Raw genomic sequence first — 103,412 nt, 5'->3', positions numbered from 1 at the left:
GCAGGGCGTATCCAGGTGGCGCGGGCGCTCGTCCGACTCGTTCGGCCGACGCTCATGCCCCCCACTATCCGATACATCAGATATGGGGACAGAGCGTCGCAAACCAAGCCGGCGACCCCGTTCCCGAGCAACGCCGGGACGGGCAGACCGGCCGGGGTCGAGTCAGACCGGCGGCGCATTGCAGGCGCCCGGCAACCCACGAACCATGGCGCTGCGTTCGGGTTTTGCCTCGCGCGTACGGCCGGTGTCGGCGCGCGCAGACGACAAAACCCGGCGCGCTGTCCACATGGCGGCGTCACCGGTACTCTGCTGGGAAAAAAAATGATGGGGGATTTTACCGCCAAAGCGTTGGCAAAGCGAGTTATCCACAGGAATGCCCACAGCACCGGCGTCTCCGGGCGGGCGGGCCGCGTTAACCCGCCTGACGTCGCGCAGTCCCTGCACAAATGCCCAGCAAATACGACGATTTGCCGCGACCGCCGGGATATCTTCTTCGTCAGGTGTTTCCTTGTCGGCAGAAATCAGCGACTCAAGCAATTTCTGCCATCATCGACCGCCGGAAGGCCGCTGGCTGGCGGATCTCCGCCGACGACGGTGCCGGTCGCGTACCGGCGTATCGCGTGTCATGGCTAACCTATTGACACACAACGGAAAAGCCGATTAAATAGCGGGTTCGTTATAAAGATAACCGGATTCTATCCAACTCCCGACGGCTGGGCCGCGCGTGAAAGTCCTTGAATTTGCAGGTTTTCACGGTGTCCATGTGGCGTTTCACGATGCTGCTGCGCGGGAATTTTTTCACACAGTGAGTGCATCATGAAACGTACATTTCAGCCTTCCGTGACGCGCCGCAAGCGCACCCATGGCTTCCTGGTTCGCATGAAGACCCGTGGCGGCCGCAAGGTCATCGCCGCTCGTCGCGCCAAGGGCCGTAAGCGCCTGGCCGTCTAATCGCGGTTCTCGGCCGTACCGCGGTTTGCGCGTCAAATCCGCAAGGCGCGAAGTCCCGGCAATGGGGTTTCCCAAAGCCGCGCGACTTCTCAAAACGGATGAGTTTTCATCCGTTTTTAGTTTGCGTCCTTTGCGTCGCAGCGCGCACTTCGTGTTGTATATGCGTTGGCGCGAGTCTGCGCCGGACGCCCTTGTCGATATCGATGCCACGCCTCATGAGGGCCGCATCGGTATTGTCGTCGGTAAGAAGCACGCGCCCCGCGCGGTCACTCGCAACCTGATCAAGCGTCAGGCGCGCGAGATGTTTCGCCAGCGCCGCACCGCGCTGGCCGGCTGGGACTTCGTGCTGCGACTGACCCGGCGCTTCGACAAGGGAACGTACACGGCGGCGGCCGCGCCAGTGCTGAATACACTGTGCCAGGCTGAATTCGCGCAGCTCTTCGACGCGGCAGAAAAAGCCGCCCGCAAGCGCCGCACGACCGACGCCAAGACAGAAGGTAGTGAGTCCTACACGGTAGCGCCCGACCCCGGGCATGCGCCGCCCAACCGGCCACTTCGGCCGGACTGACAGGCGGAATCGAGATGCGAAGCGTGCTGTTGTTGCTCCTGCGCGGTTACAAGCTGGTGATCAGTCCCTGGCTGGGGAACCGTTGCCGCTTCCATCCGAGCTGCTCCGACTACGCGCGCGAGGCCATCGTCGAACACGGTGCCGGTTACGGCACTTATCTCGCGGCCCGGCGTCTATGTCGCTGTCATCCGTTTCACCCCGGCGGTTTCGATCCTGTACCGCCGGCTCGACACGTCTGTCACGCTCCCGATAACACCGACCAAGGCGCCGCAGATACGGCCGCCGGAAGCGGCATGTCGCGAGCCAGGCAGACGGTCTCGTCCGGGCCTGCGGCCGCATCGGCAGTAACGCGCCGCGCGCCGGGCCATTCCTGAGTTTCGTCCACCACGAGTTACCGCATGGACATCAAACGCACCGTTCTCTGGGTCATTTTCGCGCTGTCTGTCGTGATGCTTTTCGACAACTGGCAACGCGCCAATGGCCATTCGTCGCTGTTCTTCCCGACGCCCGAGGTCTCCGCCCCGGCCGCCAAGGGCGGAAGTCCGACGCCGGCCAACGACCTGCCACAAGGTGCCAACGCGGCGCCCGCGGCGGGGAGTGCCCCGGGCAACGCGCCGGCCGCTGCCGCTGCGCAGAATGTCCGCATCACGACCGACGTCTATGAGGCCGACATCAGCGCGCAAGGCGGCACCGTGTCGTTCCTGGCGCTCAAGCAATGGCCCGACGCCACCGAGGCCGACAAGCACGTGGTGTTGTTCGACAACACGCCGAGCCAGCAGTATTACGCTCGCACGGGTCTGATCGGCGGCGACTTCCCGAACCACAACGACATCTTCACGCAGGTGCCGGGCCCGACCACGATGACGGGCGACACACTGACCGTGAAGTTCGAATCGCCGGTCAAGGGCGGCCTGCAGTTGGTGCGTGCTTACACGTTCCATCGCGGCAGCTACGTGATCGACGTGTCCAACACGATCGTCAACAAGTCCGACGCCGCCATTCAGCCCACGCTGTACATGGAACTGGTGCGCGACGGCCGTGAGATCAGCGGCGCGAAGTTCTCGCACACGTTCACGGGCCCGACGGTCTACAGCAGCGACGAGAAGTTCCAGAAGATCACGTTCAGCGACATCGACAAGGACAAGGCGAAGTACGTCAAGCAGTCGAGCGATGGCTGGATCGGCATGGTGCAGCATTACTTCGCCACGGCCTGGATTCCGAAGGAAGGCGCCAAGCGCGACAACTACATCGGCAAGCTGGATAACGGCCTGTATCGCGTGGGCGTGAAAGAACCGCTCGCGAGCATTCCGGCCGGTGGCAGCGAGACGGTCGATGCGCGTTTGTTCGCCGGTCCGCAGGAAGAGCACATGCTCGAGCAGATTGCGCCGGGCCTGGAGCTGACGAAGGACTACGGTTACTTCACGATCCTCGCCAAGCCGCTGTTCTGGCTGCTCTCGAAGCTGCATGGGCTGATCGGCAACTGGGGTTGGGCGATCATTGCCGTGACCGTGATCATCAAGCTGGTGTTCTTCCCGCTGTCGGCCGCGAGCTACAAGTCGATGGCGCGCATGAAGGAAATCACGCCGCGGATGCAGGCACTGCGCGAACGCTACAAGAGCGATCCGCAGAAGATGAACGCGGCCCTGATGGAGCTGTACAAGACCGAGAAGGTCAATCCGTTCGGCGGCTGTATTCCGATCGTGATCCAGATTCCGGTGTTCATTGCCTTGTACTGGGTGCTGCTCTCGTCGGTGGAAATGCGCGGTGCGCCCTGGTTGGGCTGGATTCATGACCTCTCGACGCAGGATCCGTATTACATCCTGCCGGTGCTGATGGCCGTGTCGATGTTCATCCAGACGCGTTTGAACCCGACGCCGCCGGATCCGATGCAAGCCAAGATGATGATGTTCATGCCGCTCATCTTCTCGTTCATGTTCCTCTTCCTGCCCTCGGGCCTGGTGCTGTACTACGTGGTCAACAACTCGTTGTCGATTGCGCAGCAATGGTCGATCAACCGAATGCTGGGCGCCAAGAAGGAAAAGAAGGCGGCCTGACGTTTCCCGGCCCGACCGACTGAATGACACCACCGCCCGCGAGTCTCTCGCGGGCGGTTTTATTTGGTGCATGTCAAAATAAGCCTCTGTTTTTCAAAGAACCGTGCCATGAGCGCCACTGTCTCCGCCGTCCCGATTGCTGCCATTGCCACCGCCCCGGACGCGGCGGGATCGGCGTGGTGCGGGTGTCCTTCGGCAAGCATCGCGGCGACGCCGTGCAGCGCGTCATCGCGCGTCTGGTCGGGCAGCCGCTCAAGCCCCGTCATGCGTCGTATCTGCCGTTTCTCGATGCCACCGGCGAGGCGCTCGATCGCGGCATCGCGCTGTACTTCCCCGGCCCGAATTCATACACGGGCGAGGACGTGCTGGAGTTGCAGGGCCACGGCGGACCGATCGTGCTGCAACTGCTGCTGCAGCGGTGTCTGGATGAAGGGGCAGAACTGGGCGTGCGCCTGGCGACGCCCGGTGAATTTACGCATCGCGCGTTTCTGAACGACAAGCTCGATCTCGCGCAAGCGGAGGCCGTAGCCGATCTGATCGAAGCGAGCACCGAGGCTGCGGCGCGCTCGGCGAGCCGATCACTCGACGGCGCGTTCTCGCGCGAAATTCATTCGCTGGTGGATCTGGTGATTCATCTACGCATGCTGGTCGAGGCGACGCTCGACTTCCCGGAAGAGGAAATCGACTTTCTGGAGGCAGCCGACGCCTTTGGGCAGCTCGAGCGCATTCGCACGCAACTGGCGCGGGTGCTGTCGCAAGCGCGGCAGGGCGCGTTGCTGCGAGAGGGAATCAACGTGGTACTGGCGGGGCAGCCGAATGTGGGCAAGTCGTCGTTGCTCAACGCGCTGGCCGGTGCGGAGCTGGCCATCGTCACGCCGATCGCCGGGACCACGCGCGACAAGGTGCAGCAAACCATTCAGATCGACGGCATTCCACTGCATATCATCGACACGGCGGGCTTGCGTGAAACGGAGGATGAAGTTGAGCGTATCGGCATTGCGCGTAGCTGGAGCGAGATCGCGAAGGCGGACGCCGTGCTGCATTTACTCGACACGCGCACCGGCATGACGCCGGAAGACCAGGTCATCGCGAAGCAGTTGCCGAAGCATGTGCCCATCGTGCGTGTGTACAACAAGACGGATCTGGCGGGCGAGCCGGCGACGGTGTTGCCGAAAGAGGGTGCGGCGCCGCTCGGCGTGCGGCTATCGGCAAAGGGCGGGCAGGGGATCGACCTGCTACGCGCGGAGTTGCTCAAGATTGCCGGTTGGCAGGCGGGCAACGAGGGAGTGTTTCTCGCGCGCGAACGACATCTGTCGGCACTGCGCGCGGCCCGCGAACATATCGAAATGGCAGACGCCCATGCACGCCGGAACGCAAGCGCGCTCGATCTTTTTGCCGAAGAATTGCGCCTCGCGCAGGAGCAGCTCAGCACGATCACCGGTGAATTCACATCGGACGATCTGCTCGGGGTGATTTTCAGCCGGTTTTGTATTGGGAAGTGATGGGGGAGTGCCATGGACGTCTCTCATCGCGTCCACGGGCGGCCGCCATCTCAGGGCTTGCGTCGACGCGGGGAAACAGGGTAACTCAGCGACAATAATGGGGTATTTCCCAATAAAATACCCCATTTAGAGGATATGATTACCTCTAATTCAACGACTGAACCTTCATTTCCATGTACTCGCTTACCCCGGAGTATCTCGCTGCGCTGCGCTTCGACGGCAATCAAGCGGCGACACTGCGCTCGCTAGGCGAGTATCACGGCAAGCAACAACTCTACGCATCGCAATCGCCCGAAGCCCTGAAAGGCCTGCGTCAAATCGCGACGGTCGAATCTACTGAATCCTCCAACCGGTTGGAGGGTGTGGTCGTCGCGCCATCACGGCTGAAGTCTCTGGTCATGCGCAACGCCGTGCCGAAAAGCCGTTCCGAACAGGAGATTGCCGGCTACCGCGACGCCTTGGCGTTCATTCATGAGTCGGCCACACACATGCCATTCACCGATGGTGTGGTGCTGCAATTGCATACGATGCTGTATCGCTACATGCCACAGACCGGTGGTCGCTGGAAAGCAACCAACAACGACATCGTCGAACGTCATCCAGATGGAACATCGCGGTTGCGCTTCCAGCCGGTTGCTGCCCACCTCACGCCGATGGCCATGGCCGATCTGACGCGATGCTACGCCATCGCAGTGGACCAGCACTTGGCCGACCCGTTGGTACTCGTACCGTTGGCGATGCTCGACTTCTTGTGCATTCACCCGTTCCCGGACGGCAACGGCCGTATGTCCCGCTTGTTGACCCTTTTGCTCCTCTACCACTTCGACTACGCAGTGGGCCGTTACATCAGTCTGGAACGCATCTTCGAGGACACCAAGGACGGCTATTACGAAACGCTTGAAGCCAGCTCGCAGGGCTGGCATCTGGCGCAGCACAACGTCAAACCTTGGCTCGACTATTTCTGGGGTGCCTTGCTGCGGGCCTATCGCGAGTTCGAGGAGCGTGTCGGCACCATCGAGCGCGGCCGTGGCAGCAAGGGTGATCGGGTACGCGCAGAGGTGTTGGGACGCAGTCTGCCATTTTCGATTTCAGAGATCGAGGAAGCCTGCCCAGGCGTGAGCCGGGACATGGTTCGCCTAGTGCTGCGCGCGATGAAATCTGAGGGATTGATTGAATCCACGGGCAAAGGGCGCGGAGCAAAATGGGTTCGCCTTGTTGGCAGACCGATCACCGAATGAAACGTCGAATTAGCATCGGAACAACATGCCAACAATCACGGATGCTGAAGCGACCGGCCCCGAAAAAGAAGCGTTGAGACGTAACGCTTTTTCACCGTTGCTGCATGCGGTGCGACGCTCCAATCGTCATGCCATCCCATAGAAAACGTAATGCTTTGAAACACTTATCACACGCATCGTAATTGCTCCGATTGGTGGACGGGCCTAGACTCGAAATTATCAACTCCTGGGCGGCGTTGCGTCTCATCGGGTCAGATTTCCCTCGTTGACGACGCGCATACGCGAGGCGGAATCCACCGCGCCCGGCGTTCGTGTTTCGAGGTCAGTGTCGTGAAACGTCTTCCTGTTGTCCTCGGCTTCGGCGTCGTCGCCGTGGCCGCTGCCATGGCCAGCAGCAGCGCGCTCGCCTGGCACGGCGGTGGTGTGCGTGTCTGGGTCGGCCCCGGCTACTACCCCTACGGCTATCCCTACTATCCACCTGCACCGTACTACGCGCCCCCCGTTGTCGTCGTTCCCAGCCAGCCGCAGCAGTACATCGAACAACCGCAACCCGGCGCCCAAGGCGACCCGTCCGGCGCGAACAGCGACACCTGGTACTACTGCGACAAAGCCGGCGCCTACTACCCCTACGTGAAAACATGTCCGGCCGGATGGCGCGAAGTGCCCGCGCAACCGGCGTCGAACTGATCGGGAGACGCACCATGTCATTCGAATCGTCAGTCTCCCGAGCGCGTCATCGGTCGGTTGCCTCGCCTCAATCGCCTCAATCGCCTCAAGCGGCGCCCGCCACCGGACGCAAGCGGCGCGCGCAACGTCTCACCGCACCGTTGGCCATCGTTATCGCCGCCGCGACGCTCGCAGGATGCGCCGTGGTCCCGACCGGCCCGAGTCTCATGGCGTTACCCGGCACCGGTAAATCGTTCGACCAGTTCCGTCGCGACGATTTCAACTGCCGCCAATACGCCTCCGGCCAGAACGGCGGACTCGATACCGCCACCGCCGCCAACAACAGCGCGATCGGCAGCGCCGTCCTCGGCACCGCCATCGGCGCGGCCGCCGGCGCAGCCTTCGGCGGTAGCTCTGGCGCGGCCATCGGTGCCGGGGCGGGCCTGCTCACCGGGAGTGCCGTCGGCATGGGCAACGCGCAATCGTCTGCATACGTCACCCAAAGCCGCTATGATCAGGCCTACGTTCAGTGCATGTATGCGGCCGGCAATCGTGTCCCGGTTCGCGGCGACATGATGATGCCGCCCCAACCGGTGCAGCGCTATGCGCCACCGCCGCCACCGCCCCCGGGCTGGAAGCCCCCGCCCGGCAGCTACTGATTCCATAAAAATGACGTGATCCCGACGTCGCCCCAGCCTGCGCTGTCGGCGACGTTGCGTCGCTCTGCCCGAGACACTTGATGACCCACGATTCCACCGGCCAACGTACGCTCAACACGCCCGTGCCGCAAACCTCCCGCCGGGTGATTCTGCCCGCCATCATGGCGTCCCTCTGCGCCACGTTCATGCTGACGACGCACGCTCACGCACAGAACACCCCTTCAGCAGCCAACCCAGGCAATGCAACGACGTCGGCCGGTGCCAATGGCGCCACGGGATCGGGCGTCTTCAATCCGAGCGCCGACATCTCGCGCGCCATCTCCCACGACACCGCCGATACCGCCATCCAGAACAACTGGAACAGCATCATGCATCCGCCCGTGCAGGCCAAACCCCAAGAGAAACCGGCGGAGTCGCCCCGCCGCGGCCGTCGCGGCATCACCCCCGCCATCTCGACCAATTGACGGAACGGGCGCCGCGCCCCGCCTCACGCTTTTGCTGCCAGCGAGCGCTCGTCGTCAAAGCGTCGGGTACCGCTCGCCCGCCCCGGTCCAACTGGCGTTCGACCGGTAGCCCGCCTACTATGAGAATCATCAGCAGGATCCAACCTGTGGTGTTCTCATGCGACTCTTCCTTGCCCTGTGGCCTGGGTCGGGTGTACGTGCGCAGCTTCACGAGTGGGCCGCTTCAGCTCACGCGGAATGCGGCGGACGTGTGCTGCGTGCCCAAACGCTGCACCTGACGCTGGCCTTTCTCGACGAAGTCGACCCCACCCGTCTGCCGGTACTGCTCGCGCTCATGCAACGCACGCCGCTCGCGCCGTTCACGCTCACCTTCGACCATCTGGGCTATTGGGCCGATCGCAAGGTTGTCTGGGCTGGGGCGACCGGTGTGCCCGAGAGCCTCACCGCCACGCGCGACGCACTCCTCTCGCAATGGCGCGCAACCGGCGCGCTCGTCGTCACGCAATCGTTTCGCCCGCATGTGACACTGCTGCGCCATGCGCGGCGCGCGCCGTCCGATCTGAATCCCCGTCCGATCGTGTGGCATTGCGAGGGATATGCGCTCGTCCACTCGGTGCGCACGCCACGTGGCCCGCACTACCGTGTGCTCGCGCAACACCACGGCGGAGCGTCCGACGGCTTTACCACGACCGCTCCCGAGAAATCGGCGATGCCAATAACGCAATACGGTATAGTCGGATGACGATGCATTGGCCGGCCGGTTGGTGCATCGGTTTTTCGTCATTCGCAGGAGGCTCAAGTGCAAGTCGGATCGATCGTCAAATCCAATCACATCGCAGTGCCGCAGGGTGCCATGGGCATCGTTACCCGCGTGCTGGGCGACATGGCAATGGTGTGCTGGTATTCCGGCCAGCCCGGTGCATCGAAACAACTCAACACCGAACCGTTCTTCATTGCCGACCTGATCGAAACAGGCGATGTCATGCCTGTCGGAGGCAGCCCCATCCTGCACTGAACCGTGCGCGGCGCCGAAGGGCGCTCGGCCATCAATACGCCGGCCCGTCTTTTCGACGGGCCGGCGTTTCGCATTTCAGACGCATGCCACCGCGAGGTCAGACAGGTCCCGCATGCTGACGCATGAGGGCGTCGAGGCGCGCCGCCATGCGCTCGCGCCGACGACGCGACGTGCGATACAGCAGCACCGCCATCGCGAGCAGGACCACGCAAGCGATCAGGAACACGCCATACGGCAGCATGTCGCCATGGAGCCGCATGCTGATCTGCGCACGCGTGGACGACGTGCAGATGATCGTGCCGGCGCGCATGCCAGTGTAGTGCATCCCGCAAACGGCCACCGCCATCACCAGCGACGCCAGCGCTCGTTGCAGGCTCGTCTCGAGATGGAACGCCAGCCAGAGCGCCACACTCGCCGCCACGATCGCGATGACCACCGACAGGGCGACGATGGTCGTATTCCATTCGAAATACGCCTGCGTGCGCACAGCGTTCATCCCCAGGTAGTGCATGCCCGCGACGCCCAAGCCGCCCGCCACGCCACCGATCACGCAGCGCACGGCATTGCGATAGGGCGCGCGCGCAACATACCAGAGCGCCGCCCCCGAGACCACCACGGCCAGCAGCAGACTGCCGAGCGTCGGCCATAGCGAATACGACACGGGGAATGGCATGCGCTGCGCGGCCATGCCGATGAAATGCATGCCCCAGATGCCAATGCCCCCCAAGGCCAGGGCCGACACCACGAGATAGCCGACACTGATGCGGCCGTCGTCGTCGCGAATACGGGACGCGGCCACCAACGCCACATAGGCCCCCAGCGCCGAGATCACGAAGGAGAGCAGAACGAGGAATTCACTGTATTGAAGCGGAACGACGCTACCTGGCTGCATGGGCTGATCCTGTGATTTCGCAGTCGCCGGGGTGCCAAAAGCGCTGACGAGCGAACGGTAGTTGAGCCTGCACGACGACGCCCAGGGGGCCGCGACGTGGCTTCGCACACGTCGGACGTCAGCGGCGATTCAATCTCGACGGCCCGGCGACGTCAAGGGGTAAAAGCGTCTTGCGTTCGCCAAACGAAGATCAATTGCCGCACGTCGATTACACCCAACGAAACGGTCTCGTCCCAAACCCTTACCGGGCGCGTGATCCGCGCAAACGCCCCTCGGTTGATCGGCCAATCGGCGCGCATCCTGACGATTTAGAGCGCGAATTCCAAACCCTCGTCGCACATCAACGCCGTTCTGCGGCACCATCCGGGAATCACATTGGCCCGAGTCGCTGCGACCCGGCCAGCATTCCACGGAGACACTTCACATGGCCGACGCAGCCACTGCAAACGCCACCGCAGCGCCGCAGGGCGCGCCGTTGACCGGTACGCGACTGGCGATTCTCACGGTAGGCCTCGCGCTGGGTACCTTCATGGAGGTGCTCGACACGTCCATCGCCAACGTTGCGGTGCCCACCATTGCAGGCAGCGTCGGGGTATCGAACAGTCAAGGCACATGGGTCATCAGCTCTTACGCGGTGGCCGCGGCCATCGCCGTACCCCTTACCGGATGGCTGGCACGTCGCGTTGGCGAAGCGAAGCTGTTTGTTTCGTCGGTGGCGGCCTTCACGGTGGCGTCGATGTTGTGCGGCCTGGCACCCAATATGGAGACGCTCGTTTTCTTCCGGCTGCTGCAAGGGCTCGTATCCGGCCCGATGGTGCCGCTTTCGCAAACCATTCTGCTGCGCAGCTTCCCCGAGAGGAAACGCGGCCTCGCACTCGGCCTGTGGGCCATGACCGTGATCGTCGCGCCGATCTTCGGTCCCGTGGTGGGCGGATGGATCACCGACAACTACACCTGGCCGTGGATCTTCTACATCAACGTGCCCGTCGGGATCTTCTCCGCCGTGTCCTGCTTCCTCCTGTTGCGTGGGCATGAGACGAAGACCCAGAAGCTGCCCATCGACCTGATCGGTCTGGCGCTACTCGCCATCGGCGTGGGTTCGTTGCAGATGATGCTCGACCTCGGCAAGGACCGCGACTGGTTCAACAGCGGCCTGATCGTCACGCTCGCGCTTGCCGCCGCGATCTGCCTGTCGTTCCTGATTATCTGGGAGCTGACGTCCGACAAGCCCATCGTCGACCTCACGCTGTTCAAGGATCGCAACTTCGCGTTGGGCGTCGTGGTGATCTCGTTCGGCTTCATGACATTCTTCGCCTCGGTGGTCATCTTCCCGCTGTGGTTGCAAACGGTGATGGACTACACGGCAGGCAAGGCCGGGTTGGCAACGGCCCCCGTGGGCCTGCTGGCGCTGCTGCTCTCGCCAATTATTGGCCAGAACATGAACCGGCTGAACCTGCGCGCGGTGGCCTCGTTCGCGTTCATCGTGTTCGCTGGCGTGTCGTTCTGGAATTCGCACTTCGCATTGAATCTGTCGTTCGCGAAGGTGATCGAGCCCCGGCTCGTCCAGGGCATCGGCATTGCGTGCTTCTTCGTGCCGATGACGACCATCACGCTCTCGAGCATGTCCGACGAGCGTCTGGCGGCGGCGGCCGGCCTGTCGAACTTCTTCCGCACGCTCTCGGGCGCTATCGGCACCGCCGTGAGCACCACAATGTGGGAGGACCGGGCGATCTACCATCACGCACGGCTCGTCGAGAACCTCACGCCGTATTCCACCGCGACGACGAACTATCTCGACCAACTGCGCCAAGGGCTGGGGCTCGCGAACGGCACCGACTTCGGCATGCTCAACGATCTCGTGACACGCCAATCGTTCATGCTGGCGACGAACGACATCTTTCATCTGTCCGGATATGTCTTTCTCGCCATGGCGGTGCTCGTCTGGCTGACTCGACCGAAGCGCGGGGCCCAGGCGGCGGTCGGGCACTGACGCGGGCCCCCGTGACGCCCCGACCCCCACCTGTCGCAACGCGACACGGCAGTCGTTCCAGAAAAGCAACACTACGTCTCCGCTTCGCGGCTTCTGACTGTGACCGCCGGACGCTACCATGCGGTATTGCGACTATTTGCCGACAGGGATCCTGCATGCTGTTCGATCTGATCGCCCGCTACGGGCTTTGGCTGGTCTTTCTGAATATCTTCGGACAGGCATTGGGGCTGCCCTTGCCGGCCTACCCCACACTCATTGTCACGGCGTCGACATCGCTGTTCCCGGCGCCGCTGATTGTCGCGCTGGCGATCGGCGCCGCGCTGCTGGGCGACGCGCTCTGGTTTCTCGCCGGACGCCACTATGGTCACCATATTTTGCGGCTGATGTGCCGCCTGTCGATCTCGCCCGACACCTGCGTGAGCCGTACGGAGGGTGCGATGGGCCGCCACGGCGTGCGCGTATTGATGTTTGCCCGCTTCGTGCCGGGACTCTCGGCGCTGTCGGTGCCGATGGCCGGTGCGCTGGGGGTGTCGTGGCGCACGTTCTTGACGTACGACGCAATCGGCGCTTTGGTCTGGTCCGGTGTCGCCGTGGCGCTCGGCGTGGGCTTTGCCTCGCACATCGTCGCCCTGCTCGACACCTTCGACACGCTCGGCCGTGGCGTGCTGTGGCTGATCGTGCTCGTTTTCGCGCTGTATCTGCTCAACCGCTGGCTCAACCGATACCGTCTGCTGCGCTCGCTACGCATGGCGCGCATTGGCGTTCAGACGTTGGAAAGCTGGATGAAGGACGACATCACGCCCGTTGTGATCGACGTGCGCTCCGCCGCGGTGCGGGCCGTCGATCCATTCACGATTCCCGGCGCGCTGGCCATTGCCCCGAGCGAAATCGAGGAAAAGTTGCGAGATGTGCCGCGCGATCGCCGCATCGTCGTGTTCTGCGCGTGCCCGAACGAAGTGTCGGCCGCGCGCCTGGCGCAGCAACTGCGTCAGCAGGGCTTCGCGGAAGTCCGTCCGTTGCTGGGTGGACTCGACGCCTGGCGCAATGCCGGCTACACCGTCGACAAGATCGATGGCATTGAAACGCTCGCCCCAGCTAACTGATTTTTCCCCGTTCGCGCGAACCATTGCGCACAATTGAATGACGCGCGCTTACCCGCAGGGAAGCGCGCGTTTTGCTTGAGATCAAGCGTCGTTGAGGGTGTCTTTGAGCTGAAGAAGCAGCGTGCGCAAGGTCTTTTGCGCGGCATCGGACTGGCCCGTAGCCGCCTGTATTTGTGCGGGCACCTGACGCGCGTCACGACGCAGACTCATCCCTCGTGGCGTAAGATCGATGAACACCTGACGCTCATCCACTTCACCTCGTCGACGCGTCAAAAGCCCCATGGATTCGAGTCGTTTCAGCAGCGGCGTAAGCGTGCCGGAGTCGAGTCCGAGGCGTGCACCAAGCTGATTGACGGCAATGTCGTCCTGCTCCCAGAGCACGAGCATCGCCAGGTATTGCGAGTACGTCAAACCCAATCGATCGAGCACCGGCTTGTAGGCTTTCGTCATGGCAAGCGATGCCGAGTACAGCGCGAAACCCAACTGATCTTCCAGACGCACGGGTGTTTTTTGTGCGGCTTTTTTGTTCACTGCCATTCGTAGACGACTTTTAAAATCTAATTCAATTGCGCGCCATTCTATTTCACCGCGTGGGATGTGACCAGGAGCAATGACAGGTCGCCTTACGGGCCGCATCAGGCGTTTCGGTGGAACGGCACCGGCCCCGCCGCTGCGAGTGAAGGTGCGACGACAGGCTAGGTATGTCGAGCTGCGGGCGGCCGCGCTGACCGTTCGTCGCGCGGCGCCGCCTTCGGACGATGTCGTTGTCGGTGGCAACTGTCACGGGAAACTGTCACGCGCATCCGTTCAAATGTGTTTGCGGCCTCGAAATTTACCTTTATCTGAATAACGCTCAGGTAATCTCCGCGTCGGTCGCGGCCTCTACTCGCGATCGCTTTGAAAAAGTCGAAATCGGCAAATCGATGCGCGCGACAGTGACATTCGATTCGGATGATCAGTTCTCCGTCATCAACGCCCAAAACCCCATTTCCTGAGCATTACTCAGTTTTGTTGCATTAACCCGCCGTCCAGCGGAGCGCTTTCAAAAATGAGCGTCGCTCGATACCATGGGACCCAATTCCGATCACGACAGTCTTTTATCCGTGTCAGCAGTGTCTGCCTGGGCGAAATCGCCCGTCGTTGTGTGGGTGCGGCGCCAGTTCGCCCCGAATACCCTGCAAATCACGTTGCTGCTTGCCGGCATCGTCGGTCTGCTGGGGGCGTTGGCCACCGTGGCGTTTCGCGAAGCGCTCTCGGGATTGCAATTTCTCCTCGCCGGCCACCGCAGCGGCATGGTCGAGCTGGCGCAGGGCCTGAACTGGTGGCAACGCCTGCTGCTGCCGACTACCGGCGGCCTGATCGCCGGCCTGATCCTGCAGTTCGCCACGTTGTGGGTGCCGAAGAAGGGCTCCGACGACTACATGGAAGCCATTGCCATCGGCACCGGTGTGCTGAGCCTGCGCCAGACCCTGGTCAAAAGCCTGTCGTCGCTGTGCTCGGTGGCCTCTGGCGCCTCGATCGGCCGGGAAGGGCCGATGGTGCAACTCGCCGCGATGTTCGCGTCGCTCGTCGGCCGCATGCTCGCCTTCCCGCCCGAGCGCTTGCGCCTGCTCGTCGCTTGCGGAGCGACGGCCGGTATCACGTCGGCGTATAACGCGCCGATCGCGGGCGCGCTGTTCATCTCCGAAATCGTCTACGGCTCGATTTCCACCGCAACGCTCGGCCCGCTGGTCGTCGCCTCGGTCATCGCGAACATCGTCATCCGTCAGTTTCTCGGCTACGAAGCGGTCTACCGAATGCCGCGCTTCGATTTCGTTTCCGGCTGGGAAGTTTTTTTCTACGTTGGCCTCGGCATTCTCGCCGGCGTACTCGCGCCCCTGTTCCTGCGCCTGCTCGACACCGCCAAGCATCGTTTCAGCGCGCTACCCGTGCCGCTGTTCCTGCGCCTCACGCTTGGCGGGTTCATCGTGGGGATACTGTCGCTGAAGGTGCCGCACGTCTGGGGTAACGGCTACAGCGTGGTCAACTCGATCCTGCACATGCATTGGGCATGGCAAGCGCTCGCAATGGTGCTGGTGTTCAAGGTGTTGGCGACCGCATCGTCGGCGGGCTCCGGCGCCGTGGGTGGCGTGTTCACGCCGACGCTCTTCGTCGGTGCCGCGCTCGGCAGCCTCTATGGCATCGCGATGAATGCGCTCGCGCCCGCCGCCGCCTCCGTGGCGAGCAGCTACGCCGTGGTCGGCATGGGAGCGTTCCTTGCGGCAACGACCTATGCGCCGCTGATGTCGATTCTGATGATCTTCGAGATGACGCTGAGTTACCAGGTCGTGCTGCCGCTGATGCTGGCATGCGTGACGGCGTACATCACGGCGCACACGTTACGCGCGGATTCCGTCTACGCGAAATCGCTGCGTCGAAATCAAGTGGCGGGCCGGTGGCTCTCGATGACCGGCGAGGGCAGCGAGATGCGCCTGTCGTCGCTGGCGACGGACAACGACGCCGTCGTCGGCGATGACACGACCTCGGAAGCCCTCGCCGAGCGCTTCATCGCCACCGGCTATCGCAACCTCGTCGTGCGCGACCAAGACGGCCGTCTAATCGGAACGCTTGACGCCGCACGCTGGTGGCGGCGGCAAGCCACCGGCGAACCCGCGTTGTGGACGGAGGCGATCGCGCCGTGCAAAGCCCTCGACGGCGAGATGACGCTGGTCGGCGCGCTGCGCACCGTCGGCAAGTTGCACGTCGACTGGGTGCCCGTGGCGAACGAGGCAGGCGAATGGTTGGGCGTGGTGTCGCTACCGGGACTCATCGAGATCGTGACAGAAGAGCGGGGCGGCGAATGAAGCGTCGCGCAGGCGCCAGTCCCATCGTGCCGGCAGAACCGGCGACCGGCGCCGACGGCACCCCTTGTTCGGCAGTCTTCGACGAGGCCTATCACAGCACCGACGACGCGCTCGGTCAGGTGCGACATGTCTTTCTGGGCGGCAACCGTCTGCCCGAACGCTGGCGAGGTCGCGAGGGTTTCGTGATCGTCGAGACCGGCTTCGGTCTGGGCCTGAATTTCCTGGCCACGTGGGCCGCCTGGCGGGACGATCCGCAACGGCCTGCGCGGCTGCACTTCGTGTCGGTGGAGAAATTTCCGTTCCGGGTGCAGGATCTACGGCATTGTCTCGAGGCGATGCTCGTGCTGCCCGGCATGACGCAACTCGCCCCTCTGGTACAGAAGCTGTGCGACGTCTGGCCAGCCCCCGTGGCAGGCTGGCACCGGTTGGAGCCGGCGCCCGGCGTGGTCCTGAGCGTCGGTTTCGGCGACTTCTTCGATCTGATGCCGTCGCTGCGAGCCGGCGCGGACGCGTTTTATCTCGACGGTTTCACGCCTGAAAAAAACGCCGATCTGTGGACGCCTAACGTCTTCAAGACGCTTGGCCGTCTGGCGCGTGACGGGGCCACGCTGGCGACGCATACCGCCGTCGAAACGGTACGACGTGAGCTCATCGGCGCGGGGTTCCAAGTCGCCCCGCGTGCCGGACACGGCGGCAAGCGAGACATGCTTGCGGGCGAATACGCGCCGCCTTATCGCATGCGGCGTTACGATCCGCCTACCGTGCCCCCGCAGCGCGCCCGTGAGGCGATTGTGGTCGGCGCGGGGATGGCGGGGGCGGCGATGGTGCGGCGTCTTGTCGCCCGCGGCTGGCGGGTGCGCCTGTTCGAACGGGCACAAGCGCCTGGCACGGCAGCGTCGGGCAACCCGGCGGGGGTCTTTCATCCGCAACTCTCGGTTGACGATAACGTGCTGTCTCGCTTGACGCGGGCGGGCTTTCTGTACGCGCTCTCGCAGTGGAGAACGCTGCCGGGTGGGCTGCCCGGGCATGCCGACGGCTTGCTCCAGGTTGCCACGGACGACGATCAGGCGCAGGCGTTGCAGCAACTCATAGCGGCGCACCGGTATCCGCAGACGTACGCGAAGTGGGTTGATGCGGCACAAGCATCGGCGCTTGCCGGCGAAACGATCGCGCGCGGCGGCGTCTGGTTTCCGGAAGGCGGCTGGCTGGCGCCGGCGATGCTCTGCCGGGCCGAATTGGTCGCTGCCGGGCCGTTGCTCGATGCCCGCTACGGCGTGAACGTGGAACGGCTCGAACGCTGCAATGGCCGCTGGACCGCGATCGACGAAGCGGGTGAAGTGTTGGCCGAGGCCGATGCCATCGTTGTGACGGCCGCAGACATCTCCCAGAAACTGCTCGCGCCGTACCTCGCGCCCGAGTTTGTCCCCGTCAAACGGGTGCGCGGGCAATTGACGTTCCTGCCCCCGACATGTTGACCGACCTGCGCGTGCCGGTGTGCGGAGACGGTTACGTAACGCCGTCGTCGCTGGGGGGCACCGGGCCGATCACAGGCGCGACCTACGGCTTCGACGACCCGGCCGAGGCCATACGCGTCACCGATCACCAGGCCAATCTGCGTCGGCTTGCCGCGCTGTTGCCAGCCCATGCGAACACGCTCGGCGATGGGGGGCTGGCGAGCGAGCACGCCGCCGCCGAATTGGGCGGGCGCACGGCGTTTCGCTCCATGGTGCCCGACCGCCTGCCGATGGCGGGGCAACTGCCTGACATGGCTATTCTCGACACGCAACGTCAACAGTTGGGTGGCGGGCATCTCCGAGATCTGCCGCGCCTTGACGGCCTGTATGCCAGCTTCGCGTTCGGCTCTCGGGGCCTGATGTTCGCGTCGTTGTGCGCGGAGCTGGTCGCCAGTCAGATCGAGGGCGAACCGTGGCCACTCGGCAGCGATCTGGCCGACGCCATCGACCCGGCGCGATACCTGATGCACTGGCTGCGCAAAGGCTGACAACGCGCGTGCCCCAACAGGCACGCCGACTTCGCGCGCCGTCGGGCTTGGCCGGATCCTTCGCTCGCCGCCCCCGCTGCCCGCGACCTCGCTATCGCCCATCGACGTTACCCACGTTCCTTCATGACGCGCGGCCCGCGCCCGCCTGCCGTCGTTCTCCGAAAGTGCACGGGGATTTAATAATTCGAATCTGACCCTATAGCGATCGTAACCCCGCCCCATGCGGGGGCGGCACCCCTTCGGGGCTTGCCCCCGTAATTCCTGGCTGAAGGGCCGTATCCCGCCTCCAAGGTGCGCCGTCCCCACTGTTCGGCATCGGGATGAAATGGGTTTGTGCCAGGTCAAACCTCCTGCCATCGAGACACCCGTTTGGAAGCGTCGGAAACCGAGTGTGGCAAAATGGGCCCAACCCTTCGGGTTCGTCGTGCATTTGTTCTTAATCTGCAACCCCGCGCGCGACATTCTTTCCTTTCCACCACTTGATGCGCCGTCAAGCGGCGCAAAGCGAGCATTAATGACGTCGGAACTGTCCCTCTTTCCGGGCTGGCCGCCGACGCCCGATCCCGTTTTCTTCGCCGGGCTGGCATTGGTTTTTGCCGGACTCGCGGGGGAAATTTGTTTCCGGAGATTGCGCCTGCCGCGCATCACCGGTTACGCCGTGGTCGGGCTGGTCGGCGGCACCTTGGGTCTTTCATCGATGCTGGACGCGCAGACGAGTGCAGCCATTCGGCTGCTGATCGATCTTGCGCTGGGCTTGTTGCTGTTCGAACTGGGCAGCCGCCTCAACCTGAAATGGATGCGGGCCAACCCCTGGATCATTGTTACGAGCACGCTGGAGGCTCTGCTTACCTTCTTGGCGGTCTATGTCGTCTTGTGGGTGTTCGGGGTGGCGCCGCTGAGCGCAGTGCTCATCGCCGCCATCAGCATGGCGACTTCGCCGGCCGTGGTGATCCAGCTCAAGAACGAGCTGCGTGCCGAGGGGCAGGTGACGGAGCGTTTGCTGGCCCTGGCGGCGCTTAACAGCGTGTACGCGGTCGTCGCGGTGAAGCTTGTCTACGGATGGATGCACCAGGCGTACCACTCGAGCGTGTGGGTCGTCCTGTTTCATCCTTTGTACCTGCTCATTGGCTCGATCGTGCTGGCGTTCGTACTCGCCAAGGCGTGCAATCTGATCTTTCGCAAGTTCGGTAGCCAGGACCAGCATGCTTTCGTGATTCTCATCGGCTTGATCATGCTGATGGTCGCGCTGGTGCATATGCTCAAGTTACCGAACTCGCTCACATTGCTGCTTGCCGGGATCATTTTCCGAAATCTGGATGAGCGTCCGCAGCTTTGGCCCGCGTACTTCGGCACGGCCGGCTGGTTGCTTGCCGTGGTGCTCTTCGTGCTGACGTCGCTGGCGTTCCGGTGGGAATACGTCGTGATCGGCGGTCTGGCCGCGGCAGCCATCATCGTGGTGCGCGGCATCGCCAAGGTGGTGGGCACGGTGGCCGTGGCCCATCAGGCGGGGATCAGTTACAAGCAGGCCGTCGCGCTCGGGTTGTCGTTGTGCCCGATGGCCAGTCTCGCGTTCGTACTCGTTGCCGACACGTACGACATTTACCCGCAGTTCGACCCGATGCTCAAGGCCGTGGTGATGTGCACGGTCGCATTACTCCAGTTGGTCGCGCCGCTGGTGGTTTATTGGGCGTTGGCCCTGGTCGGTGAACGGAAGGATTAAACCATGTCATTAGAAGCATTCATTCCCTCGAAGCCGTGCACTTTCGGTGTGGAGCTGGAGATGCAGATCGTCAATCGCCACGATTACGATCTGACCAAAGCCGCTGCCGATCTGATGCGGCTCGTGGCCAAGGAGACACACCCGGGCGAGATCAAGCCGGAAATGACGGAAAGCATGATCGAGCTGTCGACGGACATCTGCCATCGACATAGCGATGCGGTCGCGCAGCTGGGCCGGGTTCGGGACGTGTTGGTGGCGGCGAGCGAGCAGCTCAACGTCGGACTGTGCGGCGGCGGCACCCATGCCTTTCAGCGCTGGAGCGAACGTACGATCTACGATTCGCCACGTTTTCACTTCCTGTCCGAGTTATACGGCTACCTGGCCAAGCAGTTCACGGTCTTCGGCCAGCACGTGCACATCGGCTGCCCGGATCCGGACAGTGCCTTGTACCTGCTGCACGCCATGTCGCGCTATATCCCGCACTTCATCGCGCTATCGGCCTCGTCGCCCTATGTGCAAGGTGTCGACACGGGCTTCCACTCGGCGCGTCTGAACTCGGTGTTCGCGTTCCCGCTCTCGGGGCGTGCGCCATTCGTGCTGAAGTGGGAAGACTTCGAGACGTACTTCGACAAGATGGTGAAAACCGGCGTCGTCGAGAGCATGAAGGACTTCTACTGGGATATTCGGCCCAAACCGGGTTTTGGGACGATCGAAGTGCGAGTCATGGATACCCCCTTATCGGTCGGCCGCGCGGCCGCTATCGCCTGTTACATCCAGTCCCTGGCCCGTTATCTGCTCGAGGAGCGTCCGTTTGTGCTGAGCGAGGACGATTACCTCGTCTACACGTTCAATCGCTTCGAAGCTTGCCGCTTTGGGCTGGAAGGGGCTTACGTCGATCCTCAGACCGGCGAGCGCACCACATTGGGGCAGCACATCATGCGCACGCTGGACATCATCAAGCCGCACGCCGCGGTGCTGGAGGCCGAAGCGGCCTGCGAAGAAGTCCGTCAGCTTGTCGCATCCGGCAAGAACGACGCTGTTTGGTTGCGCGACGTCCACAGGGAAGCCAAGTCACTCAACGAAATGGTTCGCCAACAATGCTTGCGATGGGCCGCATGAACTGAGGCCTTGGCCGACGGGCCGGACTGGGTACCGTCGGTATCAGGACCCGATCGTTGTTATGCGATCGGTGTGAGGAACCCCGCCTTGGCGGGGTTTTTTCTTGCCCGTACGTTTTGCAACCTCCGGCACGCGCTACCGGGGAGCAAGCGTTTCCGTTTAGTCCCACCTACGACGCCCCGTGCCGTGTCCCTGAGCCGTTGGCCGAATCGTGCCTCGCGAGCGATGCGTTTTCCACGATTCAGGCTGAGCGCGTTTTGCCGCTTTTGCGTCGCCCATAGCAAGGTTTTAAGGTTTTAATAGGTTTACTGTATGTATACATAGTAGTAGTTAACAAAGGCGGCCCACTCCTGTGGATAACCACAGTTAACGTTGAGTAAACAGAAAGTTGCCCGAATGAGAACTGGATGGAAAAACAGCGGGTATCCCAAGAACAACTCGGAACAGTTTTTGGCCTTGTGGAAAGATTCGCGAGTTATCCCGAACCCATGCACAACCAGTCCGACAGGTTATCCAGAAAGTTATCCACAGGCGCCTAAATATTGTGCAAGACACCCTCGAAAACGGGGTTTTGTGGATAATTTTGACGTTCCTGCGTTAGCCGAACGGTTCGCGGATACAATCTCGCCACTTTGAAATGTGACTTGGCATGCGTGGTGCAAGAAGTGAAAGATGCTGGTTTTGCTGAATGTAACGAGCGAGATCGCTGGTACTGTCAAATTCTTCAATTGGCGTGTCCGGAAGGGGCCTCCCGCGGACACGTTGCCCCGCACTTCCCTCCAGTTTCCTGCGCAAAACCTCCCTCGGCGATTGGCGATTTACGGTCGCGTTTCAAATGATTCGCGTGTCGTTGGACGGTTGCTACGAAACGCGGGGCATCGGGTACGCTCGCGTTCCACGTCGGATGGCGCCGAAATGTCTCGAAAATCGAGTGGATTTTCACAAGATCGTTGTTCGCGATGGTGGCCCGTGGGTGGGATCGATAAGGTCTGCGAGCCATGTCTGGCGAGGCTTTGCCGATGTGCGGGGAGATCGTGCGGGATGCGAGGCGGTTCTCAACGCCCGTTGCGGGCGACGCCTGTTCGATCTGCCGCGTAATTGGCATGGGATGCGAAATGTTTTTCCCGATTTGATCCTTCGCAAAGCGAGTGCGCAGGACACCAATATTTTGTAAACATCTTGAGTAGGATTTGGGAGATCAGTACAAGAACTGATACGCCAAAATCAAACTCAGAACACACAATGGAATCGTGGTGGGGCGGTGGGTTCAACAGCGACTTGCCGTCGCGTATCGACACGGAAGTGGCTTAGGGTTTCCCCCGGGCGGGGCGCCGACATGGATGAAAGGCAATGACGAGACGTGTGATGCACCGCCCGTAAGTTCATTTGACAAGCTGTTTTACTGACGTATAGTTTTTAGAAATCCTAACGAAAATCATGGCTACTCCGACCCCACTAGATGAAGCGCTGTCCAAGCGCGTGACAGCAGGTTTGTTGCGCATGGGAACCGCGTTACGGAGCCACGCCTGGGAGGGCGCGGCAATGGCTGGATTGACGCCGACGCAGGGCGAGATTCTGACGCTCTTGCTCTCGCGTGGCGTGCCGATGCGATTGGGCGAAATTGCCGAGGATGCCGCACTCACATCGGCCACGGTCAGCGAGGCCGTAAGCACGTTGGAAAACAAGGGCCTGGTCGAGAAGCGTCGCGATGCGAACGACGGCCGTGCCCTGGCGCTACGTCTGACCGCGCGCGGAAAGACGGCAGCCAAAAAGGCGTCGCAATGGCCGAACTTCCTGACCACGGCGTCGGAATCGCTGGGCGAGAAGGAATGTGCCCAACTCTACCGAACGCTTGTCAAACTGATCTTCACGATGCAGGAGCGGGGCGACGTACCACCGCAACGCATGTGCCTGACGTGCAGCCACTTCGAAGTCTCGGCGCGCGGCAAAGGCCAATACCACTGCGATCACTTCAATGTGACGTTTGACGATTCGCGCCTGCCGCTGGACTGCAACGCGCACGAGGACGCCGACATCGCCATGCAGCGCAAAGTCTGGAAGCTGTATAGCAAAACCTGAGCGGCTGACCGGCATTCGTCACGCGCAGGCGGCGCGAGCCAGGGGGAGAACGTCATTCGGTACCGGGTGACGTTTTTTTTCGTCGACGCTTGTCACGCACATGAGTGTCGCCTGCCTGTACACTGCGCTTTTTTGCATCCACGAAACCTCATCGCACAGAGATGGCAGCCAAGCGCAGAATCGAAGTCAGGAAGTCCGGCGTCCACGGTAAGGGGGTGTACGCGCTCAAGCGTCTCAAGAAAGGGGATCGCGTGATCGAGTACAAGGGCGAGATCATTTCGTGGCGTGAGGCCTTGCGCCGCCATCCTCACGATCCGGCCCACCCGACGCACACCTTCTACTTCAGTCTGGAAGACGGACGGTGCATCGACGGCAAGGTCGACGGCAACAACGCCCGCTGGATCAACCACGCCTGCTCGCCCAACTGCGAAGCGCGTGAAGAGGGCGAACATGTCTATATCTATGCCGTTCGCGACATCGAGCCTGGCGAAGAGTTGTTTTACGACTACGGTCTGGTGATCGACGCGCGCTACACGGCAAAACTCAAACGCGAATACGCTTGCCACTGCGGTACCAAGGCGTGCCGTGGCACGCTGCTCGCGCCGAAGCGCTGAGCGCGTCGGGCGTTACCCGCGGCAGCAAGCGCGCAGCGGCGGGTCAGTTGGAGGCGCGATCGCCTGCGAACTGGTCGATGGCCACTGCCAGATCGACATCGCGTTGGGTCAAGCCGTCGGCGTCGTGCGTCGAGAGGGTGATGTCTACCCGGTTGTAGACGTTGAACCACTCTGGATGGTGGTTCATCTTCTCGGCCTTGAGCGCGACCTGCGCCATGAAGCCGAAGGCCTCATTGAAGTCGTGGAATGTGAAGCTGCGCTGGATGGCGTCGCGTCCGACCACCTGGTGCCACTCTGGCAGCACTTCGGTCAGGCTGGCGCGTGCCTCGGAGGAGAGTCGTGTTGTCATGGCATTCCTTTCAAAGCGTTCAGTGCAAATCGGGCCAACGGGCATGCACCGACGCCGGCATGGCGTCAGTGATGGCTGCGTACGGTGTCAGGAGGGTTGTCGGCTGGGCCGCGCGCAGCGCCCACGAAGCGGCAGGGTTGCCGGTTCATGCGACCTATTGTTTCACAGGCGAGCTGGGCGTGTGCGTGAGCCCTGTCCTATAACGCGAAGGGTCGCGACATAAAACCGGGCGCCAGGAGGCGTCGATCGGCAGGCCGCGGCGAGACCCGGGGCGAGCCAGGCCGTGCCATCATGCCGGCAACAGGATAGGCGTGTCGTCGGGGTTGCGGGCGTTGGCCTCGAATGCCGGCTGCTCGGCAAACGTCTTGAACAGCGTCGGCAGGTCGGCACGCATGGCGTCGAACAGTTGGGCGAAGTCGTCGATTACGAAGTACGTCTGCTGGAATGTGTCGATGCGGTATTGCGTGCGCAGTACCCGCTCGAGCGAAAATCCGAGCCGATTCGGCGCGCGCGAGGTCAGCGAGAAGTCGGTTTCGCCGCGGCTCGAGACAATTCCGGCGCCATAGATGCGCAGGCCGTCGCCGTCGCGCATCAGGCCGAATTCGACGGTGTACCAGTACAGACGGGCGAGCAACGGGAGCGCCCCCAGCGATTGCGCGAGCTTGCCGGCTTTGCCGTAGGCTTGCATGAAATCGGCGAACACCGGATTGGCGAGCAGCGGCACGTGACCGAAGACGTCGTGAAAGCAGTCGGGCTCTTGCAGGTAGTCGAGCTGGTCGGGACGGCGCATCCACCACGTCGCCGGGAAGCGGCGGTTTGCGAGATGCTCGAAAAAGACGTCGTCCGGCACGAGTCCGGGTACGGCAACGACCTGCCAGCCGGTCGCAGCCATCAGTTTTTCGTTCAGGTGTTCGAACGCCGGCACGCGACGCGCGTCCATGTCCAGGGCGCGAATGCCGTCCATGAACGCATCGCAGACCCGGCCAGGCAGCATCGCCGTTTGACGTTCGTAGAGTTGCTGCCACACCGCGTGATCGACCGCGCCGTATTGATCGACGGGTTGTTCAATGGTGAAGTCGGGCCGGGTCGTGAGACCGGCATCGAATTGCTCTCGGAGCATGGCAGTAAGGGACATGATGCGAACGACTCAATCAGGCAGTGGCAGTGATTGAAAGTGTAGTGCGCATGGCATGCGAAATGGGCGCATAATGCGCCTGTGGTGAAAGTCGTTTGCATAAATTTCGCATAAAAATGTGATTTATTGCGGAGAATCGTCATGCTTGTTCTGGATCACTTCGATTTGGCTCTTCTGGACGCGTTGCAGAAGGAGGGGCGCGCCACGCACCATCAGTTGGCGGAGCACGTGGCGCTTTCCGCGTCGCAGATAGGCCGCCGCCTGCAGCGGCTCGAGGCTGAAGGCGTTATCGAGGGATATCGTGTGGTGCTGCGACCCGAGGCGTTGGGCCTGGCCGTGACGGCATTCACGACGTTGCGCCTGCAACATCATGGCGATCAGGTCATCGAACGTTTTCAGGCGGAAATCGATCTGTTGCCCGAAGTGCTCGAGTGTCACGCGGTGGTTGGCGAGGCGGATTACCTGCTGCGCATCGTGGTGCCGGATCTGAATGCTCTGTCGGCCTTCGTCATGAAGCGGCTGATGCAGGTGCCGGGCGTGGAGAACGTGCGCTCGAACATCGTGCTCAGCGCTTTCAAGCGCAGCAATGCGCTGCCGCTGCACTATCTGGCGAACCGACAATCGTCTCGCTGAGCGGGTGCGGCGCCACGCCGCCTCGCATCGCTATTTTCCTTTCCTTTGCCGGATGTCCCGGCATGTCCCTGCGCGCTTGGGGCAGGCGTTCGCTTGTCCGATCGATGGATCGGACAGCCAGCCGTTTGCGCGGCCTTATGTTCGACGGCTCAGTCAGTGGGCATCAACCAGGGCTTCACGTAGCGTCCGTAGACTAGCGACTGAATGAGCGCGACAGTGGAGCCGATCAGCACTTCGATCACGCGCAACATGGCGAGGCTGAGCTCTTGATGCAGCCCTTGCCCCTGTCCGCTCAACGCTGCCGACATCAGGATGACCACCGTGGCCGGGCCCAGACGCCAATTGGCCGGATAGTTCTGCACCAGCATTGCAGCCAGCGTGGCCAGCGTGATGCCCACAAGCATGGCCGCCAGCCCGGGCCCGAAGACGAGCAAGACGATGCACGCGATGACGGCCCCGGTAATCGTGTTGATCGAGCGCGCCTTGAAGTTGCTGCGCGCCTGCATCGGGTCCGGTTCGGTCACGATGATGAGCGAGATCATTGCCCAATAGGGCTCTGGAAAGCCTGCCGCCCGCAGGCCGAACCAGACGATCAGCGAGCCGCTAAGAATCTTCACCAGATAGACCAGTGCGTTCTTCTTGGGGTGGAGAATGGCTAGAGACATGACGCGCCCACGTTGCGAACATGGAAAGGTGCCAGTGTGACATAGGCGAATCCTGGAACCCAACCCAGAAGATTCCGCCTCGGTCGAGCGGCCGATCCGAAATGCGGTTTCCTGATGGGCATGGCAAGGGAAACGGTTCGAAATGCCAACGACTGCGGGGTAGAATCGCCTGACCAGAACTCGGGAGGAGACCGGCATGCAAAGCCGAACGCAACGCGTCTGGCCGGCCGCGCCGTGGGTGTGGGCGGTGCTGTGTCTTGGTGGGTTCGCCGCGTCGCCTGTGCAGGCGGCTCGCGTCACGAGCGTCAGTCCGCAAGGAGAGGTCGCGAGTGTGGACCAGGTCGTCGTCAAGTTCGACGAAGCCATGGTGCCGGCGGGCGATCCGCGCGCGCAGGCGCCAGCCGCAGTGAAGTGCACCGACACGTCGCTCGCAGGCGAGGGCCACTGGCTCGAACCGAAGATCTGGGTCTACGATTTCAAGTCGTCGCTGCCGCCGGGTGCGAAATGCTCGGTGGAGCTGCGCGGCGGGTTGTCCGCCGTCTCGGGCGCCGCGCTGTCGGGCACCACGCGTTACGCGTTCAACACGGGCGGCCCGGCCGTCACGTCCATCCGTCCGTCGTACGGTCCCATCGACGAAAACCAGATCTTCATTCTTACGCTCAATGGCGCGGCGCAGCCCGCCAGTGTGATTCAACACACCTGGTGCGAGACGGAAGGAGTTGGCGAGCGCATCGGCGTGAAGGGAATCGAGGGCGACACGCGTTCGGCGTTGCTCAAGCGTTTCAGTCTGGAGAAGCAGGCAGCGCGTGTCGTCATGCTGCAATGCAACCGAACGCTTGCGGCGGGCGCCAAGATGCACCTGGTGTGGGGCGCGGGTATCACCACGCCATCGGGCGTGCCAACGACGCAGGCGCGACGTTTTGAATACGATGTGCGTGACCCGTTCACGGCCAGTTTCAGTTGCGAGCGCGAGAATGCGAACGCGCCCTGCACGCCGTTGCGGCCACTGCGTCTGACGTTCAGCTCGCCCGTTGCGCGCGACATGGCGGCCAAGATTCGTCTGCATGGCGCGGGTGCCGAACGCTCGCCGATGTTCAGCGATTCGGATCGCACGTCCAGTGTGAGCGATGTCACGTTCAACGCGCCGTTCCCCGAGAAGGCCGATTTGACGATCTCGCTGCCGAAAGGATTTACGGACGACAGTGGCCGAGCGCTCGACAACGCCGGCGAATTCCCGTTGAAGACGAAGACGGCGACGATGCCGCCGCTGGCCAAGTTCGCGGCCGCGCCGTTCGGTATTGTGGAGCGCTTTGCCGAGCCCGGCATGCCGCCGATGCTGCCGGTCACGCTGCGCAAGGTCGAGCCGGCGCTGCAGATCAACGGGCTGGGGGTGGCTGGCGAGGCCGCCAAGACCGGCGGGAGCGGGCGCACCCTGCAACTGCGGGTCGACGACGACGCCGAGGTCATGAACTGGATGTCGCGCGTGCGCCGATTCGACGAAACGACGATGACCCGCAAGCAGATTGCGCAGGAGATGCCGTCGATACTTACGGCCCCGGCGGCCAATGTGGCGTTCGGGCCGAATGCCGCGGTGATCGTCGAGGACAAGATCACGCGTTATGACACGCGCAGCCTGTCGTTGCTCTCCGGATGGCCTGGCGTGCAGGCGCTGACCCTGCCCGTGCCCAAGGAGAAAGATCCTCGCCCGTTCGAAGTGGTCGGCATTCCATTCCAGAAGCCCGGCTTTTATGTCGTGGAGTTGGCCTCGCCATCGCTCGGGGCGGCCCTGTTGGGCAAGTCGTTGCCGATGTACGTACGCACGACGGTGCTCGTCACCAATCTTGGGGTGCATTTCAAGATGGGCCGCGAGAATGCCATTGCGTGGGTGACGACGCTGGACAAAGGCCAGCCGGTGGCCAATGCGAAGGTGCGAGTGCTCGATTGCGATGGCAGCGAAGTGGCGAGCGCCGTGACCGACAAGACGGGCGTGGCGAAGATCGACAAGTCGCTCGAGCGATACCGGTACTGCGAGAAGACGATGCGCTCGGGGTACTTCGTGGTCGCCCGCACGCAGGGGAGCGATCCCGACATGGCGTTTGTGTCTTCCGACTGGGATCGCGGCATCGAGCCCTGGCGGTTTCATGTGCCGACCGACGGTGGCAGCAGTCCCACCGTGCGCGCGCAGACGGTGTTCGACCGCGTGCTGTTCCGCGTTGGCGAAACGGTGTCGATGAAGCACTTCATCCGTCAGGAAACGATGCAGGGGCTGGCCCTGCCCGCGAGCTTGCCGTCGCAGTTGACGATCACCCATCAAGGGTCTGGACAAACCTACACGCAGCCCATCAAGTGGCGCAACGGACGGCTCGCCGAAAACACTTTCCAGATTCCGCAGGGCGCGAAGCTTGGCGAGTACGCGGTGACGCTCGACTACACGGAGGCGGATTCGCGTCCGAAGTCGTATCCATCATCGCTCGACGCGGGGCACTTCCGCGTGGAGGCTTTCCGTCTGCCGGTGCTGGCCGGATCGATTGGTGTGCGCGATGCCGCGACGTCACCGCTCATCAACAAGACCGAAGCCCCGGTGAATGTGCAGGTGAATTACGTGGCGGGTGGCCCGGCGGGCAACTTGCCGGTGCGCGTCTCGGCGTTGCTGCGCGTGCGAGACATGACCTTCGACGGGTACGACGATTTCAGCTTCACGCCGTACCGTCCGCCGTCGGCGCAGTCGGGGCCGATGACGAGGATCAGGGCAATGACGAGAGTGCGGGAGCGAGCGATCAGAAGCTGGTCGCCGACAAGCAACGGCTTGTGCTCGACAGAAACGGTGCAGGTAATCTGACGCTCAAGGATTTGCCCAAGGTTGACCGTCCAAGCGATCTGGTGCTCGAGGCGAGCTTCGCCGATCCGAACGGCGAGATTCAGACGCTTCGCGGCAATGCCACCTTGTGGCCGGCGAATCTGATCACCGGCGTGCGCAGCGAAAGCTGGGTGTCGGTGACCCACAAGCTTCCGGTGAAAGCGCTCGCGCTCGACCTGCAGGGCAAGCCCAAGGCCGGGGTGGCGATGGACGTGCGCGCCGAGGCGCGGATGACCACCAGCAGCCGCAAGCGCATGGTGGGGGGGTTCTATGCGTACGACAACCACACCGAGGTCAAGGATCTCGGCACGGTGTGCAACGGCAAGACGGACGAGCGCGGTTTGCTGGCGTGCGACGTCTCGCTCTCGCAGCCGGGCGAAATTACGCTCGTGGCACAGGCCAAGGACGACAAGGGCAATCTGAGTACGTCGACAACGAGCGTGTGGGTGACGGGACGCGGCGAGGTCTGGTTCGGCGGTGACAATACCGACCGGATGGATGTGCTGCCGGAGCGCCGGGCCTACGAGCCGGGCGAGACGGCCAAGCTTCAGGTGCGCATGCCGTTCCGCTCGGCAACGGCGCTCGTCGCGATCGAGCGCGAAGGCGTGATCCAGACGCGCACGATGGAGATCTCCGGCAAGGACCCCAGCATTTCGCTCAAGGTCGAACCCACCTGGGGCCCCAACGTTTACGTGTCGGTGCTCGCGGTGCGCGGTCGAATCCATGAAGTGCCCTGGTACTCGTTCTTCCAATGGGGCTGGAAGCAGCCGCTGGAATGGTTCCGGGCGTTTTGGTACGAGGGCCGGGAGTATCAGGCCCCGACGGGGCTGGTGGATCTGGGCAAACCGGCCTATCGCTTCGGCTTGACCGAGTTGCGTGTGGGCACGGCGGGGCAGCGTCTTGGCGTGGAAGTGAAGCCGGACGCGGCGACCTACCCGGTGCGCGGTCATGCCAAGGTGCGCATCAAAGTCACGCAGCCGGACGGCAAGCCGGTCGTGGCCGGCACCGAGGTTGCCGTTGCGGCCGTCGACGAGGCGCTGCTGGAGCTGGCGCCGAACACCAGCTGGAATCTGCTCGATGCCATGTGGCAGCGTCGCAGCTACGGCGTGACGACGGCCACCGCACAGATGGAGATCATCGGACGCCGCCACTACGGTCGCAAGGCCGTACCAGCGGGCGGCGGCGGCGGCAAGAGTCCGACGCGCGAGCTGTTCGACACGCTGCTGCTGTGGCAACCGCGCGTCGTGCTCGACGACAAGGGCGAGGCGAGCGTGGACGTGCCGCTGGGCGACGCGCTGTCCAGCTTCCGCATCGTGGCGGTGGCCGATGATGGCAGGCCCGGCGCGCAGGCGCTTGGCTGGTTCGGCACCGGGACCGCGACCATTCGCACCACGCAGGATCTGCAATTGATCTCGGGCTTGCCGCCGCTGGTGCGCGAGGGCGACATGTATCGTGCCCAGTTCACCGTGCGCAACACCACACAACATGCGATGCAGGTGCAGTTGACCGCACGCGCCACGCAACTGACCCTGGCACCGCAACGGATTGACGTGCCGGCCGGCGAATCGCGTGAAGTGACGTGGGACGTGACGGCGCCTGCCGGACTGGCGGACACGCGTGCCCAACGCGTTTTGTGGGAAGTCAGTGCACAGGCACCGGCGACGGGCACGGCGCCCGCCGCGAGCGATGCCATCAAGGTCGGGCAGGACATCCAGCCTTCGTTGCCTGCGAGCGTCCAGCAGTCGGTGCTCACGCAGGTCGAAGGCAGTCTGACGCTGCCCATGGCACCGCCGGCGGGCGCGGTGGCAGACAGCACCGGAACGTTGCGCGGCGGGGTTCGCATCAGCCTGCAACCGCGTCTGTCGCAGGGATTGCCGGGAGTGAAGCGCTGGTTCGAGGTCTATCCGTACGGTTGCCTGGAGCAACGGGCGTCGAAGGCGATCGGCATGCGCGACACTGCGCAGTGGAAACGGGTGATGGGCACGCTGCCGTCGTATCTCGACGACGACGGGCTGGCGAGTTACTTCCCGCCGCAAGAGGGCTTCGCGAATCAGGGCAGCGATACGCTCACTGCCTATCTGCTGGCCGTAAGCAGCGAAGCGAAGGCGCTCGACCCAGGCTATGCCTTGCCGGACGACGCGCTGGCACGCATGGAGGACGGACTGACGGCGTTCGTCGAAGGGCGCCCCACGCGCCGCTTCTGGGCCCCGCGTGACGACCTGACGTTGCGCAAGCTGAGCGCCATCGAAGCGTTGTCCCGGTACGGCCGGGCGAATGCACGCATGCTGAGTTCGCTCACCCTCGCGCCGAACGACTGGCCGACGTCTGCGGTCATCGACTGGTACGCGATCCTGCAACGGTTACCCGACGCGCCCCAGCGTGCCGAGCGCATGGCGCAGGCCGAGCAGATCCTGCGGGCGCGTCTGTCGTATCAGGGAACACGTGTGGGGTTCTCCACGCAGGCAAGCGACGGGCTCTGGTGGCTGATGGTCGGCCCCGAGACCAACGCGGCGCGGCTGGCGTTGCTGATGAACGCGAACCCGGCATGGAAGGACGAGATGCCGCGTCTCGTGATCGGCCTGCTGGGACTGCAGTCGCGCGGGGCCTGGTCGACGACCACGGCGAACGTCTGGGGGGCCTGGCCGTGGATCGATTCTCGGCGCGATTCGAGCGCGACACGCCATCGGGGCAAACGGCGATTCAGTGGCAGCGAGACAACCAGACGAGCGGCAGCGTGCAAACCGTCGTCTGGGACAAGCTCAAGGCGGGCACCGTGCCGCCGGCCGTGTCGTTGCCATGGCTGAGCAACGCGGCTGCCGCAAAGGACAGCGCGCGCGATGTATTGCGCCTGGATCAGACGGGCGCCGGCAAGCCTTGGGCAACGATCCAGAGCCTGGCCGCCGTTCCGCTCAAGGCGCCGTTCTCCGCCGGCTATCGCGTGACGCGCAGTGTTCAAGTGCAGGACGCCGCCGATCGTTCGGGCGATCGCTTCGTGCGCGGCGCGGTATTGCGCGTGCGTCTGGATATCGACGCACAGGCCGACATGCGTTGGGTCGTGGTGAGCGATCCGCTGCCTGGCGGGGCGACAGTGTTGGGCGGCGGGCTTGGACGCGATTCGGTCATCGCCACGCAAGGCGAGAAGAGCGAAGGCGCCACGCCGGCTTTCGAGGAGCGCGCGCAGGACACCTACCGTGCCTACTACGATTACCTGCCGAAGGGGCAGCATCGGATCGAGTACACGGTACGTCTGAACAACGTCGGCACGTTCGCGACACCGCCAACGCGGGTCGAGGCGATGTACGAACCGGCGATGTACGGCGAGACGCCTAACGCGCCGGTGCAAGTGGTGCCGGCGAAGTAATGACGAATGGGGGGCGCACTGTCATGACGTCGAACTTCTTTGACCCGGCGGCGGCGCTGCCACGAGAGGCGCGCCGCTTCTGGTGGCTGGCTGCGATTGCGGGCGCCGCCTATGCGTTGGCGTTGCGCGGCGCACCTTATGCCGACCAGGGCATTGCCAAGGTGCTGTTGTGTGCCTTGTTGTTGTTCGCGGCGCTTTACCACCGGGTGCCGCGCGAGCGGGTGTGGCTTTGCGCGGCGCTGATCTTGTCGGGCGCGGGTGACGTGCTGCTCGCCTCGCCGACCTTGGCACAAGGTTTCATTCTGGGCCTGGGCGCATTCCTGCTGGCCCATCTCGCGTATTTCTTGTTGTTCTGGCGCTTGCGGCGCCCCTGGGCGAAGGTGCCCGGCTGGCATCGCGTCGCCATCGTGCTGGTGTGGGCGGCGGCGGCGCTGGCTTACGCGATGTACTGGCCGGGAATGGGGGAACTCAAGGCACCGGTGGCGTGCTACGTGATCGTGCTGGCGATGATGGCCTCGGCGGCGCTGCTGGCCGACCTGCCGGGCGAATGGGCCGCCGTCGGCGCGCTGCTCTTCACCGTCTCGGACGCGCTCATCGGCACCACGCGCTTCGTGGGCCCCATCCTGGCACAGGAGTACGCCATCTGGATTCTTTACGCACTCGCGCAACTGATGCTAGCGGCCGGCATCCTGGCAGTACGTCCTGCGGATTTGTCGCAACCGGGTGAGATGCATGTGCGCCGCGACTGAACATCGGGGCTGGGGCGTTGGCCGTCAGGTCGTGTTGAGCGTTGCGCTGACGCTCGGCGCATTTCTGTCCCCGGCACCGGCGCACGCCGTCCCGTCGTTTGACGAGGTGCATGGCGACTGGCGCGCGTCGGACTGGATTCTGCTGGATCGTCGCGGCATTCCCTTGCAGCGCCTGCGGGCCGACATGCAGGCGCAACGCGGCGACTGGGTAACGCTCGCCGATGTCTCGCCCGCGTTTCGCGAGGCGTTGATCGTTTCCGAGGACAAGCGTTTCTATGAGCACAGCGGCGTAGACTGGCGCGGCGTGGCCGCCGCCGCGTGGGGCAACCTCTGGCATACGCGCACGCGCGGCGCCTCCACGCTGACGATGCAGTTGGCGGGGCTGCTCGACGACGATTTGCGACCGAGTACCCGCAATCGATCCGTTTCTCAGAAGATCGGTCAGGCGGCAACGGCGTTGTGGCTGGAGCAGCGCTGGCGCAAGGATCAGATTCTCGAGGCATATCTGAACCTCGTGCCGTTTCGGGGCGAGCTCGTCGGCATCTCGGCCGTCTCGCAAACGCTGTTCGGCAAGTTCCCCAGCGGACTCGACGCCCGCGAATCGGCGTTGGCCGTTGCGCTGCTGCGCGCGCCGAACGCGCCCGCCGCGCGCGTGGCGCAGCGCGCCTGCGGCATTCTGCGTGACATGAGGCAGGCGTCTGACTGCAACGGCCTCGATGGCTACGCGCAACTCGTGTTTTCGCGACCGGCAATCGTAATGACGACGCGCGATGCCGTTGGCCTTGCGCCGCATTTCGCGCGTCGAGTGTTCAGCGCGAGTCGTCCGCCCGCGGGCACGCGAATTCTCAGCACGCTGGACGCGAATCTCCAGCGCATGGCGGTGACCACCTTGCAGCAGACGCTGCGCGAGCTGGGCACGCCGGGACGTTCGCGCAACGTGCAGGACGGGGCCATTGTCGTCATCGATAACGCGAGCGGCGATATTCTCGCCTGGGTCGGTTCCTCCGGGCCATTGTCGTCGGCGGCACAGGTCGATGGCGTCACATCGCTGCGGCAGGCCGGCTCGACACTCAAGCCATTTCTTTATGCCCAGGCGATTGCGGAGCATCGCCTGACGGCAGCGTCGCTCCTCGACGATTCACCCATCGATCTGCCCACGGGGGCGGCCTGTACATTCCGCAGAACTACGATCATCACTTCAAGGGGTGGATCAGCGCGCGCACGGCGCTGGCCTCGTCGCTGAACGTGCCGGCCGTGCGCACGCTCGTGATGGTCACACCGCGCCGGTTCGCTCAGACGCTCGTCTCACTGGGCTTGCCGCTCACGCAAAGCGGCGACTTCTACGGCTACAGCCTCGCGCTTGGCAGCGCCGACGTGACACTGCTCACGCTCGCGAATGCCTATCGCGCGCTCGCCAACGGAGGCACCGCCAGCGGCGTGAACGAGCGCATGCCGGAGTCGGTACGCCCGCGTGCTGGTGACGTCACGAAAGCGCGCGCGAAAGAGGTGATGCCCACGACCGTCTTCTCGTCGCAGGTCAGTTTCATCGTCTCTGACATGATCGCCGACCGGCAGGCGCGCACCCGCACGTTCGGGCTCGACAGCCCGCTCTCGACGCGCTACTGGACCGCCGTGAAGACGGGCACCAGCAAGGACATGCGCGACAACTGGGCCGTCGGATATTCGCGGCACTATACGGTCGGGGTTTGGGTGGGCAATGCCGACGGCGCGCCGATGTGGGACGTCTCCGGGGTGTCGGGTGCCGCACCGATCTGGCATCGCCTCATGGACTATCTGCATCGACGCACGGCGAGCCTGCCGCCCACGCCGCCGCCCGGACTCGAACATGTGGCTGTGCAGTACGCAGAGCGCGTTGAACCTGCACGCGACGAGTGGTTTCTTCCCGGAACGTCGCAGCGCACAATCGTGCTGTCCTCGCTCGCGACCAAAGCGCCCGGCGGACCACTCTGGCGAATTGTCGGGCCCCCGAGGGCACGATCGTGGCACTCGATCCGGATATTCCGCCCGCGAACCAGCGCCTGTGGTTCCAGGTGGCCGCCGCGTGGCCTAAGGGGGCGGCGTGGCGACTCGACGGCAAGCCGCTCGCGGGCCGTGCGCGCGTGGGCTGGTTGCCGTGGCCGGGGCGTCACACGCTCGAACTCGTCGACGCTGCCGGGGCGGTGCGTGACCGCGTGCACTTCGAGGTACGCGGTGCGACGCTCGACGATGGCAAGCGCATGCGCAATGCGAGTCGATGAGCGTATGCGCGCGAGGTCGCGAATAATTTTTGAAGCAACAGACGCGTTCACGCGATGCAGGCTACACTGAAATCAAACCTGCTAATGCGTGACGCCATGTGACGGCGACGAGAGCGACCCCTCTCGCCAATGACGCGCGCCCCGGAGCGGAGACATATCGATGATCACGCTGGATGCGCGTCAAACCGCACAGTTGTTGCCGTACCCTCAGTTGGCCGACGGCATCGAGGCCATGCTCATGGAGATGCGCGCGGGCACCGCGCGCGCGCCCGCGCGTCTGCATTTCGCGTTGACCGAACCGGAGCGCGGCCGCCGTGGCGGCGTGCTGCTGGTGATGCCCGCCGCCAATCGCGATGTCGCGATGACCAAGCACATCACCGTGCATCCGGAGAATTGCCGTGCGGGAAAGCCTTCCATCATTGGTGAGGTGATGGTGTTCGATCCGCATACCGGAGAGCGATTGATGTTGCTCGACGGGCCTACCATCACCGGTCGACGCACGGCCGCCGTGACGCTGTTCGCCGCCCGCAAGTTCGCGCCGCGCCCCAAGGGACCGGTGTTGATCGTCGGGGCGGGGGTGCAGGCGAGGGCGCACCTGGAAGCGTTTGCCGCAGGCATGGGCACGCGTCATTTCATGATCTTTTCGCGCAGCGCGGAGCGCGCCCACGCGCTCGCGGAACACGCCGCGTCGCTCGGCGTGGAAGCCACCGTGGTCGACGCGGTCGAACCGATGCTGAACACCGTGAGCATCGTGATTGCAGCGACCACCAGCAGCGAGCCTGTGCTGCCCGATAGCGACGTGCTGCGCTGGCGCGACGACATCTTTGTCGCGGGCGTCGGTGCGTTCCGTCCGGACATGCGCGAGTTGCCGCCGCAGTTGTGTCGCGACGCCGCCGTGCGCGGTACGCTCGTCGTCGATACCTGGGAGGTCAAGCACGAAGCCGGCGATCTGCTGCATGCGGCCATCGACTGGGGACGTGCCGCACCGTTGCTCGACGCCATCATCACCCCCGATCGCTTCCGTTCGAGCGGGCCGGTGATTTTCAAGAGCGTGGGCTACGCCCTGTGGGATCTCGCCGCCGTCTTGTGCGCACGCGCGAATCTCGCAAAGGACGGCGTGCCGGCCGCCTGAGCGGTCTGACGCCGGTGGGATGAACGGGGTTGGGCCCAGGTCGCGCCGACGCGTGAACCGCGTGGCGTGTTCACGCGGGCAACGCGAAGGGCACGCTTGCGGAAGCGTCTTTGAGCCTTGGATAGCCGGGCAATGCCTCAGGCGTCATCACGTGCACCGGCAAGCCGAGCGTTGCCTCGATGAGGTCGGCGCGCATCACGTCGCGAGGTGTCCCTGCTGCAAGAATGCGTCCGTTGGCAAGCAACGCCATACGGTCCGCGTGACGCGCCGCGAGGTTGACGTCGTGCACGATGGCCATCGCACCGAAGCCCCACGTTGCGGCAAGCTCGCGCGTGAGCGAGAGCAGGTGATGCTGATGCGCGAGGTCGAGCGCCGCCGTCGGTTCGTCCAGCAGTAGATAGCGCGGCACCGACGAGGCCGAAGCCTCGTCGTCGGGCCATAGCTGCGCAAGTACTCGCGCAAACTGCACTCGCGCCCATTCCCCGCCAGACAAGGTCATCACGTCACGGTGCCGTAGCGGCAGCGCCCCCGCGCGTTCCAGCGCGAGCGTCGCGATTTCCGTATCGCTCGCGACGGTCTTGCCGGAGGCGTCCCGTCTATGCGATCTCGGGTAGGGCAGACGCCCCATCGTCACGATATCAAGCGCGCTGAACGGAAACGCCAACTGCGCCGTTTGCGGCAGTACGGCACGCAAGCGAGCCAACGCCGCCGGGCGTATTGCGCGAGCGGCGCGCCGTTCAGCGTGATGTCGCCGCGCATGTGCGTGCGCGCGGGCAGCGGATCGCCGGCCATCGCCTTGAGCAATGTGCTCTTGCCCGCGCCGTTGCGGCCAAGCAGCACCAGCAGTTCGCCGGGACGGATGTCGAGCGACAGGCCGTCGAGCACGGGCGAATCGGTGTGGGCAATCGTGAGGTCGTGTGCACTGAGCATGGCGATGTCCTGTTCTATCAGACCGGATCGGTGAGCGTCATAGCCCAAACTGTCCGCGGCGTCGCCACAGCAGGATCAGGAAGAACGGCGCGCCGAGCAGTGCCGTGAGAATGCCCAACGGCAACTCGGCCGGCGCCACCCAGGTGCGCGCGACCAGATCGGCAAGCAACGTCAGGATCGCACCGAAGAGCGCGGCTGCCGGGAGCACGGCGCGCGGGTCGGGCCCGACGACCAGTCGCACGATATGCGGTGCGATCAGGCCGATGAATCCGATCATGCCGCTCGACGCGACCAGCGCACCGACGCACAGCGCGCACGCCACCATCACTCGACGCTTGACCGACTGCACGGCGACGCCGAGATGCAACGCCTCCGCTTCGCCCAGCAACAAGGCGTTCAGCGAGCGGCACTGTGTGGCGAGCGCGACGATCCCCAGCGCGACCGGCCATACAATCACGCCGAGCATCGGCCATTGCGCGCCGCCGAGACTGCCGAGCGTCCAGAAGGTGAGCGTGCGCAACTGCGTATCGTCGGCGAGGTAGGTGAGCAAACCGATGGCCGCCCCCGAGACGGCATTGATCGCAATGCCGGCGAGCAACAGCAACGGCAGGGCGAGGCGACCGCGTCCCGCGGCCAGACGGTAGACGAGCGTGGTGATGCCAAGCGCACCGACGAACGCCGCCACCGGCAGCAGCCACAAGCCCAGCGACGCCGCGAGCGCCGCCGGAAGCAGAACACCGCCGAGGACGATCACCCCTGCCGCGCCCAACGCCGCACCGCTGGCCACGCCGATCAGTCCGGGGTCGGCGAGCGGGTTGCGGAAGAGAGCCTGCAACGCGGCGCCGGCGGCGCCGAAGCCCGCGCCGACCAGGATACCGAGCACGATGCGCGGCAGGCGAATCTGCAACATGACGTTGCGTGCCTGGTCCTGCGCGAAGTCTCCTGTGGCGCCCCGGAACAGTACGGCAATCGCTTCTCCGGGCGCGATGCGATAAGCCCCGCCGCACAGCGCGGCGAGCACCGCGACGGCGAGCAAGGCGGCCAGCGCCGTCATGACGCACCATCGTGGCGGGCGGCGTCGCACCGTGCCGGTGTGATGCGATGTGGCGGCAACGGTCGTGGGCCGACCCGCTTCAGATGGGCGTGAGGGCAACGACTTCGGTAGCGCAGGCGCGGCTGACATAGTTTCGTTCACGGGCGAATGGCGGATTTCGGGATAGCCTTGGCGCATGGTCAAGCGGTGTGCACGCGCAGCGCGAGATCGGCAACCGCCTGCGGCAGTCGCGGACCGAAGCCGAGCAGGTACAGCGCGTCGAAGCTCACCACGCGTTTGGCGCGTCCGGCGGGCGTGTTCGCGAGCCCCGGTTGTGCGAGCAGCGTTACCGCGGGATCGGCGGGCGATGGCCCGGTCGTGGTCGTGAGCAGCACGTCGGGCTGGGCCGCGACGGCCGCTTCCGCCGTCAGCGGCCGGTAGCCGGTGAAGCCACGCAACGCATTCTCCGCACCGGCGTAGGCGAGCATGGCGTGCGCCGCCGTGTCTTGCCCCGCCACCATCACCTGGTTGCCCATGTGGCCGAGGATGAACAGCACGCGTGGGCGGCGCGCGATGCCATACCGTTGTTCGACGTCGTCGCGAACGCGCAGCCAGTCGGCGGTAAAGCGGTCCGCCACGCGTGCGCCGTCCTTGGGCACGCGCAGAGCGGTGGCGACGGCGCGAATGTTGTCGAGCACTCGCTCGGCGGTGTAGCCGTGTACGAAGCGCTCGACCGGCACGCCCGCCGCCGCGATCTGCGACAGCACGTTGGGCGGCCCCGCTTCCGCGCCCGCGAGCAGCAGGTCGGGACGCAGCGAGAGCACGCCTTCCGCCGACAAGGTGCGCAGGTACCCGATCTTGGGCAGCCGGGTGGCCGCTTCCGGATACAGGCTCGTCAGATCGTTGGCGATCACGCGATCCTGCGCACCGAGCGCGTAGACGATTTCGGTGAGTGCGCCGCCCGCGACCACGACGCGCTTCGGCCCGCCTCGCCCAGGTGCCTCAGGCGTCGTTGCGCTGGCCTGCGCCGCAATGGCTCGCGCGCCCAGCCACGCGCCGACTGCCAGCGCAGCGCCCCTGATCAACAGAGCGCGCCGCGAGGCCCGCGTGTGTCGATCGGGCGGTTCACGTCGAAGTCTCCGTGACGCCTTGCGCGTCTCCCGCGTGCGACGCATGCCTCACTCGAGCGAGCGTCTCGCGCCAGTCGTCGCGCTCGGCCTCCCCGGGCTTGCGCTCACCAAAGAGCATGGCGATCACCATGCCCGAGGCATCGAGCAGTTCCAGCGAGGTGACGATGCCATCTGCCGTCGGCTTGCGCACGATCCAGGCCGAGTCGACAAGGTCTTCACGCAGATGCAGGTTGAAGCCCGGATCGAGCACATTGACCCACGGACCCATCACGCGAATCGTCTTTACCGGCCCCGTGTGGATCTGGATCATGCCCGCGTTGCCGACGAACACCATGATCGGCAGGGCGGTGCCGGCGGCATCGTCGAGCAACGCGCGCACCGATGCCGCCCTCACGCGTTGCGCATGACCTTCGGGGGCGAGACGCAACGCTTGGGCGCGCGACACCCGGTGGCGCTTGAGCAGTTCGAAGAACTGATGTGTGTCGGTCATGGCCAGCCAGTCGCGCTGGAAGGCGGCGGCGTCGATGTCGGCCTCAGGCGTCTCGGCCTTCGGGACGTCGGCAGCGACGACGTGCTGACCCGGCGTCTGGTCGCTCGCGCGAAAGCGGGCGACGAGGGCGTCATACGCGAGCGCATCGCTGTGATCGCGCAGGAACATCTTGTGCACGGCAGTGCCGGTCTTGTCGAAGAATTGCAACGAGCGGCGGGGGCCGTTCTCCGTCGGCGTTTCGACGGCATACGCGAACGCCCATTGGTGATAGAAGACGCGCAGGTCGAGGTCTTTGCCGAGCCCCAGGCCAATGGTGCCGGTGTGCGAGAGCTTCTCGTACTGACCCTCCTTTTCGTGAACCGCGGCGTTGTTGCGCGTGAGCGCCATGACACGCCCCAGCGTGGGCAACGCTTCGACGATCTCGATGAACTCGGGACGCAGCCTCACGACGTGCTCGCCGACGAACGCCGCGACCGTCTCGCCTTCGGAGACGCCCAGGGCGGCGGCGGCGTCGCGATCGCGCAGGTTCCGTTCGGTCTTGACGCGGTGGAAGTCGCTGCGCAGGCGGGTGACGTCGGCGAGCGCAGGGAACGCCGGGTGGGCGGCGGGGGTGGCGGTTTGCGTGTTCATCATGGCGATTCCTTGGTGGCGGGGGTTGCGTTCGTTGCGTGATGGCGGGCGCGCGAGCGGGAGCGCCGTTGCGAGTCTCGTGCCGTCGAATCAGTACTGAAGCTTCAGGCTCACGGCCACGCTGCGGCCCGGTGCCGAATACGCGTCCTTGAGCGTTGAGCTATCGGCGAGGCCGCGCACGTCCGACCAGTTCCAGGCCTTGCGGTCGAACACGTTGTAGATGCCGGCGTAGAGCGTCGCGGACTTGTTGAGGCGATAGCCGCCCGACAGGTCGAGCACGACCGACGACGGGGGGCCCAGCAGGTCTGGTTCTGCTGCGTGCCCGAGGTGCAGGTTTTCGCGATCTGGCTTTGTGCCTTCGCGGCCTGAAAGAGCAGGTCGGCTTGCGCGAACCACGTCGTGTTCGGCTCGTAGCGCACGCCGAGCACTATCGAGAACGGATTGACGGTGTTGAGCGGCTGGGTGGCGGCGCCGTTGTTTTGCGTCGTGCCGTGTGTGTAGGCCATTGCCGTGCGCAGCGTCACGCCGCCCTGGAGCGCCCACGTGGCGCGGCCCTCCCAGCCCTGGATGCGGGCGCGGCTGTAGTTCACGTACTGATAGATGAGCGGATCGCTCGGGCGGCCCGAGCCGCTGATGTTCTGCTGCGAGATGAAGTTGCGGTAGTTGCCGGCGAAGACGGCGGTGCTGTAGGTGACGGGGCCGAGCGTGGTGGCGAGGCGTCCGCGCAACCCCAGCTCTAACGTGTCGCTCGTCTCGGGCTTGAGGTTCGGGTTCGCGATCGACATGTAACCGAAGATCGGATTCGAGAAGCCGTTGTTGACCTGGTCGGGCGTTGGCGTGCGGAAGCCGCGTGCATATTGCACGTAAGGAATCAGCGACGGCGCGATCTCGTACATGATCGCCAGACGCGGCGAGAACGCGCCATCGTTCGACGACGTCGGTTGAACGCGCGCGCCGGAGGCCGTCTGCGACACATACAGCGGATCGTTCTGCTTGGGCGAGAGCCAGTAGGCGTCGTAGCGAATGCCCGGCGTGACGCTCAGCGCGCCGTAGCGGATCTCGTCCTGCGCGAAGGCGCCGAACAGTGTGTAGTCGGTGTCCGGGAACGCCTTGTTGGGGAACGACTCGCCCATGCCCGGCACGGTGCCGTTGCGATAGCTGGTGATGTAAGCGAGGCTCGCGTCGGCGCCGTATACGAGCTTGTGCACGAGCGGGCCGGTCGTGAAGTGGCTTTCCGCCTGCACGGCGCCACCGACGGTGCGCTCCTTGTACGTGTTGTCGCGCGTGCGATCGCCCGCCGTGCGTTTCTCGTACGCGAACTGGCTGTTTTTCGCGTCCTGGAAGTACAGCAGCGCGTGCGCGTTCTGCACGTAGGCCTGCGAGGCGTCGTTGAAGTCGTAATCGAGGCTGACGCGGTTGCGTTCGAGACGATCGCTCGTGTTCAGGCCCAGTGTCGTGGGCGGATTGATGGCCGACAAAACGTTCGAGTCCACCCGACGGCGCACGGTCTCGCCCGTGAGCTTGAACGTCGAGCGGGGCGTGGCCTTGAAGACCAGCTTGCCGAGCACGGAGTCGCCATTGCTGTCCTGTGGGTTGGCCGTTGTGCGCGACGTGCTGGCCGAGTTGTTGGTGCCCTTGCCGTCGAGTTCGTGGCCCTTGTTGCCGTCGACGATCACCATGCCCTGCCACTGCTCGCCGCCCCACGCGGCCTGGGCGGTCGTGCCGAAGCTGCGGTCCATCGAGTTGAAGTACGGGCGCAGCGAGACATAGGTCGACTTGCCGAACACATCGAGCAGGTCTTGGGGATCCTTGGTGAGGAAGTTGACGACGCCGGTGAGGCCATCGCTGCCGTAGAGCGACGAGGCGGGGCCGCGCAGGATTTCGATGCGGCGCAGCAGGTCCATGCCCAGATAGTCGCCACGACCCGCTTCGAGCGGACCGAACGCATAGCCGGACGGCATGCGGATGCCGTCTTCGAAGAGCGCCACGCGGTTGCCTTCGAGGCCACGAATGTTGATGCTCGAATTGCCGTCTCGACCGCCGCCGGCGGCCGCCGAAGCGGGACGATACGGCGCGCGGCGCACGGTGACGCCGGGCTCGTAGCGCAGGGCTTCCTTGATGTCTTGCGCTTGTTGTTCTTCGAGATCCTGATCGGTAATGACCGAAATCGACGCCGGGGTTCGATCCGCTTTGGTCGGGGTGCGCGTCGCCGTGACGTTGACCTCCCGCAGATTGGCTTCAGCGACCTGCAAGGACGTGTTGGGCGAGGCTTGCGCGAGGTGATGCGTCTCAACGGACTGCGCCGAGCCCGTGCCCGATGCTGCTTGCGCGAAGACCGCGGGCGACCAGAACGCAGCAAGCACTGCCCCTGCGAGCGGGCGGAGACGCCATCGACGCGCCGGATCGCGTGGCGATTCTTCGGATCGGATCGAACCGTGGATGCCGAATTTCCGGCCACCCCGGCGCGTTGACATGACAAAAGCGCGGCCCCCGCCGCTTGACGACTGCTTCACTGCTGGCTCCCAGAGCAAGAAAACCCCGTTGCTGGCTGGCAAGCGCTCGTGGCAATCGTCGTGTTCCGCGTGTCGTTATCGAGGCTCGGGAACACGCCGGCAGGCGCGGCTGGCGAAAGATCTCACGCCCTGCGGCCGGATAGGTTCGGCCTTGAGACGAAGATGTTAATAAGAATCATTTACATTGTTGACGAAGAACGGCCGACGCGTCAAGGGGCGAGGTGACGCGATGTCAATGAATGGGAAGGGGATGAAAGGCGCGCGTCAGATCGGCAGGCTCGTATCGAACTTGATTTCACGCAGCACGACGCTGGTCTTGACGTTGGCCACTGCGGGCAGACGGAAGATGTGTTCGTGCAGGAACGCGTCGTAGGCCTTGATGTCGGGCGCCACGATTTTGAGGATGTAGTCGGCTTCGCCCGTGGTGCTGTAGCACTCCGTCACTTCCGGGCAGGTGCGGATTTCGCGCTCGAACTGCTCCGTGCCGCCCTCCGTGTGGCGGGTGAGTTGCACGTGGGCCAGGGCGCACACGTGCAGGCCGAGCTTTTCCCGATCGAGCAGCACCGTGTAGCGCTGGATCACGCCGCTTTGCTCCATGTCCTTGATGCGCCGCCAGCACGGTGTTGCCGACAACCCCACGTTATCCGACAGTTCCTGCGCCGAGCGGCGCGAGTCGATCTGCAATAGCCGCAGAATCTGGCGTGCAAAATTATCGAGTAATTCCATTTCTCAAAACCGCCATCTACGAAATGAACGTTTCTTATTGTGCGCCAAACGGAGTGAAATAGTAAAAATCTTTCTCGTACCTCCCCATACACTGCTTGCATACCGATGCGTGGCCGCTCGATGCGGTCGGGACGTCGAGACGAACAGAACAAATGCCCCGAAGCACGGCCGATGTCGCCGTCAGATCGATCTGACGCAGGCCGCGGGGATCAGGAGAGACACGATGAATGCCCCATGCGCGCCGCCCTTGCGACGCCGACGGCCAATCCCCTGGCCCATCCCGATTACCAGCTCTCCGACGCGCTTGCGGCGAGTCGCGGTCAGATTTTCCTCACCGGCACGCAGGCGCTCGTGCGCATCCTGCTGATGCAGCATCAGCTCGACGCCGCGCGTGGCCTGAACACCGCGGGCTTCATCAGCGGATATCGCGGCTCGCCGCTCGGCGGCGTGGATCAGCAGTTGTGGAAGGCGAAGAAGCTGCTCGATGCGGCCAACGTCAAGTTCCTGCCGGCGATCAACGAAGAGTTGGGCGGTACCGCCGTCATGGGCACGCAACGCGTGGAGGCCGACCCGGAGCGCACCGTCGAAGGCGTGTTCGGTATGTGGTACGGCAAGGGCCCGGGCGTGGACCGCGCGGGCGATGCGCTCAAGCATGGCAACGCGTATGGCGCGTCGCGTCACGGCGGCGTGGTCGTGGTGGCCGGCGATGACCACGGCTGCGTGTCGTCGTCCATGCCGCATCAGAGCGACTTCACGATGATGTCGTGGAGCATGCCGGTACTCAATCCGGCCGACATCGGCGAACTCGTCGAATTCGGTCTCTACGGCTATGCGCTGTCGCGTTTCTCGGGCGCTTGGGCGGGCCTGAAGGCCATCTCCGAGACAGTCGAGTCGCGCGGCACCGTCGACCTCGACAAGATCCGCACGGACTGGGTCGAGCCGTCCGACTGCGTCGCACCCGCGGGCGGCCTGCACAATCGCTGGCCCGATCTGCCGAGCCTGGCGCTCGAAGCGCGTCTGGTGGACAAGCTCGATGCCGTGCGCGCCTTCTCGCGCGTGAACAGCATCGACAAGTGGATTGCCCCGGCGCCGGACGCCGACATCGGTATCGTGACGTGCGGCAAGGCGCATCTCGACCTGATGGAGACGCTGCGCCGTCTCGACCTTACCGTCGACGATCTCGCGGCGGCCGGTGTGCGCATCTACAAGGTCGGCCTGTCGTTCCCGCTGGATATGTCGCGCCTGGACACGTTCGTCGCTGGCCTGAAGGAAATCCTCGTGATCGAGGAGAAGGGCCCGGTCGTCGAGCAGCAGATCAAGCAATACCTCTACAACCGCACGACGGGCACGCGCCCGAGCGTGCTCGGCAAGACCGACGCCGAGGGCCGCGCGCTGCTCTCCGCGCTGGGCGAGTTGCGGCCATCGCGCGTGTTGCCGGTGTTCGCCGATTGGCTGGCAAAGCATCGCCCGACGCTCGATCGCCGTGAACGCGTGGTCGATCTCGTGGCGCACGACATCCTGTCGAATGCGGCCGACGGCGTGCGTCGCGTGCCGTATTTCTGCTCGGGATGCCCGCACAACACGTCGACGAAGGTGCCCGAAGGCTCCATCGCGCAGGCCGGTATCGGGTGTCACTTCATGGCGTCGTGGATGGATCGCGACACCACGGGATTGATCCAGATGGGCGGCGAGGGTGTCGACTGGGCCGCGCACTCGCACTTCACCAAACGTGCGCACGTCTTCCAGAATCTGGGCGACGGCACGTACTTCCACTCTGGTTTGCTCGCGATTCGTCAGGCGGTGGCCTCGAAGGCGAACATCACCTACAAGATTCTCTACAACGACGCCGTGGCGATGACGGGCGGCCAGCCGGTCGACGGCTCGATTTCGGTGCCGCAGATCGCGCGCCAAGTGGAAGCCGAGGGCATTGCGAAGCTCGTCGTGGTGAGCGACGAGCCGGAGAAGTACATCGGCCACGAAGGCCAGTTCCCGAAGGGCACGACGTTCCATCACCGTAGCGAACTCGATGCCGTGCAGCGCGAGTTGCGCGAGATCGCGGGCACGACCGTGCTCATTTACGATCAGACGTGCGCGGCCGAGAAGCGTCGTCGTCGTAAGAAAAACGAATTCCCGAATCCAGATCGGCGTCTGTTCATCAACGAGGCGGTTTGCGAGGGCTGCGGCGATTGCGGCGTGGCATCGAACTGCCTGTCGGTCGAGCCGGTGGAAACGGCGCTGGGGCGCAAGCGTCGCATCGATCAGTCGTCGTGCAACAAGGACTTCTCCTGCGTGAACGGCTTCTGCCCGAGCTTCGTGTCGGTCAAGGGCGCGCAGTTGAAGAAGGCGCTCGCCGCTGCCTTCGATCAGGCGGCCTTCGAGGGACGTCTGAACGCGCTGCCGCAGCCGAGCGCGCTCGCCGGCGATGCACCGTTCGACATCATGGTCACGGGCGTGGGCGGCACGGGTGTCGTGACAATCGGTGCGCTCATCACGATGGCGGCGCATCTGGAAGGCAAGAGCGCATCGGTGCTCGACTTCATGGGTTTCGCGCAGAAGGGCGGCGCCGTGCTGTCGTTCGTGCGCTTTGCCAACACGCCGCAGGCGCTCAATCAGGTGCGTATCGACACGCAGCAGGCCGACGTGCTGCTCGCCTGTGACATGGTCGTGGGCGCCAGTGCGGATGCGCTGCAAACCGTACGACGTGACCGCACGCGCGTGGTGGTCAACACGCATGCGATTCCGAACGCGACGTTCGTGCAGAACCCCGACGCGAATCTTCATGCCGATGCGCTGCTCGAGAAGATGCGTCACGCGGCAGGTAGCGACAAGCTCGATGCGTGCGACGCTCAGGCGCTCGCCCAGCGGTTCCTCGGCGACACGATGGGCGCGAACATCATCATGCTCGGTTTCGCGTGGCAACTGGGGCTGGTGCCGGTGTCGCTGGATGCGCTGCAACGCGCGATCGAGCTGAACAATGTGGCGGTGCCGATGAACCAGCTCGCGCTGGCGATCGGCCGGTTGGCGGCGGGCGATCCGACAGCGTTGACGCAGACGACGGCCAAGGCCACGCCGACGCCGGTCCATGCACCGGTGGCCGACGACATGACGTTCGACGAGCTCGTTGCGCATCGGATGACGTTGCTGACGCAGTACCAGAGTGCAGCGTATGCGGCGCAGTTCGCTGCTTTCGTGAAGCAGGTGGCCGATGCGGAAACGCGCGTGGCGGGGGCGCCGGGTCGCTTGTCGCGTGCCGTTGCGCAGCAGCTCTCGCGCCTGATGGCCTACAAGGACGAGTACGAAGTGGCGCGGCTGTATGCGCAGACGGACTTCGCCGACGCATTGGGCGAGACCTTCGAGGGCAAGCCGGGGCGTGACTTCCGAGTTGAGTTCCATATGGCGCCGCCGCTGATTGCCCGCGGCAAGGACGGTGGGGTGCCGAAGAAGGTGACGATCGGGCCGTGGCTGTGGCCGGTGCTGCGCGGGATGGCGAAGCTGCGCGGCTTGCGCGGCGGCGCGCTGGACGTCTTCGGTTACACGCTGGAGCGCCGCATGGAGCGTCAGTTGATCGCGGACTATCGCACGACGATGGAGCGCGCGTTGGCAGGCTTGTCGACAGAGACGCTGGCCGATGTGATCGCCCTGGCCGAAGCGCCGGCGAAGATTCGCGGCTATGGCCATGTGAAGCTGGCGAACCTGGCGATGGCCAAGCGCGTGGAGGCCACGATTGCGGGTCGGCTGGGCGTGATCCCTGCCACGGGCGATGCCGTCGAGCAGGCGCTGGCGCACGCGCGTAGCAACGGCAAGTCGCTCAAGGGCATTCCTGTGGTGACGGCGAAGTAAGGGGATCGGCTTGATCGGGGGCGCCTTCCGCAATAAGACATGAGGGCGCCCCATTCGACAATTACCTACCAAACTTGTTGGAACGAGTGGCAGGAAGCTTGTCAAACGGTTTGGCTTCGTTCGCCATTCACGAGTGTGGCGGCGGGCGTTGTGCGACGGGAACCAGGCGGGTGAACAGGGCGAGTCCGATAGCGGCGCTTCCTGCGCATAGAAACACGAACTCGATGCTGGTGACGTTTGAAAGGGCACTGCCGATCAGCGGCGCAATGATCATCAGCAGCAGCTGAAGACTTCTGCCAGTGGACGTCACCGTCCCCAACACCTCGCGGGGACATTCCCGCTGGAACGTCAGCATCATCAGCATGACGCCAAGTCCGTACCCGAATCCGTTCCCGATCCAAAGGCCGAGCATGGCGACTACCGGCAATGTGGCGTTCGCGTAGACAATGGCCGCAGGCGCCAATATGGTGATGCCGAAGAGCAGCGATGAAGCAGCGAGCAGATCCGTCGGGGGCCATCGCCTTACCGCTGCTTTGAAGGCAAGTGTCCCCAGTATTGCGCCGGCTGCCGTGCACCCCACAATGCTGCCGAAGGTCCCGTCGGGATAGCCGCGCGCTTTCAGAAACAGAGCGAGCAGTGCGTCGTAGAAGCCGAGGACAAACGCCTGGCATAGCGTGACAAGGAACACCCGGCGCAGCATGGCGTGATGCATCAGGACATCGTGGAAGACTGACCAGACGGGACGTGCTGAGGGGAGAGCCCCGCCGCGTTTGCCGGTGTTTGGGGCGGGTCGGTTTGGCAAGAGCAGGATGCCGATGACGCTGAGCGCCGCCGAGATGGCAAAACCCGGAAGGTGCCATGTCGCCAGCAGTGCTGCGACGAGCGGTGCTACCAGTTTCGCCAACTGATCAATGAGCGTGACTTTGCTGGCATTGCCGGGAAGTGCCTCGTCGGCCAGCAAGCGGCGAAACAACTGTTGTTCGGCTGGGCCGGGGACGAGGTTGGCGAATCCTTTCGATGCGACGCAGATGAGAAAAATCCCGACGGTAGGGGCTTGCCAGAGCGCCAGCGCCGTGGCAGCGCGAATAAGGTAGCTCCAACGCAACATCCGCCATGGACAGTGGCGATCCACGAGTGCTCCGATCCACGGGCCCGCAAGGACGCCGGGCACGCCGTAGAACGCCATCGCGAATCCAATCACGACGGCGTCGGCATTCCACCGAAATGCGAGGTTTTCGAAGATAAGTGTGAAGTCAATCCATAGGATCGACGCGCCGATTGCACGGGAGGCGAGCAGACGCGAGTAGTTTCCTGCTAGGCGTGTAGCAATCAAAGCGAATCTCTTTACGATGCGGTGGTGTGCTGATCGCGCATGTATAGCTGATTTTCGACAACGAAACCGTCCAGGCCGACGTTTCGCGCAAAACGAGCGAGGTCCGACGATCGATTGATGAAGCCGGTGCCGTTGAAATTCAGAAAGTACTTCGTGAAGCGAAATGGTCTTGCCGTTTCGATAGCGTCGGTACGCGCTCGGCGCCGTCCACATGAACCGCACCGGGATTCGTAGCTGCCGATCGGGGGAAGCGTTCAGGCGTCGCGGCCGATTCTGTACCGCCTTCGCGCCGACGCGCTACCATTCGGGGGTTAAGGTTGACGCAATGGGGTGAGGCGGATGCCGGTGGTGGCGTTGCGACAGGAGGCCGTCCATCGCGCACGAGGCATTGGGACTTGCCATAAGCGCTTGATTACGGAGAGGAAAATGAGTGTTTCGAAGGCACCTGCGGATCGCAAGGTGATCCTCACGGGTGACCGCCCGACGGGGCCGCTGCATCTGGGCCACTATGTCGGCAGTCTGAAGAACCGCGTGGCGTATCAGCACGAGTACAAGCAGTTCATTCTGGTCGCCGACGCGCAGGCGTTGACGGACAACACCGATGATCGCGGCAAGGTGCACCGCAACGTCTCGGAAGTGGCGCTCGATTATCTGGCCGTCGGCATCGACCCCAGCGTGACGACCATCTGCGTGCAGACGTGGCTGCCCGAACTGACCGAACTCACCTTCTACTACCTGAACCTCGTGACCGTGGCGCGCCTGGAGCGCAACCCGACCGTCAAGCAGGAGATCGGGCTGCGTAACTTCGAGCGCGATATTCCGGCCGGCTTTCTCACGTATCCGGTGAGCCAGGCGGCGGACATCACGGCGTTTCGGGCCACCCTCGTGCCGGTCGGCGAAGACCAGTTGCCGATGATCGAGCAGACGAACGAAATCGTGCGCCGCCTGAACCGTCTGGCCGATCGCGAGATCCTGGTCGAAGCAAAGGCGCTGGTGCCGCCGATCGGGCGTCTGCCCGGCATCGACGGCAAGGCCAAGATGAGCAAGTCGCTTGGCAACGTGATCAACATCTCGTCGACGCCGGACGAGATCCGCGCCGCCGTGAAGAAGTGCTACACCGATCCGCTGCATCTGAAGGTGGAGGATCCGGGGCACCTCGAAGGCAACGTGGCCTTCGCGTATCTCGACGCCTTCGACGAAGACAAGGAAGGCTTGCAGGCGCTCAAGGATCACTACGTGCGCGGCGGTCTGGCCGACTCGAAGGTGAAGGCGCGTCTGGAAGAGCGGTTGCAGGAAATGCTGCGTCCGATGCGTGAGCGTCGCGAGGAATTCGCCAAGAATCCGGAGTTCGTGTGGGACATGCTGCGCGCCGGTACGGAGCGTGCGCGTGAGACGGTCTCGCAAACGCTCGAGGATGTGCGCTCGGTGTTCGTCACCCCGGGTTGGAAGAAATAAGGCGTGCGCTGACCGTTGCGTCGGCGTCTTGCCTTAAGAGAAAAGCAGCCCGGACGGGCTGCTTTTTTTCATGGGCGCGGCCGAGGGCGATGCGTTGTCGCGGGAGGCGTGCGTGCGCCAGGTCGGGTCGCACTGGCGGTTTCGCCGTTGGGGCTCGATCCACACTGCGCCATGTCGTTCCTGAACGATTCGGCGCGGAGCAGGGGTTGCGCCTCGTCAGCGGATGCATCGCGCGCCGCAGCGCCGGCGTTCGCCTGACGGACGAGGCGCTCGACGCGGGACAGCGCCGTATTCTGCAGGCTCAGCAGTTCCGCGAGGCCGTTTTCCGCGTCCGTCAGGGCGTCCCTGATCTGCCCTTGTGCAGCGAGTGTTCGATAGCGTTGCGCCAAATCGACGGCGGGCGGGGCAGATACGTACTTGATTGGACGCATAGTGAATTTGTCTCCTCGTGTTGAATGAACCCTCGCCGAGCCAATGGCTCGCCGTCAAAGCCGAGTATTCCCAAACGTGTGGTCGAGATGCTCGAGATTCTCGTTGAGCACGCGCTGATTGCGTGTGGCGCGCGCAATGTCGTGACCGAGCTCGTCGAGACGCGCCTGTATTTCGGTGGTCGCTCCCGATTGATGCACACTGTGCCTCGCTTCCAGCCCGCGATTGACGGCGTCGTTCAGGTTCTTGATCGCCGTGATCTCGTTCGATAGCTTGCCCCAGCCGCGATTGCGTGCATAACCGAAGACATTGAAGATCCCGTTGCACGCCGTGAGCACACCGGCAGCCGTCGAGGCGAGCTTCAACCCCACCGCGAGACCGACAAGTGCGGGCAGCAACCCGGGAAGCACCGCCGATGCGACGCCTAACGAGACCGTGATGACCAGGAACGAGACGAGAATCAGGATTCTTGTCTTCCATCTCCGCTTCTCGCCCGGGATGGCCGCCTGGGCCTGAGTCAGATAGTGGTTGATCAGCGGCTCGGTCTTGCTCAACAGTTCGCCCGTCACCACGAATGCCGCGTATAGCTCCGCCTTCGCTTGTCGAAGCGCTGCCGGCGTCATCTCTGCGTTTTCCAGGGCCCGCTGCTGGTCCGCCAGAACCCGTCGCACCGATGTCGTGCACACCATCGTGTCGAGTGCGGCTTTCAAATGACGGAGCGCGTCGAACGCCGCCTTCGCTTTCGGCGTCAGTTGCGCCGTGTCGGAGATCGATTGTTGGGCGTCGACGCGCTTGAGCGATGTGAAGGACAGATCGCTCGCCTTGCCGATTTTCACGATGGCCTTCTCGAACTGGTCGATCAGTGCGTCGACGCCGAGAATATCGGACGTCGCATGCGTCGAGACGACCTCCGACAGCCGTGCGATGGCGTCGTATTCGCCGGACAGTTTGCCCCGGACCGCTTCGGGGCTGACCGTTTGCGCCGCCGCATCCCAATCGCGCTTGATCGCGCTCAGGTTCGCAACGATGTCGGCCCGGAGCGTTTCGATCGTGGGTAGGGCATCGTCGCCCACGGTGACCGACAATGCAGATCCAGGGGTTGGCGCATGCTGCCGAACCCCGACCTGTTTCCATTCGGACCGCGTAATTGGCGATGACTGCTTGGCGACGCGACCGCCAAAGACGGTATCGAAGCCTAATGACATGTAGGATGGCGGAGCGAGCTTCATGGGTAGACACCTTCTGCGCGACATTGCGAGGAGTCTATGCAGCGGCGCACCGCCGCGCTTTTCATTCGCGCGTCGAATTGTCGGAATCGGGGTATCGAGGCACCACCGGCAACGACTGCGGTCGCAATAAAAAGCGCCGCGATGTGCGAGACATCGCGGCGCTTCTCCTTCCGCTCACCGCGAACGCGCTTGCGCGTGTTGCCGGGCGGCGGCTTCGGTGATTGCGGTTATTCCGGCTGCTTGGCGACCTTCCCGTCCTTGAAGACCCAGCGGATGTTTTCGCCCTGGCCGGTCAGCACCTCGATGGATTCGAGCGGATTGCCGTCGACGACCAGCACGTCGGCCAGCGCGCCCGGCGCGATCACCCCCAGCTCGCCCGCGCGATTCAGAATCTCCGCACCGATGACCGTTGCCGAGCGAAGCGTCTCGGCGGCCCCCAGCACGTCGGCACGGATCGTCAGCTCGTCGGACTGGTACTTGTGCATGTCGCCGAGCAGGTCGGAGCCGAAGCCCATCTTCACACCCGCGTCGCGATAGATCGAGAGCGATTCGCGCCCCGCGCGCTGCACGCTCTCCACCTTGGCCACCGACTCCGGCGGCAGGCCCAGCGATGCGCCGTCCTTGGCCAACGCGTCGTAGGTGACCAGCGTCGGCACAACGTATGCGCCTTTCTCGGCCATGAGCTTCGCCGTCTCGGCGTCGCACAGATTGCCGTGCTCAATGGTGCGCACACCGCAGCGCACGGCGCGCGCAATCGCACGCGGGGTGTAGGCGTGAGCCATCACATAGGTTTGCGCCGCCTCGGCTTCGGCGACCGCTGCGCGGATCTCGTCTTCCGAGTATTGCGTGTTGGCGATCGGATCGACCGGCGACGCCACGCCTCCCGAGGCCATTAGCTTGATTTGCGTGGCGCCCTTTTGAATCTCCTCGCGCACGGCGAGGCGGATCGGATCGACACCGTCGACGACGCGCCCGATCGCGCCCGCGCGAAACGCGCACGAGCACGGCTCCAGCGTGTCGCTGCGCGGACGGAAATCGCCATGTCCGCCCGTCTGTGAGAGCGCCTTGCCCGACGGGAAAATGCGCGGCCCCGGAATCACGCCCTGCTCGATGGCCTGTTGCAGCGCCCAATCGGCGCCACCGGCATCGCGCACGGTCGTGAAGCCGCGATTGAGCATGCCCTGCATGATCGGCAGCGACTTGAGCACGGTGAGTACGTTCGGCTGGCTGGCATTCGTGCCGAGGTTCGGATGCGAGGCGAGCACGTGCACGTGGCAGTCGATCATGCCGGGCATGACGGTCTTGCCGGTGACGTCGATCACCGTCGCGCCGTCGATGTCTAGCGGCGTGGCGCTGAGCGCGGTAATGCGATTGCCCTCGATAGCGACATCGTGACTTTCCAGCAGGCGGCCGGCGACTGCATCGAGCACATTGCCGCCGCGAAGCAGGGTAACGGACATGGGGAATTCCTTGAAAAAATGCACAAGGCGCGCCGGTGAGGGCGCGCCTTGACGACAGGGGGACTCAGGCCTTGGGCAGCGGCTTCACGAAGCACGTGCCGACGAGGCTGATGGCCGCCGCGACGATCACGTAGATGGCCGGCGCCATGTTGCTGCCCGTGCGGGCAATCAGCCACGTGATGATGAGTGCGGCGAAGCCGCCGAAGATCGTCACCGCGAAGTTATAGGCCACCGACAGACCCGTCGAGAGCACCTTCGCCGGGAACATCTCGGAGAACGCCGCGAGAATCGGACCGGTATAGCAAGCGATGAGCAGGCCGAACACGATCTGGAACATCAGCAGCGAGTGCAGGCCAGGCGCCACGTTCAGATACGTGAACATCGGCCATGCGAGCAGCAGGATCAGCAGGGCCGAGCCCGAGAGGAACGGACGGCGGCCATAGCGATCCGCCAGACGTCCCACCACCGGCGCGAACACGAGAATCATCGCGCCGCCGACCATGCCCGCCGTGAAGCCATCGGAGGCCTGCAGCTTGAGCACGCGCTGGGCATACGTCGGCATGTAGAACAGCAGCACGTAGGTGCAGATCGTCCACAGCACGACCATGGAGAAGCTGGCGAGCGTCTCACGCGGATATTGCGAGAGCACGTCGCGCAACGGCGTATCGGACTTCTCGGCATGCTGGAACGTCGGCGTTTCGTCGATCTTGTTACGGATGTAGAAACCGACCGGGCCGATGAGCATGCCGACGAGGAACGGCACGCGCCAGCCCCACGACGCGAGCGAGGCGTGATCGAGTTCCGTCGTCACGAACGTGCCCACGGCCGCGCCGAGCAGCACGGCGAAGCCGATGCTCGACTGAATCCAGGCCGAGTAATAGGCGCGCTGATTGGCGGGCGCGTACTCGGTCAGGAAGGCCGTTGCGCCGCCCATTTCGCCGCCGGCCGAGAAGCCTTGCAGCAAACGCGCCAGCACGATGATGAGGGGCGCGCCCAGACCGATCTGTTCGTAGGTTGGGGCCAGACCTATCATCGCGGTGCCGGCGGCCATGAGCAGAATGGTGAGCGACAGGGCTGCCTTGCGGCCCACGCGGTCGGAATAGATGCCGAGCACGATGCCGCCGACCGGACGCATGAAGAAGCCCACGCCGAACGTGGCCACGGCCAGCAGGAACGACGACAGATCGTCGCCGGTGGGGAAGAATTGCTTCGCGATGATGGCCGCGAAGAAACTGTACACGGTGAAGTCGAACCACTCGAGACCGTTACCGATCACCGTCGCCACGATCGCGTGACGGCGCTGACGGGCCAGGTTCTGTTGAGGCACTGCCAAAGTCGCCTGCATCTGAGTCTCCCGAAAGATGGGTGGCGTCCGTTGCGTGCCTTGCGACTACGTCATACCGGTAATACGCCTGCTTTTATGTCGGATCACGTCTGCGCTCCCATCGGGATCGGCACACGTGCGCGGATAAGACACAAAGTAGTGCAGACAAAATGACAGGCCAAACGAAAATTCCGCATGTTGCCATGCGTGTGGCGCATGGCAACGATCCAAGAGATGGCGTAACCCCTATGATGGGGAACAATATTCCGTGTAGATCCAGTTACGGAAAATTCGCGCTGCGGCATGCTCGTGGCGCTCGGCAGGCCATACGAGATAGTAGCCGCCGCCCAGGCTGGCGGTCGCATGGCACGCCTGCACGAGCAGGCCCGCGTCGAGGCACGGATCGATCATATGACGCCATCCCATGACCAAACCGCCACCCTCGATCGCCATCTGCACGAGTAGCGGGTAGTAGTTCGCGCTCACCATGCGCGGAAACTTCGGGGCGTTCACCCCCTGCAGCTCGAACCAGTCGGTCCATGACATCCACTTGCGCTGGCCGTCTTCGATGAAGAGCAGTGTCTCGCCGACGAGATCGGCCGGCGTGAGCTGGCGCCCGCGCAAATAGGTGGGCGAGCAGACGGGAAACACTTCCTCGTCGAAGAGCCGCCGACCGGCGAAGTCCGGGGGCAGGTCGTTACGCACGTAATAGACGCCGAGATCGAACTCCGACGCGGACAGCGACGTCATGCCGTCTTTCACGATCACGCGAATCTTGATGTCGGGGTGCGCGGCGCGAAATCGCATGAGTTGTGGCGTCATCCACAACACAGCCACGCCCGACGAGCAGGCCACGGTGAGTTCCAGATCGCCGCGCCGCTTCATCAGGTCGGCGGTGGCTTCGGCGCACTCGCCGAGCAGGCGCTGGATCTGTTCGGCGTAGCGTTGCCCCGCCACCGTTAGCCGCAGCGTGCGATGCTCGCGCGTGAACAGCGCGCGCCCGAGGAATTCCTCGAGCTGCGCGATTTGCCGGCTGACGGCGCTTTGCGTGAGATTGAGTTCGACGGCGGCCCGCGTGAAGCTCGCGTGCCGCACGGCTGCATCGAAAGCAATCAGGCAATGCAACGGCGGCAACGGCGAGATGGGCATGCGGGGTGGCGAAGTGAAGGACGAGGGGGCGCGCGAAATCAGCGCTTGCCGACCATCTGCTCGGGGCGAACCCAGGCGTCGAACTGCTCGGCCGTGACGTGGCCCAACGCGAGGGCGGCCGCCTTGAGCGTAGTGCCTTCCTTGTGCGCCTTCTTGGCGATCTGCGCGGCCTTGTCGTAACCGATGTGCGGGTTGAGCGCGGTCACGAGCATGAGCGACTCTTCGAGCAAAGTGCCGATGCGCGCGCGGTTCGGTTCGATGCCGATGGCGCAGTTGTCGTCGAAGCTCACCGCACCATCGGCCAGCATGCGCACGCTTTGCAGGAAGTTATGGATGAGCATCGGCTTGAACACGTTCAGCTCGAAGTTGCCCATCGAGCCGCCGATGTTGATCGCCACATCGTTGCCGAGCACCTGGGCGCACAGCATCGTCATCGCCTCGCATTGGGTCGGATTGACCTTACCCGGCATGATCGAGCTGCCCGGTTCGTTTTCCGGAATCATCAGCTCGCCAATGCCGCAGCGCGGGCCGCTGGCCAGCCAGCGCACGTCGTTGGCGATCTTCATCAGGCTGGCGGCGAGCGTCTTGAGCGTGCCGTGCGCGTTGACGATGGCATCGTTGGCGGCCAGCGCTTCGAACTTGTTCGGCGCGGTGACGAACGGCAGGCCGGTGTCGCGCGCGAGCGTGGCGGCCACTTGCTTCGCGAATTCGGGATGCGCGTTCAGGCCCGTGCCCACCGCCGTGCCGCCGAGTGCCAGTTCCGCCACGTGGGGCAGGGCGTCGTCGACGTGCTTCAGACCGTGGTCGATCTGCGCGACCCACCCCGAGATTTCCTGGCCGAGCGTGAGCGGCGTGGCGTCCTGGAGGTGGGTGCGGCCGATCTTGACGATATCGTCATAAGCGCGGGCCTTGGCGGCGAGCGTGTCGCGCAGTTGGCCGACGCCGGGCTTCAGGTGATTGACGAGGGCGTCGAGGGCGGCCACGTTCATGGCCGTCGGGAACACGTCGTTCGACGACTGGCCTTTGTTCACGTCGTCGTTGGGGTGCACGAGACGCGTTTCGCCGCGCACGCCGCCGAGCAGTTCGCTGGCGCGGTTCGCGAGGACTTCGTTCATGTTCATGTTCGACTGCGTACCCGAGCCGGTTTGCCACACGGCCAGCGGGAATTCGTCGTCGTGCTGAGCGGCGATGACTTCGTCGGCGGCCTGGATGATGGCGTCGGCCTTTTTCGCGTCGAGCACGCCCAGGCTCTTGTTGACCTCGGCGGCGGCGCGTTTCACGCGAGCGAGCGCGCGCACGAGTTCGCGCGGCATCTTCTCGGTGGAAATCTTGAAGTTCTGCAGCGAGCGCTGCGTTTGCGCACCCCAGAGACGGTCGGCGGGTACCGCAATTTCGCCGAAGGTATCGCGTTCCATTCTCACAGACATGATCGACTCCTCGAAGACAGAGTTAAATTCTAGAGCTTTCACCGGGATCCGGCATGGCAGCGTCTTCCGGGATGCGCCACGACGTGGACATGAATCGCGGGACAGGGGGCTTTTGAAGGTTTGGAACCCGAAGGCCCGAGCCCCGAATTATGCGCCCCAACCGTGGGTAGAGGGCGCGGGGCGTTGGGCGAGGGCGTGCCGTAGCCGTTGCTCGCGCGCTCAGGCCCAGACCGCCGTCACCAATTGCAAGGCGGCGGCGATGGCGGGTTCTTCGCGTCGCGAGGCCAGCGTGACGAACGTGAGTTCCGTCGGCACGCTTACGCCGTCGGCGATCACCAGACCATGAGCGTGCGCCTCGCGCAACGCGATCGAGTCGCGCACGAGCGAAAGGCCAACGCCGGACTTCACCAGATCGAGCATCGACGGCTCCTGATCCACTTCCGCCACCTTCGTGGGCGACACGCCCAGAGCGCCGAACCGTTCCGTGAGCAGGCGGTTGTGGGCTGATTCGGGGGGTGTCCAGATCCACGGCAACGCGGCGAGTTCGCGCCATCCGCGCCGGGCCACGCGCTCGCGCCAGCCGGCGGGCGCCAGCACCTGATAGGAGAATGGCGTGAGCGTGATGGCGTGAAAGCGCTCGGGGTCAGGCAGGCCGAGATAGAAGCCGACGTCGAGTTCGCCGCGCCCCAGTTGTTGCAGCACCGAGCCGGACATCCCCTGATGCAGCGCCGTCTCGATCTGCGGATACGACTCGACCAGCCGTTTGAGAAAGGCGCCCAGCCGGGTGAATTCGGGATCGAGAATCGTGCCGATGCGCAGCCGTCCGCGCACCGTGTCGCGCATCGCGCCGGCCGCCTGCTGCAGATCGGCCAGCGCGGCGAGCATGCGCTCGGCCAGTGGCAGCAGGACCTGCGCGTCGCGCGTGAGCGCCAACCCCTGCGCCGTGCGTGTGAAGAGCGTGAGCCGCAGCGCCTCCTGGAGCGCTTTCGCCTGCAGGCTGACCGCCGGTTGCGTCAGGTGCAGGCGTTGCGCGGCGCGGGTGAGGTTGCCCTCGTGGGCGATGGCGACGAAAGCGCGAAGATGGGCGAGTTCCATGGGGAGGTCATGCCCGGGCGGCGCCCGAGGTGTGCGTTATCGGGGAAGGAAGAGCAACATAAGTGAATCTTATATTGCTTTTGATAATTTCTCATTGGATTGCGTCGGTGCGCCGCAGTACGCTTGGCGCTTAATGTGGCGTGAGCCGTGGGCGAGCGTTTGACGAAACAGGGTAGTGGCCGTGTCACCGACTTGGCCGGATTCGGGGGAGATAAACATGAGAAATGCTGATATTCCGACAGTGGGCCACTTCATCGGCGGCCGCCGCGTTGCGGGTGACGGCGAGCGTTTCGGCGACGTCTTCGATCCGGCGCAAGGCGCCGTCGGCGCGCGAGTGGCATTGGCCGGTGTTGATGACGTGAATGCTGCAGTGGCGTCGGCCAAGGCAGCGCTGCCGTCGTGGGCGGAGATGGCGCCGCTCAAGCGTGCCCGCGTGCTCTTCAAGTTCAAGGCGTTGCTCGACGAGCATCAGGAAGCGCTGGCGCGCATCATCACGCGGGAACACGGCAAGGTGTTCTCCGATGCGTGCGGCGAAGTCACGCGCGGCATCGAAGTCGTGGAGTACGCCTGCGGCGCGCCGAGCCTGCTCATGGGCAAGCACAGCGACAACATCGGCGGAGGTATCGACAACTGGCATCTGCGTCAGCCCGTTGGCGTATGTGCCGGCATTACGCCGTTCAATTTCCCGGTGATGGTGCCGATGTGGATGTTCCCGATGGCGCTGGCGTGCGGCAATACGTTCGTGCTCAAGCCGTCCGAGCGCGATCCGTCGGCCAGCCTGTTGATCGCCGAGTTGCTGCGCGAAGCGGGACTGCCCGACGGTGTTTTCAACGTGGTGCAGGGGGACAAGGTGGCGGTCGACGCGCTGCTGGCGCATCCGGATGTCGACGCCCTGTCGTTCGTGGGCTCGACACCGATTGCCGAGTACATCTATACGGAAGGCACGCGTCACGGCAAGCGAGTGCAGGCGCTCGGCGGCGCGAAGAATCACCTGGTGGTGATGCCCGACGCGAATCTCGATCAGGCGGTCGACGCGCTGATCGGTGCGGCCTACGGGTCGGCGGGCGAGCGCTGCATGGCGATTTCGGTCGCGGTGGCCGTGGGCCAGGTGGCGGATCGTCTGGTCGATGCGTTGGTGCCGCGGGTGAAGGCGTTGCGCGTGGGGCCAGGGGTGGACGAAGCCTCGGAAATGGGGCCGGTCGTCACCGGCGCGCACAAGGCGAAGATCGAGGGCTATATTGCCGATGGGGTGAGCGCGGGGGCCAAGCTGCTGGTTGACGGCCGCGGTTTGCAGGTGCCGGGCCACGCGCAGGGGTTTTTCCTCGGCGGGACGCTGTTCGATCATGTCACGCCCGAGATGACGATCTATCGGGAAGAGATCTTCGGGCCGGTGCTGGCGGTGGTGCGTGTGCCGGATCTTGCGGCGGCCATCGACCTTGTCAATGGGCACGAATATGGCAATGGCGTCTCGTGCTTTACCAGCGACGGTGGCGTGGCGCGTGCGTTTTCGCGTCAGGTGAAGGTCGGCATGGTGGGCATCAACGTGCCGATTCCGGTGCCGATGGCGTGGCAGTCGTTCGGCGGCTGGAAGCGTTCGCTGTTTGGCGACCATCACGCGTATGGCGAGGAGGGCATTCGTTTCTACACGCGCTTCAAGAGTGTGATGCAGCGCTGGCCGGACAGCATCGCCAAGGGGGCGGAATTCACGATGCCGGTGGCGAAATAATCGAGTGCCGTGCGGATCGGCGCGCACCGGGGTGTCGCGCCGGATGTCGGACCTGATGACAAAAATGAACCCGGTGCGGGTGGCGACAGTCCATCCCACTCGGGTGCCGCACCAGTGTTGGCACCGCACCATGGCGAGTGCTGCGCCATCGACGGAGACAGGCGGGAATGAACAAGCAGGCAGCGAAGCCGGATCGCTTCGATTACATCATTGTGGGGGCCGGCTCGGCCGGGTGCGTGCTGGCCAATCGCCTCACGCAGGACCCCGACGTCACGGTGCTGCTGCTCGAAGCGGGCGGCAAGGACGATTATCACTGGATTCACATCCCCGTCGGCTACCTCTACTGCATTGGCAATCCGCGCACCGACTGGCTGTATCGCACGCAGGCCGAGGCAGGGCTGAACGGGCGTTCGCTCGCGTATCCGCGCGGGCGGGTGCTGGGCGGAAGCTCGTCGATCAACGGCATGATCTACATGCGCGGCCAGCGTGAGGATTACGACGTGTGGGCCGACGCCACCGGCGACGACGGCTGGCGTTGGGACAACGTGCTGCCGCTCTTCAAGCGCAGCGAGGATCACCACAAGGGCGGCACGGCGTTTCACGGCAGTGGTGGCGAGTGGCGTGTCGAGAAGCAGCGCCTGTCGTGGCGCGTGCTCGATTCGTTTGCCGACGCCGCCGAGCAGGTGGGTATTCCCAAGACGGACGACTTCAATCAGGGCGACAACTTCGGCATTGGCTATTTCGAAGTGAATCAGCGGCGCGGTGTGCGCTGGAGTGCGGCCAAGGGGTTCTTGCGTCCGGCGTCGCAGCGGCCGAACCTGACGATCATCACGGGCGCGAGTGTGAGTCGCTTGCTGTTCGAAGGCACACGCTGTACCGGCGTGGCGTATCGCGGCGGCAATGAGGACTTCACGGCGCTGGCGGGTGCCGAAGTGATTCTTGCGGCAGGGGCGGTGAACTCGCCGCATCTGTTGGAGGTCTCGGGCATTGGCGATGGCGAGCGTCTGCGCGGTTTCGGGATCGACGTCGTCTCGGACCTGCCGGGTGTGGGCGAGAACCTGCAAGACCATCTGCAATTGCGCACGGTGTACAAGTTGCGCGGGGTTCCGACGCTCAATCTCACCGCCAAGAGTTGGTTCGGCAAGCTGAAGATCGGCATGCAATATGCGTTTGCGCAGCGCGGACCGATGAGCATGGCGCCGTCGCAGTTGGGGGCGTTCGCTCGCAGTCGTGAGGATATGGCGCGCCCCGATCTTGAGTATCACGTACAACCGTTGTCACTGGAGCGTTTTGGCGAACCGTTGCACAAGTTCAATGCGTTCACGGCGTCGGTGTGCAATCTGCGGCCGACGTCGCGCGGCCATGTCCATTTGAGCTCACCTGACGCGCGCGTTGCGCCCAGCATCGCGCCGAATTATCTGTCGACGGAAGCGGACTTGCGCGTGGCGGCGGATGCCATCAAATTGACGCGCCGCATCGTGGGCGCACCGGCGTTCGCGCGCTATGAACCGCGCGAATATTTGCCGGGGCCGTCGGTCCAGACCGACGCGGAGTTAAAGCGCGCGGCGGGCGACATCGGCACGACGATCTTCCATCCGGTGGGCACGTGCCGCATGGGCCGTGCCAACGATCCCCAGGCGGTCGTCGATGCGCAGTTGCGCGTGCGCGGCGTGCAGAACCTGCGCGTGGTCGATGCGTCGGTCATGCCGGTGATCACGTCGGGCAACACGAACTCGCCGACGATCATGATTGCCGAGCGCGCGAGCGACATGATTCGCGCGGCGCGCAAAGCTGGGCGGTGAGCGAGCACGTGATCAGCAGGCCGGCGAGCACCACGAGCCGTGGCTGATCGACGGCACCCATGCTAGCGAGCGTCAGGCTGCCGAGCAGCACGCGCTTTCGACCGAAGCGAACGGACGTCGGGTCGACGATCAATTGCAGTCCTGAGAGTGCAGCGCCACATGGCCGACGATGGCGGCGATGGCGCGGACGTCGATCTGAAAGTCGAGTGCCATGGCTCTGAACACGGGCAACGTGACATCGAGCAGCAGCGCGCTGATCGCCGTGAGCGAACTGGTGAGCCAAAGGACTTTCGCGCTGCGCATATCGAATCTCTTCCGGGGCGAGCGTTCGATGCTGTCACGAAGTGACGCGGCGTAGTTTGGTGAAAATCCGATGATGACGGCGCCCGACGCACTTTCCGGATTTCCGGATATTTACTATAAAACTTACGTAGTAATACCTAATGTCGGTTGCGCGACTCGCGGCGGGGCATCGTCAAACGGGGCCGGACGCTTATTTGCGGGCGCGGCAAAAGCCTTATGCCATAAGGGGTTGGGGACGTGTTCGCGCCGCGATCGAAGGGTCTCCAAAGCGTGTGTGCATGCGCGTTTCGGTAGACGCGAAGCCTAGTGCAAATCCCAATGATCGCGTTGCAGCAAACCACACACAATATCGGTTCCCAGTGTGCGACCGGACCAAGAATTCGGCGACACACCTTCGGGACGCGGGGCACCTCGCCGACGACGCCACCCACAGCGATGTCCGCCTGCCTCGCGGTTGTCACAGACGATGGTGCCGAGGCGGTCATTTGCCTCGCACCGCCAACCAGGAATGTGGCAGGAGACATGGCGAACAACGATTACATTCTCGAGACCCGCGGACTCACGAAAGAGTTTCGTGGCTTCACCGCCGTGAACGGGGTCGACCTGCGCGTCGCGCGCGGTACCATTCACGCACTCATCGGGCCTAACGGCGCCGGCAAGACGACCTGCTTCAACCTGCTCACCAAGTTCCTCGTGCCCAGCGCCGGCACCATCACGTTCAACGGTGAAGACATCACACGCGAAGCGCCCGCGCAAATCGCGCGACGCGGCATCATCCGGTCGTTCCAGATCTCCGCCGTCTTCCCGCACCTCACCGTGCTCGAGAACGTGCGCATCGGCTTGCAACGCAACCTCGGCACCGCGTTCCACTTCTGGCGCAGCAGCCGTTCGCTGCATCAGCTCGATGCCCGTGCCATGGAATTGCTCGCGGAAGTCAGCCTGACCGAATTCGCCGATACGCTGACCGTGGAGCTGCCCTACGGGCGCAAGCGCGCTCTCGAGATCGCCACGACGCTTGCCATGGAACCCGAACTAATGCTGCTCGACGAGCCGACGCAAGGCATGGGCCACGAAGACGTGGATCGTGTCACCGCGCTCATCAAAAAAGTGTCGGCCGGTCGCACGATCCTGATGGTCGAGCACAACATGAACGTGATCGCCGGCATTTCCGACACCATCACCGTGCTTCAGCGCGGCGAGGTGCTCGCCGAAGGGCCGTATCACGAAGTCTCGAAGAATCCGCAGGTGATGGAAGCCTACATGGGCACCGCGGACGGCGAATTGCAGGGAGCGCACGGGTGAGGACGTCTATGTACGGTAACGGCGGCGGTAATGGTGGCGCGAATGTGCCCGCACTCGAAGTCGAAGGACTGCAGGCCTGGTACGGCGAATCGCACATTCTGCACGGGGTGGATCTGGCGGTCGGCCGCGGCGAGGTCGTGACGCTGCTCGGACGCAACGGCGCCGGGCGCACCACCACGCTGCGCGCCATCATGGGCCTGACTGGCCAGCGTCAGGGCTCGATCCGGATCGGCGGCGAGGAGACCATTCATCTGCCGACCTACAAGGTTGCGCACCATGGCGTGGGCTACTGCCCCGAGGAGCGGGGCATTTTCGCGAGCCTGTCGTGCGAGGAAAACCTGTTGCTGCCACCTTATATCGGTGTGCGAGGCAATCGTCGCGACGACGGCGGGCGCGGCATGTCGCTCGACGAAATCTATGACATGTTCCCCAACCTGAAGGAGCGTCGCCACAGTCCCGGCACGCGCCTGTCGGGCGGCGAACAGCAGATGCTGGCGGTGGCGCGCATTCTGCGCACCGGCGCGAATCTGCTGCTGCTCGACGAGATCTCCGAAGGGCTCGCGCCCGTGATCGTGCAGACGTTGGCACGCATGATCACCACGCTCAAGGCGCGGGGCTACACCATCGTGATGGTGGAACAGAATTTCCGTTTTGCGGCTCCGCTGGCCGATCGCTTCTATGTGATGGAGCACGGCAAGATCGTGGAGCGCTTCGGCGCTCCGGAGCTGGAGGCGAAGATGCCGGTGCTGCACGAGTTGTTAGGGGTATGAGGTGAGTTGCCCGGCGCGCAGACTTGCCGGGCGATGAAACCAGGCAATCCAATCCACGAAGGAGACAAAGATGACGATGCGGATGAAGGCGTTGGCCGTTGCGGCTGCGTTCGGTTTTGCGGCGATGGCCTCACAGGCCCATGCCGACGGCAATGCAGTGAAGATCGGTTTCATTACCGATATGTCGGGCCTGTATACCGACATCGACGGGCCGGGCGGGGCGGAAGCCATCAAGATGGCCATCGCCGACTTCGGCGGCAAGGTCCTCGGCAAGCCGATCGAGCTGGTCACCGCCGATCACCAGAACAAGGCGGACGTCGCGGCGTCCAAGGCGCGCGAATGGTTTGACCGTGATGGCGTGGACATGCTGATCGGCGGCACGAACTCGGCGACCGGCCTGGCGATGAACAAGGTCTCGGCGGAGAAGAAACGTGTCTACATCAACGTGGGTGCCGGCTCGGATGCCCTGACCAACGACCAGTGCCAGCCGTACGGCGTGCACTATGCCTATGACACCGTCGCACTGGCGCGTGGCACCGGCTCGGCCGTCGTGAAGGCCGGCGGCAAGTCGTGGTTCTTCCTGACGGCCGACTATGCGTTCGGTCACGCGCTGGAGAAGGCCACGGCCGATGTGGTCAAGGCCAACGGCGGTACGGTGAAGGGCGAGGTGCGACATCCGCTCTCGGCCTCGGACTTCTCGTCGTATCTGCTCCAGGCGCAGGCGTCGGGCGCCCAGGTGCTGGGCCTGGCCAATGCTGGCGGCGACACGGTCAACGCCATCAAGGCCGCGAAGGAGTTCGGCATCAAGGGCAAGATGCAGATCGCCGGTCTGCTCGTGTTCATCAACGACATTCACTCGCTGGGGCTGGATAACACCGGCGGCATGTACTTGACCGATAGCTGGTACTGGGACAAGAACGACAAGACGCGTGCCTTCTCCAAGCGTTACTTCGACAAGATGAAGAAGATGCCGTCGAGCCTGCAGGCCGGCGATTATTCGGCCACGATGACGTATCTGAAGGCGGTTCAGGCCGCGGGCTCGACCGACGCCGACAAGGTGATGGACGAACTGCACAAGATCAAGATCGACGACATGTTCAGCAAGGGCTACATCCGCAAGGACGGCTCCATGATTCACGACATGTACCTGATGCAGGTCAAGACCAAGCAGGAATCGAAGGCGCCGTGGGACTACTACAAGATCGTCGCCACGATTCCGGGTGACAAGGCGTTCACCACGCCGCAAGAGTCGACCTGTCCGATCTGGAAGAAGTAAGCGCCGTTAGCACGATGCTCCGAAAGCGGCGGGACGCGTGTCCCGTCGCGACCTTTCTCGCAGAGAATCGATTTCGATGGAATTACTAGGCATCCCCCTGCCGGCGCTGTTGAGCCAACTGCTGCTGGGACTGGTGAACGGCTCGTTCTACGCCATGCTGAGCCTCGGCCTGGCGGTGATTTTCGGCCTGCTCAACGTGATCAACTTCGCGCACGGCGCGTTGTTCATGCTGGGGGCCATGCTCGCCTGGATGGGCGGCAACTATCTCGGCCTCAATTACTGGGTCATGTTGATTCTCGCCCCGTCGTGGTGGGCATCATCGGTATCGTCATCGAGCGCACCATGCTGCGCTGGATCTACAAGCTCGATCACCTGTACGGCCTGTTGCTGACGTTCGGCATCACGCTCGTGCTCGAGGGCGTCTTCCGTTCGATCTACGGCGTGTCGGGGCAGCCCTTCGACGCCCCCGACATGCTCTCCGGCGCGACCAATCTCGGCTTCATGTTCATGCCGAACTATCGCGCGTGGGTGGTGGTGGCTTCGCTCGTGGTGTGCTTCGCAACGTGGTTCGTGATCGAGAAGACCAAGATCGGTGCGTATCTGCGCGCGGGCACCGAAAACCCGAAGCTGGTGGAAGCGTTTGGCGTGAACGTGCCGCTCATGATTACGCTGACCTATGGCTTCGGGGTGGCGCTCGCCGCGTTTGCGGGCGTGCTCGCCGCGCCCGTTATCCAGATCTCGCCGCTCATGGGGCAGTCGATGATCATCACCGTGTTCGCGGTGGTCGTGATCGGTGGTATGGGCTCCATCATGGGCTCTATCCTGACCGGTCTGATGCTCGGGATCATCGAAGGCTTTACCAAGGTGTTCTACCCGCAAGGGTCTGCGACCGTGGTGTTCGTCATCATGGTGATCGTGTTGCTGCTGCGCCCGGCAGGGTTGTTCGGCAAACAAAAGTAAGGGGCGGAACCATGCAACAAGAGACGCAACAACGGGTGCTTTATTCCCTCTTGCTACTGGCGCTGATCGTCGCGCCGTTCGCCGGGGCGTATCCGGTATTCATCATGAAGGTGCTGTGCTTCACGCTGTTCGCTTGTGCGTTCAACCTGCTGCTCGGCTTTACGGGTCTGCTGTCGTTCGGCCATGCCGCGTTCTTTGGCAGCGCAGGCTACGTCACCGGTTATGTGGTGCGCAATCTGGGGTTCACGCCGGAAGTCGGCATCATTGCGGGCGTGGCGGCCGGGGCGTTGCTCGGCCTCGTCATGGGGGTGCTGGCGATCCGGCGGCAGGGCATCTACTTCGCGATGATTACGCTGGCGTTGGCGCAAATGCTGTACTTCCTCTGCCTGCAAGCGCCGTTCACCGGTGGCGAGGACGGTCTGCAAGGCGTGCCGCGCGGCAGCCTCTTCGGCCTGCTGTCGCTCGATTCCGACCTCACGCTTTACTACGTGGTGCTGGCCATTTGCGCGTTGGGCTTCCTGCTCATCATGCGTGTCGTGCATTCGCCCTTCGGTCAGGTGCTCAAGGCGATCAAGGAGAACGAGCCGCGCGCCATCTCGCTCGGCTACGACGTCGATCGCTTCAAGCTGCTCGCATTCGTGCTGTCGGCCACGCTCGCCGCGCTGGCTGGTTCGACCAAGACGCTGGTGCTGGGCTTCGCGACGCTGACGGACGTGCATTGGACGATGTCGGGCATGGTGATCCTGATGACGCTGGTGGGTGGGCTGGGCACGATGTTTGGTCCAGTGGTGGGGGCGGTGGTCATCGTTGTGCTGGAGAACAAGCTCGGCGACATCGGCGACTGGCTCGCGACGGCCACGGGCATCACCTGGTTCCAGACGCTCGGCGAGTCGGTGACGATCGTCATCGGGGCGATCTTCATCATCTGCGTACTGGCCTTCCGCCGCGGACTGGTGGGCGAGCTGGTGGCGCGGAGCCGGTTGTTCCGTCCTGCGCGCACCACGGCGCAACCTTCTTGACGGAGGCGCGGGCGCACCGGCTTGGGGCGCCCGCTCTTCACCCTGGCGCACGCGTGTCGGAAAAAACCTAATCCGTAGGGGTAAATGCTGACTTGTGGTGCATCGGGTGCTCCTTTATTCTCTCCTTCAATTCGCGTCACGGCAGGATATAGGGGCGAGGATCGAGGAGACAATAAGCGCGATAACGCGCACCGCCAAAAAGGGAAGCGCTGTTGGAGAAAACTCCAACAGCGCTTTTTATATTGGGCTTCGCCGCAGTGCGAGGTCGTCATCCGCAGAAGCCCGATTCTCGTCCCTCGACAGTCCTGGTCGCATGCCCCGCCCCCCTCACGTTCCCACACCAGCACTTTTGCGCGCCCATGTCCGGCGTGTCATTGCGGCGGGCGGAGCACGTCCCGAAAAACGCCTGTTTGCCGATTGGGGTGACGGATGTTGACGAGTTGGGCGCTGACCGATTGGCTGATGCTCGCAGTCGGGGCGTTCGTGGCCGGTCTGGTCGATGCGGTGGTCGGCGGTGGCGGGCTGGTCTCCGTACCGACGCTTTTCGCCGTCTTCCCGAACGCGGCGCCGCCGTTGCTGTTCGGTACCAACAAGCTGGCCGGAATCTGGGGCACGGCATCGGCTGCGCTGCGCTACGCGCGCGGCATTCAACTGCGCTGGGCCATTCTGTTGCCGGCCACCGTCGCCGCCTTCCTGCTTTCGTTTTGTGGTGCATACGCCGTCTCCCATGTGCCGGCCGACGTGCTTCGCAAGCTGCTGCCGTTCGTGCTGACCGGCGTGGCGATCTACACCCTGCGCAAGAAGGATTTCGGGACGGTTCACGCCCCCGTGACAGGTGGGGTGGGGGTGACCCTCATGGCGATCGCCGTGGGCGGCGCCATCGGCTTCTACGACGGTTTCTTCGGCCCCGGTACGGGCAGCTTCCTCGTCTTCCTGTTTGTCCGCCTGTTTGGGCAGGACTTCGTCAACGCCTCGGCGTCGGCGAAGATCGTGAACGTGGCGACCAACCTGGCCGCGCTGTGGCTGTTTGGCATGGGCGGGCACGTTGCGTGGCAGGTTGGCCTCGGCATGGCGGTCATGAACGTGCTGGGCAGTCAGGTGGGCAGCCGGCTCGCGCTCAAACGTGGCGTGGGTTTCGTGCGACGCATGTTCCTGTGTGTGCTCGCCGTGCTGATCGTGAAGACCGGCTATGACGCATTGCTTCGCGGCTGACGGGAGACCGGGCAGCATCGCGCGTGCGTAAGCGCGGCATTGGGGGTGATGGGGGGAGGGTCGTGAAGGGTCGTGGAGGCGGCGCCGGGCGCCGTTCGGACGTGAGCCGTTGCGGTTGAAGCCACAGGTGGGGAAACCGCACTTTACGAGAAGGCGCCGGTGCCCGTAAGATGAGCGACAATTTGCCGACTGCGCGGTCGGTTAATATCGGGCCGGCGGGTTCAACAATGGTCAGAACAACGAATTCAAAATTTTTGCGAGGAGACCCAAATGAAACTGAAGTTGCTGTGCGTGGCGTCGGCGATGATGCTGGCTACGGGCGTTGCGAGCGCCCAGGTGAAGATTGGCGTGTCGCTGTCGGCGACCGGTCCGGCGGCTTCGCTGGGCATTCCCGAGAAGAACACCATTTCGCTGCTGCCCAAGACGATCGGCGGCCAGTCGGTGCAGTACATCCTGCTCGACGACGCGACCGACACCACGACGGCCGTCAAGAACATGCGCAAGCTGATCAGCGAAGATCACGTTGACGCCGTGCTCGGCTCGACGGTCACGCCGAACTCCCTGGCGATGGTCGACGTGGCGGCAGAGACGCAGACCCCGATGATCTCGATGGCCGCGGGCGCTGCCATTGTCGAACCGGTGGACGCCAAGCGCGCCTGGTCGTTCAAGACCCCGCAGAACGACATTCTGATGGCCACCGCCATTGCCAAGCACATGGCCGACAACGGCGTGAAGACGGTCGCGTTCATCGGCTTCTCCGACGCCTACGGCGAAGGCTGGCACAAGGAGTTCCAGAAGGCTGCCGATCTGAACAAGATCAAGGTCGTGGCCAATGAGCGCTTCAATCGTGCCGACACGTCGGTCACGGGCCAGGTCCTCAAGATCATGGCGGCGAATCCGGATGCCGTGCTGATCGCGGGTTCAGGCACGCCGGCAGCGCTGCCGCAGCGCACGCTCAAGGAGCGTGGCTACAAGGGCAAGCTGTACCAGACCCACGGCGTAGCCAACAACGACTTCCTGCGCGTTTGCGGCAAGGATTGCGACGGCACGTACCTGCCGGCGGGCCCGCTGCTCGTCGTCGACCAACTGCCTGCCGACAATCCGGTGAAGAAGTCGGCCGCTGCCTACAAGGTCGTGTATGAAAAGGCATACGGCGCGGGCTCCATCTCGACCTTCGGCGGTCACGCCTGGGACGCCGGTCTGTTGCTGCAGAGGGCCATTCCCGTTGCGCTGAAGAAGGCCAAGCCGGGCACGGCCGAGTTCCGCGCGGCATTGCGCGAGGCCCTGGAGAACGTCAAGGACATGCCGGGCACCGCGGGCATCTTCAACATGAGCGCGAAGGATCACAACGGCCTGGACCAGCGCTCGCGCGTGATGGTGGAAATCGTCAACGGCAAGTGGAAATTGGCGAACTGATGGACGCCGGGGCTGCCTATAGCTCACAGGCATGCCCCGCTGTCACCACCGATGGATCTGCGGTATCTGTGCCCGGTTGGACTGACCGGGCCGGAAGAACGGGCGTTCGCGCCCGTTTTTTTTGAGCGTGGTAGTTTCGCGCTTCGCAAAGAGACGGCAGGACATGCGTTTGCGAGCGGCACCTGAGAGGCCGCATTGTCCCAACCTGATCGCCGCCGCCGGGGGGCTGGCCGGCCGATCCTTTCGAGCGTAAATCCATGACGGGTGAATTCGAACACCGCAACCTATCGTTGGTGTTGTTACAGACGCGGGAAGCGGCAATGGGGCTGTTCCGCCCCTTGCTCAATCGTTACGACATCACGGAACAACAATGGCGTGTCATAAGGGCCGTCAACGATAGCGAATCCGGGGAAATGGAAATCGGGCAGGTCGCGCGGGAGTGCTGCATCCTCAGCCCGAGCCTGTCCGGCATGCTGGAGCGCATGGAGGCGTCGGGCCTCATCATTCGCCGTCGGATGGCTGTCGATCAGCGTCGCGTGATGGTGTCGCTCACGCCATCGAGCCGCGCACTCTGCAAAAAGCTCGGTCCGCTGGTCGAGGCGCGCTATCGCTATCTGGAAGACAAGGTCGGGCGAGACACACTCGCCGAGATCTACCGGCTGCTCGACGTCGTACGCGAGGCCCTGCCGCCGGAGGTGCTGGCCGCTGCGCCATCGCTGCCGGCCAAGCCGCGTCGCCGCCGAAAGGTGGCGGAATGAGCGTTTGCGGGAAACCTGGCATTGCGCGGATGACCGGTGCACGCCCGGCGCCGGTGGCGTGGACGGCATGGCAGGCAGCGACGTCACTCGAGACAAGACGTCGATGACTCAGTAGTCGCCCGAGTTTTACCAATGCATAATGATTTATACAATACATAATTCTGTGCGCTGTCACACGGGGACCGTGGGGCGTAGGGATATGAAGGGGAACGGGGCGGCAGCGCGCTGCGCCGTGCATCACACCGGCTGTCTCGCCAGTCGGCTCAAGAAGTACTCAAACGAAGTGAGAGGAGCATGGATCTTTCGATTGCAGCCATCCTGGCGCAGGACGGCATCACCACGGGTGCGATTTATGCCTTGCTGGCATTGGCACTGGTGCTGGTGTTCTCCGTCACACGCGTCATCTTCATTCCGCAGGGCGAGTTCGTGTCGTATGGCGCGCTTACGCTGGCGGCACTGCAAACCCAGAAGTTTCCGCTGACGAGCTGGATGCTTGTGGCGATGGGCGTATGTACGTTCGTCGTGGAGACGGCGGGCGTCTTGCGTCACAGCGAGCGTCGCAAGCTGGTGGGGCGCTTGGTGCCGACGCTTGCGGGCAAGTACCTGGTGTTTCCGATTGCCGCGTTCTTCGTCGTCAGGGCGTTGGCACCGATGAATCTGCCGATGCTCGTCCAAATCGCGCTCACGATGTTGCTCGTCGTGCCGATGGGGCCGATGCTCTATCGTCTCGCGTACCAGCCGCTGGCGGAGGCGAGCACGCTGTTGCTGCTGATCGTCTCGGTGGGCGTGCACTTCGCGCTGACGGGGCTGGGGCTCGTGATGTTCGGGGCGGAAGGCTCGCGCACGCAGGCGTTCTCCGACGCCAACTTCAATATCGGCTCCGTGATGGTGTCTGGCCAGAGCCTGTGGGTGTTGGGTGTCTCGGTCGTGATGATCCTGGCGTTGTACTTCTACTTTGATCGTTCGCTCTCGGGCAAGGCATTGCGTGCGACGGCCGTGAACCGGCTGGGTGCGCGGCTCGTGGGCATCGGCACGGTGCAGGCGGGGCGTCTGGCGTTCACGCTGGCCGCCGTGCTGGGCGTGCTGTGCGGCATCTTGATCGCACCGATCACGACGATCTATTACGAGTCGGGCTTCCTGATCGGCCTCAAGGGCTTCGTGGGCGCGATCATCGGCGGTCTGGTGAGTTATCCGGTTGCGGCGCTGGGCGCCATTCTGGTCGGCCTGTTGGAGTCGTACTCGTCGTTCTGGGCGAGTGCGTACAAAGAGGTCATCGTCTTCACGCTGATCCTTCCCGTGCTGCTGTGGCTGTCGCTCACAAGCAAGCATGTGGAAGAAGACGAGGAATAAGCCGGGGCGGACCACAGAATGAAAAACAAATACTTCCTGATTTTCCTGGTGGTGCTGGCCGTGTTGCCGGTGCTGCCTGCACCCGTGCGTTTGCCTGAGTACTGGGTAACGCTGCTCAACTACATCGGTCTATACAGCATTGTGGCCATTGGTCTTGTGCTGTTGACGGGCGTGGCGGGCATGACGTCGTTCGGACAGGCGGCATTCGTCGGTCTGGGCGCCTACGCGACGGCCTATCTGACGACGGCCTATGGCGCGTCGCCGTGGCTCGGCCTGATCGTCGGGGTGATCATCACCGCGGCGGCAGCGCTTGTCATTGGCGCGATCACCATGCGCCTGTCGGGCCACTTCCTGCCGCTGGGCACGATTGCATGGGGCCTGGCGCTGTACTACCTGTTCGGCAACCTCGAGTTCCTGGGCAAGTACGACGGTCTGAACGATATCCCGACGATCAGCCTCTTCGGCAAGGAATTGGCGAGCGGGCGTCAGATGTACTACCTGATCTGGATCGTCGTGGTGCTGGCGGTTGTATCGGTCAAGAACCTGCTTGATTCGCGTCCTGGCCGCGCCATTCGTGCGCTCAAGGGGGGGGCGTGATGGCCGAGGCGATGGGCGTGAACACTGCGTGGATGAAAGTGGTCGTGTTCGTGTACGCCGCCGTGCTCGCCGCCATTTCGGGCTGGTTGTACGCGCATTTGCAACGCGCCGTGAATCCGACGCCGTTCAACCTGAACCACGGCATCGAATACCTGTTCATGGCCGTGGTGGGGGGCGTCTCGCATGTGTGGGGCGCGGTGCTCGGCGCCGCGATCCTGACCGTGCTCAAGGACTACCTCCAGAACATCCTGCCGATGCTATTGGGTGCGAACGGCAACTTCGAGACCATCGTCTTTGGCGTGTTGCTGGTGCTGCTGCTGCAATATGCGCGCGACGGCGTGTGGCCCTTCTTCGGCAAGATCTTCCCGGCGCGTCGTGTCGCGAAGGCGCCGGAGCAAGCGGATCCGCTGGGTCATCGTGCCAAGCCGGCGGTTGGCGAAGTGGTGCTGACGCTGGACAAGGCGCGCAAAGAGTTCGGCGGTCTCGTGGCGGTCAACGACGTCTCGTTCCAGGTCAAAGCGGGCGAGATCGTGGGCCTGATCGGGCCGAACGGCGCTGGCAAGTCGACCACGTTCAACCTGGTAACCGGCGTGCTGCAGGCCACTCGCGGAGAGATCTCCTTCCTCGGCGAGCGAATCGATCGGCTGCCGTCGCGCGAGATCGTCAAGCGCGGTATTGGCCGTACATTCCAGCACGTACGCTTGATGCCGCAGATGAGCGTGCTCGAGAACGTTGCGATTGGCGCCTATCTGCGAGACAAGAACGGGCTGCGCCGACGTCCCCAGGGGGGCGTGTGGTCCAGCGTGCTGCGTCTTGATCGTCAGGAAGAAGCCATGCTGCTGTACGAAGCCAAGCGACAGATCGAGCGTGTGGGTCTCGGCGCGCACATGTATGACGAGGCGGGCAGTCTCGCGTTGGGCCAGCAGCGTATTCTGGAAATTGCACGCGCATTGGCGTGCGATCCGACATTGCTGCTGCTCGACGAGCCGGCAGCCGGCCTGCGCTACAAAGAGAAGCAGGCCCTGGCCGATTTGCTCAAGAAGCTCAAGGACGAAGGGATGAGCGTGCTGCTGGTCGAGCACGACATGGACTTCGTGATGAACCTGACCGATCACCTCGTCGTGATGGAGTTCGGCACCAAGATCGCCGAGGGCCTGCCCGAAGACGTGCAGAAGAACCCGGCAGTGCTCGAAGCGTACCTGGGAGGAGTGGAGTGATGGCAGACGCGATTCTGGAGGTCAAGGACCTCGCCGTGGCGTACGGCAAAGTCGAAGCGGTGCACGGTGCGCATCTGCGGGTGGGGGCGGGCCAGATCGTCACCGTGATCGGTCCGAACGGAGCGGGCAAGTCGTCCATGCTCAACGCCATCATGGGAGCATTGCCGCACAACGGCTCCAGCCGTGGGAGCGTTGCGTATCTCGGTCACGAGATGTCGGCGCTGGGCATCGAAGCCCGCGTGGCCCGCGGCATGTGCCTGGTGCCGGAAAAGCGCGAGTTGTTCTCGACGATGACCGTCGAGGACAACCTGTTGCTGGGGGCGTACCGTCGCAAGCGGGCGGGGGAGAAGAACTTCCTGGACCAGATGGAAGTCGTCTACGCCCTGTTCCCGCGTCTCAAAGAGCGCCAGAAGCAACAAGCGGGGACCTTGTCGGGCGGTGAGCGCCAAATGCTCGCGGTGGGCCGTGCATTGATGGCCAAGCCGCAGCTGCTGATGCTTGACGAGCCCAGCCTCGGGCTGGCACCACTGATCGTCAAGGAAATCTTCCACATCATCAGCGACTTGCGTAATACCGGTGTGGCCACGCTGCTGATCGAACAGAACGCCCGCGCGGCGTTACAGGTGGCCGATTACGGCTACGTCATCGAGACGGGCGAACTCGCGTTGGAAGGCCCGGCGCAAGAACTGGCCAACAACCCTAAAGTCATTGAAACGTATCTGGGGCTGGCGAAGAAGGCTGCATGAAGGGCGTCGCTTGTCGCGTTGGTACCTCGGAGAGCCCGCCAGTTTGGCGGGCTTTTTCATTTCCGAAGGTTGACCGGCACCTGTCGGCGACTGTTATCTGCCCCTATTTTTTGACGAAGTGAGGGGCGCTTTCCGCTGCACCGGTGGGCTCACTTATTCACAGTTGCTTGTGGATATTTGCAGCGCTGCAAAATCCATGGCGCACTGCCGCAATAAGGGGTTTGGCGATATTTTCGAGAATCTCAAGGAAATGACATTTGAGGTTATCCACAGAAAAGCAAATTCCCGAAAGCGATTTGCGGGGTAAGCGGACACCTGTGGATATGCGGGTTTCAAAGTGCGATGCCAGGAGGCGCTTTCGATTTTGTAGCGTCGCTTTTGCTTCCGAGGTTTTCACTTAGAGCGTGAGGTGAAATAAGGAAGCAGAAACGCCGCGTCCCTGCAATCAGGTTCCGTGCTCTCATCCGTCCGGGCAGTGGTAATTGATCGTTGGCACACTGATTGTGCTCCACCTCAACGTCACTCCCTCAGGGCTCCGCCAATCCCACTACTACTGCGTTCGATCTCTCAACCGCGTCCTCCATCATTGAAGTCCGCTGGCGCCGCCGAGATGGAAAAGGGGGATGGTGGAATTCGAGGGTGAGGGGGTGGAGTCGTACCTTCACGTCGCGGAAAAGCCAAAGCATCCGCCGAGTCCACCCAACCACGTTTCACGTGAAACACCGAGTGACGATCTGGCGATGGTTGTCCTGGGGCAATGGATTGGCGGAGATTACCGGTGCCCTGACGGAGCGACTTTCAAGTGGAGCGCAGTCGGGGTGCCGGTGATCTCCGCTGCCCGGAGGTGGGTGAGGGTGAGGGCCGAATTCGAGGGTGGGGTGTGGTGGCGTCGTGACTTCACGTCGCGGTAACGTCAAAGCATCCGCCGAATCCACCCAACCACGTTTCACGTGAAACACCTAGCGACGATCTGGCGATGGTTGTCCTCGGGCGATGGATTGGCGGAGATTGCCGGTGCCCTGACGGAGCGACTTTCAAGTGGAGCGCAGTCGGGGTGCCGGTAATCTCCGCTGCCCGGAGGTGGGTGAGGGTGAGGGCCGAATTCGAGGGCAGGCTGGTGGGGTCGTACCTTCACGTCGCGGAAAAGCCGAAGCATCCGCCGAATCTACCCAACCACGTTTCACGTGAAACACCGAGCGACGGTCTGGCGATGGTTGTCCTGGGGCAATGGATTGGCGGAGATTGCCGGTGCCCTGACGGAGCGACTTTCAAGTGGAGCGCAGTCGGGGTGCCGGTGATCTCCGCTGCCCGGAGGTGGGTGAGGGTGAAGGCCGAATTCGAGGGCAGGGTGGTGGAGTCGTGCCTTCACGTCGCAGTAAAGTCAAAGCATCCGCCGAATCCACCCAACCACGTTTCACGTGAAACACCGAATGACGATCTGGCGATGGTTGTCCTCGGGCAATGGATTGGCGGAGATTGCCGGTGCCCTGACGGAGCGACTTTCAAGTGGAGCGCAGTCGGGGTGCCGGTAATCTCCGCTGCCCGGAGGTGAGTGAGGGTGAGGGCCGAATTCGAGGGCAGGGTGGTGGAGTCGTGCCTTCACGTCGCAGTAAAGTCAAAGCATCCGCCGAATCCACCCAACCACGTTTCACGTGAAACACCGAATGACGATCTGGCGATGGTTGTCCTCGGGCGATGGAATGGCGGAGATTGCCGGTGCCCTGACGGAGCGACTTTCAAGTGGAGCGCAGTCGGGGTGCCGGTGATCTCCGCTGCCCGGAGGTGAGTGAGGGTGAGGACCGAATTCGAGGGCAGAGTGGTGGGGTCGTGCCTTCACGTCGCGGTAAAGTCAAAGCATCCGCCGAGTCCACCCAGCGACGTTTCACGTGAAACCGTCCCCTACACCATCGTCGTTTTGCCAACGTTCCACGTGAAACACCTCAGCGGTTACAAATGATGCACCGCAATACCGCTATAATTCCGCCATTACCGAATCCAGAGAGTTTGCCGTTCGCGGCAATATGACGATGCTTTATCCGACCGAGTTCGACGTGATCGTAGTGGGTGGCGGCCATGCCGGCACAGAGGCTGCGCTCGCCTCGGCCCGCATGGGCTGCAAGACGCTTCTGCTCACCCATAACATCGAGACCCTCGGTCAGATGAGCTGCAATCCCTCCATCGGCGGGATCGGCAAAGGCCATCTCGTCAAAGAGGTCGATGCACTGGGCGGGGCCATGGCCGCCGCGACCGACGAGAGCGGTATCCAGTTTCGCATCCTGAATTCGTCCAAAGGGCCCGCTGTGCGCGCCACCCGTGCCCAAGCCGACCGAATTCTCTACAAGCAGGCTATCCGCCATCGCCTCGAGAATCAGCCCAATCTCTGGCTCTTCCAGCAAGCCGTCGAAGACCTCATCGTCGAAGGCGAACGTGTCGTAGGCGCCATCACCCAAGTGGGGCTGCGTTTCCGCGCCCGCGCCGTGGTTCTCACCGCCGGCACCTTCCTCGACGGCAAAATCCACGTCGGGCTGAACAACTACGTTGGCGGGCGCGCCGGAGACCCGGCCGCCGTCAGCCTGTCCGCTCGCCTCAAAGAGTTGAAACTACCGCAAGGTCGGTTGAAAACCGGTACGCCGCCACGCATCGACGGCCGTTCCATCGACTTCTCCGTTCTCGAAGAGCAGCCCGGTGACCTCGATCCCGTTCCCGTGTTCTCGTTTCTTGGCCGCCCCGAACAGCATCCGCGCCAAGTGCCCTGCTGGGTCACCCACACCAACGAGCACACCCACGATATCATCCGTGGCGGACTCGACCGGTCGCCCATGTACACCGGCGTCATCGAAGGCGTCGGTCCGCGCTATTGTCCGTCCATCGAAGACAAGATTCACCGCTTCGCCGACAAGACGTCGCACCAGATCTACCTCGAACCCGAAGGCCTCACCACCAACGAGTTCTACCCCAACGGCATCTCCACCAGCCTGCCGTTCGACGTACAACTCGAACTCGTCCGCTCGATGAAAGGCATGGAGAATGCCTACATCCTGCGTCCAGGCTATGCCATCGAATACGACTACTTCGATCCCCGTGGGCTGCGCAGCTCGCTCGAAAGCCGCGTCATCTCCGGGCTCTTCTTCGCGGGTCAGATCAACGGAACCACGGGCTACGAAGAGGCCGCCGCCCAAGGGCTGCTCGCCGGCATCAACGCCGCGTTGCAAGTACAAGGCCGTGATGCCTGGTGTCCGCGCCGCGATCAGGCGTACCTTGGCGTGCTCGTCGACGACCTGATTACGCGTGGTGTCTCCGAACCCTACCGCATGTTCACCAGCCGCGCCGAGTATCGCCTGTCGCTGCGTGAAGACAATGCCGACATGCGTCTGACCGAAGTCGGCCGCGAACTCGGTGTCGTCGACGACACGCGCTGGGAATCGTTCTGCCGCAAACGCGACGCTGTTTCACGTGAAACAGAACGTCTCAAATCGACGTGGGTGACACCGAAAACCTTCCCGGCCGAAGATGCCGTGCCGCTGCTCGGCAAAGCCATCGACCATGAATACTCGCTGGCCGATTTGCTGCGTCGCCCAGAAGTTGGCTACGACGCCCTCATGGCCGTGCAGGGCGGCCGTCTTGCCGCCGAAACACCGCTCTCCGACGATCCGCTGCAAGCAAACCAGATTCGTGAACAGATCGAGATCGCCGCCAAGTATCAGGGCTACATCGACCGCCAGGCCGACGAGATCGTGCGTAAGGAAGCCAACGAGAACACCGTGCTGCCGGCCAACATCGACTACAACGAGGTGCGCGGGCTGTCGATCGAAGTGCGCCAGAAGCTGGGGGCGCAGCGGCCTGAGACACTGGGCCAGGCATCGCGTATCTCCGGCGTGACGCCCGCCGCGATCTCGCTGCTGATGATCCACCTCAAGAAGGGGCTCGGACGCCGTCGCGCGTCAGGGGAAGCGACCGCTGCCGCCGATGACGGCGACGCACACGCAGCCTGACGCGGAGCCCTCATGACCGATCCGCGACGTTCCGCCGCCAACGGCGGCAATGAGCTGGCCGTGCTCTTGGCCGACGGCATCCGGCAACTTGGCCTGTCCATCAGCGACGCACAACAGCAGCGCCTGCTCGACTATCAGGCGTTGCTGGCGAAATGGAATGCCTCGTTGCAGATGACCTCCATCCGCGATCCGCGCCAGATGGTCGTCAAACACTTGCTCGATTCGCTCTCTATTCTGCCGCGCCTTGACCGTGAGCCAATTTCACGTGTGCTTGACGTGGGCTCAGGCGGTGGGCTACCCGGCGTGGTGCTCGCGATTGTGCGTCCCGACTGGCAAGTGACGGTCAACGACATCGTGCACAAAAAAACAGCGTTCCTCACGCAGGCCCGCGCGACATTCAAGTTGACCAATCTGACGGTCGTGACCGGCCGGGTCGAGTCACTCGTTGTTGGCAAGGAAGTGAGCGCCCCTTTCGACGCCATCGTGTCGCGCGCCTTTGCTGAGCTGACCGATTTCGTCACCCTCGCGGGAGCCTTGCTGGCTCCTGACGGCAGCTTCTGGGCCATGAAAGGCGTGGCGTCCGAGAGCGAACTCGCGCTGCCGGCCGGCTACGCACTGGTTGAGCGCCTGGCGCTGAACGTCCCATTTCTCGACGCCGAGCGTCATTTGCTTCGGGTGAAGGTAACAGCATGAATAAGATGACCCGCTGGGCAGGGGCCGTCATGGTCAGTTTTTCGGTGGTTGCCGCGGTCGCATGGGGTCAATCCGGACAAGAATCGCTGACGACACGCGTGCGGCCGGTACAGAAGATCGACAAAGCGCGCTACGTCGGCACCTGGTACGAAATAGCACGCTATCCGAATTTCTTCGAGCGAAAATGTGTGTCGGACGTGACGGCGCAGTATGCCGCGCGACCGGACGGGCGGATCGAAGTCACCAACCGATGCCGCAAGGACGACGGTACGTGGGTCAGCGATACCGGTCTGGCACGCACCGATGGGCAGGGCACCGGCACGGCTCGCTTCAAGGTGACGTTCGCGCCGCAATGGTTGCACTGGATTCCCTGGCTTTGGGCGAACTACTGGGTTATCGTGCTCGACGACGACTATCAGTTTGCCGCTGTCGGAGAGCCCGGTCGCGAGTACCTCTGGGTCCTCTCGCGAACGCCGTCGATGGACGACAACGCACTGAATCAAATGCGTGCCCAGTTGCGCAAGCAGGGCTACGACACGGACAAACTGGTGTTGACGCCCCAAAAGGCGAGCGCTCCAGTAGTACCGCCCGTCGGCGCATCTGACGCCGGTCAGCGAAGGCAATAACTGAGCTTTACTCAGATAATCGAATTTGCGGGACGGAGCGAATAGCGCAAGTCGGGCCTCAGCCAGCCGGCGGTCGCTGGCGGCACGGCGCGTTCGCACCGGTTTCATCCCGGCGTCATCTGCATCAATCGCATCAACACGGCAGCATTCGGAGGACTACATCGGCATGGCGAAAATTTTCTGCGTGGCCAATCAGAAGGGCGGCGTCGGCAAGACGACCACCACGGTGAACCTCGCTGCCGGACTGGCGTCGCACGGGCAGCGTGTCCTGTTGGTCGACCTTGATCCGCAGGGCAATGCGACGATGGGCAGCGGCATCGACAAAGCCGCTCTCGAATCGAGCGTGTACGAAGTGCTGGTGGACGGTGCCGATGTGGTCGCGAGTTGCCAGCGCTCTGAGTCGGGGCGTTACGATGTGCTGCCCGCGAACCGTGAACTCGCGGGAGCGGACGTGGAACTCGTCTCGCTCGACAATCGCGACACCCGATTGAAGCTGGCGCTCGCCAAAGTCGACGACGCGTACGATTTCGTCCTCATCGACTGCCCGCCCACGCTCTCGCTGCTCACCCTCAACGGCTTGTGCGCGGCGCACGGCGTGATCATTCCGATGCAGTGCGAATATTTCGCGCTCGAAGGGTTGTCGGATCTCGTCAATACGATCAAGCAAGTGCACGCGAATCTGAACCGCGACCTGCAGGTGATCGGCCTGCTGCGCGTGATGTTCGATCCGCGCATCACGCTGCAGCAACAAGTCTCGGACCAGCTCAAGGAGCACTTCGGAGACAAGGTATTCAACGCGATCATTCCGCGCAATGTGCGACTCGCTGAAGCGCCGAGCTACGGCATGCCGGGCGTCGTTTTCGATCCCGCATCGCGTGGCGCGAAGGCATATCTGCAATTCGGCGCGGAAATGATCGCGCGTATTCAAACTATGTAAGGCGCATTCGCGCAGGAACGCATTCACATGGCGACCAAGACCACCGCACTGAAGAAAAAGGGCCTGGGCCGCGGCCTCGAAGCCCTGCTCGGCGCCCACGCCGATAATCACAACGGCGCGACCGACGCGCGCGCCGACGGCGCACCGTCGGTCATGTCGCTCGAGCGCCTTCAGGCCGGCAAGTATCAGCCTCGCACACGCATGGACGAGGGCGCATTGCAGGAACTCGCCGCGAGCATTCGCGCGCAGGGCCTAATGCAGCCGATTCTGGTGCGTCCCGTCGATGGTGAGAAGTACGAAATTATTGCGGGCGAGCGACGTTTTCGTGCCGCACGTATCGCCGGACTGGCCGAAGTGCCGGTGCTCGTGCGCGACGTGCCCGACGAAGCCGCCGCCGCGATGGCGCTCATCGAGAATATTCAGCGCGAAGACTTGAATCCGCTCGAAGAAGCGCAAGGCATTCAGCGTCTGCTCGGCGAGTTCAACTACACGCACGAGCAAGCCGCCGAATCGCTTGGCCGCTCGCGCAGCGCGGTGTCAAACCTGTTGCGCCTGCTCAATCTCGCGCATCCCGTGCAGACGATGCTGCTCGCGGGCGATCTCGACATGGGGCACGCGCGTGCGCTGCTCTCCGTCGACGCCGCCACACAGATCACGCTCGCCAATCAAGTGGTGAACAAGCGCCTGTCGGTGCGCGACACGGAGCGCATCGTCAATGCGTCGCTCAAGCCGCAGGGAGACGGGATTCGTCGTCGCTCGGCGGAAGAGGGCGGTCGCGACGTGACGCGTCTCGAAGAAGAGTTGTCGGATTTGCTCGCGTCGAACGTCAAGATCAAGGTCGGCCGCAAAGGCGCCGGACAACTCATGATTGAATTCGGCAGCCTCGACTCGCTCGACGGCATTCTCGCGCGCATTCGTGCCGAATGACGTCGGTGTGCTGAGCGTCCTCTCGTGAGCGATCCCGCCGGCGAGTCCGTGGAGCCGACGAAGGCGAACCCGTCGCAGACGTCGGCCGTGCCTGCTTCATCGTCATCGGCAGCGCCATCGTCACAGCACGGTACCGCAGCGACGCGTGTATTGCGCGCCCTGCGCGCAACCTACGAGCGCGTGCGCGGCGATCGCGTGCTGGTCATCCTGCTCGTGGGATTCGTCGCCTTGCAGATAGCCCGGCCGGCGAGCCTTGGGGACCTGTTCGCACGCATCGATCAGCACACGATTCTCACGCTCGCCGGATTGCTGATGCTCACGCGCGCGATCGATCAGAGCGGCTTCCTCGATTGGCTTGCCCAGCGGTTGCTGCGGGCGTTTCGCACCGAGCGACGTCTCGCGCTGTTGATGGTGGCGTTCGCCGCGGCCCTCTCCACGCTGCTCACCAACGACGTCGCCCTCTTTGCCGTCGTGCCGCTCGCGCAGTCGCTCGCACGCATTGCGCCCGTGCGGATTGAACGGCTGATCATCTTCCTCGCGCTGGCGGTCAATGCCGGCTCGAGTCTCACGCCGCTCGGCAATCCGCAGAATCTCTTCCTGTGGCAACACAGCGGCATGGGCTTCGGTGCTTACGTTGTCATGATGACGCCTCTGACGTTGGCGCTCATGGCCGTGTTGCTTGTGACGTGTGCGATGGCGTTCGATTCCCGTGTTCTGCATTTTCAGCGGCGCGGCCCCGCGCATGACGTGCGCTGGCCGTTGCTGTGGGTCGCCCTGGCGCTGTTCGTGGCGTTCGTGGTACTCGCGGATCACGGTGCTGCCACCTGGGCCTGCGCGGGTGTGGCGGCGGTCCTGCTGGTCGCGCGGCGCAACGCGGTATTCGGTATCGACTGGTTGCTGCTCGCCATCTTCGTGCTGATGTTCGTGGTGCTGCGAGGTGTGGCCGGGTTACCCGAGGTGCGCGCGACGCTCGGTCAGGTGGATTTGTCCGGATCCGGCATGGCCTATATGGGGGCCGCGGTGCTGTCGCAGTTCATCAGCAATGTTCCCGCCGCGATCCTGCTCGCGGAGTACAGTCACAACTGGCCGGCGCTTGCGCATGGTGCGGCGGTCGGTGGCTTCGGCCTTGCAATCGGTTCGTTAGCCAACCTGATTGCATTGCGCATGGCGAAATCGGACAAGATCTGGTGGCGCTTTCATTGGCTCTCCCTCCCGTTTTATCTGGTGGCACTGTGTGTCGGATATGTTGCCCTCAAATGGGGATAATCGCGCATCGAAAGACGTCAAGTCGCAGCGATTGCGCAGCGTTTGGGGCATTTGCCGCGCTGCACCATGAGGAAAATCGGGCTCCTTGAGAGTTGGCGCCAAATCGGAGCATGCACTGCACAATTTCGGCGAATTTGTTGCGTGTTTCGATTGACTGGGGTTCGTAATTTCCCGTAAAATCTCGCGGATTTATCTGCTTGAAGAGCCCATTCGTTTTGCACGAGTCGGGCGGGGAGGCTACGAGATGACCGACGAAAAACGGTCGAACTTGGAACCGAAACCGCAAGCGCCGGCACGTGCAGCATCAGAGGTCTGGGACGACGAGCAGGCGCAAGAAACCATCGTTCCGCTCACACGTGCGCAGGCTGAGCGCCTGTTCGGTCCCGATGTGGGGCGCGTGTCCCGTGTGACTCCATTCAGGGTGGTGGGAGCCCAGGTACTGCTGTCGCTGGTAGCGGCGCTGGCCTGGTGGTTACTCTCGGCATCGCCACGAGACGCGGCGGTGTCCGCATGGCTGGGTGGAATGATCGGTTGGTTGCCGGGCGCATTGTTTGCGCTGCGGCTAAGAATGTCAGGTGATCGCCTCTCCGTCGGTTCGTTGATGGTGGGAGAGGCGGTCAAGGTAGCAACGACGATTGCGTTGTTTGTGGCCATAGCCTTCGGCTACCCAGGCGTGCACTGGATAGCGTTGCTGGTCACCTTCGTGCTCACGCTCAAAGTCTATTGGCTTGCGATGGCATTGAAGTAGCGGTGAGAACCCGCTCGCGCGTCGACACGCTACCGTGTGCGGATTTTCATAATTGGGTGTTTGATCGCTATGTCATTAGAAGCCGGCCACGCTCCGAGCCCGTCGGAGTACATTTCGCACCACCTGCAAAACCTTGCGAGCTCGACGCAAACCAAGATCGTCGATTTCTCGATCATCAACTGGGACACGATGTTCTGGTCGATCGCGATGGGCGTTCTGGGCTGTTTCGTGCTTTGGTTGGCTGCCCGTAAAGCGTCCTCGGGCGTGCCGAGCCGATTCCAGGGGGCGGTCGAAATGCTCGTCGAAATGGTGGAAGACCAGTCGAAGAGCATCGTGCACGGCAATCGTGCCTTCATCGCACCGCTGGCGTTGACCGTGTTCGTCTGGGTCGCCCTCATGAACTCGCTGGACTTGCTGCCCGTCGATCTGCCGTCAAAGGTGATCGGGTGGGTCGGTCTGGGCGACATCATTACCCATCACCGTATCGTGCCGACGGCCGATCTGAACGGTACGCTCGGCATTTCCGTCGGCGTGCTGATCCTGATGCTGTACTACAGCTTCAAGATCAAGGGCGCGGGTGGTTTCATGCACGAGTTGTTCACGGCACCGTTCGGTAACCACTTTCTGCTGTGGATCCCGAACCTGCTGCTCAACCTCATCGAATTCTGTGCCAAGACCGTGTCGCTCGGTATGCGACTGTTCGGCAATATGTACGCCGGCGAACTGTTGTTCCTGCTGATCGCTCTGCTGGGCGGCATCTGGAGCTTTGGCGCGGATGCGTCGGTGCTGGGTTTTGTCGGTCACATCATCGCCGGCACCGCATGGGCGATTTTCCACATCCTGATCGTGTTGCTCCAGGCGTTCATCATGATGATGCTCACGCTGGTGTATATCGGCCAGGCGCACGACCATCACTGATGGATCGTTGCGGTAGTTACGTGTTTCCCGGTTTCACAGTTTTTCAAATTTAAAGTTTCAAGTCTCTAACCAAAAGGAGTAATCATGCAAGCTTTCATCGCCAACATCCAGGGTCTGACCGCCATCGCTATCGGCATTATCATCGGTCTGGGTGCTATCGGCGCCTGCCTGGGTATCGCGCTGATGGGCGGTAAGTACATCGAAGCGTGCGCCCGTCAGCCCGAGCTGATGAACCCGCTGCAAACGAAGATGTTCCTGCTGGCCGGCCTGATCGATGCGGCATTCCTGATCGGCGTGGGCGTTGCCATGCTGTTCGCGTTCGCGAACCCGCTGCTGTCGAAGCTCGCTTAAGTTTCTTTCGGCCGGTCGCGCAATGATCCGCGCGGCCAACTGGACATGAACGGCGCGCCCAAGCCAGCTGGCACCATGGGGCGCGCTGTTTTGCCAATCGACTCGCATCACCGAAAGGAAACACCGTGAACATAAACGCAACTCTGTTCGCGCAAACCGTCGTGTTTCTGATCCTGGCATGGTTCACGATGAAGTTCGTGTGGCCGCCGCTGATCAAGGCTATCGACGAACGCGCGAAGAAAATCGCTGACGGTCTGGCTGCCGCCGACAAGGGCAAGGCCGAACTGGACGCCGCCAACAAGCGCTCCACGCAAGCCCTCGCGGAAGCCCGCGACGAAGGCGCGAAGCGTATTGCCGACGCCGAGAAGCGTGCTCAGGCCGTGGCCGACGAAATCAAGGCCCAGGCGCAAGCCGAAGCCGCCCGAATCATCGCCAACGCCAAAGCCGAAGCCGAGAACCAGGCCGTCAAGGTCCGTGAATCGCTGCGCGAAGACGTTGCCGGTTTGGCTGTCAAGGGCGCCGAGCAGATCCTGAAGCGTGAAGTTGACGCCAAGGCCCATGCCGACCTGCTGAACCAACTCAAGGCAGAGCTCTGATCATGGCCGAACTCGCAACCATCGCTCGTCCGTACGCCGAAGCGCTGTTCCGCGTGGCCAAGACCGGCGACCTGAATCGCTGGTCGGGGCTGGTGCGTGAACTGGCGCAAGTGGCAGCGCTGTCCGAAGTGGCCAAGCTGGCCGACGATCCGAAAATCACGCCGGCGCAAGTTGTCGATGTGCTGACCGCGGCCGTGAAATCGACTGACGCCGAAGTGCGCAACTTCGTCGCCGCTGTGGTCGAGAACGGCCGTCTGGCCGCCATGCCGGAAATCGCCGAACAGTTTGAAGCGTTGAAGAACGCTGCCTCCGGTTCGGCGGATGCCACGATCGAAAGCGCCTTCCCGCTCGAAGGTGAGCAACTGACCTCTTTGGTCAAGGGCCTCGAGCACAAGTTCGGCTGCAAGCTCAACGCGAGCGTGACGGTAGACCCGTCGCTCATCGGTGGCGTGCGTGTGGTGGTTGGCGACGAGGTGCTGGACACTTCGGTGCGCGCCCGCCTGGCAGCTATGCGGACGTCGCTGACGGCCTGAGGCCGGCGCGATACGACTGCGACGGCAAGAATTGAATATCAGGAGCACATATGCAACTCAATCCCTCTGAAATCAGCGAACTGATCAAGAGCCGGATTCAAGGTCTCGAGAGCGGCGCCGAAGTCCGTAACGAAGGCACCGTGATCTCGGTGACTGACGGTATCTGCCGTATCCATGGCCTGTCGGACGTGATGCAGGGCGAAATGCTGGAATTCCCGGGCAATACGTTCGGTCTGGCACTGAACCTCGAGCGCGACTCCGTCGGCGCCGTGATTTTGGGCGAATACGAGCACATCTCGGAAGGCGACACCGTCAAGTGCACGGGCCGCATTCTGGAAGTGCCGGTCGGCCCGGAACTGAAGGGCCGCGTCGTCGACGCGCTGGGTGTGCCGATCGACGGCAAGGGTCCGATCAACGCCAAGCATACCGACGCCATCGAAAAGATCGCCCCGGGCGTGATCTGGCGTAAGTCGGTGTCGCAACCGGTGCAGACCGGTATCAAGGCGATCGACGCCATGGTGCCGATCGGCCGCGGCCAGCGCGAGCTGATCATTGGTGACCGTCAGACGGGTAAGACCGCTGTCGCCATCGACGCGATCATCTCGCAGAAGGGCAAGGGCATGACCTGCGTGTACGTTGCGATCGGTCAGAAGGCCTCGTCGATCATGAACGTGGTGCGCAAGCTCGAAGAGCACGGCGCGATGGAATACACGATCGTGGTGGCGGCGACGGCGTCGGACTCGGCAGCCATGCAGTTCATCGCACCGTACGCCGGCTGCACGATGGGCGAGTACTTCCGCGATCGCGGCGAAGACGCGCTGATCATTTATGACGATTTGACCAAGCAAGCCTGGGCCTATCGCCAGATCTCGCTGCTGCTGCGCCGCCCGCCGGGCCGTGAAGCCTACCCGGGTGACGTGTTCTATCTCCACTCGCGTCTGCTCGAACGCGCCGCTCGCGTCTCGGAAGAGTACGTCGAGAAGTTCACCAATGGCGCCGTGAAGGGTCAAAGCGGTTCGCTGACGGCACTGCCGATCATTGAAACGCAAGCCGGCGACGTGACGGCGTTCGTTCCGACGAACGTGATCTCGATCACCGACGGCCAGATCTTCCTGGAAACCGATCTGTTCAACGCAGGCATCCGTCCGGCAATCAACGCCGGTATCTCGGTGTCGCGCGTGGGCGGTGCAGCGCAGACCAAGGTCATCAAGAAGCTGTCGGGCGGTATTCGTACCGACCTCGCACAGTATCGTGAGCTGGCTGCGTTCGCGCAGTTCGCCTCGGACCTGGACGAAGCCACCCGCAAGCAGCTCGAGCGCGGCCGCCGCGTGACGGAACTGCTCAAGCAGCCGCAATACCAGCCGCTGCAAGTGTGGGAACTGGCCGTGTCGCTGTTCGCCGCCAACAACGGCTATCTGGACGACCTCGAAATCGCTCAGGTGCTGCCGTTCGAAAAGGGTCTGCGCGAAGTTCTGAAGACCAGCCACGGTGCGCTCATCGGCCGTATCGAAGAGACCAAAGATCTCTCGAAGGACGACGAAGCCGCCCTGCACGCTGCGATCAAGGACTTCAAGAAGACCGGCGCTTACTAATCCGGTTGAATCGGTAACTATTCAACGGACCCGGGAAGGCGCGATGTTCAGGCAAGAGCGGACATCGCGCCGAGACAAGGAGTAAGCAATGGCTGGAATGAAGGAAATTCGCGGCAAGATCAAGAGCGTGCAAAACACGCGCAAGATCACCAAGGCCATGGAAATGGTGGCCGCGTCGAAGATGCGCAAGGCGCAGGAACGCATGCGTCATGCCCGGCCGTACGCTGACAAGGTGCGCCAGATCGCCGCGCACATGGGCCAGGCGAATCCGGAATACCACCACCCGTTCATGGTGAAGCATGCCGACGCGAAAGCTGCCGGCATCATCGTGGTGACGACGGACAAGGGCTTGTGCGGTGGCCTGAACACCAACGTGCTGCGTGCCGTGGTGACCAAGATGAAGGCCATCGAAGCGCAGGGCCTGAAGATCGAGGCCACCGCCATCGGCGGCAAGGGCTTCGGTTTCCTGAACCGTATCGGCGCGAAGGTGGTTTCGCATGTCGTGCAACTGGGCGACACCCCGCATCTGGACAAGCTGATCGGTGCCGTGAAGCTGCAGCTCGACGCGTATGCCGAAGGCAAGCTCGACGCCGTGTACCTGGCGTACAACCGCTTCGTCAACACGATGAAGCAGGAAGCTGTGGTCGAACAACTGCTGCCGCTGCCCGAGAAGTTCGAGGGTGCGTCGGACGACGCGAGCGCAGTGCCGGCACAGCATTCGTGGGATTACATCTACGAACCGGATGCGAAGACGGTCGTCGATGCCCTGTTGGTGCGTTACGTCGAAGCTGTCGTGTACCAGGCTGTCGCAGAGAACATGGCGTCGGAACAGTCCGCCCGTATGGTGGCCATGAAGGCCGCATCGGACAACGCGAAGACCGTGATCGGTGAATTGCAGATGATCTACAACAAGGGTCGTCAGGCAGCGATTACGAAGGAACTGTCCGAAATCGTGGGTGGCGCCGCCGCAGTCTAAGCGGTGGCACGGGCCGATGCGCCGCAAGGCGAAATGAATTTGAGTATCTAAAGGAAAAGCGATGAGTACTGCTTTGATTGAAGGCAAAATCGTACAGTGCATCGGCGCCGTTATCGACGTGGAATTCCCGCGCGAAAGCATGCCGAAGATCTACGACGCGCTCACCATGGAAGGGTCGGAACTGACGCTCGAGGTCCAGCAACAGCTGGGCGACGGCGTGGTTCGTACCATCTGTCTGGGTTCCTCCGAAGGCCTGCGCCGCGGCATGACGGTGCAAAACACCGGTCTGCCGATCACGGTGCCGGTCGGCAAGCCGACGCTGGGTCGCATCATGGACGTGCTGGGCCGTCCGATCGACGAAGCCGGTCCGATCGCCAAGGAACACACCCGTTCGATTCACCAGAAGGCACCGGCGTTCGACGAACTGTCGCCGTCGACCGAACTGCTCGAAACCGGCATCAAGGTGATCGACCTGATCTGCCCGTTCGCCAAGGGCGGCAAGGTGGGTCTGTTCGGTGGCGCCGGTGTGGGCAAGACCGTGAACATGATGGAACTCATCAATAACATCGCCAAGGAACACGGCGGTTATTCGGTGTTTGCCGGCGTGGGCGAGCGTACCCGTGAAGGGAACGACTTCTACCACGAAATGAAGGACTCGAACGTTCTGGACAAGGTCGCACTGGTGTACGGCCAGATGAACGAGCCGCCGGGCAACCGTCTGCGCGTGGCACTGACCGGTCTGACGATGGCCGAGCACTTCCGTGACGAAGGTCGCGACGTGCTGTTCTTCGTGGACAACATCTACCGTTTCACGCTGGCCGGTACCGAAGTCTCGGCACTGCTCGGTCGTATGCCGTCTGCCGTGGGCTATCAGCCGACGCTGGCGGAAGAAATGGGTAAGCTGCAAGAGCGTATTACGTCGACCAAGACTGGCTCGATCACGTCGGTGCAAGCCGTGTACGTGCCTGCCGATGACTTGACCGACCCGTCGCCGGCCACCACCTTCGGTCACTTGGACGCCACCGTCGTTCTGTCGCGTGACATCGCCTCGCTGGGTATCTACCCGGCCGTCGATCCGCTCGACTCGACCTCGCGTCAGATCGACCCGAACGTGATTGGCGAAGAGCACTACACGGTGACCCGTCGCGTGCAATCGACGCTGCAGCGTTACAAGGAACTGCGCGACATTATCGCGATTCTGGGCATGGACGAACTGTCGCCGGACGACAAGCTCGCCGTGGCCCGTGCGCGTAAGATCCAGCGTTTCCTGTCGCAGCCGTTCCACGTGGCCGAAGTGTTCACGGGTTCGCCGGGCAAGTACGTTCCGCTCAAGGAAACGATCCGCGGCTTCAAGATGATCGTCGATGGCGAGTGCGACCACCTGCCGGAACAGGCGTTCTACATGGTTGGCACGATCGACGAAGCGTTCGAGAAAGCCAAGAAGATGCAGTAAACGGTTGAGTGCCGGGCGACGGCGGGGTCTCGCGAGAGACGCCACCGCACGCCGGCAGGTGACTGTTGCGGGGCGGGGTAGCGAAGCGAGGACGGCAATGTCCGGACTGGCGCGCCTGCCGCTTCATCACACTCAACGGGAGCGATTATGGCAACCATTCAAGTAGACGTCGTCAGCGCCGAAGCGCAGATCTTCTCCGGTCCGGCGCGCTTTGTGGCGCTGCCTGGCGAAGCCGGCGAACTGGGCATTTTGCCCGGCCACACGCCGCTGATCACGCGCATCAAGCCGGGCGCGGTGCGTATCGAGGACGAGGCAGGGAACGAGGACTTCGTCTTCGTGGCCGGCGGCATTCTCGAAGTGCAACCGGGTACGGTGACCGTGCTCGCGGATACCGCAATTCGCGGCAAGGATCTGGACGAGGCCAAGGCCGCCGAAGCCAAGCGCCGTGCCGAAGAAGCGCTGTCGAACAAGGATTCGAACATCGAGTATGCGACTGCCCAAGCCGAACTGGCCGAAGCCATCGCCCAACTCGCTGCGATCCAGAAGTTCCGCAAGGTGAAGTAACTCCGCATCGCTGCGGCGACGGCCTCGCGGTCGACGCTGTACGCCATGCTCGCCGTAGCACATCGATAGCCGTCTTCGCGACGACCATCGCCACGCCGCGGCCAAAAGCCCCATGCATGCAAGTGCGTGGGGCTTTTGTTTTGTCCAAGCATGTGCGCCGCCTGGGGGCACCGCGTGCCCACCGCCCCGCGTATTCTTCGCCCAACTCAGGGCCATCCCCACTCGTGCCGCTGCCGGAATTCCGTTAACGTAAACGTCAAGTCAGCATCGCGCGCTATTGTTATGACTAGCGCCCCCGTCGTTCGATGAGACGACAACAGGCGGGCCATTTTCGCGGGCGAGCGCCGGACATCAGCATTTCACCCCTTCAGCATTGCCTCAGGAGACAAGCGCATGGAAAGCCGGGAAGATTCGGGCGTTGTACCTCGTAATGGACTGTCGTATGTGAAGGGTGACACCACCATTCCGCTATCGACGTTGACGGTGTTCGGTCTGCTCGCCGAGACGGCGGCGAAGTATCCGGAGCGGCAGGCTGTCGTGTTCCGCGAGCAGGGGGTGGATTGGACGTGGCGCGAATTCATCGCGCATGTGGATACGTTTGCCTCCGGGCTGATGTCGTTGGGCCTGAAGCGGGGCGATCGCGTGGGCATCTGGTCGCCGAACCGTGTGGAGTGGCTGGTCACGCAGTTCGCCACGGCGCGGATCGGTTTGATTCTGGTGAACATCAATCCGGCGTACAGGCTGGCCGAACTCGAATACGCGATCAACAAGGTCGGATGTAAAGCGCTCATCGCGGCGGAGTCCTTCAAGACGTCGCGTTATCTCGACATGCTCAACACGCTCGCGCCCGAGCTGGCAGAGAGTTCTCCCGGTCAACTGCACTCGGCGAAGCTGCCGACGCTGCGCACCGTCATTCGCATGGGCTCGGGCGTGACGCCGGGCATGATGAACTACAGCGACGTGGTCACGCTCGGTGCGGATGCCGATCTCGACGCGCTGCGCGAGATCACCGATGGGCTCGATTGTTTCGACGCCATCAATATCCAGTTCACGAGCGGTACCACCGGCAACCCGAAGGGCGCCACGCTCACGCATCACAACATCGTCAACAACGGCCGTTTCATCGCCATGGCGATGCGCTTCTCGGAGCATGACAGCCTGTGCATTCCGGTGCCGTTCTACCACTGTTTCGGCATGGTGCTGGCAGTGCTCGCCTGCGTGTCGACCGGGGCGACGATGGTGTTCCCGGGCGAGGCGTTCGACCCGAAGGCGACGATGGCCGCGGTGTCTGAAGAGCGCTGCACCGCGTTGCACGGCGTGCCGACGATGTTCATCGCCCAGCTCGATCATCCGGACTTCGACATCTACCGGTTCGATACCCTGCGCACGGGCATCATGGCTGGCTCGCCGTGCCCGATCGAGACGATGAAGCGCGTGATCAGCCAAATGCACATGCGCGAAGTAACGATTGCCTACGGCATGACGGAGACGAGCCCCGTGTCGTTCCAGACCACGACCACCGATCCGCTCGAGAAGCGCGTGACGACCGTCGGGCGCGTGCAGCCGCACCTCGAAGTGAAACTCGTGGATGCTGCCGGGGAGATCGTGCCGGTGGGCGAAAAGGGAGAACTTTGCACGAAGGGCTACTCGGTGATGCAGGGCTATTGGGACGACGAGCCGCGCACCCGTGAGGCGATCCGCGACGGTTGGATGCACACGGGCGATCTGGCCACGATCGACGAGGAGGGTTATTGCAATATCGTCGGCCGGGTAAAGGATATGCTCATTCGCGGGGGGAGAACATCTACCCGCGCGAGATCGAGGAGTTCCTGTTCCGTCACCCGAAGGTGCAGGCGGTGCAGGTGTTCGGCGTGCCGGATGCGAAGTATGGCGAGGAAGTGTGCGCCTGGATCATTCTCAAACCGGGACAGAGTGCGACGGAAGACGATATCCGCGCCTTCTGCCAGGATCAGATCGCGCACTACAAGATTCCGCGCTACATCCGCTTCGTCACCGAGATGCCGATGACGATCACGGGCAAGGTGCAGAAGTTCGTCATGCGCGAGCAGATGGTCGAATCGCTGGGGCTGTCGGAAGCGAAGACAGCCTGACCGCCGCCGGGTCAGGGCCCGCGTGAATAGCGGGCCTTGCTTATTTTTTGAGCGCACCCGCGGGCAATGCCGTATGATTCGGGATTACCCTAGGTTTCGCGCTATGCCTGCCCACACCTTCCGCACGGTTTTCGTTCTCGGCATTCTGTCGGCCATCGGCTCGCTGTCGATCGACATGTATCTGCCCGCGCTGCCGAGCATTGCACGCGAATTGAACACGACGGGCGCCGCCGCGCAATTCTCGCTGGCGTCGTTCTTCATCGGTCTCGGGCTGGGCCAATTGCTGCACGGGCCACTGGCCGACCGATACGGGCGCAAGCGGCCGCTCTACGCCGGTCTGGCGCTCTATACGATCGCCTCGGCCGGATGTGCGCTCGCCACGAATATCGAGACGCTGATTGTCTGTCGCTTCATTCAGGCGGTGGGCGGCTGTGCATGCTTCGTGATCGCCCGTGCGATGGCGCGCGACCTGTTTGACACGAGCACCGTGGCGCGTGTGCTGTCGCGCATGACGCTCATCATGGGCGCGGCGCCGATCCTCGCACCGCTGATCGGCGGGCAAGTCCTGCTGGTCGTCGGCTGGCGCTGGATCTTCTGGGGCCTGACGGTGTTCGGCGCGCTGTGTTTCGCGATGTCCGTCTATTGGCTGCCGGAGACGCGCGCGGCCGCAAAGCAGGCCCGCCATTGGCTCGCCACGGCGTGGCACAACTACGGCGCACTCGTGCGCGATCGCGAATTCATGGGCAATGCGCTCGCCGGGGGCGTCTCCCAGGCGGGGATGTTCGCCTACATCACCGGCTCGCCTTTCGTGTTCATCAATCTGTACGGCGTCGACCCGGCGCACTACGGCTGGCTTTTCGGGCTGAACGCGTGCGGCATCATTGCCGGCTCGCAGGTCAACGCCCACCTGTTGCGCAAGCGTCGTCCGGCCGAAGTGCTGCGTCGAACCAACAATCTGGTCGCCGTGCTGGGATTGTTGATGCTGGCGGTGGCGGCGCTCAAGCTCGGTGGACTGGTCGGGTTGATGGTGCCGCTATTCGCCTATGTCACGAGCCTGGGCTTTTCCCAGCCGAATGCGGTGGCCGAAGCGCTGAACCGACAGCATCAACGCGCCGGGGCCGCATCGGCCCTGCTGGGCGCGCTGCAATTCCTCGCCGCCGCGAGCGCGGGGGCCGCGGTCGGTCTGATGCACGCCCGCTCGGCGGTACCGATGGCGGCCGTCATGGCCGTGTGCGGTGTGCTGTCGTGGTGCTTCCACACGGTACTGATCCGCCGCGCGGCCCGGGCATTGCCCCCGCTGCCGGACCGGCTTGATCCCGCGCTACTTCGCCACAAGTCGCGAACGCCGCCGCACCCGGCATCATCGAGTGTTGGAATCGCACCACACCGAGACGGGTACGAACGACACACGAGCGCCGATGCCGAAGATTTTCGGGGAACCGATGCGCGAAATTGGCTTCCAACCCTGATCTTCGAGACGCGTCATGCCACCTGTAACAGTTTGTAATTGGACTGTTCGTGCGCTGGCGCGATAGGCAAAGTGCGATGCATAGCCCCTCTGCAAAGCCCCCGGAAATTTTTTTGCAAGAATGGCTAAAGTTCGGCACCCGCCTGCCGACATACAGTCAGGTAGTAAAGCGCAGCTTCATGACGTCTTTGTGACGCTGACATGATTTCGCCACGATCGCTATCCCCAAGCGTATCGAAGGGGCCGCTTGCGCCCCGTCTGTAGGAAAAACTCCTACAAAAAACGTCTGCTTTTCTCACCGCCCCGCGTAGTTTTTCTCCGATTTCTTTATCTTTCGCCCTTGTCCACAATGCGAGGGACTAGGCAGTCGTACGCCAGATCCATCCATTGCGCCGGGGGGCCGCATGCGAAACAGCGAAACACTCAATGAGATTCGTGAATTGAATCTCTCTTATCTCGTCCTGGCTCAGCGCCTGATCCGTGAGGATCGTGCCGCGGCAATGTTCCGCATGGGGATCAGCGATCAACTGGCCGACGTGCTCGGTCGTCTCACATTGGCTCAACTCGTCAAATTCGCGGGGTCGAACCAGCTTCTGTGCCGATTTCGCTTCGACGACCACGTGATGCTGTCGAGTCTCACGCACAGCACGAAAGACGTGGGTATGCAGCAGTCGCACGCTTCGATTCTGTTGGCGGGGCAACCCGTCGAGCAGATCGGCTAAGCACGCCACGCACGCTACGCCGCCCGGTGGGCGGCGCTTCGCGTGACTTGCCAGGAAGTTTGCCCATGCGTACCAAAAGCGTCGTTCTCGAGGCCCGTGAAATTCAGTTGGCCATCGAGCTGATTGAACTCGGCGCCCGCCTCCAGTTGCTGGAAGCGGAAACGAGCCTGAGCCGTGACCGGCTCATCAAACTCTACAAAGAACTCAAGGGCGCATCGCCGCCCAAGGGCATGCTGCCGTTCTCGACCGATTGGTTCGTGACGTGGTTGCCGAACATCCATTCGTCCCTTTTCCACAATATCTATCGCCACCTTGTGCAGCACGGCGGGTGCCGGGGCATCGAAGCCATCGTCAAGGCGTACCGCCTGTACATGGAGCACGTGGAGATGCACGACTGGGAAGCGGTGCTCGGGTTTACACGCGCGTGGACGCTCGTTCGCTTCTTCGACAGCAAGATGTTGCAGATGACGCCGTGCACGCGCTGCGGCGGACATTTCGTCACGCACGCCCATGAGCCGCATGGCCAGTACGTTTGCGGACTTTGCCAGCCGCCGTCGCGCGCCGGCAAGACCCGCAAGGCGAAGCATGCGCACGCGGCCGATCTGGCGCCAGTCACCGAAATTTCTCCGCTGGCCGCCTAGGCAAGCCTACGTCACGAGGTCGCACCCCCTACAGTTTCCCTGCGTGTCTGCCGTTAAGCCCTCTGAACAGGACGGACAATTTTCCGTAGACGTATTTTTGCGAGAGGTATCCGGCAGTGCTTGTCGTCATTGGTTACATCATCGTTCTGGCATCGGTCTTTGGCGGTTTCGTCATGGGCGGAGGCCACTTGGGCGCGCTGTTTCAGCCGACCGAGCTGCTGATCATCGGTGGCGCGGGCATCGGCTCGTTCGTGGTGGGCAACAACAGCAAGGCGATCAAGGCGACGATGAAAGCGCTGCCGATGCTGTTCAAGGGCTCGAAATACACCAAGGATCTGTACATGGAGCTGATGGCGCTCCTGTACGTGCTGCTCGCGAAAGCGCGCAAGGACGGCATGCTCGCCATCGAAGGCGACGTGGAAGACCCGGCATCGAGCCCGGTGTTCTCGCAGTACCCGCGCATTCTCGGCGAGCCGCGCATCATGGAATTCCTCACCGATTACCTGCGCCTGATGGTCAGCGGCAACATGAATGCGTTCGAGATCGAGAACCTGATGGATCACGAAATCGAAACGTATCGTCATGAAGGCGAAGTCCCCGCGCACTGTCTGCAGAAGACGGGCGACGCCATGCCCGCTTTCGGTATCGTGGCGGCCGTGATGGGTGTGGTGCACACGATGGCGTCGGCCGACCAGCCGCCGGCGGTGTTGGGCGCGCTGATCGCCCAGGCCCTCGTGGGCACGTTCCTCGGCATTTTGCTCGCCTACGGCTTCATCTCGCCGCTGGCGCAGCTCATCGAACACCGCATCAACGAATCCGTGAAGCTCTACGAGTGCATCAAGGTCACGCTGCTCGCCAGCCTGAACGGTTACGCGCCGGCACTCTCGGTCGAATTCGGCCGCAAGGTGCTGTATTCCACCGTCCGTCCGTCGTTCGCCGAGCTCGAAGAGCACGTGCGACAGGTCAAGGCACGCTGACGGGCCGCAGCAATGAGCGAGAAAGAAGAGCGGCCCATCATCGTCAAGCGCCGAGCGCGCAGCGCGCACGGCCATCACGGCGGCGCGTGGAAGATTGCATACGCCGACTTCATGACGGCGATGATGGCGTTCTTCTTGCTGATGTGGCTGCTCAGTTCCGCGACGAGCAAGGAGCTGACGGGGATTGCCGAATACTTCCGCACGCCGCTCATGGTCGCGCTCTCCGGCGGACATAACGCCGCCGACAATAGCGGTGTCATTCCCGGTGGTGGTCCCGACACGACCCGCACCGACGGCCAGAAATCGCGCGGCGATCAAGCCAGATCGCGTCAGGCGATGTCAGCCGAGCTGGCCGAGCGGGCCGAAGCGCAGCGTTTGCGCGAACTCAAGGCGCGCATCGAGAAGGCGATCGAAAACAATCCTACGCTCAAGCAGTTCCGCAAGCAGTTGCTCATCGACGTGACGACCGAGGGCTTGCGCATCCAGATCGTGGACGACCAGAACCGGCCGATGTTCGCCAATGCTAGCGCGCAGGTGCAGCCGTATATGCGCGACATCCTGCGCGAGATCGGCAAGTCGCTCAACGACATGCCGAACCGCATCAGCCTGTCGGGCCATACCGACGCCACCGCCTACGCACAGGGCGACAAGAGTTACAGCAACTGGGAGTTGTCGGCCGATCGCGCGAACGCGTCGCGTCGCGAACTGATTGCCGGCGGTCTCGATGGCGAGAAGGTGCTGCGCGTGGTGGGCCTGGCGTCCACCGTGCCGCTCGATCGCGATAACGCGTACAACCCGATCAATCGCCGCATCAGCATCATCGTGCTCAATCGGCGCGCGGAGCAGTCGGTCAAGCGTGAGGCCGACCAACCGACGATCGACGCAGCGAATGCCCGCGGTGCCGGCAGCGATGCCGTGAACGCCCTCATCAACGGCGAGCTGCCGGCACCGCCTGCCCCGCCTGCCCCCCCGGCGGCACCCGACGCCGCTCTGCGATAACGGACAAGAGGAGACGCATGCAGGCCCTTCGCAACACGATTCTCGCCGTCGACGATTCTGCGTCGATGCGTCAGATACTGGCGGCCACGCTTGACGAGGCCGGCTACGCCGTGACGACTGCCCGCGACGGGCAGGAGGCCCTGGCGCTGGCGTCGAACGCGGCGTTCGATCTGGTGCTGACCGACCAGCACATGCCTGGCATGGACGGCCTGTCGCTCATTCGCGCGCTGCGCGAACTCGACACGTTTGCCCAAACGCCGATTCTGGTGCTCACCACCGAAGTCGACGGCGCGTACAAAGCCGCGGCCCGCGAAGCGGGCGCCAGCGGCTGGCTGATCAAACCGGTCGACCCCGAGGCATTGGTCGACGTAGTGGGCTCGCTCGTCGGCGAAGGCGCATGACGATGTCGTCGATGGCACAACCAAGTTAGGACGAGGAAATCGGTGGATATCACCCAGTTCTACCAGACCTTTTTCGATGAAGCGGAAGAGTTGCTCGCCGAGATGGAGCATCTCCTGCTCGCGCTCGATATCAATGCACCCGATAACGAGCAGCTCAATGCGATCTTCCGTGCGGCGCACTCGATCAAAGGCGGCGCCGCGACGTTCGGCTTCACCGCGCTCACCGAGACCACTCACCTGCTGGAAAACCTGCTGGACCGCGCGCGCCGCGGCGAATTGCAGTTGCGCACCGAGATGGTCGACACCTTCCTGGAAACCAAAGACGTGTTGCATCAACAGTTGAATGCCTACCGCGCCTCCAGTGAGCCCGATGCCGAGGCGATGAAGCGCATCTGCGCCGTCCTTCAGCAACTTGCCGCCGAAGAGAGCGGTGTCCCGGCCGCCCCTGTCGCCCCCGTGGCGCCTGCCGCATCGACAACGGCTGCCGCGCCCGCCGCTCCCCCGGGCGCAGGCGTAGCGGCGACCGACGCGAGCGGCGCGCCCGCAAGCGCTGTCCCGCCGGGCCAGACGCGTCTGAAGGTCACGCTCACCGGCGTGGGCGAGAAGGACCAGACGTTGCTCGCGGAAGAACTGGGCAACCTGGGTGACGTGGCTGGCCGCCAGTCGAGCGGCGACACGCTGCACCTGTGGCTCGATACCACGTGCGGCGCCGACGACATTCTCGCGGTGTGCTGCTTCGTGATCGAGCCGTCGCAGATCGACGTGCAGGACGCGGCGACGGCGGCAGCGGCGATGGCCGCCACGGCACCGGTCGAGACGACGGTGGCCGCCCCGGTCCAGACCTCGGAAATCTTTGCTCCGGCGCCGGTCGCCGCGACACCGATCGAAGTGCCGGTCGCCGCCCCGGTGGCGGCGGCTGCCGAGGAGGCACCGGTGCCGCCGCCTGCGGCCGAGCCGATCATCGTGCCGCCCGAGGCGCCCGCCGCGCATGCCGGCGCTGCCGGTGGCAGTGGTGGCAATGGGGCGCATCCGCCGGCAGAGAAGCGCGTGGCCGCACCGGCGGGCGGCGCGGCCGGACACGAGAACAGTTCGATTCGCGTGGGCGTGGAGAAGGTCGATCAGCTCATCAACCTGGTGGGCGAGCTGGTGATTACGCAAGCGATGCTCGCGCAAACGGCGAGCAGCCTCGATCCGATGCTTCACGATCGTCTGTTCAACGGCATGGGCCAGCTCGAGCGCAATGCGCGCGACCTGCAAGAGGCCGTGATGTCCATCCGCATGATGCCGATGGATTACGTGTTCTCGCGCTTTCCGCGCCTGGTGCGCGACCTCGCGACCAAGTTGGGCAAGCAGATCGAACTCGTCACGTTCGGTCAGGCGACCGAACTCGACAAGAGCCTGATCGAGCGCATCATCGATCCGCTCACGCACCTCGTGCGCAACAGCCTCGATCACGGCATCGAGACGACGGAGCTTCGCCTGGCCTCGGGCAAGGACCCGGTCGGTCAGCTCGTGCTGTCCGCGGCGCATCAGGGCGGCAACATCGTGATCGAAGTGAGCGACGACGGCGCGGGCCTGCGTCGCGAGAAGATTCTTGCCAAGGCCCAGCAGCAGGGGCTGCCGGTCTCGGACGCGATGTCCGACGAAGACGTATGGCAACTGATCTTCATGCCGGGCTTCTCCACCGCCGAGGCGATCACCGACGTGTCGGGCCGCGGCGTGGGCATGGACGTCGTCAAGCGCAACATCCAGCAGATGGGCGGGCACGTGGAGATTCTGTCCACGCGCGGCAAGGGCACCACGATCCGCATCGTGCTGCCGCTCACGCTCGCGATTCTCGACGGCATGTCCGTCAAGGTCGGACCGGAGATCTTCATTCTGCCGCTGAACTTCGTGATGGAGTCGCTGCAGCCGCGTCGCGACGACATTCGCGCCGTGACCGGCGAAGGTCAGGTCGTGCTGGTGCGCGGCGAGTACCTGCCGCTCGTCGAGCTGTACCGCGCGTTCGACGTGCCGGAGGCGCGCGCCGATCCCACGCAGGGCATCATCGTGATCCTTCAGGCCGAAGGCCGCCGCTTTGCGCTGCTCGTCGACGAACTGGTCGGTCAGCAGCAAGTCGTGGTGAAGAATCTCGAAACCAATTACCGCCGTATTCACGGTATTTCCGCCGCCACCATCATGGGTGACGGCAGTGTGGCATTGATCGTCGACGTGGCGGCGCTTCAGCGCGGCCAGCGCTCGGCGGCCGCCACCATCTTCAACTGAAGTCGGAGACGCGTCAGATGGACAACCTTTCGCAAGAACATGCCGTGTCGCGCCAGGGCGGCGCCATGCAGACCGATGGCGACGGTCAGGAGTTTCTGGTCTTCACGCTCGGTGACGAGGAATACGGCATCGACATTCTGAAGGTGCAGGAGATTCGCGGCTACGACGCGGTCACGCGCATCGCCAATGCGCCGGACTTCATCAAGGGCGTGATCAATCTGCGCGGCATCATCGTGCCGATCGTGGACATGCGGATCAAATTCCGTCTGGGCCGCGTCGAGTACAACACGCAAACGGTCGTGATTATTCTGAACGTGGCGGGCCGCGTGGTCGGCATGGTGGTCGACGGGGTCTCCGACGTGCTCACGCTCGCCCGTGGCGAAATCAAGCCGGCGCCGGAATTCGGCGCGCAACTGGCCACCGAGTACATCACCGGACTGGGCACCGTCGAAGGCCGCATGCTGATCCTGATGGACATCGAGAAGCTCATGACCAGCAGCGACATGGCGCTCATCGAGCGTCTGGCGAGCTGAGACCCGGCGCGCCACCCGACACACCTGACACACCCGAGACCCCCGACCTGTCATCCACGGAGACCGAGCACGTGCGCAATAACCAGCCCGTTACCCAGAATGAATTCGTCATCGGCGAGCATCAGTACCTGATCTCACGGACGGATCTGAAGGGGCGGATCACGTATGCCAATCCCGCCTTCGTGGAGGTGAGCGGCTATTCGCGTGAAGAACTGCTGGGCGCACCGCACAACATCGTTCGCCATCCGGACATGCCGCCGGAAGCGTTTGGCGATCTGTGGGAGACGGTCAAGCGCGGCGATACGTGGACCGGGCTGGTCAAGAACCGCCGCAAGAACGGCGATTTCTACTGGGTGCTCGCAACGGTAACGCCGACGCTGGAGAACGGCGCCGTGGTGGGCTTCACGTCGGTGCGCGTGCGTCCGGCGGCAGGCACGACGGCGCAGGCCGAGACGGTCTACGCGCGCTTTCGCAGCGGGCAGGCCGGCAACTTGCGCATTCGCGGTGGTCAGGTCGAGCGCGGCGGATTCGCGGCGGTGGCGCGCAAGATCCGTCTGGACACGCTGCGCGCGCGGCTGACCGGGATCATCGTGCTCGGTGCGACGCTGTTGGCCGTGGTCGGCGGTCTGGGGCTCTGGGGGATGTCGAGCAGCAACGGGAAACTGCTGCGCGTATATCAGCACGGCATGGTGCCGGTGAGTACGCTGGCGGTCATCGGCCAGAAGCTCGACCGCGACGTATTGCTCGTGGCCGAAGCCGTGGGCAGCCCGAACCTCGACGCGATGAAACGCGCGGGCGACGAGATCACGAGCAGCCTCGACGACATCAACCGCGAGTGGGCCGAATACATGGCGTCGGTCGACCCGGACACGCGCGCGCAAGCCGAGCGCTTCAACACGATTCGCCAGCGCTTTACGACCGACGGCCTGCAACAGACGGTCGAGATGCTCAAGGCCGGTTCGGCCGAAGGCGCCCAGCAGACGTATCTCGAAAAGGTGAAGCCGGCCTATGGCCCGATGCGTGACGAACTCAATGTGCTCACGCGCCTTGAACTCACCCAGGCGACCGACCTGTATCAGCAATCGCAGAAAGCCCACACCTTCGTGCGTGCGGCCACCGTGATCGCGGTGATCGGCGGCATCATCCTCTTGTTCGTTCTCGGCAGCGTGCTGCGTCGCGCGATCAATCACCCATTGCGCGTGGCGCTCTCGATGTCGAAGCAGATCGCGGCGGGCGACTTGACCGTCAAGGCGGAAGGCACGGGGCGCGACGAAATCGGCCAGTTGCTCTTCGGCCTTACCGTCATGAAGAACAGCCTGCTGTCTATCGTTTCGGACGTGCGCGAAGGCATCGAATCGATCAACGTGGCCTCGCACGAAATTGCGGCGGGCAACACCGATCTGTCGGCGCGCACGGAGCAGCAGGCGGCCTCGCTGGAAGAGACGGCGTCGTCGATGGAGCAGCTCACGGCCACGGTCAAACAAAACGCCGACAACGCCAAGCAGGCGAGCGTGCTGGCCGTGAACGCCTCTGAGATCGCCGCCCGCGGCGGCCGCGTGGTCGGCAACGTGGTCGACACGATGCACGGGATTTCGTCGAGTTCGCACAAGATCGTCGACATCATCAGCGTGATCGAAGGCATCGCGTTCCAGACCAACATCCTGGCGTTGAACGCGGCGGTGGAAGCGGCACGCGCGGGCGAACAGGGCCGCGGCTTTGCCGTGGTGGCCGGCGAAGTGCGCACGCTGGCGCAGCGCAGCGCGGCGGCGGCCAAGGAAATCAAGGTGCTGATCGAAGACTCGGTCGGGCGCGTGGAGAGCGGCTCGACGCTGGTGGCGCAGGCCGGTCAGACGATGGA

76 protein-coding genes and 9 pseudogenes (1 of these 85 cut by a window edge) are annotated in these 103,412 nt (G+C 63.4%); 65 read left to right on the top strand and 20 right to left on the bottom strand.

Going from position 1 to position 103,412, the window contains the following annotated elements:
• Window positions 1–162: 162 nt before the first annotated feature.
• A complete protein-coding gene (locus DRB87_RS22915) occupies window positions 163–537 on the bottom strand; it encodes a hypothetical protein (protein WP_130027628.1) in 375 nt (124 codons plus the stop codon).
• A gap of 279 nt (window positions 538–816) precedes the next feature.
• On the opposite strand from DRB87_RS22915, the gene rpmH reads away from it, so the two are divergent.
• The 11 genes and pseudogenes from rpmH to DRB87_RS22860 all read left to right on the top strand — a co-directional run bounded on the left by rpmH (window position 817) and on the right by DRB87_RS22860 (window position 9,117).
• The gene (rpmH, locus tag DRB87_RS22910) at window positions 817–951 is read left to right on the top strand and encodes a 50S ribosomal protein L34 (protein ID WP_010806664.1); all 135 of its coding nucleotides are present in this window, start codon (window positions 817–819) and stop codon (window positions 949–951) included.
• Between the two features lie 61 nt (window positions 952–1,012).
• Complete coding sequence (gene rnpA / locus DRB87_RS22905; protein ID WP_083902298.1) at window positions 1,013–1,519, top strand: ribonuclease P protein component; 507 nt, start codon at window positions 1,013–1,015, stop codon at window positions 1,517–1,519.
• A 14-nt stretch (window positions 1,520–1,533) separates the two neighbouring features.
• The gene (gene yidD / locus DRB87_RS22900) at window positions 1,534–1,893 is read left to right on the top strand and encodes a membrane protein insertion efficiency factor YidD (RefSeq protein WP_130027627.1); all 360 of its coding nucleotides are present in this window, start codon (window positions 1,534–1,536) and stop codon (window positions 1,891–1,893) included.
• A 24-nt stretch (window positions 1,894–1,917) separates the two neighbouring features.
• Window positions 1,918–3,573: a membrane protein insertase YidC gene (gene yidC / locus DRB87_RS22895; protein ID WP_130027626.1), complete on the top strand. Its 1,656-nt coding sequence runs from the start codon at window positions 1,918–1,920 to the stop codon at window positions 3,571–3,573.
• 108 nt (window positions 3,574–3,681) lie between these two features.
• Window positions 3,682–5,075, top strand: a pseudogene (mnmE, locus tag DRB87_RS22890) (tRNA uridine-5-carboxymethylaminomethyl(34) synthesis GTPase MnmE).
• Window positions 5,076–5,248: 173 nt separating this feature from the next.
• Window positions 5,249–6,313, top strand: a complete 1,065-nt coding sequence (locus DRB87_RS22885) for a Fic family protein (protein ID WP_130027624.1) — start codon at window positions 5,249–5,251, stop codon at window positions 6,311–6,313.
• A gap of 330 nt (window positions 6,314–6,643) precedes the next feature.
• Window positions 6,644–7,000, top strand: coding sequence for a hypothetical protein (locus DRB87_RS22880; RefSeq protein ID WP_017233882.1), 357 nt, complete (start codon window positions 6,644–6,646; stop codon window positions 6,998–7,000).
• A 14-nt stretch (window positions 7,001–7,014) separates the two neighbouring features.
• Window positions 7,015–7,638, top strand: coding sequence for a YMGG-like glycine zipper-containing protein (locus tag DRB87_RS22875; RefSeq protein ID WP_130027623.1), 624 nt, complete (start codon window positions 7,015–7,017; stop codon window positions 7,636–7,638).
• 80 nt (window positions 7,639–7,718) lie between these two features.
• On the top strand, window positions 7,719–8,102 hold the full coding sequence (locus tag DRB87_RS22870) for a hypothetical protein (protein WP_130027622.1): 384 nt from the start codon (window positions 7,719–7,721) through the stop codon (window positions 8,100–8,102).
• A 157-nt stretch (window positions 8,103–8,259) separates the two neighbouring features.
• Window positions 8,260–8,844 (top strand): RNA 2',3'-cyclic phosphodiesterase, encoded by a 585-nt coding sequence (gene thpR / locus DRB87_RS22865; protein ID WP_130027621.1) that lies wholly within the window; start codon window positions 8,260–8,262, stop codon window positions 8,842–8,844.
• Window positions 8,845–8,901: 57 nt separating this feature from the next.
• Window positions 8,902–9,117 (top strand): hypothetical protein, encoded by a 216-nt coding sequence (locus tag DRB87_RS22860; protein WP_017233878.1) that lies wholly within the window; start codon window positions 8,902–8,904, stop codon window positions 9,115–9,117.
• Between the two features lie 97 nt (window positions 9,118–9,214).
• On the opposite strand, the gene DRB87_RS22855 is transcribed toward DRB87_RS22860, so the two are convergent.
• Window positions 9,215–10,009 (bottom strand): MHYT domain-containing protein, encoded by a 795-nt coding sequence (locus DRB87_RS22855; protein ID WP_130027620.1) that lies wholly within the window; start codon window positions 10,007–10,009, stop codon window positions 9,215–9,217.
• Window positions 10,010–10,433: 424 nt separating this feature from the next.
• Between DRB87_RS22855 and DRB87_RS22850 the strand changes: the two genes are divergently transcribed.
• Both DRB87_RS22850 and DRB87_RS22845 read left to right on the top strand, forming a co-directional pair.
• A complete protein-coding gene (locus DRB87_RS22850; RefSeq protein WP_130027619.1) occupies window positions 10,434–11,999 on the top strand; it encodes a DHA2 family efflux MFS transporter permease subunit in 1,566 nt (521 codons plus the stop codon).
• Window positions 12,000–12,154: 155 nt separating this feature from the next.
• On the top strand, window positions 12,155–13,102 hold the full coding sequence (locus tag DRB87_RS22845; RefSeq protein ID WP_130027618.1) for a DedA family protein/thiosulfate sulfurtransferase GlpE: 948 nt from the start codon (window positions 12,155–12,157) through the stop codon (window positions 13,100–13,102).
• 81 nt (window positions 13,103–13,183) lie between these two features.
• On the opposite strand, the gene DRB87_RS22840 is transcribed toward DRB87_RS22845, so the two are convergent.
• The gene (locus DRB87_RS22840; protein WP_130027617.1) at window positions 13,184–13,639 is read right to left on the bottom strand and encodes a MarR family winged helix-turn-helix transcriptional regulator; all 456 of its coding nucleotides are present in this window, start codon (window positions 13,637–13,639) and stop codon (window positions 13,184–13,186) included.
• 233 nt (window positions 13,640–13,872) lie between these two features.
• Here DRB87_RS22840 and DRB87_RS22835 point away from each other — a divergent pair, with 233 nt between their 5' ends.
• From DRB87_RS22835 to DRB87_RS22805, 7 genes and pseudogenes are all read left to right on the top strand, one after another.
• The gene (locus DRB87_RS22835; RefSeq protein WP_130027616.1) at window positions 13,873–14,097 is read left to right on the top strand and encodes a hypothetical protein; all 225 of its coding nucleotides are present in this window, start codon (window positions 13,873–13,875) and stop codon (window positions 14,095–14,097) included.
• A gap of 72 nt (window positions 14,098–14,169) precedes the next feature.
• Window positions 14,170–15,945, top strand: coding sequence for a ClcB-like voltage-gated chloride channel protein (locus DRB87_RS22830; protein ID WP_370363238.1), 1,776 nt, complete (start codon window positions 14,170–14,172; stop codon window positions 15,943–15,945).
• Window positions 15,942–17,947, top strand: a pseudogene (gene mnmC, locus DRB87_RS22825) (bifunctional tRNA (5-methylaminomethyl-2-thiouridine)(34)-methyltransferase MnmD/FAD-dependent 5-carboxymethylaminomethyl-2-thiouridine(34) oxidoreductase MnmC). The gene DRB87_RS22830 and the pseudogene mnmC overlap by 4 nt, the downstream one beginning before the upstream one ends.
• Before the next feature lie 514 nt (window positions 17,948–18,461).
• Entirely contained in the window at window positions 18,462–19,667 is a 1,206-nt protein-coding gene (locus DRB87_RS22820) for a cation:proton antiporter (protein ID WP_130027615.1), read from the top strand.
• A gap of 3 nt (window positions 19,668–19,670) precedes the next feature.
• The gene (locus DRB87_RS22815; protein ID WP_130027614.1) at window positions 19,671–20,786 is read left to right on the top strand and encodes a YbdK family carboxylate-amine ligase; all 1,116 of its coding nucleotides are present in this window, start codon (window positions 19,671–19,673) and stop codon (window positions 20,784–20,786) included.
• 1,437 nt (window positions 20,787–22,223) lie between these two features.
• Window positions 22,224–22,865 (top strand): MarR family winged helix-turn-helix transcriptional regulator, encoded by a 642-nt coding sequence (locus DRB87_RS22810; RefSeq protein WP_165385397.1) that lies wholly within the window; start codon window positions 22,224–22,226, stop codon window positions 22,863–22,865.
• 161 nt (window positions 22,866–23,026) lie between these two features.
• A complete protein-coding gene (locus DRB87_RS22805) occupies window positions 23,027–23,479 on the top strand; it encodes an SET domain-containing protein (protein WP_017233866.1) in 453 nt (150 codons plus the stop codon).
• Between the two features lie 43 nt (window positions 23,480–23,522).
• Here DRB87_RS22805 and DRB87_RS22800 read toward each other — a convergent pair whose 3' ends face one another.
• Window positions 23,523–23,828: a 4a-hydroxytetrahydrobiopterin dehydratase gene (locus DRB87_RS22800; protein WP_017233865.1), complete on the bottom strand. Its 306-nt coding sequence runs from the start codon at window positions 23,826–23,828 to the stop codon at window positions 23,523–23,525.
• Between the two features lie 289 nt (window positions 23,829–24,117).
• Window positions 24,118–24,963, bottom strand: a complete 846-nt coding sequence (gene phhA, locus DRB87_RS22795) for a phenylalanine 4-monooxygenase (protein WP_130027613.1) — start codon at window positions 24,961–24,963, stop codon at window positions 24,118–24,120.
• A gap of 141 nt (window positions 24,964–25,104) precedes the next feature.
• Between phhA and DRB87_RS22790 the strand changes: the two genes are divergently transcribed.
• Window positions 25,105–25,596, top strand: coding sequence for an Lrp/AsnC family transcriptional regulator (locus tag DRB87_RS22790; RefSeq protein WP_017233863.1), 492 nt, complete (start codon window positions 25,105–25,107; stop codon window positions 25,594–25,596).
• A 149-nt stretch (window positions 25,597–25,745) separates the two neighbouring features.
• Here the strand turns inward: DRB87_RS22790 and DRB87_RS22785 are convergent, their stop codons facing one another.
• Window positions 25,746–26,261, bottom strand: a complete 516-nt coding sequence (locus DRB87_RS22785) for an FUSC family protein (RefSeq protein WP_130027612.1) — start codon at window positions 26,259–26,261, stop codon at window positions 25,746–25,748.
• A 196-nt stretch (window positions 26,262–26,457) separates the two neighbouring features.
• Here DRB87_RS22785 and DRB87_RS22780 point away from each other — a divergent pair.
• From DRB87_RS22780 to DRB87_RS22765, 4 genes and pseudogenes are all read left to right on the top strand, one after another.
• Window positions 26,458–32,479 (top strand): annotated as a pseudogene (locus DRB87_RS22780) (alpha-2-macroglobulin).
• A 23-nt stretch (window positions 32,480–32,502) separates the two neighbouring features.
• Window positions 32,503–33,228 (top strand): lysoplasmalogenase, encoded by a 726-nt coding sequence (locus DRB87_RS22775; RefSeq protein ID WP_130027611.1) that lies wholly within the window; start codon window positions 32,503–32,505, stop codon window positions 33,226–33,228.
• Window positions 33,212–35,486, top strand: a pseudogene (pbpC, locus tag DRB87_RS22770) (penicillin-binding protein 1C). The gene DRB87_RS22775 and the pseudogene pbpC overlap by 17 nt, the downstream one beginning before the upstream one ends.
• 160 nt (window positions 35,487–35,646) lie before the next feature.
• Window positions 35,647–36,618 (top strand): delta(1)-pyrroline-2-carboxylate reductase family protein, encoded by a 972-nt coding sequence (locus DRB87_RS22765; protein ID WP_130027610.1) that lies wholly within the window; start codon window positions 35,647–35,649, stop codon window positions 36,616–36,618.
• A gap of 70 nt (window positions 36,619–36,688) precedes the next feature.
• Here DRB87_RS22765 and DRB87_RS22760 read toward each other — a convergent pair.
• The 6 genes and pseudogenes from DRB87_RS22760 to DRB87_RS22735 all read right to left on the bottom strand — a co-directional run bounded on the left by DRB87_RS22760 (window position 36,689) and on the right by DRB87_RS22735 (window position 44,070).
• Window positions 36,689–37,548 (bottom strand): annotated as a pseudogene (locus DRB87_RS22760) (heme ABC transporter ATP-binding protein).
• A 37-nt stretch (window positions 37,549–37,585) separates the two neighbouring features.
• Window positions 37,586–38,731 (bottom strand): iron ABC transporter permease, encoded by a 1,146-nt coding sequence (locus tag DRB87_RS22755; RefSeq protein ID WP_165385396.1) that lies wholly within the window; start codon window positions 38,729–38,731, stop codon window positions 37,586–37,588.
• Between the two features lie 50 nt (window positions 38,732–38,781).
• The gene (locus DRB87_RS22750) at window positions 38,782–39,666 is read right to left on the bottom strand and encodes a hemin ABC transporter substrate-binding protein (protein WP_240756114.1); all 885 of its coding nucleotides are present in this window, start codon (window positions 39,664–39,666) and stop codon (window positions 38,782–38,784) included.
• A gap of 40 nt (window positions 39,667–39,706) precedes the next feature.
• Complete coding sequence (locus tag DRB87_RS22745; RefSeq protein WP_130027607.1) at window positions 39,707–40,834, bottom strand: hemin-degrading factor; 1,128 nt, start codon at window positions 40,832–40,834, stop codon at window positions 39,707–39,709.
• 87 nt (window positions 40,835–40,921) lie between these two features.
• A pseudogene (locus DRB87_RS22740) lies at window positions 40,922–43,305 on the bottom strand (TonB-dependent hemoglobin/transferrin/lactoferrin family receptor).
• Window positions 43,306–43,608: 303 nt separating this feature from the next.
• A complete protein-coding gene (locus DRB87_RS22735; RefSeq protein ID WP_130027606.1) occupies window positions 43,609–44,070 on the bottom strand; it encodes an Lrp/AsnC family transcriptional regulator in 462 nt (153 codons plus the stop codon).
• A gap of 234 nt (window positions 44,071–44,304) precedes the next feature.
• Here DRB87_RS22735 and DRB87_RS22730 point away from each other — a divergent pair, with 234 nt between their 5' ends.
• A complete protein-coding gene (locus DRB87_RS22730; RefSeq protein WP_130027605.1) occupies window positions 44,305–47,910 on the top strand; it encodes an indolepyruvate ferredoxin oxidoreductase family protein in 3,606 nt (1,201 codons plus the stop codon).
• A 127-nt stretch (window positions 47,911–48,037) separates the two neighbouring features.
• Here DRB87_RS22730 and DRB87_RS22725 read toward each other — a convergent pair whose 3' ends face one another.
• Window positions 48,038–49,243: an MFS transporter gene (locus DRB87_RS22725; protein ID WP_165385395.1), complete on the bottom strand. Its 1,206-nt coding sequence runs from the start codon at window positions 49,241–49,243 to the stop codon at window positions 48,038–48,040.
• 426 nt (window positions 49,244–49,669) lie between these two features.
• On the opposite strand from DRB87_RS22725, the gene trpS reads away from it, so the two are divergent.
• Complete coding sequence (trpS, locus tag DRB87_RS22720; protein WP_017233850.1) at window positions 49,670–50,698, top strand: tryptophan--tRNA ligase; 1,029 nt, start codon at window positions 49,670–49,672, stop codon at window positions 50,696–50,698.
• Between the two features lie 485 nt (window positions 50,699–51,183).
• Here the strand turns inward: trpS and DRB87_RS22715 are convergent, their stop codons facing one another.
• From DRB87_RS22715 to DRB87_RS22690, 6 genes are all read right to left on the bottom strand, one after another.
• On the bottom strand, window positions 51,184–52,212 hold the full coding sequence (locus DRB87_RS22715) for a hypothetical protein (RefSeq protein ID WP_130027603.1): 1,029 nt from the start codon (window positions 52,210–52,212) through the stop codon (window positions 51,184–51,186).
• Window positions 52,213–52,583: 371 nt separating this feature from the next.
• The gene (locus DRB87_RS22710) at window positions 52,584–53,816 is read right to left on the bottom strand and encodes an amidohydrolase family protein (protein ID WP_130027602.1); all 1,233 of its coding nucleotides are present in this window, start codon (window positions 53,814–53,816) and stop codon (window positions 52,584–52,586) included.
• 64 nt (window positions 53,817–53,880) lie between these two features.
• The gene (locus DRB87_RS22705; protein ID WP_130027601.1) at window positions 53,881–55,161 is read right to left on the bottom strand and encodes an MFS transporter; all 1,281 of its coding nucleotides are present in this window, start codon (window positions 55,159–55,161) and stop codon (window positions 53,881–53,883) included.
• A 225-nt stretch (window positions 55,162–55,386) separates the two neighbouring features.
• A complete protein-coding gene (locus tag DRB87_RS22700; protein ID WP_017233845.1) occupies window positions 55,387–56,289 on the bottom strand; it encodes a LysR substrate-binding domain-containing protein in 903 nt (300 codons plus the stop codon).
• 38 nt (window positions 56,290–56,327) lie between these two features.
• Window positions 56,328–57,716 (bottom strand): class II fumarate hydratase, encoded by a 1,389-nt coding sequence (gene fumC / locus DRB87_RS22695; protein ID WP_206100046.1) that lies wholly within the window; start codon window positions 57,714–57,716, stop codon window positions 56,328–56,330.
• 219 nt (window positions 57,717–57,935) lie between these two features.
• Complete coding sequence (locus DRB87_RS22690) at window positions 57,936–58,811, bottom strand: LysR family transcriptional regulator (RefSeq protein ID WP_130027600.1); 876 nt, start codon at window positions 58,809–58,811, stop codon at window positions 57,936–57,938.
• Between the two features lie 217 nt (window positions 58,812–59,028).
• Here DRB87_RS22690 and DRB87_RS22685 point away from each other — a divergent pair, with 217 nt between their 5' ends.
• Together DRB87_RS22685 and DRB87_RS22680 are read left to right on the top strand one after the other, a co-directional pair.
• Window positions 59,029–60,537, top strand: a complete 1,509-nt coding sequence (locus tag DRB87_RS22685; protein ID WP_130027599.1) for a CoA-acylating methylmalonate-semialdehyde dehydrogenase — start codon at window positions 59,029–59,031, stop codon at window positions 60,535–60,537.
• 167 nt (window positions 60,538–60,704) lie between these two features.
• Window positions 60,705–62,339: a GMC family oxidoreductase gene (locus tag DRB87_RS22680; RefSeq protein ID WP_130027598.1), complete on the top strand. Its 1,635-nt coding sequence runs from the start codon at window positions 60,705–60,707 to the stop codon at window positions 62,337–62,339.
• Window positions 62,340–62,468: 129 nt separating this feature from the next.
• Here DRB87_RS22680 and DRB87_RS23160 read toward each other — a convergent pair whose 3' ends face one another.
• Window positions 62,469–62,642, bottom strand: a complete 174-nt coding sequence (locus DRB87_RS23160) for a hypothetical protein (protein WP_165385394.1) — start codon at window positions 62,640–62,642, stop codon at window positions 62,469–62,471.
• A gap of 522 nt (window positions 62,643–63,164) precedes the next feature.
• Here DRB87_RS23160 and DRB87_RS22675 point away from each other — a divergent pair.
• The 36 genes and pseudogenes from DRB87_RS22675 to DRB87_RS24055 form a co-directional block, all read left to right on the top strand.
• The gene (locus tag DRB87_RS22675) at window positions 63,165–63,944 is read left to right on the top strand and encodes an ABC transporter ATP-binding protein (RefSeq protein ID WP_017233839.1); all 780 of its coding nucleotides are present in this window, start codon (window positions 63,165–63,167) and stop codon (window positions 63,942–63,944) included.
• An 8-nt stretch (window positions 63,945–63,952) separates the two neighbouring features.
• Complete coding sequence (locus DRB87_RS22670; protein WP_130028024.1) at window positions 63,953–64,714, top strand: ABC transporter ATP-binding protein; 762 nt, start codon at window positions 63,953–63,955, stop codon at window positions 64,712–64,714.
• A 76-nt stretch (window positions 64,715–64,790) separates the two neighbouring features.
• Window positions 64,791–65,990 carry an ABC transporter substrate-binding protein gene (locus DRB87_RS22665; RefSeq protein ID WP_130028023.1) on the top strand — a complete coding sequence of 400 codons (1,200 nt, stop codon included), beginning with the start codon at window positions 64,791–64,793 and terminating at the stop codon, window positions 65,988–65,990.
• Window positions 65,991–66,066: 76 nt separating this feature from the next.
• A pseudogene (locus DRB87_RS22660) lies at window positions 66,067–66,950 on the top strand (branched-chain amino acid ABC transporter permease).
• Between the two features lie 11 nt (window positions 66,951–66,961).
• Window positions 66,962–67,969: a branched-chain amino acid ABC transporter permease gene (locus tag DRB87_RS22655; protein ID WP_130027597.1), complete on the top strand. Its 1,008-nt coding sequence runs from the start codon at window positions 66,962–66,964 to the stop codon at window positions 67,967–67,969.
• Between the two features lie 429 nt (window positions 67,970–68,398).
• On the top strand, window positions 68,399–69,181 hold the full coding sequence (locus DRB87_RS22650) for a TSUP family transporter (RefSeq protein WP_130027596.1): 783 nt from the start codon (window positions 68,399–68,401) through the stop codon (window positions 69,179–69,181).
• A gap of 270 nt (window positions 69,182–69,451) precedes the next feature.
• Window positions 69,452–70,597: an ABC transporter substrate-binding protein gene (locus tag DRB87_RS22645; protein WP_017233833.1), complete on the top strand. Its 1,146-nt coding sequence runs from the start codon at window positions 69,452–69,454 to the stop codon at window positions 70,595–70,597.
• 257 nt (window positions 70,598–70,854) lie between these two features.
• The gene (hpaR, locus tag DRB87_RS22640; protein ID WP_130027595.1) at window positions 70,855–71,355 is read left to right on the top strand and encodes a homoprotocatechuate degradation operon regulator HpaR; all 501 of its coding nucleotides are present in this window, start codon (window positions 70,855–70,857) and stop codon (window positions 71,353–71,355) included.
• Window positions 71,356–71,649: 294 nt separating this feature from the next.
• Window positions 71,650–72,705 carry a branched-chain amino acid ABC transporter permease gene (locus DRB87_RS22635; RefSeq protein WP_130027594.1) on the top strand — a complete coding sequence of 352 codons (1,056 nt, stop codon included), beginning with the start codon at window positions 71,650–71,652 and terminating at the stop codon, window positions 72,703–72,705.
• An 18-nt stretch (window positions 72,706–72,723) separates the two neighbouring features.
• Window positions 72,724–74,519, top strand: a pseudogene (locus DRB87_RS22630) (ATP-binding cassette domain-containing protein).
• Window positions 74,519–75,265: an ABC transporter ATP-binding protein gene (locus tag DRB87_RS22625; RefSeq protein WP_017233829.1), complete on the top strand. Its 747-nt coding sequence runs from the start codon at window positions 74,519–74,521 to the stop codon at window positions 75,263–75,265. The pseudogene DRB87_RS22630 and the gene DRB87_RS22625 overlap by 1 nt, the downstream one beginning before the upstream one ends.
• Window positions 75,266–77,292: 2,027 nt before the next feature.
• Complete coding sequence (mnmG, locus tag DRB87_RS22620; protein WP_130027593.1) at window positions 77,293–79,257, top strand: tRNA uridine-5-carboxymethylaminomethyl(34) synthesis enzyme MnmG; 1,965 nt, start codon at window positions 77,293–77,295, stop codon at window positions 79,255–79,257.
• 12 nt (window positions 79,258–79,269) lie between these two features.
• Window positions 79,270–79,950 carry a 16S rRNA (guanine(527)-N(7))-methyltransferase RsmG gene (gene rsmG / locus DRB87_RS22615; RefSeq protein WP_130027592.1) on the top strand — a complete coding sequence of 227 codons (681 nt, stop codon included), beginning with the start codon at window positions 79,270–79,272 and terminating at the stop codon, window positions 79,948–79,950.
• The gene (locus DRB87_RS22610; protein WP_130027591.1) at window positions 79,947–80,576 is read left to right on the top strand and encodes a lipocalin family protein; all 630 of its coding nucleotides are present in this window, start codon (window positions 79,947–79,949) and stop codon (window positions 80,574–80,576) included. The genes rsmG and DRB87_RS22610 overlap by 4 nt, the downstream gene beginning before the upstream one ends.
• Before the next feature lie 166 nt (window positions 80,577–80,742).
• Window positions 80,743–81,513 (top strand): ParA family protein, encoded by a 771-nt coding sequence (locus DRB87_RS22605; protein ID WP_130027590.1) that lies wholly within the window; start codon window positions 80,743–80,745, stop codon window positions 81,511–81,513.
• A gap of 27 nt (window positions 81,514–81,540) precedes the next feature.
• Window positions 81,541–82,440, top strand: coding sequence for a ParB/RepB/Spo0J family partition protein (locus DRB87_RS22600; protein WP_130027589.1), 900 nt, complete (start codon window positions 81,541–81,543; stop codon window positions 82,438–82,440).
• 150 nt (window positions 82,441–82,590) lie between these two features.
• Window positions 82,591–83,706, top strand: a complete 1,116-nt coding sequence (locus DRB87_RS22595; protein WP_130028022.1) for an SLC13 family permease — start codon at window positions 82,591–82,593, stop codon at window positions 83,704–83,706.
• A gap of 244 nt (window positions 83,707–83,950) precedes the next feature.
• The gene (locus tag DRB87_RS22590) at window positions 83,951–84,454 is read left to right on the top strand and encodes an ATP synthase subunit I (protein ID WP_130027588.1); all 504 of its coding nucleotides are present in this window, start codon (window positions 83,951–83,953) and stop codon (window positions 84,452–84,454) included.
• A gap of 69 nt (window positions 84,455–84,523) precedes the next feature.
• Entirely contained in the window at window positions 84,524–85,372 is an 849-nt protein-coding gene (gene atpB / locus DRB87_RS22585) for a F0F1 ATP synthase subunit A (RefSeq protein ID WP_017233821.1), read from the top strand.
• 84 nt (window positions 85,373–85,456) lie between these two features.
• The gene (gene atpE / locus DRB87_RS22580; protein ID WP_017233820.1) at window positions 85,457–85,723 is read left to right on the top strand and encodes a F0F1 ATP synthase subunit C; all 267 of its coding nucleotides are present in this window, start codon (window positions 85,457–85,459) and stop codon (window positions 85,721–85,723) included.
• 125 nt (window positions 85,724–85,848) lie between these two features.
• Window positions 85,849–86,319, top strand: a complete 471-nt coding sequence (locus DRB87_RS22575; RefSeq protein ID WP_017233819.1) for a F0F1 ATP synthase subunit B — start codon at window positions 85,849–85,851, stop codon at window positions 86,317–86,319.
• A 2-nt stretch (window positions 86,320–86,321) separates the two neighbouring features.
• A complete protein-coding gene (locus tag DRB87_RS22570) occupies window positions 86,322–86,852 on the top strand; it encodes a F0F1 ATP synthase subunit delta (protein WP_130027587.1) in 531 nt (176 codons plus the stop codon).
• A gap of 50 nt (window positions 86,853–86,902) precedes the next feature.
• The gene (gene atpA / locus DRB87_RS22565) at window positions 86,903–88,444 is read left to right on the top strand and encodes a F0F1 ATP synthase subunit alpha (RefSeq protein WP_130027586.1); all 1,542 of its coding nucleotides are present in this window, start codon (window positions 86,903–86,905) and stop codon (window positions 88,442–88,444) included.
• A gap of 88 nt (window positions 88,445–88,532) precedes the next feature.
• Window positions 88,533–89,420, top strand: a complete 888-nt coding sequence (gene atpG / locus DRB87_RS22560; RefSeq protein ID WP_130027585.1) for a F0F1 ATP synthase subunit gamma — start codon at window positions 88,533–88,535, stop codon at window positions 89,418–89,420.
• A 61-nt stretch (window positions 89,421–89,481) separates the two neighbouring features.
• Window positions 89,482–90,873, top strand: coding sequence for a F0F1 ATP synthase subunit beta (gene atpD, locus DRB87_RS22555; protein ID WP_017233815.1), 1,392 nt, complete (start codon window positions 89,482–89,484; stop codon window positions 90,871–90,873).
• A gap of 147 nt (window positions 90,874–91,020) precedes the next feature.
• Complete coding sequence (locus DRB87_RS22550; protein ID WP_017233814.1) at window positions 91,021–91,437, top strand: F0F1 ATP synthase subunit epsilon; 417 nt, start codon at window positions 91,021–91,023, stop codon at window positions 91,435–91,437.
• A gap of 393 nt (window positions 91,438–91,830) precedes the next feature.
• A pseudogene (locus DRB87_RS22545) lies at window positions 91,831–93,548 on the top strand (AMP-binding protein).
• A 103-nt stretch (window positions 93,549–93,651) separates the two neighbouring features.
• Window positions 93,652–95,055: a Bcr/CflA family multidrug efflux MFS transporter gene (locus DRB87_RS22540; RefSeq protein ID WP_240756112.1), complete on the top strand. Its 1,404-nt coding sequence runs from the start codon at window positions 93,652–93,654 to the stop codon at window positions 95,053–95,055.
• A 365-nt stretch (window positions 95,056–95,420) separates the two neighbouring features.
• Window positions 95,421–95,738 carry a flagellar transcriptional regulator FlhD gene (gene flhD, locus DRB87_RS22535; RefSeq protein WP_130027584.1) on the top strand — a complete coding sequence of 106 codons (318 nt, stop codon included), beginning with the start codon at window positions 95,421–95,423 and terminating at the stop codon, window positions 95,736–95,738.
• Between the two features lie 65 nt (window positions 95,739–95,803).
• Window positions 95,804–96,379, top strand: coding sequence for a flagellar transcriptional regulator FlhC (flhC, locus tag DRB87_RS22530; protein WP_130027583.1), 576 nt, complete (start codon window positions 95,804–95,806; stop codon window positions 96,377–96,379).
• Window positions 96,380–96,552: 173 nt separating this feature from the next.
• Entirely contained in the window at window positions 96,553–97,356 is an 804-nt protein-coding gene (gene motA / locus DRB87_RS22525; RefSeq protein ID WP_370364046.1) for a flagellar motor stator protein MotA, read from the top strand.
• 12 nt (window positions 97,357–97,368) lie between these two features.
• Window positions 97,369–98,355, top strand: coding sequence for a flagellar motor protein MotB (gene motB, locus DRB87_RS22520; protein WP_130027582.1), 987 nt, complete (start codon window positions 97,369–97,371; stop codon window positions 98,353–98,355).
• A 17-nt stretch (window positions 98,356–98,372) separates the two neighbouring features.
• Window positions 98,373–98,756 carry a response regulator gene (locus DRB87_RS22515; protein WP_017233807.1) on the top strand — a complete coding sequence of 128 codons (384 nt, stop codon included), beginning with the start codon at window positions 98,373–98,375 and terminating at the stop codon, window positions 98,754–98,756.
• 42 nt (window positions 98,757–98,798) lie between these two features.
• Entirely contained in the window at window positions 98,799–101,021 is a 2,223-nt protein-coding gene (gene cheA / locus DRB87_RS22510) for a chemotaxis protein CheA (RefSeq protein ID WP_130027581.1), read from the top strand.
• Window positions 101,022–101,038: 17 nt separating this feature from the next.
• The gene (locus DRB87_RS22505; protein ID WP_017231684.1) at window positions 101,039–101,554 is read left to right on the top strand and encodes a chemotaxis protein CheW; all 516 of its coding nucleotides are present in this window, start codon (window positions 101,039–101,041) and stop codon (window positions 101,552–101,554) included.
• Between the two features lie 71 nt (window positions 101,555–101,625).
• Window positions 101,626–103,412 carry the 5' portion of a methyl-accepting chemotaxis protein gene (locus tag DRB87_RS24055; protein ID WP_130027580.1) on the top strand. Its footprint extends 553 nt past the window's final position, so only the first 1,787 of its 2,340 coding nucleotides appear in the window; the start codon lies at window positions 101,626–101,628; its stop codon lies off the right edge, out of view.

It is taken from the genome of Pandoraea sp. XY-2, from assembly GCF_004193915.1.
Classification (GTDB): Bacteria; Pseudomonadota; Gammaproteobacteria; order Burkholderiales; family Burkholderiaceae; genus Pandoraea; species Pandoraea cepalis.
The sequence above is the reverse complement of the archived record's forward strand: the minus strand, read 5'-3'. Positions and strand labels throughout refer to the sequence as shown.

Excerpts from the sequence above, each read along its gene's own strand:
- DRB87_RS22810 (WP_165385397.1), top strand. The coding sequence starts at position 22,224 with ATGGCTACTCCGACCCCACTAGATGAAGCGCTGTCCAAGCGCGTGACA.
- DRB87_RS22570 (WP_130027587.1), top strand. The coding sequence starts at position 86,322 with ATGGCCGAACTCGCAACCATCGCTCGTCCGTACGCCGAAGCGCTGTTC.
- yidC (WP_130027626.1), top strand. The coding sequence starts at position 1,918 with ATGGACATCAAACGCACCGTTCTCTGGGTCATTTTCGCGCTGTCTGTC.
- DRB87_RS22765 (WP_130027610.1), top strand. The coding sequence starts at position 35,647 with ATGATCACGCTGGATGCGCGTCAAACCGCACAGTTGTTGCCGTACCCT.
- rpmH (WP_010806664.1), top strand. The coding sequence starts at position 817 with ATGAAACGTACATTTCAGCCTTCCGTGACGCGCCGCAAGCGCACCCAT.
- yidD (WP_130027627.1), top strand. The coding sequence starts at position 1,534 with ATGCGAAGCGTGCTGTTGTTGCTCCTGCGCGGTTACAAGCTGGTGATC.
- DRB87_RS22605 (WP_130027590.1), top strand. The coding sequence starts at position 80,743 with ATGGCGAAAATTTTCTGCGTGGCCAATCAGAAGGGCGGCGTCGGCAAG.
- DRB87_RS22665 (WP_130028023.1), top strand. The coding sequence starts at position 64,791 with ATGCGGATGAAGGCGTTGGCCGTTGCGGCTGCGTTCGGTTTTGCGGCG.
- DRB87_RS22590 (WP_130027588.1), top strand. The coding sequence starts at position 83,951 with ATGACCGACGAAAAACGGTCGAACTTGGAACCGAAACCGCAAGCGCCG.
- DRB87_RS22550 (WP_017233814.1), top strand. The coding sequence starts at position 91,021 with ATGGCAACCATTCAAGTAGACGTCGTCAGCGCCGAAGCGCAGATCTTC.
- DRB87_RS22755 (WP_165385396.1), bottom strand. The coding sequence starts at position 38,731 with ATGTCAGCCGCGCCTGCGCTACCGAAGTCGTTGCCCTCACGCCCATCT.
- DRB87_RS22840 (WP_130027617.1), bottom strand. The coding sequence starts at position 13,639 with ATGGCAGTGAACAAAAAAGCCGCACAAAAAACACCCGTGCGTCTGGAA.
- DRB87_RS22870 (WP_130027622.1), top strand. The coding sequence starts at position 7,719 with ATGACCCACGATTCCACCGGCCAACGTACGCTCAACACGCCCGTGCCG.
- atpB (WP_017233821.1), top strand. The coding sequence starts at position 84,524 with ATGTCATTAGAAGCCGGCCACGCTCCGAGCCCGTCGGAGTACATTTCG.
- hpaR (WP_130027595.1), top strand. The coding sequence starts at position 70,855 with ATGACGGGTGAATTCGAACACCGCAACCTATCGTTGGTGTTGTTACAG.
- atpE (WP_017233820.1), top strand. The coding sequence starts at position 85,457 with ATGCAAGCTTTCATCGCCAACATCCAGGGTCTGACCGCCATCGCTATC.
- DRB87_RS22685 (WP_130027599.1), top strand. The coding sequence starts at position 59,029 with ATGAGAAATGCTGATATTCCGACAGTGGGCCACTTCATCGGCGGCCGC.
- DRB87_RS22850 (WP_130027619.1), top strand. The coding sequence starts at position 10,434 with ATGGCCGACGCAGCCACTGCAAACGCCACCGCAGCGCCGCAGGGCGCG.
- thpR (WP_130027621.1), top strand. The coding sequence starts at position 8,260 with ATGCGACTCTTCCTTGCCCTGTGGCCTGGGTCGGGTGTACGTGCGCAG.
- DRB87_RS22675 (WP_017233839.1), top strand. The coding sequence starts at position 63,165 with ATGGCGAACAACGATTACATTCTCGAGACCCGCGGACTCACGAAAGAG.
- DRB87_RS22540 (WP_240756112.1), top strand. The coding sequence starts at position 93,652 with ATGCCTGCCCACACCTTCCGCACGGTTTTCGTTCTCGGCATTCTGTCG.
- atpG (WP_130027585.1), top strand. The coding sequence starts at position 88,533 with ATGGCTGGAATGAAGGAAATTCGCGGCAAGATCAAGAGCGTGCAAAAC.
- DRB87_RS22775 (WP_130027611.1), top strand. The coding sequence starts at position 32,503 with ATGACGTCGAACTTCTTTGACCCGGCGGCGGCGCTGCCACGAGAGGCG.
- DRB87_RS22690 (WP_130027600.1), bottom strand. The coding sequence starts at position 58,811 with ATGGAACTCGCCCATCTTCGCGCTTTCGTCGCCATCGCCCACGAGGGC.
- DRB87_RS22645 (WP_017233833.1), top strand. The coding sequence starts at position 69,452 with ATGAAACTGAAGTTGCTGTGCGTGGCGTCGGCGATGATGCTGGCTACG.
- DRB87_RS22655 (WP_130027597.1), top strand. The coding sequence starts at position 66,962 with ATGCAACAAGAGACGCAACAACGGGTGCTTTATTCCCTCTTGCTACTG.
- trpS (WP_017233850.1), top strand. The coding sequence starts at position 49,670 with ATGAGTGTTTCGAAGGCACCTGCGGATCGCAAGGTGATCCTCACGGGT.
- DRB87_RS22790 (WP_017233863.1), top strand. The coding sequence starts at position 25,105 with ATGCTTGTTCTGGATCACTTCGATTTGGCTCTTCTGGACGCGTTGCAG.
- DRB87_RS22735 (WP_130027606.1), bottom strand. The coding sequence starts at position 44,070 with ATGGAATTACTCGATAATTTTGCACGCCAGATTCTGCGGCTATTGCAG.
- motB (WP_130027582.1), top strand. The coding sequence starts at position 97,369 with ATGAGCGAGAAAGAAGAGCGGCCCATCATCGTCAAGCGCCGAGCGCGC.
- DRB87_RS22805 (WP_017233866.1), top strand. The coding sequence starts at position 23,027 with ATGGCAGCCAAGCGCAGAATCGAAGTCAGGAAGTCCGGCGTCCACGGT.
- phhA (WP_130027613.1), bottom strand. The coding sequence starts at position 24,963 with ATGTCCCTTACTGCCATGCTCCGAGAGCAATTCGATGCCGGTCTCACG.
- atpA (WP_130027586.1), top strand. The coding sequence starts at position 86,903 with ATGCAACTCAATCCCTCTGAAATCAGCGAACTGATCAAGAGCCGGATT.
- DRB87_RS22610 (WP_130027591.1), top strand. The coding sequence starts at position 79,947 with ATGAATAAGATGACCCGCTGGGCAGGGGCCGTCATGGTCAGTTTTTCG.
- DRB87_RS22650 (WP_130027596.1), top strand. The coding sequence starts at position 68,399 with ATGTTGACGAGTTGGGCGCTGACCGATTGGCTGATGCTCGCAGTCGGG.
- motA (WP_370364046.1), top strand. The coding sequence starts at position 96,553 with ATGGGCGGAGGCCACTTGGGCGCGCTGTTTCAGCCGACCGAGCTGCTG.
- DRB87_RS22670 (WP_130028024.1), top strand. The coding sequence starts at position 63,953 with ATGTACGGTAACGGCGGCGGTAATGGTGGCGCGAATGTGCCCGCACTC.
- DRB87_RS22815 (WP_130027614.1), top strand. The coding sequence starts at position 19,671 with ATGTCATTAGAAGCATTCATTCCCTCGAAGCCGTGCACTTTCGGTGTG.
- DRB87_RS22625 (WP_017233829.1), top strand. The coding sequence starts at position 74,519 with ATGGCAGACGCGATTCTGGAGGTCAAGGACCTCGCCGTGGCGTACGGC.
- flhC (WP_130027583.1), top strand. The coding sequence starts at position 95,804 with ATGCGTACCAAAAGCGTCGTTCTCGAGGCCCGTGAAATTCAGTTGGCC.
- DRB87_RS22830 (WP_370363238.1), top strand. The coding sequence starts at position 14,170 with ATGGGACCCAATTCCGATCACGACAGTCTTTTATCCGTGTCAGCAGTG.
- DRB87_RS22635 (WP_130027594.1), top strand. The coding sequence starts at position 71,650 with ATGGATCTTTCGATTGCAGCCATCCTGGCGCAGGACGGCATCACCACG.
- DRB87_RS22680 (WP_130027598.1), top strand. The coding sequence starts at position 60,705 with ATGAACAAGCAGGCAGCGAAGCCGGATCGCTTCGATTACATCATTGTG.
- DRB87_RS22845 (WP_130027618.1), top strand. The coding sequence starts at position 12,155 with ATGCTGTTCGATCTGATCGCCCGCTACGGGCTTTGGCTGGTCTTTCTG.
- flhD (WP_130027584.1), top strand. The coding sequence starts at position 95,421 with ATGCGAAACAGCGAAACACTCAATGAGATTCGTGAATTGAATCTCTCT.
- fumC (WP_206100046.1), bottom strand. The coding sequence starts at position 57,716 with ATGTCTGTGAGAATGGAACGCGATACCTTCGGCGAAATTGCGGTACCC.
- DRB87_RS22515 (WP_017233807.1), top strand. The coding sequence starts at position 98,373 with ATGCAGGCCCTTCGCAACACGATTCTCGCCGTCGACGATTCTGCGTCG.
- DRB87_RS22800 (WP_017233865.1), bottom strand. The coding sequence starts at position 23,828 with ATGACAACACGACTCTCCTCCGAGGCACGCGCCAGCCTGACCGAAGTG.
- DRB87_RS22875 (WP_130027623.1), top strand. The coding sequence starts at position 7,015 with ATGTCATTCGAATCGTCAGTCTCCCGAGCGCGTCATCGGTCGGTTGCC.
- DRB87_RS22710 (WP_130027602.1), bottom strand. The coding sequence starts at position 53,816 with ATGTCCGTTACCCTGCTTCGCGGCGGCAATGTGCTCGATGCAGTCGCC.
- DRB87_RS22855 (WP_130027620.1), bottom strand. The coding sequence starts at position 10,009 with ATGCAGCCAGGTAGCGTCGTTCCGCTTCAATACAGTGAATTCCTCGTT.
- DRB87_RS23160 (WP_165385394.1), bottom strand. The coding sequence starts at position 62,642 with ATGCGCAGCGCGAAAGTCCTTTGGCTCACCAGTTCGCTCACGGCGATC.
- DRB87_RS22505 (WP_017231684.1), top strand. The coding sequence starts at position 101,039 with ATGGACAACCTTTCGCAAGAACATGCCGTGTCGCGCCAGGGCGGCGCC.
- DRB87_RS22730 (WP_130027605.1), top strand. The coding sequence starts at position 44,305 with ATGCGCGCCGCCCTTGCGACGCCGACGGCCAATCCCCTGGCCCATCCC.
- DRB87_RS22745 (WP_130027607.1), bottom strand. The coding sequence starts at position 40,834 with ATGATGAACACGCAAACCGCCACCCCCGCCGCCCACCCGGCGTTCCCT.
- rsmG (WP_130027592.1), top strand. The coding sequence starts at position 79,270 with ATGACCGATCCGCGACGTTCCGCCGCCAACGGCGGCAATGAGCTGGCC.
- atpD (WP_017233815.1), top strand. The coding sequence starts at position 89,482 with ATGAGTACTGCTTTGATTGAAGGCAAAATCGTACAGTGCATCGGCGCC.
- DRB87_RS22820 (WP_130027615.1), top strand. The coding sequence starts at position 18,462 with ATGACGTCGGAACTGTCCCTCTTTCCGGGCTGGCCGCCGACGCCCGAT.
- DRB87_RS22600 (WP_130027589.1), top strand. The coding sequence starts at position 81,541 with ATGGCGACCAAGACCACCGCACTGAAGAAAAAGGGCCTGGGCCGCGGC.
- DRB87_RS22785 (WP_130027612.1), bottom strand. The coding sequence starts at position 26,261 with ATGTCTCTAGCCATTCTCCACCCCAAGAAGAACGCACTGGTCTATCTG.
- DRB87_RS22885 (WP_130027624.1), top strand. The coding sequence starts at position 5,249 with ATGTACTCGCTTACCCCGGAGTATCTCGCTGCGCTGCGCTTCGACGGC.
- DRB87_RS22705 (WP_130027601.1), bottom strand. The coding sequence starts at position 55,161 with ATGCAGGCGACTTTGGCAGTGCCTCAACAGAACCTGGCCCGTCAGCGC.
- rnpA (WP_083902298.1), top strand. The coding sequence starts at position 1,013 with ATGGGGTTTCCCAAAGCCGCGCGACTTCTCAAAACGGATGAGTTTTCA.
- DRB87_RS22700 (WP_017233845.1), bottom strand. The coding sequence starts at position 56,289 with ATGCCCATCTCGCCGTTGCCGCCGTTGCATTGCCTGATTGCTTTCGAT.
- mnmG (WP_130027593.1), top strand. The coding sequence starts at position 77,293 with ATGCTTTATCCGACCGAGTTCGACGTGATCGTAGTGGGTGGCGGCCAT.